Here is a 110472-nt window from a genome sequence, read left to right on the forward strand (position 1 = left end):
GCGGGCTTTCCTCCGGGCGCTTCCCTTCGGTCTTGCGTTTCCGACTCTATCAGACTCTTTCGTGTCCGATTCCCGGTGGAAGCGGGTCAAGCATTTTCGCTTTCCAGTTCTTCGCTTTCGCGTTTCCCTTTCGGCGTGTCCACTACTTTAGCGGATTCTCCCAGTTACTCATAATCGAGTCAGTGGGTCTGAATTCCGGGCATGCCGAAATCCGCACCCTCTGGGGTGAGTCGTAGGTAGTGGTTGGCCGCCTCGGGTCTGCGCGGCATGCGATCCGATGGACCGAACCAACAGCTATACCCGTGTCAAGCGACTCGGACAACATTAGGTGCCCCACTCGGGCGAGTCAAGTTGACCTCCGGCGCGGCGCGTGCGCCCGGTACGGCTCAGCGACGGGTCGCCGTCGGTCCCCAACCGCCGGGGTGCACTGCGGCCGTCTCCGCCCGTTCCGGTGCGGGGCTGTCGCGTACCTGGTCACGCGGTGGCGGAGCGCCCTTGATCACGAAGCGCTCGGCGCCCTCGTGGGCGATCGCATCGGTGCCGTCCCATGCCCGGCCACGTCCCGTGCGGTCGCGAGAAGGGCCGGGACCTTGGCCAGTTCTCTGTTGTTACGGGCCGAAACTCGACGTTTGCACGTCGGCTCGGCGCCCTCGAAGATCTCGCCGGCCCTCAGGAACGCACCCCTCGCTCCGCCCTCGGGTCAGGCTCCGGTGGTCGGTTTGGCTCGCGGGCTCAGTCGGTACGCCGAGACCGTCGGATCACCGGCGAGGTAGAACCGGTGCAGCCAGTCGTGGGCCTTGCTCACGCCCACCCGGGGACCGGCCTGGATGAGTGCGGCCCGCGCCGGCTCACCCTCGGACAGCATGACCGAGGTACCTGTCAGGAGGTCTGCGCCGTTGTGCTCCGCCGTGATGCCGAGTGCCTGGCAGAAGTTCCCCGGGCCTCGGGCGAGACGTGCGCTTTCGACCCTCTCGCCCCGGCGCCGGCTTGCCAGGTGCTCGCCCTTGATGACCCGGCCTGCCCGGATGAGGACGGCCGAGGCGATGCCGTCCGTCCCTGTGACGATGTTGGCGCACCAGTGGAGACCGTGGGACCGGTAGACGTACAGGTGTCCCGCGGGGCCGAACATGACCGTGTTACGAGGCGTCCGGCCCCGGTAGGCGTGGGAAGCCGGGTCGGCCGCGCCGGAATACGCCTCGGTCTCCGTGATGGCGATGCTCACGGTTCCCTCCGAGGTCGTGCAGGTGAGCACGCTCCCGAGCAGCTCGGGGGCGACTTCTTCGGCGGGCCGGGCGAGGAGGTCGACGTTCATGCTGACTCCTTGACGTGCGTACGTGAAAGCGCCCGGGGCGGCGCGGGGGGCCGGGGTCCGGCCGAAGAAGACCCGCGGCAGCGGCGTATGGTCCGGGCCGTCGATCATGAGATTCGAGGTTACTGGGAACCGACTACGGTCGTCGCGCGTATGTAGGGGTCAGGACCTAGGAGGAGAAAACATGGGCTTCAAGCGGCTGCTCGCGAGCATGGGTGCCGGTGGCGCCTCGGTGGAGACGGAGCTCACCGAGGTCAACGTCGTCCCCGGCGGGGTCGTCCAGGGCGAGGTGCGGATCCAGGGCGGCTCCGTCGACCAGCAGATCGAAGGGCTCTCCGTGGGCCTCCAGGCCCGGGTCGAGGTCGAGGGCCAGGACCAGGAGACCAAGCAGGACATCGAGTTCACCAAGCTGCGCGTCGGCGGCGCCTTCCAGGTGCAGGCGGGGGCGGTGCACGTGGTGCCGTTCGGTCTGGAGATCCCCTGGGAGACGCCGATCACCATGTTCGCGGGCCAGCACCTGCACGGCATGAACATCGGGGTGACGACCGAGCTGGAGATCGCGCGGGCGCTGGACTCCGGCGACCTCGACCCGATCAACGTGCACCCGCTGCCCGCCCAGGAGGCCATCCTCGACGCCTTCGGCCGGCTCGGCTTCAGCTTCCGCAGCGCCGACATGGAGCGCGGCCACATCCGCGGTACGCGCCAGCGGCTGCCGTTCTACCAGGAGATCGAGTTCCACCCGCCCCAGCAGTACCGGGGGCTCAACCAGGTGGAGCTGTCGTTCGTCGCGGACGACCGCGAGATGGACGTCGTCCTGGAGATGGACAAGAAGGCGGGTCTGTTCAGCGAGGGCAGCGACTCGTACCGCGCCTTCAAGGTCGGTCTGCACAACTTCCAGGAGACCGACTGGGCGGCATATCTGAACCAGTGGCTGGCGCAGGTCGGCGGTCAGCGCAACTGGCTCTAGGGTCGGAAGCGTAATCCGACAGAACCGACAGAGAGGTGCTGACGTGACCGAGCCGAAGAGGGCGCCGCTGCCGCACGACTTCCATCCGGAGGTTCCCTCGTTCACCGTGGTGAGCGAGGACATCGCCCCGGGTGCCGTGCTCGCCGACGCGCAGGTCTACGCGGCGGGGAACACCTCGCCGCAGCTGCGGTGGGAAGGCTTCCCGGCGGAGACGAAGAGCTTCGCCGTGACGTGCTTCGACCCCGACGCACCCACGGGCAGCGGGTTCTGGCACTGGGTGCTCTTCGACATCCCCGCGTCGGTCACGGAACTGCCGGCCGGCGCGGGCGGCGGGAAGTTCGAAGGACTGCCCGCCGGCGCCGTGCACGCGCGCAACGACTACGGGACCAAGGACTTCGGCGGGGCCGCTCCGCCGGCCGGGGAGAACCACCGCTACGTGTTCACCGTGTACGCGGTGGACAGCGAGAAGCTGGGCCCCGACAGTGACGCCTCGCCCGCGGCGGTCGGGTTCAACCTGCGGTTCCACACCCTGGGCCGGGCTCAGCTGGTCACCGAGTACGCGGAGCCCGCCGAGAACGCCTGAGTACCAAAACGTGCGCATCCGTTTGCCCTGCCCTGGTCTTGGAGAGATCAGGGCAGGGCATTTTTTAATGCGTTGTCCATCACGGCGTGCCGGGGCCAAGGTTGATCCGGGCCTGCCAGGGGGCGGCCGGCACACGGGAGGTGGGCGGGATGCGGGACACGCTGGTACTCAACGCGAGCTTCGAGCCGCTGTCGACGGTGACGTTGAACCGTGCGGTGGTGCTGATTCTCCAGGACAAGGCCGTCGTCGAGCAGTCCCACCCCGGCCTCCGGATGCGCGGCGCCGATGTGGACATCCCGGTGCCCCGGGTGATCAGGCTCTGCCGGTACGTACGGGTGCCGTTCCGAAGACAGGCGCCGTGGTCCAGAAGGGGCGTCCTGGTCAGGGACCAGCACCGGTGCGCGTACTGCGGGAAGCGGGCGAGCACCGTCGACCACGTGGTGCCGAGGGCCCAGGGCGGGCAGGACACCTGGCTGAACACGGTGGCCTCCTGCGCGGAGGACAACCACCGCAAGGCGGACCGTACGCCGGAGCAGGCGGGGATGCCGCTGCTGCGGAAGCCCTTCGTGCCCTCCCCCGCGGAGGCGATGCTGCTGGCGCTGGGGGCGGGTGAGCGGTCGGCGCTGCCGGAGTGGCTGGCGCGGAGCGCGGCGTAGCCGCCGTACGCCCGACGATGTGAGCGAGGCCCGTCCCCCGGGGGACGGGCCTCGCTCGTTCAGCGGAGCAGCAGCTGGACGATGGCGACCGTGCCGACCGTGACGATGAGGGCGCGCAGCAGGGCGGGGCTGAGGCGGCGGCCGACCTTGGCGCCGATCTGGCCGCCGATGGCGGAGCCGACCGCGATCAGGAGGACGGCGGTCCAGTCGAAGTCGGCGACGAAGAGGAAGAACAGCGCGGCGATGCTGTTGACGACGGCGGCGAGGACGTTCTTGACGGCGTTGAGACGCTGCATGGTGTCGTCCACCAGCATGCCCATCAGGGAGAGGTAGATGATCCCCTGGGCGGCCGTGAAGTACCCGCCGTAGACGCTGGCGAGGGTCAGGCCGATGTAGAGCAGCGGGCCGCCGTCGGGGTGGGCGGGTGCCCCGGTGCGGGCGCGCCGTTCCTGGACGGCCTTGCTGATGCGCGGTTGCAGGATGACGAGGACGAGGGCCAGGGCGACCAGGACCGGGACGATGGTCTCGAAGGCGGTGGAGGGCAGGGCCAGGAGCAGGGTGGCGCCGGTGAGGCCGCCGATGAGGGCACCCACGGTGAGTTTGAGGACGCGGGAGCGCTGGCCTTCGAGTTCCTTGCGGTAGCCGATCGCGCCGCTGATGGAGCCGGGGATCAGGCCGAGCGCGTTGGAGACGGTGGCGGTGACCGGGGGCAGGCCGGTGGCGAGCAGGACGGGGAAGGTGATGAGCGTGCCGGAGCCGACGATCGTGTTGATCGTGCCGGCGCTGATCCCCGCGGCGAAGACGGCGAGCATCTCCCAGATGGACATGGCGTATCCCCCGTGCGTGATCGGTGCTTGCTGCACCGCATCATGCACGGGGGGTGTACACGTCAGTCGACCGGGGGTTCCTCGCGTCGTTCCTTGCCGGTGTTGAAGCCGGGCGCGCCGCCGCCGAGGTTGCCGAAGGCGCCGCTGAGGCCCTTGAGGGCGTCGCCGATCTCGCTGGGCACGATCCAGAGCTTGTTGGCGTCGCCCTCGGCGATCTTCGGCAGCATCTGAAGGTACTGGTACGAGAGCAGCTTCTGGTCCGGGTCGCCGGCGTGGATCGCCTCGAAGACCGTACGGACGGCCTGGGCCTCGCCCTCCGCACGCAGGGCGGCGGCCTTGGCCTCACCCTCGGCGCGCAGGATCGCCGACTGCTTCTCGCCCTCCGCGGTGAGGATCGCGGACTGGCGGGTGCCCTCGGCCTGGAGGATCGCGGCGCGCTTGTCCCGGTCGGCGCGCATCTGCTTCTCCATCGAGTCCTGGATGGAGGTGGGCGGCTCGATCGCCTTGAGCTCGACGCGGTTGACGCGGATGCCCCACTTGCCGGTGGCCTCGTCCAGGACGCCGCGCAGGGCCGCGTTGATCTCCTCGCGGGAGGTCAGGGTCCGTTCCAGGTCCATGCCGCCGATGATGTTGCGGAGGGTGGTGACGGTGAGCTGCTCGATGGCCTGGATATAGCTGGCGACCTCGTACGTCGCGGCCCTGGCGTCGGTCACCTGGTAGTAGATGACGGTGTCGATGTTGACGACCAGGTTGTCCTGGGTGATGACGGGCTGCGGCGGGAAGGGCACGACCTGCTCGCGCAGGTCGATCCGGTTGCGGATCGAGTCGATGAACGGGACGACGATGTTCAGGCCGGCGTTGAGGGTGCGGGTGTAGCGGCCGAAGCGTTCCACGATGGCGGCGCTGGCCTGCGGGATGACCTGGATCGTCTTGATCAGGGCGATGAAGACGAGCACCACCAGAATGATCAGGACGATGATGATCGGTTGCATCGTTTCCTCGTGCCCTTCGGTTGATGATCGTCATCGAGTCTGACAGAACGCGCTGTGGTGCGCGGGCAGTTCGGTCACATGACGACGGCCGTCGCCCCGTCGATGTCCACGACGTCGACCTGTTGGCCGGGCTCGTAGCTGAATCCGGGGTCGAATGCGCGCGCCGACCAGACCTCACCGGCCAGCTTGATGCGACCGCCGCCGCCGGTCACCCGTTCCAGGACGACGGCCTGACGGCCCTTCAGGGCGTCGATGCCGGTGGCGTGCACGGGCGCCCGGTCCGCGCGCTGCCGCCCCGCGATCACGCGTACCACGGCCGTCAGCGCCACCGAGACGATGACGAAGACCAGGACCTGGGCGACGATTCCGCCGCCGAGGGCCGCGACGACCGCGGCGGCGACGGCCCCCACGGCGAACATGCCGAACTCGGGCATCGCGGTCAGGACGAGCGGAATACCCAGTCCCACCGCGCCGATCAGCCACCACACCCACGCGTCGATGTCCACGTGGTCATGGTAGGACCGCATGCACCCCTACGGACAGGGCGCAACCGGGCAACAACGCCTGGGGGGCCTTGCGTTTGGATGAGGCCGGACTCGCGGGGCCCGGTGCCGCGCCTTGGACCGGCCTGATCCGAACGAAAGGCCCCAGGTCGTGTCCGGCCTAGCCGAGCGGCAGTCCGCGGGCGGTGTAGCGGTCGCCCTGGTGCTCGACCACGAGGGGGAGGCCGAAGCAGAGGGAGAGGTTGCGGGAGGTGAGCTCGGTCTCCATGGGGCCGGCGGCGAGCACCTTGCCCTGGCGGATCATCAGGACGTGGGTGAAGCCGGGGGCGATCTCCTCGACGTGGTGGGTCACCATGATCATGGAGGGCGCGTACGGATCGCGGGCCAGCCGGCCGAGGCGCCGGACCAGGTCCTCGCGCCCGCCGAGGTCGAGACCGGCGGCGGGCTCGTCCAGGAGGAGGAGCTCGGGGTCGGTCATCATGGCGCGGGCGATCAGGGTGCGCTTGCGCTCTCCCTCGGAGAGGGTGCCGAACTTGCGGTCGAGGTACTCGGTCATACCGAGCCGGTCGAGGAAGGCGCGGGCGCGGTCCTCGTCCACCTTGTCGTAGTTCTCGTTCCAGGTGGCGGTCATGCCGTAGGCGGCGGTGAGCACCGTCTGGAGGACCGTCTGGCGGCGGGGCAGCTTCTCGGCCAGGGCGACGCCCGCGATGCCGATGCGGGGGCGCAGGTCGAAGACGTCGGTTCCGACTCCGCCGAGGCGCTCGCCGAGGACGCTGACGCTGCCCTTGGTGGGGAAGAGGTAGCTGGACGCGATGTTGAGCAGGGTGGTCTTGCCGGCGCCGTTGGGGCCGAGGATGACCCAGCGCTCCCCCTCCTTGACCGACCAGGAGACGTCGTCCACCAGAGCGCGTCCGTCGCGGACCACGGATACGTCCACCAGCTCCAGTACATCGCTCATGAGCGCGTTGTCTCCCCATGCAGTGTCGAGATCGTCGCGTGCCTGTGGGCACAGCTCCCAGGGAAAACCTACGCCACCGCGCGAGTACCGGCGGCGCTGGGCCCGCCGTCGCGGGCCGGGCCGGGCGCGACGGGACACCCCCTAGGCTGTCCGCATGCTTTCGGAACCACGTTCAGGGCTGCTGGCCGCCTGGGGGAACGCGTTGCTGGCAGGGCTCGTGTCGCCGGACGACGCGGCGCTCGCCATCGTCGGGGAGGACGCGGTGCACCGCGTCGAGGGGCTGCCGGGTGAGGCCGGTCCGGTCGGGCTGACGTTCGCCCTGGGGCGGCTGCGGGCGCTGGGGGTGAGCGGCTTCCGGGTCGCGCTGCCGGTGCCGGGGCATCCGCTGGGGCTGAGCGGTCCGGCCGAGTTCAACGCCCGGGCGCTCGAGGCGGAGGAGGCGGTCGTCGCCTTCGGGGCGCCGTACGGGCTGGTGCCCGAGGTGCGCGAGGCGGGGCCGGCCGGCGATGTGCACGTGGACGTGGTGTGGCACTGCCTGGCCGTACGGGAGGCTCCGCCGGCCGACGTGCCCTCGCTGGGCGAGGCGGAACGGGAGCTGGCCGAGGCGCTGCGGGACGCGACGGCGCTGCTGACCCGGCTGGACGTGGCCGGCTCGGGGCCGGTGGCCGAGGCGGCGGTGGACGCGTACCGGGCGCGGGCGGAGCGGGGCCGCGAGGTGCTGGCCCCGGGCTATCCGGCGAGGGCGGTTCGGGTCCTTGAGCTGGCGCAGCGGGTCGGGCTGCTGGTCTCGGTGGCGTACGGGAACGGGCACGGCGGCGCGGTGAGCGCGTCGGAGATGGCGGCGCGGGGTGAGGCGCTGCGTCCGGTGGAGCGGGTGGCACGGCGGGCGCAGGTGGCGGCGTACAACGCGTATGTGGAGGAGCGGGCGCGGTAGGCGCGCGAACACCCCGGGTCACGCGAGGCCGGACTGGGCACGGTAGGCACGCGAGCACCCCGGGTCACGCGGCAGCCGCGCCCAGGCCCGGGCGGCTCAGTCGGCCGCTCCGTGGCGGACCGCCCAGAGCGCGGCCTGGGTGCGGTCGGCCAGGTCGAGCTTCATGAGGATGTTCGAGACGTGGGTCTTGACCGTCTTCTCGGACAGGACCAGGGCCCGTGCGATCTCGCGGTTGGACCGGCCGTCGGCGATCAGGCCGAGCACTTCACGCTCGCGTTCGGTGAGGGTGCTCCCCCGCCCGGTGCCCGTGCCCGGCTCGTCCTGGGCCAGCAGCGCCCCGGCCACCTCGGGCTGGAGCAGGACGTGTCCGGCGTGCACGGAGCGGATGGCTCCGGCCAGGGCGTCCGGGTCGACGTCCTTGTACACGTAGCCGGAGGCGCCGGCGCGCAGGGCGGGGACGACCGTGCGCTGCTCGGTGAAGCTGGTGACGATCAGGACCTTGGCCGGGTTCTCCAGCTCGCGGAGGCGGCGCAGGGCCTCGATGCCGTCGGTGCCGGGCATCTTGATGTCCATCAGTACGACGTCGGGCCGGAGCTCCTCCGTCCTGGCCACGCCCTCGGCGCCGTCGGCGGCCTCGCCGACGACCTCGATGTCGTCCTGGATCTCCAGGAACGTGCGCAGGCCGCGGCGGACGACCTGGTGGTCGTCGACGAGCAGCACCCTGATGATCCTGTCAGCCACCGGGGATCTCCATCTCGATCGTGGTGCCCTTGCCGGGCTCGGACTCAACGGTGAGGCGGCCGCCGACGCCGCTCGCCCGGTCCCGCATGGAGACCAGGCCCAGGTGGCGCCCGGCCCGGCGGGTGGCGGCGGGTTCGAAGCCCCGGCCGTCGTCGGTGATCCGCAGCACCGTGGCGCCGTCGCGGCGGGAGAGGGTGACGTCGACGTGGCCCGCGTCGGCGTGGCGCAGGGCGTTGTGCAGGGCCTCCTGGGTGACCCGGAGCAGCGCTTCCTCCTGGGCGGCGGGCAGGGCCCGGACGCCGGCGCCGGCGAAGGTGACCCGGGCGGTGTGGGCCCGGTCGAGGACCTGGACCTGGGTGCGGAGGGTGGCGACGAGGCCGTCCTCGTCCAGGGCGGCCGGGCGCAGCTCCACGACGGCGGCGCGCAGTTCGTCCACGGCCTCGGCGGCGAGTGCGGCGACCTGCTGGAGCTCGCCCTTGGCGCGGGCCGGGTCGCGGTCGACCAGGGTGGCGGCGGCCTGGGCGGTGAGCCGGAGCGAGAAGAGCTTCTGGCTGACCGCGTCGTGCAGCTCGTGGGCGAGGCGGGAGCGCTCCTCGGCGATGGTGAGCTCGCGGCTGCGTTCGTAGAGGCGGGCGTTGGTGAGGGCGATGGCCGCGTGCTGGGCGAGGGTCGAGAGCAGTTCCTCGTCCTCGGCGTTGAAGCCGCAGACGCCCTCGGGCTTGGGGCACCTCTTGTTGGCGAGGAACAGGGCGCCGATGGTCTCGTCGCCGTCCCGGATGGGCAGGCCGAGGAAGTCGGACATGTCGGGGTGGGCGCTGGGCCAGCCCTCGAAGCGGGGGTCCTTGCGGACGTCGGCGAGGCGCTCGGTCTTCCCGCCGTGGAGCATCGCGGCGAGGATGCCGTGCTGCCTGGGCAGCGGGCCGATGGCCTTCCACTGTTCGTCGCTGACGCCGTCCACCACGAACTGCGCGAAGCCGCCGTGGTCGTCGGGGACCCCGAGGGCGGCGTACTCGGCGTCCAGGAGTTCGCGGGCCGAGGCGACGATCGTCTTCAGGACGTCCCGTACCTCCAGGTGGCGGCTCATCGCGAGCAGCGCGGCGCTGACGGCGGCGAGGCCGGAGGGGGGTCGGTGGTTCATGCGCCTCACCGTACCGGCGGGTTCCGCGCCCCGTATCGGACCGGAGGCGGCCGGGGACCGGGGCGGAAGGACTAGGACCTGCGGCGGGTGGCCTGCGCGCGGGGTCCGGTGGGGGTCACCGAACCCGGTCCGGAACGTCGCATTCCGAATTGCTCCAGCAACGCAAAGTGAAGCGACTACCCGCCCCATGTGAGGCCGCGCATAGGGCCCACGTCACTTACGAAGCCGCCTAGTGGGCCGAAAAGGGCGATTTGGTGCGCGATGACCTGGGGGCGAAACGGGCAAACCGCCCCCCATTCCACTACCCGGCTTCGTACGTCACACCTTTGCCACGGCATTTTGCCGCCGCTAAGAATTGAGCTCGTCCCCGACGGAGATGCGTCGTCGCTCCCGTCTTCGTCCTCCGTGAGGACCCCCCCGAATTCGAAGAGGTAAGCCTGTATGTCCGCGTCCCGCTTCACCGGCCGTCTCCGTAACCTGAACAAGACCCAGAAGCTCTCCGCCGCCGGCGTCTCCGCCGTCGCCGCCGCTGCACTCTCCTTGTCCCTGGTGCCCGGTCACGCCGAGGCCGAGACCGAACCGCAGGCTGTCTCCGCCGCCTCCCCGGTCATCTTCGACTCCGCGAGCTCCAAGCAGGCCCGGGCGATCCAGGACAGCGTCATCCAGCAGCACTCGACCGCCGAGAAGCTGGTCAAGGCCGCCGACGCCGCCAAGGCCGAGAAGGCCGCCGCGGTGAAGGAGAAGGCCCAGGCCAAGGCGGAGAAGGCCGAGAAGAAGGCCGAGCTGAAGAAGAAGGCGAAGGCCAAGGCGCACACCAAGGCCGAGTCCCACAAGTCCGAGTCGCGCTCCAGCCGCTCCTCCGCGCGTACGCACCTGTACGCCAACAACCTGGACGGCTGGATCCGGGAGTCCCTCGACATCATGCACAAGAAGGGCATCCCGGGCACGTACGAGGGTCTGCACCGCAACATCATCCGCGAGTCCAGCGGCAACCCGAACGCCATCAACGACTGGGACATCAACGCCCAGAACGGCGTGCCGTCGATCGGTCTGCTCCAGATCATCAAGCCGACCTTCGACTACTACCACGTGTCCGGCACCCCGCACACGCAGTACGACCCGGTCGCCAACATCACCGCGTCGGCCAACTACGCCGCCGACAAGTACGGCTCGATCGACAACGTCAACAGCGCGTACTGATCCGCCGCGATCCGTAGCGCCGACGGCAGACGCCGGAGGGCGGCACCCCGCGTGGGTGCCGCCCTCCGGCGCGTGTCCGGGCCGGTTACTTGCGCATGACCTCGGGCTCGTGGCGGCGCAGCAGCCGCGCGACCGCGAAGCCGCACACGACGCCGATGAACAGCAGGACCGAGATGTTGATCCCCCACTGGCTCACCGAGTGCTCCCACAGGGGGTCCAGGTCGGTGGGGTTGTTCTGGTCCCACGGCGGCATGAGGTGGGCCAGGTCCAGCGTCGAGCCGGCGCCGGCGATGGCCCAGCGGGACGGCATCAGCCAGGCGAACTGCTCCAGGCCGGGTGATCCGTACACCTGGAAGAGGATGCCGGTGAAGACGACCTGGACGATCGCGAACATGACCAGCAGCGGCATGGTCTTCTCGGCGGTCTTCACCAGCGAGGAGATGACCAGGCCGAACATCATCGAGGTGAAGCCGAGCGCGATGACCGTGAGGCACAGCTCGACGGCCGGCGGCATGATCAGGCCCTCTTCGGGCAGATCGCGGGTGGCGAATCCGATGCCGCAGATGATGACGCCCTGGAGGGCCGTGATCAGGCCGAGGACGATCACCTTGGACATCAGGTACGCGGAGCGGGACAGGCCGGTGGCCCGTTCCCGTTCGTAGATGACGCGTTCCTTGATCAGTTCGCGTACGGAGTTGGCCGCACCGGAGAAGCACATCCCGATCGTGAGGATCAGCATGATCGTTCCGGCGTCGCCGTTGAACTTGTGCGGCGGCTTCGGCGGGGCGAGGCCGTAGTCCGACGGGATGACCACGCTCACGATGCCGAGCACCGCGGGCAGGATCACCATCAGACCCATGAAGCCCTTGTCGGAGCCGATCACGGACAGGTAGCGGCGCATCAGCGTCCACAGCTGCGTGCCCCAGCCCTGCGGCTTCGGCGGGCGCATCTGCTGCGGCGGCGGCATGTGTACGGACTGCACGGCGGCGGCGTCGATGTCGGCGGCGTACATCTGGTAGTGCTGCGAGCCGCGCCAGCGGCCCGCCCAGTCGTAGTCCCGGTAGTTCTCGAACGCGGAGAAGACGTCGGCCCAGGTGGTGTAGCCGAAGAAGTTCAGCGCCTCGTCCGGCGGGCCGAAGTAGGCCACGGCGCCGCCCGGCGCCATCACCAGGAGTTTGTCGCAGATGGCCAGCTCGGCCACCGAGTGCGTGACGACCAGGACCGTACGGCCGTCGTCGGCCAGTCCTCGCAGCAGCTGCATCACATCGCGGTCCATGCCCGGGTCGAGGCCGGAGGTCGGCTCGTCCAGGAAGATCAGCGACGGCTTGGTGAGCAGTTCGAGCGCCACGGAGACACGCTTGCGCTGGCCGCCGGAGAGCGAGGTGACCTTCTTGTCCTTGTGGACGTCGAGCTTCAGCTCGGTCAGGACCTCGTGTATCCGGGCCTGGCGTTCGGCCTCGGTGGTGTCCGCGGGGAAGCGGAGCTTGGCCGCGTACTTCAGGGCGCGGGTGACGGTCAGTTCCTTGTGCAGGATGTCGTCCTGCGGGACCAGGCCGATGCGCTGGCGCAGTTCGGCGAACTGCTTGTAGAGGTTCCGGTTGTCGTAGAGGACATCGCCCTGGTTGGCGGGCCGGTAGCCGGTGAGCGCCTTGAGCAGGGTGGACTTTCCGGAGCCGGAGGGGCCGATGACGCCGATGAGCGACTTCTCGGGAACGCCGAACGAGACGTCCTTGAGGATCTGCTTGCCGCCGTCGACCGTGACCGTGAGGTGGCGGGCCGCGAAGGAGACCTCACCGGTGTCGACGAACTCTTCCAGCCGGTCGCCGACGAGCCGGAACGTCGAGTGGCCGACGCCGACGGTGTCGTTCGGGCCGATGAGCGCCGAGCCGGACTTGGAGAGCGGCTGGCCGTTGACGTACGTGCCGTTGTGCGAGCCGAGGTCGCGGATCTCGAAGCGGCCGTCGGGCGTCGCGTGGAACTCGGCGTGGTGCCGGGAGACCTGGAGGTCGGAGACGACGAGGTCGTTCTCCAGGGCACGGCCGATCCGCATCACCCGGCCGAGCGCCAGCTGGTGGAACGTGGTCGGGCTGCGGTCCCCGTAGACCGGCGCGGATCCCGCCGGGCCGTTGCCGGGGCCGGGCGGTGCCGGGGCCCCGCCCTGCTGCGGCACGTGCGGCTGCTGCGGCGCGGGCTGCTGCCAGCCCTGCTGCTGCGGCGTGACGGGCTGCTGGGGTGCCTGCTGCTGCCAGCCCTGTCCGCCCTGCTGGGGCTGCTGCGGCTGGTGCGGCGGGGTCTGCTGCGGCTGCGCGGGGCCGGCGGCCCGGCCGCTGTAGACGTCCGCGGCGCTCAGGCTCAGGCGGGGTCCGTCGGTGGCGTTGCCCAGGTTCACGGTGGAGCCGGCCGCGATCTCCATCTGGTGGATCCGCTGGCCGTGCACGTACGTGCCGTTGGTGCTGCCGTGGTCCTCGATGAACCAACTGCGCCCGTTCCAGCTGATCGTGGCGTGCCGCCACGACACTCTGGCGTCGTCGATCGCCATGTCCCCCTGGGGGTCACGCCCCAGGGTGTATGCCCTGGACGGATCGAGCGTCCAGGTCCTGCCATTCAAATCCAGTACGAGTTCCGGCACTCCGCGCCCCACTAGTTGTCCCCCGTGTTACCCCCGTCGCAGGGAGTCTAGGGATGCTGAACATCGTGGGGAACTATTCCAGGAGCAGTCCCGGATACGAAAGCCGGGCGGCCGAGGGTGACCTCACCGAGACCTGCGCGGCCAGGCGAAAGGGGACGGACCGGGTGCGGGTGCCCGGGTGTCCGGCACTCGGGACGGGCTGCCTGCGCGCGCTCGGGGACCGATACGGTGGAAGCACCATGAGCGTATCCCGGCCTCCTGAGCCCGCCCTGTCTCCCGAGCCCGCCGCGTCCCGGCAGGGCCCGGACGTACCGACCCTTCTCGTGAAGATCTTCGGGAAGGACCGCCCCGGGATCACCGCGGGTCTCTTCGACACCCTCGCCGCCTACTCGGTCGACGTGATCGACATCGAGCAGGTCGTGACCCGGGGCCGCATCGTGCTGTGCGCGCTGGTCACCGCCCCCACCGCGGACGGGACCACCGAGGGCGAGCTGCGGGCCACCGTGCACAGCTGGGCGGAGTCGCTGAAGCTCCAGGCCGAGATCATCTCCGGCACCGGCGACAACCGGCCGCGCGGCGTCGGCCGTTCCCATGTCACGGTGCTGGGGCACCCGCTGACCGCGGAGTCCACGGCGGCCATAGCGGCCCGGATCACCTCGACCGGCGGGAACATCGACCGCATCTTCCGGCTGGCGAAGTACCCCGTCACGGCCGTCGAGTTCGCGGTGTCCGGTACGGGGACCGAGGAGCTGCGCACCGCGCTGGCGCCGGAGGCCGCGGGCATCGGCGTGGACGTGGCGGTCGTCTCCGCGGGGCTGAGCCGCCGGGCGCAGCGGCTCGTCGTGATGGACGTCGACTCGACGCTGATCCAGGACGAGGTCATCGAGCTGTTCGCGGCGCACGCGGGCTGCGAGGCCGAGGTCGCCGAGGTGACCGAGCGGGCGATGCGCGGCGAGCTGGACTTCGAGCAGTCGCTGCACGCCCGGGTGGCGCTGCTCGCGGGGCTGGACGCGTCCGTGGTGGACAAGGTCCGCTCCGAGGTGCGGCTGACGCCGGGGGCCCGGACGCTGATCCGCACGCTGAAGCGGCTCGGCTGCCAAGTGGGCGTGGTCTCCGGCGGTTTCACGCAGGTGACCGATGATCTCAAGGAGCGCCTGGGGCTCGACTTCGCCTCCGCCAACACGCTGGAGGTCGTGGACGGGAAGCTCACGGGCCGGGTGACCGGGGACATCGTGGACCGGGCGGGCAAGGCCCGGCTGCTGCGGAGCTTCGCCGCCGAGGCGGGGGTGCCGCTGGCGCAGACGGTGGCGATCGGTGACGGGGCCAATGACCTGGACATGCTGAACACGGCGGGGCTCGGGGTCGCGTTCAACGCGAAGCCGGTGGTCCGCGAGGCCGCGCACACGGCGGTGAACGTGCCGTTCCTGGACACCGTGCTCTATCTGCTCGGCGTCACCCGCGAGGAGGTCGAGGCGGCCGACGGCCTCGTGGAGTAGGTCATGCCGCCCACGGGAAGGGCCCCGGCCCGCACCTCACGGTGTGTGCCGGGGCCCTTCCCGTACGGGCGGGTCAGTCGTTGGGGGTCCAGTACTCGGCGAGCCGGCCGACGCCGTGCTCGACGGTCTTCCAGGGGCCGGTGAACTCGACCACGGCGAAGGCGGCGGTCGGGAAGCCGCCGCGCCCCATCCTGGCGAGCGCGTCGCCCTCGCCGCTGCCGGAGAGGGCGTCGGCGAGCGCGTGCATGCCGGGGTTGTGGCCGATGACCAGCAGGTCGGCGACGTCGTCCGGGGTCTCGTTGACCAGGGCGATCAGCTCGCCGAGCGATGCCTCGTAGAGCCGCTCCTCGTACACGGTCTTCGGGCGCTCGGGCATCTCGTGCACGGCCAGTTTCCACGTCTCACGTGTTCTGACGGCGGTCGAGCAGAGGGCCAGGTCGAAGACGATCCCGGAATCGGTCAGCTTGCGGCCGGCCATGGGGGCCTCCATGCGGCCGCGCTCGGCCAGCGGCCGCTCCTGGTCGGACTCCTGCGACCATTCCGCCTTGGCATGCCTGAGAAGGACGATCCTGCGAGATGTATCGGCGCTCATACACTTCAGCTTCGCATGAAACGCGCCAGCTGGCGCAGGGTGTTGGAGGCTTCGTGCCCCCGGGCGCGGAGGTCAGCGGGTCAGCAGCTCCACGAGGTGCCGCAGCACCTGGCCGGCCGCCGATCCGCCGGTGGCGGCCTGCGCCTGGCCCGGTCCGGCGACCAGCAGCAGGAGCACGGCGAAGGCGGCTGCGGGCAGCGCGACGGCCCACCACGGCAGCCGCACGTCGACGCCGCTCGGCTCCGGACGGGTGGTGTGCGTGCGGGCCGGCATGTCCGCCTCCGTGGGTGGTCGGTTCTGATACTCAGAACCTACGGAGAAGGGGGCGCCGCTCCCATCCGGTGACCCACCCACTTCACCCTGACCCTGGCCCCCTAGGGGATGGGGGTGCTAGCACCACCCCGGCCGGGGCCGGGGCGTCACGGGGATGCGATGGCGGCGATGACGCCGACGACGACGGTGATCAGCAGCATGGCCCCGAAGACGAGGAGCAGCTTCTTCTGACCGTTCTGGGGGTTCGGATCGAGCACAGGTGACATGGCCCCAGTCTCGCATCTCAGGATTCGTCCTCGATCGTCCGGTCCCGGCCTGCCAGGACGCCCATGGCCATCTGCGGCACCATCAGGGCGGCCATCAGCGCGATCGGCACCCCCCAGCCGCCGCTGTGCTGGTAGAGCACGCCGACCAGGAGCGGCCCGGGGATCGAGATCAGGTAGCCGGTGGACTGGGCGAACGCGGACAGCCGGACCACTCCGGCGCCGCTGCGGGCCCGCATGCCGATCATCGTGAGGGCGAGCGGGAACGCGCAGTTCGAGATGCCGAGCAGCAGCGCCCAGGCCCAGGCACCGCCGGAGGGGGCCAGGTAGAGGCCCGCGTAGCCGGTGAGGCCGCAGGCGCCGAGGAAGACGACGATCGGGCCCTGGGTGCGCATCCGGGCGGCCACGCGCGGGATGACGAAGGCGAGCGGGACGCCCATGGCCATGGTGACCGCGAGCAGGACGCCGGCGGTGCCGGCGGAGACGCCCGCGTCGCGGAAGATCTGCGGCATCCAGCCCATGGTGATGTACGCGGCGGTGGCCTGGAGCCCGAAGAAGCAGGCGAGGGCCCAGGCGGTCCGGCTGCGGGTGATCCGCATCTCCTGGGCCTGCGGCCGCGCGGCGGCGGAGGCCGGTTCGTGGGCGGTGGCCCGGTCCCGTACGAGCGGGAGCCAGGGCAGGATCGCGGCGGCGGCCAGGACGGCCCAGATGCCGAGCCCGCCCTTCCAGCTGCCGCCCATGGCGTCGGTGAGGGGCACGGTCACGGCGGCGGCGAGCGAGGTGCCGAGGGCCAGGGCCATGGAGTAGAGCCCGGTCATGGAGCCGACGCGGTCGGGGAACCAGCGCTTGACGATCACCGGCATCAGGACGTTGCTGACGGCGATGCCCATGAGGGCCAGGGCGCTGGCGGCCAGGAAGCCTGCCGTGCCGCCGGCCAGGGGCCGGATCACCAGGCCCGCGGTGATGGCGACCATCCCGGCGCAGACCACCGCACCGGGGCCGAAGCGGCGGGCGAGGCGCGGTGCCATGACGCCGAAGACCGCGAAGCAGAGCGGGGGCACCGAGGTGAGCACGCCGGCGACGCTGCCGCTCATGTGCAGCCCGTCCCGGACCTCTTCGAGGAGGGCGCCGAGGCTGGTGATGGCGGGGCGGAGGTTGAGCGCGGTGAGGACGAGCCCGATGGCGACCAGGCGCAGCGTCCACGGCGCGGGGCCGGACCGCGGGGCGGCGGCGTCGGCGCGGGGGGCTGCCGGGGCGCCGGGGCTCAGGGTCCCGGTCGCGTTCTGGGGAGTCGTCTCTTCGTCACGCATGAGGCCATCATAGAATCATGGGATGATTGGTTGTCCATTCCGTCCGCCCGCCGGACCCTGAGAGGATCGGGCCCATGAGCCGTTGCGACCGAGGAGCACCATGGCGCTGACGTCCCCGAGGCGTTCGGCACTCGCCGACCAGGTGATTGCCCAGCTGAGGAACCAGATCACCACGGGCGAGTGGCCGGTGGGCTCCCGCATCCCGACCGAACCCGAGCTGGTCGAGCAGCTGGGGGTGGCCCGCAACACGGTCCGGGAGGCGGTCCGGGCGCTCGCGCACAACGGGCTGCTGGACATCCGGCAGGGCTCGGGCACCTATGTGGTCGCCACCAGCGAGCTGGCCGGGGTGATGCACCGCCGGTTCGCCGCGGCGGACCCGCGCCACGTTGCGGAGCTCCGGTCGACCCTGGAGTCCTCGGCGGCGCGCCTTGCCGCGGTCCGGCGTACCGACCGGGACCTGAAGCAGCTGGACGCGCTGATGCGGCGGCGCGAGGAGACCTGGGCGGCCGGGGACGCCGAGGCGTTCGTGGCCGCCGACGCGACGCTGCACCTGGCGGTGGTGGCCGCCTCCCACAACGACGTGCTGACGGGGCTGTACGCGGACCTGGGCGACCTGCTGCGGGACTACCTGCGCGGCGATGTCGGCCAGGAGCTGCGGCCGGAGAACCACATGGACCACAGCCGCCTGGTCGAGGCGATCCGCGCGGGCGACGCGGAGACGGCGGCGACGGAGGCCGCGAGCCATGCGCTGACCTGCCTGGCGGACCGGGTGTGAGAGCCCTACGCCCGGGGCGCCGCGCTGTGGGTGACCCAGGCCGAGGCGACTTCCTTCCAGCAGCGGTCGGCCAGGCGCACCGTGCGGCCCGGTGCGACGGTGACCGGTCTGGAGTCCGCGTCCACGTCCCACCAGTGGGCGCATTCGGTGTGCAGCTGGACGCGGTCGGCCGAGGGGTAGGGGTTGTGGCAGTAGGCGACGACCCGGGAGCCCTCGACGGACGTACGGCACTCGGAGCCGGCGGGTTCGGGGCTGGGCGCGGGCGGTGCGGCCGCGCCGGCGGCTCCGACGTGCCCGGCGGCGTACAGCCCGGCCGGGACGAGCAGCGCGGCGACGACCGCGGCGGAGGCCAGCAGGGACCGGGTTCGGCGAGGTGTGCGACGCACAGCGATCTCCTCCCCACGCCTGACCGGAAGTCCGGTTCCTCCACATTCTGCGGTGGATCGTCCGGCTTTTCGACCTGAGCGCCGCGAGGGCGTACGCCGGGGCGGCGGAAACGACCGCGCACCGCCTCCGGAGGACGCCGGGGACGGTGCGCGGTCGGAACGTACGGGACCGAGGGGTCAGGCGCCCATCATGTGCACGCCGCTGTCGACGTGGATGATCTCGCCGGTGGTCCTCGGGAAGAAGTCCGAGAGCAGCGCGACGATGCCGCGGCCGGCCGGCTCCGGGTCCTTCATGTCCCAGGCGAGCGGCGCGCGGGTGTTCCACACGTCGGCGAGCCCGTCGAAGCCCGGGATGGACTTGGCGGCCATGGAGCCGAGCGGCCCGGCCGAGATCAGGTTGCAGCGGATGCCGTCCGGGCCCAGGTCGCGGGCCAGGTAGCGGGAGGTGGCCTCCAGGGCGGCCTTGGCCGGGCCCATCCAGTCGTACTGCGGCCAGGCGAACTGCGCGTCGAAGGTGAGGCCGACGATCGAGCCGCCCTCGCTCATCAGCGGCTTGCACGCCATGGCGAGCGACTTCAGCGAGAACGCCGAGACGTGCATCGCCGTGGAGACCGACTCGAACGGGGTGTTGAGGAAGTTGCCGCCGAGCGCGTCCTGCGGCGCGAAGCCGATGGAGTGCACCACGCCGTCCAGCGAGCCCAGCTCGTCGCGGACCAGGCCGGCGAGGCGGTCCAGGTGCTCCTGGTTGGTCACGTCCAGCTCGATGACCTTGGCGGGCTTGGGAAGCTTCTTGGCGATGCGCTCGGTCAGGGTGGGCCGCGGGAACGCGGTCAGGATGACCTCCGCGCCCTGCTCCTGCGCCACCTTGGCGGCGTGGAACGCGATGGACGACTCCATCAGCACACCCGTGATGAGGATGCGCTTGCCGTCGAGAATTCCGCTCATGGTGATCAGTGACCCATGCCCAATCCGCCGTCAACGGGGATGACGGCTCCAGTGATGTACGACGCGTCGTCGGAGGCGAGGAAGCGCACCGCGGCGGCGATCTCCTCGGGCTGCGCGTAACGCGCGAGCGGCACCTGGGCCACGATGCCCTTGCGCTGCTCCTCGGTGAGCACCTGCGTCATGTCGGTGTCGACGAAACCGGGCGCGACGACGTTGAAAGTGATGTTCCGCGAACCCAGCTCGCGTGCCAGGGACCGGGCGAATCCGACCAGACCGGCCTTGGAGGCCGCGTAGTTGGCCTGGCCCGCCGAGCCGAGGAGGCCGACGACGGAGGAGATCAGGACGACACGGCCCTTCTTGGCGCGCAGCATGCCGCGGTTGGCGCGCTTGACGACCCGGAAGGTGCCGGTCAGGTTGGTGTCGAGGACGGACGTGAAGTCCTCCTCGGACATCCGCATCAGCAACTGGTCCTTGGTGATACCGGCGTTGGCGACCAGCACCTCCACGTTGCCGTGCTTCTCCTCGATCTCCTTGTAGCCCTGCTCCACCTGCTCGGGGTCCGTGATGTCGCAACGGACCGCGAGAACACCGGCTTCGGTGAGCTCGGCGGGCGGCTCGCCGGAACGATAGGTGATCGCGACCTTGTCGCCGTTGTCGGCGAAAGCGCGGGCGATGGCGAGGCCGATGCCCCGGTTTCCTCCGGTGACGAGAACCGAGCGGCTCAACGGATCACCCTTTCGTTAGCGGTCTGGTACCTCGGAAACCTATCGGTACCGTCCGCGCGGCGGGGAATCGGCCCCTGACAGCGCCTCCCCCCGGGCACTGTCGGGTTCCTACAGTCCGAGGCCCGGGGCGTCCCGGGACCATTCGTCCGCACCCGGGCGTGGACCGTGCTTCACTGCCTCGTAAACGATCCGAGGGTATGTGACCGCGAAGGAGAGGCCGCCCCGTGCCCCATGAGGTAGATCAGTCGTTCCTGGCGCTTCCGCTACGGGCCCTCGCCGACGCGGCGCTCGCCCGGGCGCGGGCGCTCGGGGCGGCGCACGCCGACTTCCGCTTCGAGCGGGTGCGCAGTGCCACCTGGCGGTTGCGGGACGCCCGGCCCGCCGGGGGGTCCGACACGACCGACCTCGGTTACGCGGTCCGGGTCGTGCACGGCGGGGCCTGGGGGTTCGCCTCGGGCGTCGACCTGACGATGGACGCGGCGGCGCGGGTGGCCTCGCAGGCCGTCGCGATGGCCAAGCTGTCGGCGAAGGTGATCGCGGCGGCTGGGTCCGACGAGAGGGTCGAGCTGGCGGACGAGCCCTCGCACGGGGAGCGGACCTGGGTCTCGGCGTACGAGGTCGACCCCTTCGACGTGCCGGCCGGGGAGAAGGCCGGGCTGCTCGCCGAATGGAGCGCGCGGCTGCTGGCGGCCGAGGGCGTGGCGCATGTGGACGCCTCGCTGATGGCCGTGCACGAGAACAAGTTCTACGCGGACACGGCGGGCACGGTCACCACGCAGCAGCGGGTCCGGGTGCACCCGGAGTTCACGGCCGTGGCGGTGGACTCCGCGACCGGCGAGTTCGACTCGATGCGCACCATCGCGCCGCCGGTGGGGCGCGGCTGGGAGTACCTGACCGGGACCGGCTGGGACTGGGCCGGTGAACTGGAACGGATTCCCGGGCTGCTGGCGGAGAAGATGCGGGCGCCGAGTGTGGAGGCGGGGACGTACGACCTGGTCGTGGACCCGTCCAACCTGTGGCTGACGATCCACGAGTCGATCGGCCACGCCACGGAGCTGGACCGCGCGCTGGGGTACGAGGCGGCTTATGCGGGAACGTCGTTCGCCACGTTCGACCGGCTGGGGAGGCTGGCGTACGGCTCGCCCGTGATGAACGTGACGGGCGACCGCACCGCCGAGCACGGGCTGGCGACGATCGGCTACGACGACGAGGGCGTCGAGGCGCAGTCCTGGGACCTGGTGAAGGACGGGACGCTGGTGGGCTACCAGACGGACCGCCGGATCGCGAAGCTCACGGGTCTGGGCCGCTCCAACGGCTGCGCCTACGCGGACTCCCCCGGCCATGTCCCCGTGCAGCGCATGGCGAACGTGTCGTTGCGGCCGGATCCCGGCGGGCTCTCCACGGAGGACCTGATCGGCGGGGTGGAGCGCGGGATCTACGTGGTCGGGGACCGGTCGTGGTCCATCGACATGCAGCGGTACAACTTCCAGTTCACCGGGCAGCGGTTCTTCCGCATCGAGAACGGCCGGCTGGCCGGGCAGCTGCGCGACGTCGCGTACCAGGCGACGACGACGGACTTCTGGGGCTCGATGGAGAAGGTCGGCGGCCCGCAGACGTACGTGCTGGGCGGCGCCTTCAACTGCGGCAAGGCGCAGCCGGGCCAGGTCGCGGCCGTCTCCCACGGCTGCCCGTCGGCCCTCTTCCGGGGCGTGAACATCCTCAACACGACGCAGGAGGCCGGGCGATGAGCCGCGTCAGCAAGCCGTACGAGATCGTCGAGCGGGCGCTCGGTCTGTCGACCGCCGACGGCTGTGTGGTCATCGCGGACGAGGAGTCGTCGGCGAATCTGCGCTGGGCGGGCAACGCGCTGACCACCAACGGGGTCACCCGGAGCCGGACCCTGACCGTCGTCGCCACGGTCGACGGCGCCGAGGGCACCGCCTCCGGTGTGGTGTCCCGGGCGGCCGTCACGACGGACGACCTGGAGCCGCTGGTCCGGGCGGCCGAGGCCGCCGCGCGCGCCGCGGGACCGGCCGAGGACGCCCAGCCGCTGGTCACCGGGGTGCCCGCGTCGCCCGACTTCACGGACGCGCCGGCCGAGACGGGCTCCGAGGTGTTCGCCGCGTTCGCACCGGCCCTCGGGGACGCCTTCGCCCGGGCCCGGGTCGGGGGGCGCGAACTGTACGGCTTCGCCCACCACCGGATGACCTCCACGTACCTCGGCACCTCCACGGGGCTGCGGCTGCGCCACGACCAGCCGACCGGCACGCTGGAGCTGAACGCCAAGTCGCCCGACCGCACCCGTTCCGCCTGGGCGGGCCGCTCCACGCGGGACTTCAGGGACGTCGACCCGGCCGGGATGGACGCGGAGCTGGCGCGGCGGCTCGGCTGGGCGGAGCGCCGGATCGAGCTGCCCGCCGGGCGGTACGAGACGCTGCTGCCGCCGACCGCGGTCGCCGACCTGCTGATCTACCAGCTCTGGTCCTCCACGGCACGGGACGCGGAGGAGGGCCGGACGGTGTTCTCCAAGCCGGGGGGCGGCACCCGCCTCGGCGAGACGCTGTCCCCGCTGCCGCTGACCCTGCGCAGCGACCCGCACGCACCCGGCCTGGAGTCGGCGCCCTTCGTCATCGCGCACTCCTCCGGGGACGGCGCCTCGGTCTTCGACAACGGGCTCCCGCTGGCCCGGACCGACTGGATCGCCGGCGGCCGGCTGGACCGGCTGACGACGACCCGGCACACCGCGGCCCTGACAAGGCAACCGCTCGCCCCGGCGATCGACAACCTGATCCTGGAGGGCGGGGGCGAACGGTCGCTGGAGGAGATGGCCGCCGCCACGACCGGCCGCGCGCTGCTGCTGACCTGCCTCTGGTACATCCGCGAGGTGGACCCGGCCACGCTGCTGCTGACCGGGCTGACCCGGGACGGGGTCTACCTGGTGGAGGACGGCGAGGTGGTGGGCGAGGTGAACAACTTCCGGTTCAACGAGTCCCCCGTCGGCCTGCTGTCCCGGGCCACCGAGGCGGGCCGCACCGAGAAGACGCTGCCACGCGAGTGGGGCGACTGGTTCACCCGGGCCGCGATGCCCGCGCTGCGCGTCCCGGACTTCAACATGAGCTCGGTCAGCCGGGGCGTCTGACGCGCCTAGTGCCGCGTCAGCCAAGGTTTGTCCGGTAAGGAGCGGCGTCAGGTGCGTGCTCTCGGCGTGCCGGCCGGAAGCCCTCGTACTGGACGTACGTGGGCTTTCGGCCGGTGCGGCGAGCGTGCGTGCATGACGCCGCGACGGGGCGAACCTTGGCTGACGCGGCACTAGACTGACTCGTACAACTCACTGCCGTAAGGAGCACAGGAACCGTGACGGACATCGTCGACGAGCTGAAGTGGCGCGGGCTGTTCGCCCAGTCCACCGACGAGGACGCATTGCGCAAGGCTCTCGCGGACGGTCCCGTCACCTTCTATTGCGGCTACGACCCCACCGCGGCCAGCCTGCACGTCGGCCACCTGGTGCAGGTGCTCACCATGCGCCGACTCCAGCAGGCCGGGCTGCGGCCGCTCGCCCTGGTGGGCGGGGCCACCGGTCAGATCGGTGACCCCCGGCCCACCGCGGAGCGCACGCTGAACGACCCGGAGACCGTCGCCCAGTGGGTGACCAGGCTGCGTTCGCAGATCGAGCCGTTCCTGTCCTTCGAGGGCGAGAACGCCGCGGTCATGGTGAACAACCTGGACTGGACCGCGGGGATGTCCGCGATCGAGTTCCTGCGGGACATCGGCAAGCACTTCCGGGTCAACAAGATGCTGACCAAGGAGTCCATCGCCCGCCGGCTGGAGTCCGACGAGGGCATCAGCTACACCGAATTCAGCTACCAGCTGCTCCAGAGCATGGACTTCCTGGAGCTGTACCGCCGCTACGGCTGCACCCTCCAGCAGGGCGGCAGCGACCAGTGGGGCAACCTCACGGCCGGCCTGGACCTGATCCACCGCCTGGAGCCGGGCGCCGAGGTGCACGCGCTGGCGACGCCGCTGATGACGAAGGCGGACGGCACCAAGTTCGGCAAGTCGGAGGGCGGGGCCGTCTGGCTGGACGCCGGCATGACGACGCCGTACGCGTTCTACCAGTTCTGGCTGAACGTGGACGACCGGGACATCTCGCGCTACATGCGCATCCTCAGCTTCCGGACCCCGGCCGAGCTGGAGGAGCTGGAGAAGGTCACGGAGGAGCGCCCGCAGGCGCGGACGGCGCAGCGCGCGCTGGCCGAGGAGCTGACGACGCTGGTGCACGGGGCGGACCAGTGCGCCGCGGTCGTCGCCGCGTCGAAGGCCCTGTTCGGCCAGGGCGAGCTGGGCGAGCTGGACGAGGCGACGCTGGCCGCCGCCCTGTCCGAGGTGCCGCACGCCCGGGTCACCGAGCTGGGCCCGCTGGTGGACCTGCTGGTGGAGGCCGGTCTGGCGCCGAGCAAGTCGGGGGCGCGGCGCACGGTCAAGGAGGGCGGCGCCTACGTGAACAACGTCAAGGCCGTCGACGGCGAGGCGGCCCCGGCCCGCGAGGAGCTGCTGCACGGGCGCTGGCTGGTGCTGCGCCGGGGCAAGAAGAACCTGGCGGCGATCGAGGTCACGGCCGGCTGAGCCGTACCCGTACTCGTCGAGACGGCGAAGCGGCCGGACACGTGTGACGTGTCCGGCCGCTTCGCCGTTCCTGGGGTGCCGGAGGGTTCAGGTGCGCTGTCTGTTGCCCCGGAGCGAGGCGTACAGCATGTCGCCGACACCGACCACCACCACCGCGCCGATGAGCTGGAGCACATGGCGCGTCCAGTCGATGCCCTTGGTGTCGTTGACCCCGATCCAGGTGGCGACAGCATTTCCGAGGACGCTGCCGATCATGCCGAAGATGACCGTCAGCCAGAGGGGGATCTGCTGCTTGCCCGGCAGGATCGCCTTGGCGATGAGTCCGAGCACCAGGCCCACGATGATTGCCCACAACCAGCCCATGCTGCCTCCTTGAGCGACGCCGTGTCGCGCATGTCCCGGCCAGTCTCGGCGCTGCGGCGGCCCGCCGCACGTCGGGCGGATCCGTGCGGGCGAGAGGCGGAATGTACGCATACGGTGTGCCCCGGTCTCGTGGGCGCCGGATGCCGGGCGTAGCGTAGGAGCGGCCGGTCCGGGTCCGGGGAAGGTTGGTGGGGACGTGGTGCGCAAACAGGGTGGTACGGAGGTCTTCCGGATCACGGGGGCCCGGCAGGGTCTCGCCGAGGACGTGCGCGGCAGACAGCGCCGCTATGTGATCTCGATGAGCGTGCGCACGGTGTCGGTGGTGGCCGCCGCGGTCCTGTGGAACGTCGAGCGGCACATCGCGTTCGTGGCGCTCGGTCTCGGGGTGCTGCTGCCGTACGTGGCCGTCGTCATCGCCAACGCGGGCCGCGAGACGAGCCCCGCGCTGCCGTCCACGTTCGTGCTGCCGCCCCCGTCGTATCCGGCTCTCGAAGCCGGTGCGGCGACGCCCTCACCGCAGTCCGGACGCGGTTTCCGGTCTTCGGATGCGACGGATCGGGACTGAGCCCAGGACGGGCCCAAGCTCAAGAAAAGCTCAGATCAATCATGGAGTTCCGGTGCACTGCGGCAGGGTGTGCGTGACATACTTTGAAAGCGCTCCGCATCCCCCGTCGGAGCGACGGACCGACGCCGGGCAGCTCCCCCCGTGGCTGCCCGGCGTCGCCATTCCCGCCTCCGGGCGCGCGTCCGGCACCCTCTAGGGTTGAGTCCGTGAACTCCCCGGAATCCGCCGAGAATCCCGCCCCCATGTGTTCGGCCAAGGGCTGCCGGGCCGACGCCGTCTGGGTGCTGGCCTGGAACAACCCGAAGCTGCACACGCCGGAGCGCCGCAAGACGTGGCTGGCCTGCGAGGAGCACCGGGAGCACCTGTCCTCGTTCCTCGGGGTGCGGGGCTTCCTCAAGGACGTGGTGACGCTGGCGGAGTGGGAGTCGCGCCCCGCGTCCCCGTGACGGGACGGGGTCAGCCGCCGATCGCGGACATGGGGCGGTCGGGCTGGAGGAAGCTCGGGTCGTCAAGGCCGGATCCGGCCTTCTTGCCCCACATCGCCTGCTTCCAGACGCGGGCGATCTCCTCGTCGGGCGCGTCCGAGCGCAGGGCCCCGCGCAGGTCGGTCTCCTCGCGAGCGAACAGGCAGGTGCGGACCTGTCCGTCGGCGGTGAGCCGGGTGCGGTCGCAGGCCCGGCAGAAGGGGCGGGTGACGGAGGCGATGACGCCGACCCGGTGCGGTCCGCCGTCGACGGTCCAGCGCTCGGCGGGGGCGGAGCCGCGCTCGCCGTCGTCCTCGGCGGTGAGGTCGAAGCGGGTGCGCAGGGAGGCGAGGATGTCGCCCGCGGTGATCATGCCGTCGCGCTTCCAGCCGTGCTGGGCGTCCAGCGGCATCTGCTCGATGAAGCGGAGCTCGTAACCGTGCTCGACGGCCCAGGCGAGCAGGTCGGGCGCCTCGTCGTCGTTGAGCCCCGGCATCAGGACGGTGTTGACCTTGACGGGGGTGAGTCCGGCGTCGCGGGCGGCTTCCAGGCCGGCCAGCACGTCGTGGTGGCGGTCGCGGCGGGTGAGGGTCTTGAACACCTCGGGCCGCAGGGTGTCGAGCGAGACGTTGACCCGGTCGAGGCCGGCGTCCTTCAGGGCGGCGGCGGTCCGCTTCAGCCCGATGCCGTTGGTGGTGAGGGACATCCTCGGGCGGGGCTCCAGCCCGGCGCAGCGCTGGACGATGGAGACGAGGCCGGGGCGCAGCAGCGGTTCGCCGCCGGTGAAGCGGACCTCGGTGACGCCGAGCAGGGTGACGGCGATGCGGACGAGCCGGACGATCTCGTCGTCGGTGAGGAGATCGGGCTTGGCCAGCCACTGCAGGCCCTCCTCGGGCATGCAGTACGTGCAGCGCAGGTTGCACCGGTCGGTGAGCGAGACGCGCAGGTCGGTGGCGACCCGGCCGTAGGTGTCGATGAGCACGGTGGCCCCCTCCCCCGGTGACTTCCCGGTCGCGGTATCTGACTCCTTCGAGCCTACGCGAGACCGGTGGGGCCGGAGGGGGCCCGTTTGCACGAGGCGCGGCGAGGCCGCGTCGTAGGACCCTACGACGCGGCCTCGTACGGGCGTGGTCAGTGGGCTCCGATGCCGGTGAGGGACTTGACCTCCAGTTCGGCGTACTTGCCCTTGTCCGGCTCCTCCTTGGACAGGAGCGAGCCGACCCAGCCGAGCAGGAAGCCGAGCGGGATGGAGATCAGGCCGGGGTTCTCCAGCGGGAACCAGGAGAAGTCGACGCCCTTGAACATGGAGCTCTTCTCGTTGCCGGAGACGACCGGCGAGAACAGCACCAGGATGACGGAGGAGGCCAGGCCGCCGTAGATCGACCACAGCGCGCCCCGGGTGGTGAAGCGCTTCCAGAAGAGGCTGTAGAGGATCGTCGGCAGGTTGGCGGAGGCGGCGACGGCGAAGGCGAGGGCGACGAGGCCGGCGACGTTCATGTCGCGGGCGAAGACGCCGAGGACGATCGCGGCGGCGCCGATGAAGACGGTGGACCAGCGGGCGGCCTTCATCTCCTCCTTCTCGGTGGCCTGCCCCTTGCGGATGACGTTGGCGTAGATGTCGTGCGCGAAGGAGGACGAGGAGGCGAGGGTCAGTCCGGCGACGACGGCGAGAATGGTGGCGAAGGCGACGGCGGAGATGACGGCGAGCATGACCGCGCCGCCGGTGGTGCCGACGCCTCCGAGGTATTCGGCGAGCTGCGGTGCGGCGGTGTTGCCGGGGGCCGCGATGTTCTTCGGGCCGATCAGCGCGGCGGCGCCGAAGCCCAGGGCGATGGTCATCAGGTAGAAGGCGCCGATGATGCCGATGGCCCAGTTGACGGACTTACGGGCGGCCTTGGCGGTGGGCACCGTGTAGAAGCGGATCAGGATGTGCGGCAGCCCCGCGGTGCCGAGGACCAGGGCCAGGCCGAGGGAGAGGAAGTCGAGCTTCGAGGTGCCGGTGGCGCCGTACTTCAGTCCGGGCTCCAGGAACGCGGAGCCGTGGCCGCTCTTCTCGGCGGCGGTGCCCAGCAGGTCGGAGACGTTGAAGTCGAACTTCCACAGCACCATGAGGGTCATCAGGAGGGCGCCGGCGATGAGCAGGACGGCCTTGACCATCTGGACCCAGGTGGTGCCCTTCATGCCGCCGATGGTGACGTAGACGATCATCAGTACGCCGACCAGCGCAACGATGAGGATCTTTCCGCCGTCGCTGCTGATGCCGAGGAGCAGGGTGACCAGTGCTCCGGCGCCCGCCATCTGTGCCAGCAGGTAGAAGATCGACACGACGATGGTGGAGACGCCCGCCGCGGTGCGCACCGGGCGCTGGCGCATCCGGTAGGCGAGGACGTCGCCCATGGTGTAACGGCCCGAGTTGCGCAGGGGTTCGGCGACGAGCAGGAGCGCCACCAGCCAGGCGACGAGGAAGCCGATGGAGTAGAGGAACCCGTCGTAGCCGAAGAGGGCGATGGCGCCCGCGATGCCGAGGAAGGACGCGGCGGACATGTAGTCACCGGAGACCGCGAGTCCGTTCTGGAAGGCGGTGAACTGGCGCCCGCCCGCGTAGAAGTCGGAGGCGCTGCGGGTCTGGCGGCCGGCCCAGACGGTGATGCCGAGGGTGGCGGCGACGAAGACCGCGAACAGCGTGATGATGAGCGGCCGGTGCTCGCTGGTGGACGAGGCGGCGAGGGTCACGGCGGTGTGGGAGTGGTACGCGGCGCTCATGCGTCGGCCTCCATGCGGCTCTTGATGGCCTCGGCCTTCGGGTCCAGCTTCGCGTTGGCGTGGCGCGAGTAGAACCAGGCGATGAGGAAGGTGGTGACGAACTGGGCGAGGCCGAAGACGAAGGCCACGTTGATGTTGCTGAAGACCTTGGTGCCCATGAAGCCGCCCGCGTAGTTGGAGAGCAGCACGTAGAGCAGGTACCAGAGGACGAAGGCGACGGTCAGCGGGAAGGCGAACGAGCGGTGGGAGCGGCGCAGTTCGCCGAACTCCGCGCTGCCCTGCTCCGCGAGGAACGCCTCGGTCGTGGGCTGGGCAGGGCTCTTCTCCGTATCGCCCTCGGGCGGCGGTGCATCGGTAGCCACGGATTCTCCTCGCGACGCGGGTGCGGTGGTGGGGACGGTCGGTTGCACGGGGGACCTCGTATTCGGGGGTGGTGGTGCGCTTCCCCTGACAACGGCACGCAGCGCGCGGCGAAGCGGTTCACTTGGGTTCACCCCCGCTCTCCGTCACCCCTTCGGGCGGTCCGATGCGCACGTGTTCGTGCGAATCGATTGATGTGCCGGGATGATCGGCGCTAGCTTCACTGGTCATGTACGCGACTGGGCACGCCCTGTGTCCGGTCGGCTGACACGGATGAAGTGGAGACCCCATGGCTCATCTGGGATCCGGACGGACGCGCGCACTGACGCTGCCCGTCGGATTGGCCCTCACCGCCTCGCTCGGCTTCCTGCCGGCGGGGGTGGCCTCCGCCGCCCCGGCGGGGCACGGTGCCCCCGCCGCGGCGGTCCCCGCGGACGGACCGGAACTGTCGTACGTGGTCAACACCCAGGGCGGTCCCGGGACCGTCAAGCAGGTGCGCAAGGCGATAGAACGGACCGGCGGCACGGTGGTGATCGCCTACGACCGGATCGGCGTCATCGTCGTCCACTCGAAGAACCCGGACTTCGCGAAGACGGTCCGCGAGGTCAGGGGCGTCCAGTCCGCGGGCGCCACGCGCACCAACCCGATCGTGCCCCAGGCCACCAAGGACATCGGGGTCGAGCAGCCCCTGACGGCCGCGCAGGAGAAGGCCGCGGCGGCGAAGGCGACGGCGGACCAGGACCCGATGGAGCCGTTGCAGTGGGACCTGCCGGCCATCAAGGCGGACAAGGCCCACCAGAAGTCGCTGGGCAGCTCCCGGGTGACGGTCGCGGTCATCGACACCGGGGTGGACGACACCCATCCGGACCTCGCGCCCAACTTCGACCGCGCGGCCTCCGCGAACTGCGTGTCGGGCGCCCCGGACACCACGGAGGGCGCCTGGCGTCCGAAGCCCGGCGAGAGCGACCACGGCACCCATGTCGCCGGCACCATCGCGGCGGCCAAGAACGGCATCGGCGTGACGGGTGTGGCGCCGGGCGTGAAGGTGTCCGGCATCAAGGTCGCCAACCCGGACGGCTTCTTCTACACGGAGGCCGTGGTCTGCGGCTTCGTCTGGGCGGCCGAGCACGGCGTGGACGTCACCAACAACAGCTATTACACCGACCCGTGGCTGTACAACTGCAAGAACGACCCGGACCAGGGCGCCCTGGTCGAGGCCGTGTACCGGGCCACCCGGTACGCCGAGCGGAAGGGCGCGGTCAACGTCGCGGCCGCCGGGAACTCCGCCGAGGACCTGGCGGCGGACTCCCTGGAGGACACCACCAGTCCGAACGACACCACCCCGGGCGGCCGGACCGTCGACCCGCGCCAGTGCCTGGACATCCCGACGATGCTCCCGGGTGTCGTCACGGTCTCGGCGACGGGCGCGAAGGGCCTGAAGGCGTCGTACTCGAACTACGGGAACGGGGTCATCGACGTGGCCGCGCCCGGCGGGGACTCGACCGTCTACCAGACGCCCGAGCCCCCGGCGACGAGCGGTCTGATCCTCTCGACGCTGCCGGGCGGCACGTACGGCTACAAGGCCGGTACGTCGATGGCGTCCCCGCACGTCGCCGGCGTCGTGGCCCTGATCAAGTCGAAGCACCCGTACGCGACGCCCGCCGCGGTCAAGGCGCTGCTGACGCTGGAGGCGGACGCGAAGGCGTGCGACGCGCCGTACGACATCGACGGTGACGGCACGGCCGACGCGGTCTGCGAGGGCGGCAAGGACCGCAATGGCTTCTACGGGGCCGGTGTGGTCGACGCGCTGGACGCCGTGCGCTGGTGAACCCGGGGTCCGGGGGCTGCGCGCGGCGGCCCCCGGACCGCCGGATCACGGGCGATTCACGGCGTGATGAGGACCTTGAGCGAGGTGCGCCCGTCCATCGCCTTGTAGCCGGCCGGCACGTCGTCGAGCCCGACGGACAGGTCGAAGACGGGCGAGGGGTCGATGGTGCCGTCCAGCACGTCGGGCAGCAGCTCCGGGATGTACGTGCGCACGGGGGCGACACCGCCGCGCAGGGCGATGTTCCGGTTGAACATGTCGCCGAGGTCGAGTCCGGTGCCGCTGCCGTGCGGGACGCCGACGTAGCCGATCGCCCCGCCGTCCCGGGTGATGCCGACGGCGGTGCGCATCGACTGCTCGGTGCCCACGGCCTCGATCACGCAGTGCGCGCCCTCGCCGCCGAGCAGTTCCCGTACCGCCGCGACCGCCGCGTCGCCGCGCTCGGCGACGACGTCGGTGGCGCCGAAGTCCCGGGCGATGTCCGTGCGCGCCGGGTGCCGGCCGAGCGCGATGATCCGCTCGGCGCCGAGCCGCTTGGCGGCCATCACGCCGCACAGCCCGACGGCCCCGTCCCCGACGACGGCGACGGTCGAGCCGGCCCGAACGCCCGCGCCGACCGCCGCGTGGTGGCCGGTGCCGAGCACGTCGGAGAGGGCCAGCAGGCCGGTGAGCAGCCGGTCGTCGGAGGCCGCGGCGGCGGGCAGGGCGACCAGGGTGCCGTCGGCGAAGGGAACGCGGACGGCCTCGCCCTGCCCGCCGTCGGAGCCCACCGAGCCCCAGAAGCCGCCCTGCGGGCAGGAGGTGGTGAGCCCTTCGGCGCAGTACGCGCACCTGCCGTCGGACCAGACGAACGGGGCGACGACGAGGTCCCCGGCGGAGAAGCCGCGCACCTCGGGCCCGGCCTCCTCGACGATCCCCAGGAACTCGTGGCCGATGCGCTGACCCGGCTGCCGCGCGGATTCACCCCGGTAGGCCCACAGGTCGCTGCCGCAGATGCAGGCCCGCAGGACCCTCAGCACCACATCGGTGGGCTGCTGGATCACCGGGTCGGGCACCTCCTCCACGCGGATGTCGTGGGGGGCGTGGATAACGGTGGCGCGCATGCGTGGGGGTCCTTGCTGATCTCAGATGCTGATACTCCTTTCACGGTACGCCCCCGGGCCGGCTTCCCGCCGGACAGGGCCCAGCGCACCCAGGGTGAGCAGGAGCTGCGCGGCGACGTACGTGAGCATCACCCAGAAGCCGGAGGCGGGGAGCTGCGGCCGGTCCGCGATGCCGGTGGCGATGAGCGCGTCGGAGAGCAGGAAGAGGGCCCCGCCGGTCGCCGCGTACCGGCCGAGGACGCCGGAGCGGTACGCCATGGCGGCCAGCAGCAGGCTGTAGCCCGTCATCGGGATCCGCAGCCCGGCCGGCAGCCCGTCCCAGAGCAGGGCGAGAAACACGGTGAGCACGACGGCGTACGCGAGCGCCGGAAGCAGCGGTCCGCGCGCCCGGCCGAACAGCACCAGGTAGCAGACGTGCCCGGCGGCGAACCCGGCCATCCCGACGAGGAAGGCGAGGTCGGAGTCGGCCAGCAGGAACACATCGCCCGCCCAGCCGCACAGCAGCGCCGCGATCAGGAGCCTCGGTCCGCCCCGGGCGAACGCGTACCCGGCGAGCAGCGGCATCAGGAGCGGCTTGGCGCCGAGGTGGAGCCATGCGGGGCCGGTGAGGACGCCGACGAGGTCGACGGCGCACGCGACGAGGAAGGCGGCGAGCAGGGGCCGGGCGTACCGCCCGCTCATGCGGTGCCCTCCGGGGCGGGCGCGGCGACGGGGGCGGGGGCGGTCGCCAGGGCGGTGCGGGCCTCGGCCGGCTGCCAGCCCGGGCCGCGGAAGATCCGCCCGGCCCGCTCGCCCCAGCCGCTCGCCGCGCGCACGTCGCGGGCGATGGCGGCGTACTCGTGGGTGGCGACGCGCAGCGGGTTGTACGTGTGGATGTTCTTGGTGAGCCCGTAGACCGGTCGCTCCGCCTCCGGGGCGAACGAGCCGAACCAGCGGTCCCACACGATGAGGATGCCGCCGAAGTTGCGGTCCAGGTAGCCGCCCTGCGAGGCGTGGTGCACCCGGTGGTGGGAGGGCGTGTTGAGCACGTACTCGAAGGGCCGGGGCAGCTTGCCGATCCGCTCGGTGTGCACCCAGAACTGGTAGACGAGGTTCGCCGACGAGCAGAACGCGAGCGCCGCCGGGTGCACCCCGCACGCGATGAGCGGCAGGTAGAACGGCCAGGAGGTCAGCGAGGTCCACGGCTGGCGCAGCGCGGTGGAGAGGTTGAACTTCTCGCTGGAGTGGTGCACCACGTGGCAGGCCCACAGGATGCGGATGACGTGGTGGCCCCGGTGGGACCAGTAGTAGAGGAAGTCCTGGGCGAGCAGCATCAGCAGGACCGTCCACCACAGGACCGGGACGCGCAGCGGCGTCAGCTCGTACACCGCGGTGTAGACGGCGACGATGGGCACTTTCCACAGCAGGTCGAAGACCAGGCTGCCCAGCCCCATGGTGATGCTGGTGGCGGCGTCCTTCGCCTCGTAGCCGGCGGCTTCCTCGTCGGGATGGAAGTAGTGCAGCGCCATTTCCAGGACGGTGAGCAGGACGAAGGCCGGTATGGACCAGAGCACTGCATCGGGCAGGTTCGTCGGCATGCCTGCACGGTAGGGCCGGGGCCGGCCGGGGGCCAGATGTTGTTACCAACAAGTATGTGAGACCGGCTGTCAGCATCCTTTGGCACCTTCCGACAGGGCGGGCGCCGTCAGGCGTCTGCGTGGAGGCCCTAAACCCCCGCCGCCCCCAGCAGATGCCCCGCCGCGTACGTCACCGCCATGGCCACCGCTCCCCCGCCCATATTGCGCAGCACCGCCGGGCCCGCCGCCGCCTCGCCCAGGCGGGCGCTCCACCAGCCCGTCACGGCCAGCACCGCGAGGACGGCGAGCACGGTCACCGGGACCCGGGCGGTGGCCGGGGGCAGCACGATCGCGAGCAACGGGAGCAGGGCGCCGACGGTGAACGCGAGGAAGCTGGCGCCCGCCGCGTGCCAGGGGTTGGTGAGGTCGTCCGGGTCGATGCCGAGCTCGACCTCCGCGTGGGCGCGCAGCGCATCGCGCTCGGTGAGCTGGACGGCAGCCTCCCGGGCGACGTCGCGGCTCAGCCCCTTGCCCTCCAAAAGGCCGGTCAGCTCGGCGAGTTCCGCCTCGGGGGTCTCCTGGAGCTCCCGCTTCTCGGTGGCCAGGGCGGCCTTCTCCGAATCGCGCTGGGTGGACACCGAGACGTACTCCCCGGCCGCCATCGACAGCGACCCGGCGAGCAGTCCGGCCAGTCCGGCCGTCAGGAGGGCGCCCCGGTCGTCGGTGGCGCCGGCGACACCGACGACGAGCCCGGCGGTGGAGACGACGCCGTCGTTCGCCCCGAGCACGGCGGCCCGCAGCCAGTTGAGCCGGGCACCGAGCCCGGCACCGTGAGGTTCGTCGTGCTCCGGCGCTTGCGTCATCCCGGGATGCTCTCACTTCGCGGCACCACCGGGCACGCACGCGCACCGAATAGGGGACTGTCCGACACGGCCCGTATTCTCTGTGACCATGCTCGACGACCCGCAGACCGCAGCACCATGGCCGGCCGCCTACCCACAGGGGTACGCGGTCGTCGACGTGGAGACCACCGGGCTCGCCCGGGACGACCGGATAGTGTCCGCTGCCGTCTACCGCCTGGACGCGCGGGGCGACGTCGAGGACCACTGGTACACGCTCGTCAATCCGGAGCGCGATCCGGGGCCGGTCTGGATCCACGGGCTGACGAGCGACGTGCTGGAGGGGGCGCCGCTCTTTCCGGAGATCGCCGCCGAGCTGTCCGAACGGCTCGCGGACCGGGTGCTCGTCGCGCACAACGCCGCCTTCGACTGGTCGATGCTGGCGCGGGAGTACGCGCGGGCCTCGGTCACCGCGCCGGTGCGGCAGCGGCTGTGCACCATCGCGCTGGCCAAGGAGCTCCGGCTGCCGCTGGCCAACCACAAGCTGGCGTCCCTCGCGGAGCACTTCGGCGTGGTCCAGCAGCACGCGCACCACGCGCTGGACGACGCCCGGGTGCTGGCCGAGGCCTTCCGCCCGAGCCTGCACGCGGCGGCGCGCGGCGGGGTGCGGCTGCCGCTCCTCGAGTGCCGGCCGCTGACCGAGTGGTCGCACTCGCCGGTGACCCCGCGGTCCGGCTCCTCCCGCTCGTACGGGGGACACACCAGCTGGCGCGCCTCGCGGAAGCGACCGGCCTGCCCGTATCCGAACCCGGGACGGTACGAGAAGGACAAACCGCTCATGCAGGGCATGCGGGTGGCGTTCTCCGGGGACACCTCCGTCGACCGCGAACTGCTGGAGGACCGCGCGGTGGAGGCCGGGCTGCACGTGGCGACCAGCGTCTCGCGACTGACCAGCCTGCTCGTCACCAACGACCCGGACTCGGCGACGTCGAAGACGGTGAAGGCGAAGGCGTACGGCACCCCGGTCCTCGACGAGAGCGCCTTCACGCACCTCCTGCGCGACGTCGCCCCGGCGGTCGCGAAGGTGCCGGCGCCCACGCCGTCATCGGAGTGAACCGGGGCGACTCGCCGCCCCGGCGACCGCGCGCCGCCGCTCGGGCGTCCCACCCTGTGGCGCATGGCACGTTGTGAGGTCTGCGGAAACGACTACGGGATGTCCTTCGAAGTCCACGCTCAAGGAGCGGTTCACGTCTTCGACTGCTTCGCCTGCGCCATCCACCGCATGGCGCCCATCTGCGAGCACTGCCGGGTCCAGGTCATCGGCCAGGGGGTCGAGGTCGACGGACACTGGTTCTGCGGCGGGCACTGCGCCCGCGCGGAGGGGAAGGTGGGCATCGTGGACCGCGTCTGAGGACATGGGGCGGCCACCCCTTCGGCCACCCCGTGCGCGAGACACCCCACGGCCGGTTGTACCGTCGTGGGGTGTACCGCTTCCTGATGACCCGGCAGTGGCTGATCCTCGCCCTCCTCTCCCTCGTCCTCATCCCCACGATGATCGAGCTGGGTTTCTGGCAGCTGCACCGGCACGAGCACAAGGTCGCGCAGAACGCCCTGATCTCGCGCAATCTCAAGGCGGACCCGGTCGCCGTGTCCGCGCTCACCTCCCCCGGCCACACCGTTCCGCGCTCGGACTACTGGCGCACCGTGAAGGCCACCGGGACCTTTGACGAGAAGCACGAGGTCGTCGTCCGCCGCAGGACCGCCACCGACGGCTCCATCGGCGTCCATGTGCTGGTCCCGTTCGACCTCAAGGGCGGCGGCACGGTGCTGGTCAACCGGGGCTGGGTGCCCTCCGCCGACGACCAGCACGCCTTCCCCGACGTACCGGCCGCCCCGAAGGGCGAGGTGACCGTCACCGGACGGCTCAAGGCCGACGAGACGACCGGCGCGAGCGGCATCAAGGACATCTCGGACCTTCCGGACCGTCAGGTGATGCTGATCAACAGCGCCCAGCAGGCGCGGCTGCTCGACCGCCCGGTGCTCGGCGGCTATATCGAGCTGACCGCCCCGGCGCCCAAGAACGGCTCGCCCGAGCCGATCGAGGCCCCCGACGACAGCTCCATCGGCCCGCACATGGCGTACGCCGTGCAGTGGTGGCTGTTCGCCGCCGGGGTCCCGGTGGGCTTCGTGGTCCTGGCCCGGCGCGAGAAGCGCGACCGGGCCGCCGCCGCGGAGGCGGCCGCCGCTGCCGGGGACGCGGCTCCGGAACCGGAGCCCGAGCCGGCCCAGGGGTGACTCCCGCCTCTCCTGGCACACAGTCCGCTTAACGGTGGCCGGGTTCGGGAAGACGCCTGAACGTGACCCCACGCATCGAGGACTACGCCCTCATCGGCGATCTCCAGACCGCGGCCCTGGTCGGCAAAAACGGTTCTGTCGACTGGTTGTGCCTCCCCCGCTTCGACTCGGGCGCCTGCTTCGCCGCCCTGCTCGGCGACGAGGACAACGGCCACTGGCGGATCGCGCCGAAGGGCGCGGACACCTGCACCCGGCGCGGCTACGCGGGCGACTCCCTGGTCCTGGAGACGTACTGGGAGACGCGCACCGGCACCGTCAAGGTGATCGACTTCATGCCGCAGCGCGACAAGGAGCCGGACGTGATGCGGATCGTCGAGGGGGTCGGCGGCACCGTCGAGATGTCGTCCGTGATCCGGCTGCGCTTCGACTTCGGGTCCATCGTGCCGTGGATGCGCCGCTCGGACGGCCACCGGGTCGCCGTCGCCGGGCCGGACTCCGCCTGGCTGCGCAGCGAACCGCCGGTCAAGACGTGGGGCCAGCAGTTCTCCACCTGTTCGTCCTTCACGGTCTCCGAGGGCGAGAGGGTGGCCTTCGTCCTGACCTGGCACCCCTCGCACTCGCCCCGGCCCCAGCGCGTCGACCCCTACGAGGCGCTGGAGAACACCCTGACCGACTGGGCCGAGTGGTCCGCCCGCTGCAAGTACCAAGGGCCGTACCGGGACGCCGTGATCCGCTCGCTGATCACCCTCAAGGCCCTGACCTTCGGCCCGACCGGGGGCATCGTGGCGGCCCCGACCACCTCGCTCCCGGAGGAGATCGGCGGTGTACGGAACTGGGACTACCGCTTCTGCTGGCTGCGGGACTCCACGCTCACCCTCGGCGCGCTGATCTCGGCCGGCTATCTGGAGGAGGCCGCCGCCTGGCGGGACTGGCTGCTGCGCGCGGTCGCCGGGGACCCGGCCGACCTCCAGATCATGTACGGGCTGGCCGGCGAGCGCAGGCTCCCCGAGTCCGAGCTGCCGTGGCTGCGCGGCTACGAGAACTCCGCCCCGGTCCGCATCGGCAACGCGGCGGTGCGCCAGCGCCAGCTGGACGTCTACGGGGAGGTCATCGACTCGCTCCGGCTGGCCCGGGACGCGGGTCTGGACGACAAGCCGCACGCCTGGAGCCTCCAGCTCAGCCTGCTCGGGTTCCTGGAGTCCACCTGGCGCGAACCGGACGAGGGCCTGTGGGAGATCCGCGGGCAGCGGCGGCACTTCGTGCACTCCAAGGTGATGGCCTGGGTCGCGGCCGACCGGGCGGTGCGCAGCCTGGAGGACGACCCCTCGCTGGCCGGGGACGCGGACCGCTGGCGGGCCATGCGGGACGCCGTGCACCGGGAGGTGTGCGAGAAGGGCTACGACCCGGTGCGCAACACCTTCACCCAGTCGTACGGCTCCCGGGAACTGGACGCCTCGACGCTCCTGATCGCCCGGACCGGCTTCCTGCCGCCGGACGACCCCCGGGTGATCGGCACGGTGGACGCGGTGCGCGAGGAGCTGGGCAGCGGCGGTCTGGTGCGCCGCTACAGCACGGACGGCGGCTCGATCGACGGGCTGCCGGGCGGCGAGGGCGCGTTCCTGGCCTGCTCGTTCTGGCTGGCGGACGCGTTGCGGCTGACCGGGCGCACCGAGGAGGCCACCGAGCTCTTCGAGCGGCTGCTCACCCTGCGCAACGACGTGGGCCTGCTGGCCGAGGAGTACGACACGGCGGCGGGACGCCAGCTCGGCAACTTCCCGCAGGCGTTCAGCCATATCGGCCTGGTCGGTACAGCGGTGGCGCTGGCCGAGGCGCAGCCCGCGGAGGAGCGGGCCGCCGAGGACACGGGCCCGGGCGGCACGGCAGGATAGGGCCATGGATCTTGGACTGAAGGACCGTGTGTACATCATCACCGGAGCGACGCGCGGGCTCGGCTACGCCACCGCGCGGGCCCTGGTGGCGGACGGCGCGAAGGTGATCATCACCGGCCGGGACGAGAAGCGCGCCCAGCAGGCCGCCGCCGACCTGGGCCCGGACGCCGTCGGTCTCGCCGCCGACAACGCCGACCCGGCGGCGGCCGAACGGCTGGTGGAGGCCGCCCGGGAGGGCCTGGGCCGGCTCGACGGCATTCTCATCAGCGTCGGCGGCCCGCCGCCGGGCGGAATCGCGGACAACACCGACGAGCAGTGGCAGGCGGCCTTCGACTCGGTGTTCCTGGGGGCGGTACGGCTGGCCAGGGCGGCCGCCGCGGCGCTCGGCGAGGGCGGGGTCATCGGCTTCGTGCTCTCCGGCTCCGTCCACGAGCCGATTCCCGGGCTGACCATCTCCAACGGGCTGCGCCCCGGCCTGGCCGGCGTCGCCAAGTCGATGGCCGACGAGCTGGGCCCGCGCGGCATCCGGGTCGTGGGCCTGCTGCCGGCCCGGATCGACACGGACCGGGTGCGGGAGCTGGACGCGCTGTCGGGCGACGCGGAGGCCGCGCGTACCGCCAACGAGTCGAACATCCCGCTGCGCCGCTACGGCACTCCGGAGGAGTTCGGCCGCACGGCCGCGTTCCTGCTGTCCCCCGCCGCCTCGTACCTGACGGGCATCATGGTGCCGGTCGACGGCGGCCACCGGCACGGCTTCTGAGCCGCGCGCGGTGACATGACGGGGCGGCGGCGCGAACCCCGCGCCGCCGCCCCGTCCGTCAGCTCACCCGTGCCGCCCGGTGCTTGACGGCCTTGAGCCGGACCTCGGCGGGCAGCCGGGACAGCCCCGCGGAGTCCCTTGCGTGGGCCAGCGCCTCGTCGCTCAGCCTCCCCAGCGCCTCGTCGGGCGCGGCGTGCGGCTCCATCAGCAGCCGGACCCGGGCGGCCGGGGTGGAGCGCTTGCCGGTCAGGGTGACCTGGGCGCGGGCGACGCCGTCCAGGGCGCTCGCCTCATCGGCGAGCACGCCCTCCAGAGCGCGGCCGCGCAGCAGGGCGCCCTCGCCGTCGCCGCTGTCCACCAGCACCTCGTTCAGGCGGGAGCGGCGGAACTGGGCCAGCAGCCACCACAGGGCGAGGACCACGAGGACGGCGAGGACCGCGATGACCGTCGGCCACCACCAGCCCTCGGAGCGCCAGCGGTCCCGGTCCGCCTCGCTGAGCAGGACGTCGTTCTTGCCGTACCACGGCCACCAGGACGGCACGGAGAGGCCCGCCGCCGCGGCGAGCACCCCGCCGCCCACGCAGACCAGCACGAGTCCGGCCAGGCCCAGCAGTACCCGGTTGACGGTCCTGAGCACGCCGCTCACCCCTTCTTCGCCGGCCGGCGGACATGGACCGACAGGCTCGGCGGCCTGGCGAGTCCGAGTTCCCGGATGCCTGTGGAGAGCACGGTGTCCAGGTCGGCCCGTACGTCGTCGAGTTCCCGGAAGTGCGAGACGGCGCGCACTCCCACCTTCCTCCGGCCCATGCGGACCCGGACCGACTGAACGCCGGCCACTTCGACGGCCCGGTCGCGCAGCACCATGGCCGCCGCCGTCCGGTCGAGCGCGGCGCGCACGTCGGTGTGTTCGCGGCGCATCGGCAGTAGGTCGCGCAGCCCGGGCGTGAGCGCGAGGAGCAGCAGCCAGAGCCCGAGGGCCGCCGCGACGGACGCGCCGGTCAGCACCCAGACGTCGTCGAGCTTCCGCGTCGCGAGCTCGTCCGCCAGGGTACGGCGCCACCGCATCGCGGAGTGGCCGGCGCGGACCGCCGCCACGTCGTAGAGGAGCAGGCCGCTCGCGCCGAGGACCACGGCGGCGACGATGCCGGCGGGGATGCGGCGGGCGGCCCAGAAGCGCCCCGCGCCGCCTTGGGGCCGTTCCTTGTCGGGCGCGGGTTCGTAGGCCGCGGAGGAGGCCGACTGGTCGAGGGCGAGGACACTGCCGTGTTCCACCGTCCCGGCCTCGGGCGGTCGCCGCGTGCCGTCGTCCGGGTCGTGGGGCTCGGTCATCGAATCCTCCCCTGTGCCGCCAGGCTCGCTCCGGTGGGATGCAGGCGTTCGACCTGGACGGCCACTTCGGGCACCTCCATCCCCGCCAACGCCTTTACCCGCTCGGCGACCCGCCGACGCACGGCACCGCACTGGTGGCCGATGTCAGCGGGATATCCCAGCTCCAGACTCACCCGTACGCGGGCGGTGTCACGGTGCACGGTGACCGTGGCACGCGGCGCCGCCGCTTCCTTCGGGGTCGCGTCGACCGCCTCCTTGGCCGCCTGCGCGGCGATCTTCGCGACCACCCGGTCGGCGATCCGCGTCTCTCCCCGCTCCCCGGCCGAGACCGGGCCGCTCGCCCCCGACACCGCCGTCACCGCCGTCGGTCGCCGCGCTCGCGACTGCGGAAGAAGTCGCCGGGTTCCAGGTCGCCGTCGAAGAAGCGGCCGGCGACGAAGCCGACCGCTCCGAGGGCGGCCACCAGCACAAAGGCTCCGAAGCCGCCGAAGTACCCGGCGAAACCGAGCGCCATGCCGGCCAGCAGACCGGCCACAGCCATGCTCATCGTGTGCTCCTCAACCGCATCGTGTGCTCCTCAACCGCTCGGGGACGCCGGGACTACTGGACGCGGGACTCGGACTCGTCGTCATCGTCGTCCTCGTCGGGCAGCTTCACGTCGCTGACGGCGATGTTGACCTCGACCACCTCGAGGCCCGTCATGCGCTCGACGGCCGCGACGACGTTCTCCCGTACATCGCGGGCGACGTCGGAGATCGACACGCCGTAGTCCACGACGATCTCCAGGTCCAGTGCGGTCTGGGTCTCGCCGACCTCTGCCTTGACGCCCCGGGTGACGGACTTGGAGCCACCGGGGACCCGGTCGCGGACCGCGCCGAATGTGCGGGACAGGCCGCTGCCCATGGCGTGCACCCCGACGACGTCGCGTGCTGCCATTCCGGCGATCTTCTCGACCACTCCGTCGGCGATCGTCGTACGGCCGCGGGTGCCGGGGTCGCCTCCGCCGCGCTTGGTCAGGCTGCTGCCGCCCGAGGTGTTGCCGTCGGAGTTCTCGGGCCGGTTCCGCTGTGGGGTCTCGGTCATCGCCACTCTTCCCTTCGGGACAGATTTGACTACTTTGCCCACATTAAGGGCGCTTGCCCTGACTCGCGCCGCGAATACGGCAGTCTGGTGGCCATGACGACGGCTGACGGCCCGCACAGGGCCCATGCGTGGACGGCTGCGGTACGGCAACGGCTCTCGCTGGGCCGGCTGCTCCCTTTGGGCGGCCCGGCGGACGGCGCCTGGATCGCGGAGCGGGCGGCGGTCGCGGTGCTGCGCCGGGCGGTGTCGGGTCCGGACCCCGGTCCGGTCCTCGGTGAGCTGCGGATCGCCGTGGCCGACCCGGAGTCGGCCCCCGCCCCGCAGGTACCCCCGCCCCCGAGCGCGCTACCGCCGGGTCCCCTACGAATCGAGGCGACGATGACCACGACGGCCGACCGGCCCCTGCCCGCAGCCGCCGACGCGTTGCGCGCGGCACTTCTGTCGGCCGCCGCGCGCCGGCTCGGCCTGGTGGTGTCCGAGGTGGACCTGCGGGTGACGGGGCTGCTCGACGGCTCGCCCGAACGGGTGGAGCCGGAGCCGGCGGAGGTGCGCCCGGTGGACGCGGAGAACGCCGCGGGGCGGGCCGCCGCCTCGGTGGCCGGGGTGGCGGCGCTGACCGGAGTGCTGGGCCCGGCGGTGCGGACGGCCGAGGACCATGTGCGCGTCGAGCTGGCGACGGAGAGCGGTCACCGCGCGCTGGACGTGGCCCGCGCCGTGCGGGAGGCGGTGACGGAGGCGGCCGAGGGGCGGCCTCCGGTCGCGGTGCTGGTCACGGCGGTCGCGGAGGACGGCACGACGGACTGAGCCCTGGTCCGGGGCGGGCCGGCGGGGGACGTCACGGCTCCCGCCGGGCCCGCCCGTACGTCAGCCGAGGGCACCCGCCAGGTCGCGGAGGCGGCGGCCCTGCGCGGCCCGTTCGGCGGCGCGCTGCTCCTCGTACGTACGCGAGACGGCGCCGCCCAGCAGGGCCTTGGTCTCGATGACGGCGTCGCGCGGGGCGGCCAGCAGGGCGCCCGCCAGGTCGCGCGCGGCGCCTTCGAGCTCGGCGGCGGGTACGACGAGGTTGGCCAGGCCGGTGCGCTCCGCCTCCTCGGCGTGGACATAGCGGCCGGTGGCGCAGATCTCCAGCGCGCGGGCGTACCCGACGAGGTGCACCAGAGGATGCGTGCCGGTGAGGTCGGGCACCAGGCCGAGACTGGTCTCGCGCATGGCGAACTGCACGTCGTCGGCGACGATGCGCAGGTCACAGGCGAGGGCGAGCTGGAAGCCCGCACCGATGGCGTGGCCCTGGACGGCCGCGATCGACACGATGTCGTTGCGGCGCCACCAGGTGAACGCCTCCTGGTACCCGGCGATCAGCGCGTCGAGATCGGCCTCCGGGCCGCGCCCCATGTCGAGGAACGACGGCTCACCGTCGAATCCCTCGGGGGTGAACGCCTGGCGGTCGAGCCCGGCGGAGAACGACACGCCTTCGGCGCGCAGCACGACGACCCGCACGCTGCCGGGCAGAGCCCGTCCGGCCTCCGTCAACGCCCGCCACAGAGCGGGAGACTGGGCGTTGCGCTTGGCCGGATTGGTGAGGGTCACCGTGGCAACCGCGTCGTCGACGGTGAGTCGTACGCCGTCCTGGTCGAGCACGGAGTCGAGCGAGGTCATACGGGGCCTCCGGTTCGGGTGCAGTCAGCACATCAAGCTAAGTGACTGAACAGTAACCACCGGATCGACCCTGCGGCCGACCGGGTGGGCACACCCGGAACCAGGGACCTCCGGAGCCGTCCTGTGACGTGCCCCGATCCGCTGTCGGCCGTCAGGCCGTCGCGGCCTTCTTGCCTCGTGTGGCGCCGCCGCGTCCGCGGAGCGTCACTCCGGATTCGCTGAGCATCCGGTGGACGAATCCGTAGGAGCGGCCCGTTTCCTCGGCCAGCGCCCGGATGCTCGCACCGGAGTCGTACTTCTTCTTCAGGTCTGCCGCGAGCTTGTCGCGCGCGGCGCCGGTCACCCGGCTGCCCTTCTTCAGAGTCTCGGCCACCCGTGCCTCCTCGTGGGAAGTGCGCTCTGGACTCTCATGATCACCCCTCGGACGCTTCCTGGCCACCCATTCGGCAAGGTCTCTGCGACCGGATTCGCGCCCCGGGAGTGCGCCCGTGCGACCGGAATGCTTCATTCCAGCGGGCTGCGCGCGGTGTCGTGCGGGTGCCGGGGAAGGAACGTCCAGGTCAGGGCCCGCACGGGCCGGGGGGCGTAAATGGGTGCGCCCGGCAGCTATCTGCCGGGCGCCGCGCCGAGGTACGAGACCTGCTCACACAGATGACGGATCACGAGTAGGCCGAATGATCCGGTCCCGGGGATCAGGCCAGCGCGACCAGGTCCCGGTAGTCCGCGCCCCACAGGTCCTCGATCCCGTCCGGGAGCAGGATGATCCGCTCGGGCTGCAGGGCCTCGACCGCGCCCTCGTCGTGCGTGACCAGGACGACCGCGCCCTTGTACGTGCGCAGCGCCCCGAGGATCTCCTCACGGCTGGCCGGGTCCAGGTTGTTGGTGGGCTCGTCGAGCAGGAGCACGTTGGCGGAGGAGACGACCAGCGTCGCCAGGGCCAGGCGGGTCTTCTCGCCGCCGGAGAGCACCCCGGCCGGCTTGTCCACGTCGTCACCGGAGAAGAGGAACGAGCCGAGCGTCTTGCGGACGGCGACGAGGTCCAGGTCGGGCGCGGCGGAGCGCATGTTCTCCAGGACCGTGCGGTCCGGGTCCAGGGTCTCGTGCTCCTGGGCGTAGTAGCCCAGCTTGAGCCCGTGGCCCTCCACGACGCGGCCGGTGTCGGGCTGCTCGGCGCCGCCGAGCAGCCGCAGCAGCGTGGTCTTGCCGGCGCCGTTGAGGCCGAGGATGACGACGCGGGAGCCCTTGTCGATGGCCAGGTCGACGTCGGTGAAGATCTCCAGCGAGCCGTAGGACTTGGAGAGCCCCTCCGCCATCAGGGGCGTCTTGCCGCACGGCGAGGGGTCGGGGAAGCGCAGCTTGGCGACCTTGTCGGCGACCCGGACCTCGTCCAGGCCGGACAGCAGCCGGTCGGCGCGCTTGGCCATGTTCTGCGCGGCGACCGTCTTGGTCGCCTTGGCGCGCATCTTGTCCGCCTGCGCGTTGAGGGCGGCGGCCTTCTTCTCGGCGTTCTGGCGCTCGCGCTTGCGGCGCTTCTCGTCGGCCTCGCGCTGCTGCTGGTAGAGCTTCCAGCCCATGTTGTAGACGTCGATCTGGGAGCGGTTGGCGTCCAGGTAGAAGACCTTGTTGACGACCGTCTCGACCAGCTCCACGTCGTGGGAGATCACGACGAAGCCGCCGCGGTAGGTCTTGAGGTAGTCGCGCAGCCAGACGATCGAGTCCGCGTCGAGGTGGTTGGTCGGCTCGTCCAGGAGCAGCGTGTCGGCGTCCGAGAAGAGGATGCGGGCCAGTTCGACGCGGCGGCGCTGACCGCCGGAGAGGGTGTGCAGCGGCTGGCCGAGCACGCGGTCGGGCAGGCTGAGCGCGGCGGCGATGGTGGCGGCCTCGGCCTCGGCGGCGTAACCGCCCTTGGTGAGGAACTCCGTCTCCAGGCGCTCGTACTTCTTCATCGCCTTCTCGCGGGTGGCGCCCTTGCCGTTCGCCATCCGGTCCTCGTTCTCCCGCATCTTGCGCAGGATCTCGTCCAGGCCGCGCGCGGAGAGCACCCGGTCCCTGGCCAGGACGTCGAGGTCGCCGGTGCGCGGGTCCTGCGGGAGGTAGCCCACCTCACCGGAGCGGGTGATGGTGCCGGCGGCGGGGGTCCCCTCGCCCGCGAGGCACTTGGTGAGGGTAGTCTTGCCCGCTCCGTTGCGGCCGACGAGGCCGATGCGGTCGCCCTTGGCGATGCGGAAGCTGGCGGATTCGATGAGCAGACGGGCGCCGGCGCGCAGCTCGATGCCGGAGGCGGTGATCACGGGAAGGTACTCCTGGGCGGAAGGAAGGGCGGAGGAACGACGGGTGGTGACGGATCGACGCCGCTACTCACGCACACGCACAAGGAGAACTGCCATGGAAACCAGTCTACTGGCGGTGTCCAACGACTTTCCCGCTGCCCGGGTCACGGCCCCGGGCAGCACGCCTCACGCGCCGGCGAGGCCGGCGGCGGCCCGGGTCACGCGCCCGTGTGGACCTGGAACGCCGCCTTGCGGACCGCCTTCGCCAGCGCCGGGTCCGGGTGGGCCGCGGCCAGGGCCACCAGGACCTGCACCGTGCGGGGGTGGCCGACGGCCCGGACCTCGTCCAGCAGGGCCGGGACCGTGCCCTGGACCGCCGAGTCGAGGTGGCGGACCAGGAGGCCCGTCTCACCGTGGTCCGCGACCGCCGCCGCCGTGTCGACCCAGAGCCACGTGGCCTCCTCGCGGCTGAGGACCTCCTGGGCGTCCTCGGGGTCCGCGCCGTCGTACTCGGCGAGCCAGAGCAGCGCGTACGGGCGCAGCGACGGGTCGGTCCGGACGGCCCGGACCTCGGGCTCCGCGGGGGCTCCGACGACGCGCAGGGCCTCGAAGGCGAGGCCCCGCAGGAGGGCGTCCTCGCCGCGGGCGACGTCGAGGAGTTCGGCGACGGCGCTGCCGACGGGGCGGGCGGCCAGCCAGGCGCGGTATTCGGCGCGGGCGGGTCCGGGGGTGAGGCGGGCGCAGCCGAGGAGCATGTCGGCGGCGGCCTGCTCGATGTTGCCGGCGGGGCTCTGGGCGGCGACGCAGATCTGCTCCAGCTTGACCCAGACCGCCCAGTTGCCGAGCGGCGTCAGCGTGGCCTGGCCCGCGCCGAGGGTGAGCGCCCCGACGTCGGCCAGGCCCTCCAGGGCCCAGTCGAGCAGGCGGGCGACGAGGGCCGGCGGGTGGGCGGTGGGCGCCGGTTCGGCGGGGGCGGGCAGCGGCTCGGGGCCGTACGGCACCTCGCAGCGTTCTTCGTGGAGTTCCGCGACGCGCTGGCCGAGGAGGTCGAGGAGGGCGGGCACGGTGACGGGCCCGGCCGAGAGCTGGAGCAGCGAGAGGACCTGGGGCACCGCCTCGACGGCCTCGGCGACGGCGGTGGACTCGACGCCCCGGGGCGCGGGGTGGACGAGCGACCAGGCGTCGAAGAGGGCCACCCAGCCGCGCAGCACCGCAGAGTCGTCCCGGTCCCAGGCGCGCAGCCGCCAGCCGGGCCGTGCGGTGTCGCCGTGGAGTTCGACCAGTCCGGCCAGCCGGGCCCGGTCCCAGCCGGAGCGCACTCGCTCCGGGGAGATGTCCAGCGCGGCGGCGGCGTGTTCGAGGGTGGCCGGGGGTGTGGTGCCGGGGGCCGCCCCGTCGGCCGCCCAGCGGGCGATCCGTACGGCGTCGGCGAGGACCGTCCTGGCCTGGCGGGCCAGCTCCGCCCGGGGCGGGGTGCCCTCGGGCGGGCGCGGCGCGGGCCTGGTGCGCCGAGTGGTCACGGCCCTTCGGGCGGTGGCGAGGGGTCGCGGGCGGACAAGACGCAGCCTGGAGTCGCGCGGGGTACGGGACGTCACGGGAGCAGTCTTGCCCCTGACGGCCCGAAAGCCCAAACGGAACCCGGGTCACCGGCGTTGACGGGGCGCGCACCGGCCGGGACCAATCGGCCGAACCGGCGCATCACCTCACATCAGGGGCGTGAGGAAGCGGCGCAGGGTCTCCTCGTAGTGGGCCGGGTCGGCGTTCCACATCGCCGCATGCGGAGCGCGGTCCACGGTGTGCAGGGAGACGAGGTCGGGGCGGGCGGCGGCGAGCCGGCGGGAGTGGATCCAGGGGGCCAGGGTGTCGTCGGGACCGTGGAAGACGAGCGTGGGGACGTGCAGGGTCACCGGGACCGAGGTGTCCAGGAGTCCGGTGCCGTGCAGTCCGGTCTGCCCCTGGGCGGCGCGCACGGCCAGGGGCAGCAGCGCGCCGGGGACCCCGCGTGCCGCGGCGAGGCCGCGCAGGGTGTCGGTCCAGTCCAGGACGGGCGAGTCGAGGACGAGGCCGGTGATCCTGTCGCGGAGCGCGGAGCCCGCGCAGGCGTGCAGCGCCATGGACGCGCCGGTGGACCAGCCGTACAGGATGACCTGCTCGGCGCCGTTGCGAACGGCGAAGCGGATCGCCGCGTCCAGGTCGCGCCACTCGGACTCGCCGAGGTGGCCGAGCCCGTCCGGGGAGCGGGGGGCGCCCGGGTCGCCGCGGTAGGCGAGGTCGAGCACGGGCAGCTGCCGGCCGTGCAGGAACTCCAGGAGGTTGAGGGGGTGCTCGCGGGTGGCGCCGATGCCGTGCACGGTGATGACCCAGGTGCGGCGGGGCGCCGGGACGTGCCAGGCGGGCAGTTCGCCCAGCTCGCCGGGGATCCGCACCTCCCGGAAGGCCAGGCCGAGCGCGCTGCCGGGGTCGCCGCTGTACACCTGGGGCGTGAGCCGGACCTTGTCGCCGGGGGCGAGGACGCCGTGGTCGACGCGTTCCAGCCGGCGCACGACGGTGTCGGCGGCCTGGTGGGCGCGGTCGAGCACGGGGCCGACGACGGCGTGGACGTCCTTGCCGGCCAGCCCGTACGTGCCGGGGCGCAGCGAGGTGAGGGACCGGGTCAGGGTGACCTGCCCGGCGGCCGTCGCGTGGACGGTGAGTTCGCGGTCGGCGGGGAGCGGTCGTCCGGGCGGCGTCCTGAGGGCGACGTCGCCCGCGAACCGGCCGGCCGCGACCGCTGCCGCGCCGGCGCCGATGAGTGTGGTGACGGCCGCTGCCGTCGCGGTAACCGGGCGCACCCCCACAGTGTCGTGGCCGGGGCGGCGCGATGCCAGTGGGCAGGGCCGTCCGGTACCGCCCGTGTCGCTTCAACGCCGTCCGGCGCCGCCTCGGCCTTGTTGCCCGTACCCCTTGAGCGCCTCCCGGACCTCGCCCAGCTGGTCCTCCGAGAGCAGGGCCGGGGTACGGCCGGGTACGGCGCTCGCGGTGAGCCAGACGTGGCAGAGCCATTCGAGCTGGGCGGTGCGGTCGTACGCCTCGTCGAGGGTGGCGCCGTACGTGACGGTGCCGTGGTTGGCGAGCAGGCAGCCGGTGCGGTCGCGCAGGGCGGTGAGCATGTTCGCGGCCAGTTCGGGGGTGCCGTACCGGGCGTAGGGGGCGACGCGGACCGTGCCGCCGAGCATCGCGGCGGCGTAGTGGACCGGGGGGACCTCCGTGACCAGGGTGGAGACGGCCGTGGCGTGGACCGCGTGGGTGTGCACGACGGCCTTCGCGTCAGTGTTCCGGTAGACGGCGAGGTGGAGGGGAAGTTCGCTGGTGGGAGCGAGTGTCCCGAAGGTCTGGTTGCCTTCCGGATCGACGCCGGTCAGGTCCTCGGGGCCCAGCTGGTCGTACGCCACTGCGCTGGGGGTGACCAGCACCGTGTCGCCGATCCGCAGCGAGACGTTTCCGGAGGTTCCGACGACCAGGCCCTCGGCCGCCGTGCGGCGCGCCGCGGCGACGACCGCCTCCCATCCCCGGGCGATCGCGTCGTGCTCTCGGTCACTCATACGAAGATCCTTTCCGGCCCCGCCCCGGGCGCCGCCCGGCCACCGCTCCGGGGGTCACCGCAGCGTCCTGCTCAGTTCATCTTCCGTTCACTCAAGTTGCCTACGTTCCACGTGCCAATGACGTCGAACGATTGCCTGGGTAAATGGAACACATCACGCTGCTGCTCGCGATAGTGATCGTGACAGCTCTAGTGTTCGATTTCACGAACGGTTTCCACGACACCGCCAACGCGATGGCCACGACCATCTCGACCGGCGCACTCAAACCCAAGACGGCGGTCGCGATGTCCGCCGTTCTGAATCTGGTCGGCGCGTTCCTGTCCGTGGAGGTCGCCAAGACGATCTCCGGCGGGATCGTCAACGAGGACGGCCTCAGAACCGAGGTCATCTTCGCGGCGCTCGTCGGCGCCATCCTGTGGAATCTTCTGACCTGGCTGGTCGGGCTCCCGTCCAGCTCCTCCCACGCACTGTTCGGCGGCCTCATCGGCGCCGCGGTGATGTCCGCCGGCTGGTCGTCGGTCAACGGGGGCACCGTCGTCACCAAGGTGCTGCTGCCCGCCGTCGCCGCCCCGATCGTGGCCGGCGTGGCCGCGCTCCTGGCCACCCGGCTCACGTACCGGATCGGCGGGAAGATCCGGAACGACGCCCAGGAGAAGGCCACCGCCAAGGGCTACCGGGCCGGCCAGATCGCCTCGGCCGGGCTCGTCTCGCTCGCCCACGGCACCAACGACGCGCAGAAGACCATGGGCATCATCACTCTCGCCCTGGTCACCGGCGGCGTCCTCTCCCCCGGCTCCAACCCGCCGGTCTGGGTCATCGTCAGCGCCGGCCTGGCCATCGCGCTCGGCACGTACCTCGGCGGCTGGCGCATCATCCGCACCATGGGCAGCGGCCTGACCGAACTGAAGCCCCCGCAGGGCTTCGCCGCCCAGACCAGCGCGGCCACCGTCATCCTGGCCTCCTCGCACCTCGGCTTCTCCCTCTCCACCACGCAGTCCTGCTCCGGGGCCGTGATGGGCGCGGGCCTCGGCCGGGCCGGGGGTGTGGTCCGCTGGTCCACCGCCACCCGGATGTTCGTCGCCTGGGGCCTGACCCTGCCGGCGGCCGGTCTGGTCGGCGCGGGTGCGGAGTTCCTGACGAAGCAGGGCACCTGGGGCGTCGTGGTCGTCGCGGCCCTCCTGGTCGCCGGTTCCGGGGCGATCTGGGTGCTCTCGCGCCGCACGCCCGTCGGCCACGGCGATGTCGCGCCCGGCACCGAGGACGCCGCCCCGGCCGAGCCCGCGGGTGTCGTCACCCAGGCCATCGCGGCCGTGAGCCCGCCGCCCACCGCGGCCCAGGCGCACGACCTCGCCGCCACCATTCCGGCGCCCGCCGGTCCCGTCGCCGCCGATCCGGCCCGACCCGCCACGGTCTGACAGACCCCGGTACTCCGGTAAGGACACCCCGTATGAACATCGACTGGGCAGCTCTGGGCACCGTCTTCGGCGTCTCCCTCGTCACCACCGTCGCCCTGGTGGGCCTCTTCACGCTCGGCATCGTCGGCCTCTCCAAGCAGCCGGAGCCGGCTGCCGGGGGCGGTCCGGCGGGCTCCTCGCTCCTGCTGGCGCGCGCCGGGGCGTACGTCTGCTTCGGGCTGTGCGCGGCGGCGGTCGCGTACGGGATCTATCTGATCGTCGCCTGACGCACCGCCTCCCCCGGGCCGGACGCACCTCGTGCGCGTCCGGCCCGATGTGCGTCCGCCCCCACCGTGCCGCCGCAGGTCAACGGCGAGTTGACGGGCGTTCGCGGGGCGTGGTGGACTGCCGGAGCCATTACGGCGACAGCAGAGGAAGCCGGTGCGAATCCGGCGCGGTCCCGCCACTGTCACCGGGGAGCGGTCCCCCACCGCACGTCACGGCCCGCGCGAGCGGGCTGGAAGACCGGGGTCCCGCCGATCCGGAAGCCAGGAGACTCTCGTCGCCGTCACGTCGAACCAGGGCGCGGACCCTGAGTGAGGACATACCGCCATGCCCGGCTGCCGTGCGACCTTCTCCCCACGCCCTCTGTCGGCAGCCTCGGGTGCGGTCGGCTGAACCGTGCGTGCCGATCGCATCTACGCGTACGGCGCCACCGCCGGCCTGATCGCCGACCTGCTGCTCGGTGACCCCCGCAGGGGGCACCCGGTCGCCGCCTTCGGGCGGGCCGCCGCGGCCGTCGAGGACCGGCTCTGGCGCGACCATCGCGGCCGGGGCGCCCTGCACACCCTGATCTGCGCGGGGGGCGCCGCCGGGAGCGCCGCGCTCGCCGCCCGCGCCCTGCGCCGCCGTCCCGTCGCCTCCGTGGCCCTGACCGCCGCCGCCACCTGGTTCGTCGTCGGCGGTACGTCGCTGGGGCGCGAGGCCCGGGCCATCGGCGGGGCGCTCGCCGCCGGCGACATCGAGTCGGCCCGGGAGCGGCTGCCCCACCTGTGCGGGCGCGACCCACAGGCGCTGGACGGCCCCGGGATCGCGCGTGCCGTGGTGGAGTCCGTCGCCGAGAACACCTCGGACGCCGTGGTCGGCGCCCTCGTCTGGGGCGCCCTCGCCGGGGTCCCCGGGCTCGTCGGCTTCCGCGCCGCCAACACGCTCGACGCGATGGTCGGCCACAAGTCGCCCCGTTACCTGCGGTACGGCTGGGCATCCGCCCGGCTGGACGACCTCGCCGGCTGGCCCGGAGCCCGGCTCACCGCCCTGCTCGCCGTGGCCTCCGGCGGCCGCCCCCGGGAGGCGGTACGGGCCTGGCGGGCCGATGCCGCGAAGCACCCGAGTCCCAATGCGGGGCCCGTGGAGGCGGCGTTCGCCGGGGCGCTCGGCGTACGGCTGGGCGGGACCCTCGCGTACGGGGGGCGCGTCGAGCACCGGCCCGTGCTCAACGGGGAGGCGGGCCGTGCCGTGGAGACCGGGGACATCGAGCGCGCCGTGCGGCTCTCGCGCCGGGTGGGCGTGCTCGCCCTCGGCGTCGGCGTGGCCGCCCGGCTGGGCGCGGGGGCGGTCGCGCGCCGGATCGCGGGACGGACCGGGAGACCTCAAGGACGGAGAACGATATGAGCGGCGGACTGCTGGTCGCCGGAACCACGTCGGACGCGGGCAAGAGCGTCGTCACGGCGGGCATCTGCCGCTGGCTGGTGCGCCGGGGGGTGAAGGTCGCCCCGTTCAAGGCGCAGAACATGTCACTGAACTCCTTCGTCACCCGCGAGGGCGCCGAGATCGGCCGGGCCCAGGCGATGCAGGCCCAGGCCGCCCGCGTCGAACCGACCGCCCTGATGAACCCGGTGCTGCTCAAGCCCGGCGGCGACCGCTCCAGCCAGGTCGTCCTGATGGGGCGGCCGGTCGGCGAGATGAGCGCCCGCGGCTACCACGGCGGACGGCAGGAACAGCTGCTGTCCACCGTCACGGACTGCCTGGAGCAGCTGCGGAGCACGTACGACGCGGTGATCTGCGAGGGCGCCGGCTCACCCGCCGAGATCAACCTGCGGCGTACGGACATCGTGAACATGGGCATCGCCCGGGCCGCGCGCTTTCCGGTCGTGGTGGTCGGGGACATCGACCGGGGCGGGGTCTTCGCCTCCTTCTTCGGCACGACCGCGCTGCTCGCGCCCGAGGACCAGGAGCTGATCGCGGGGTATCTGGTCAACAAGTTCCGGGGCGACGTCTCGCTGCTGGAACCGGGCCTGGACATGCTGCGCGACCTGACGGGCCGTCCCGCATACGGGGTGCTGCCCTTCGCTCACGGGCTCGGCATCGACGAGGAGGACGGCCTGCGGGTGTCGCTGCGCGGCACCGTACGCGAGTCGGCGGTCGCCCCGCCGCACGGCGAGGACGTCCTGCGCGTCGCCGTGTGCGCCATCCCGCTGATGTCGAACTTCACGGACGTGGACGCGCTGGCCGCCGAACCGGGCGTCGTCGTGCGGTTCGTGGACCGGGCCGAGGAGCTGGCCGACGCCGACCTCGTCATCGTGCCGGGCACCCGGGGCACCGTGAAGGCGCTCGCCTGGCTGCGCGAACGCGGGCTCGCCGACGCGCTGCGGCGGCGCGCCGCCGAGGGCCGGCCGGTGCTCGGCATCTGCGGCGGCTACCAGATCCTCGGGGAGCACATCGAGGACGAGGTCGAGTCGCGCGCCGGGCGGGTCGACGCGCTCGGCCTGCTGCCCGTGCGCGTCCGCTTCGACCGCGAGAAGACCCTCGCCCGGCCGTCCGGCCAGGCGCTCGGCGCGCCCGTCGAGGGGTACGAGATCCATCACGGCGTCGCCGAAGTGGGCGGCGGGGAGCCGTTCCTGACGGACGGCCGGGGCACCCCGCTGGACGGCTGCCGGTCCGGTGCCGTCTGGGGCACCCACTGGCACGGTTCGCTGGAGAGCGACGCCTTCCGCCGCCTCTTCCTGGCCGAGGTCGCCCGGCTCACCGGCCGCCGCTTCGTGCCCGCGCCCGACACCTGCTTCGCCGGCCTGCGCGAGGAACAGCTCGACCGCCTCGGCGACCTGATCGAGGAACACGCGGACACCGACGCGCTGTGGCGGCTCATCGAGTCGGGCGCGCCGTCCGGTCTGCCGTTCATCCCGCCGGGAGCGCCCGCCACCCCCGTCAAGGAGGCCCTGTGAGTACGCCTTACCCCTTCACCGCCATCGTCGGCCAGGACGACCTGCGGCTCGGGCTGCTGCTCAACGCGGTCAGCCCGGCCGTGGGCGGGGTCCTGGTCCGCGGCGAGAAGGGCACCGCCAAGTCGACCGCCGTACGCGCGCTGGCCGCGCTGATGCCGGAGGTCCCCGTCGTGCCGGGGTGCCGCTTCTCGTGCGACCCCGCCGCGCCCGATCCGGCGTGTCCGGACGGCCCGCACGAGGACGTCTCCGGCGTGTCGCGGGCGGCGCGGACCGTGGAGCTGCCGGTCGGCGCCTCCGAGGACCGGCTCGTCGGGGCGCTCGACATCGAACGGGCCCTCGCGGAGGGCGTCAAAGCCTTCGAACCGGGGCTGCTCGCGGACGCGCACCGCGGAATCCTGTACGTGGACGAGGTCAACCTCCTCCACGACCATCTGGTCGACCTCTTGCTGGACGCCGCGGCCATGGGGGCCTCGTACGTGGAGCGCGAGGGCGTCTCCGTACGGCACGCGGCGCGGTTCCTGCTCGTCGGGACGATGAACCCGGAAGAGGGCGAGCTGCGCCCCCAACTGCTCGACCGGTTCGGGCTGACCGTCGAGGTCGCGGCGTCCCGGGAGACGGACCAGCGGGTGGAGGTGGTGCGGCGGCGGCTCGCCTACGAGGACGACCCGGCGGCCTTCGCGGCGCGCTGGGCCGGCGAGGAAGCGGAGTTGCGGGACCGGATCACGGCCGCGCGGGCGCTGTTGCCCGACGTGGTGCTCGGCGACAAGGCGTTGCGGCAGATCGCGGCGACCTGCGCGGCCTTCGAGGTCGACGGGATGCGCGCGGACATCGTCATGGCCAGGACCGCGACCGCGCTGGCCGCGTGGGCGGGGCGCACCGACGTAGGTGCCGAGGACGTCCGGCAGGCGGCGCTGCTCGCGCTCCCCCACCGGCGCAGGCGGAATCCCTTCGACGCGCCGGGCCTCGACGAGGACAAACTGGACGACACGCTGGAGCAGAACGGCGGCGGGGACGACGAGCCGGAGCCGGACGGGCCTGGTGGCGGCGGGGGCGGCGGGGGCCTTCCGCCCCAGGGGGACGGGCCCGACACGCCGCCCGCGCCCGCCGACGGGGCGGACGACACGCCCGGGGTCCCCTTGCCCGGGCAGGGCGGCGAGCAGCAGCCCGTACGGGCCGGTGAGCCGTTCCGTACGAAGATGCTGAGCGTGCCCGGTCTCGGCGAGGGCGCGGCGGGGCGGCGGTCCCGGGCGCGCACCGAGCACGGGCGGACGACGGGCGCGCGGCGGCCCGAGGGCGCGCTGACGAAGCTGCATCTGGCGGCGACGGTCCTGGCCGCCGCCCCGCACCAGCGGGCACGGGGCCGGTCCGGCCGGGGGCTCGTGGTGCGGCGGGACGACCTGCGGCAGGCGACGCGGGAGGGGCGCGAGGGCAACCTCGTGCTGTTCGTCGTGGACGCCTCCGGGTCGATGGCCGCCCGGCAGCGCATGGGCGCCGTGAAGGGCGCGGTGCTGTCCCTGCTGATGGACGCCTACCAGCGGCGCGACAAGGTCGGTCTCGTCACCTTCCGGGGCCGGGGCGCGGAGGTGGCGCTGCCGCCGACCTCGTCGGTGGACGCGGCGGCGGCCCGGCTCGCATCGCTGCCGACGGGCGGGCGCACCCCGGTGGCCGCCGGGCTGCTGAAGGCGCACGACGTGCTGCGGGTGGAGCGGCTGCGCGACCCGTCCCGGCGGCCCCTGCTGGTCGTGGTGACGGACGGGCGGGCGACCGGCGGGCCGGACCCGGTGGCGCTGGCCGCGCGGGCCGCCCGGCTGCACGCGGCCGAGGGCACGGCGTCGGTCGTCGTGGACTGCGAGGCGGGTCCGGTACGGCTGGGGCTCGCGGCGGATCTCGCGGCCCGGCTGGGCGGCACCGCCGTCACGCTGGACGAGCTGCGCGCCGAGTCGATCGCCGGGCTGGTCAAGGACGTCCGGGGCGCGGGCCGCGGGCACACCGACAGGAGGGTCGCGTAATGCCGCAGGGACAGCCGGAGAGCGTGCCGGACGACGGACTCACCACCCGGCAGCGGCGCAACCGGCCGCTGCTGATGGTGCACACCGGCATCGGCAAGGGGAAGTCGACCGCGGCCTTCGGGCTCGCGCTGCGCGCCTGGAACCAGGGGTGGCCCATCGGGGTCTTCCAGTTCGTCAAGTCGGCGAAGTGGAAGGTCGGCGAGGAGAACGCCCTGAAGGTACTCGGCGCGAGCGGCGAGGGCGGTTCCGTCGCCTGGCACAAGATGGGCGAGGGCTGGTCCTGGGTCCAGCGCGACGACCAGACGGACAACGAGGCGAAGGCCCGCGAGGGCTGGGAGCAGGTCAAGCGCGACCTGGCCGCCGAGACGTACCGGCTGTACGTGCTGGACGAGTTCGCCTATCCCCTGCACTGGGGGTGGATCGACACCGACGAGGTCGTCTCGGTGCTGCGCGACCGCCCCGGCACGCAGCACGTGGTGATCACCGGCCGCAACGCGCCCGCCGCGCTGCTGGAGGCGGCGGACCTGGTCACGGAGATGTCGAAGGTCAAGCACCCGATGGACGCCGGGCAGAAGGGCCAGAGGGGCATCGAGTGGTGAACATCCCCCGCCTGGTCGTCGCCGCGCCCTCGTCCGGGAGCGGCAAGACCACCGTCGCCACCGGGCTGATGGCCGCGTTCGCCGCGCGCGGGCTCGCCGTGTCCGGGCACAAGGTGGGCCCCGACTACATCGACCCCGGCTTCCACACGCTCGCGACGGGGCGCCCCGGACGCAACCTCGACGCGTACATGTCCGGGCCCGAGCTGATCGCTCCGCTGTTCGCGCACGGCGCGCGGGGGTGCGGGCTGGCCGTCGTCGAGGGCGTGATGGGGCTGTACGACGGCGCCTCGGGGCTCGGCGAGCTGGCGTCCACCGCGCATGTGGCGAAGCTGCTGCGGGCGCCGGTGGTGCTCGTCGTGGACGCGTCCTCGCAGTCGCGGTCGGTGGCGGCGCTGGTGCACGGGTTCGCGTCCTGGGACGCGGAGGTGCGGATCGGCGGGGTGATCCTGAACAAGGTGGGGTCCGACCGGCACGAGGCGCTGTTGCGGGAGGCGTTGGAGGAGTCGGGGGTGCCGGTGCTGGGGGTGCTCCGGCGGGTGGAGGGGGTTGCTGTGCCGTCGCGGCATCTGGGGCTGGTGCCGGTGGCGGAGCGGCGGTCCGACGCGGTGGCCGCTGTCGCGGCGATGGCGGGGCAGGTGGCCGCTGGGTGCGACCTGGAGGGGTTGCTGGCGCTGGCCCGGTCCGCGCCCGCGTTGCCCGGTGGGGGGTGGTCCGCCGATGAGGCGGTGGCGCCGGAAGGCATGCCTGAGGGGCGGACGGACGGGCGCCCCCTCGTCGCCGTCGCCGGTGGGGCCGCTTTCACCTTCTCGTACGCGGAGAACACCGAGTTGCTCGCCGCCGCGGGGGCCGACGTCGTGGCCTTTGATCCGCTGCGGGACGAGGCGTTGCCGCCGGGGACCCGGGGCGTGGTCATCGGGGGCGGGTTCCCCGAGGTGTACGCGCCCGAGCTGTCGGCCAACGAAGCGTTGCGGAAGGACGTGGCCGAGGCGGCGCTGTCGGGGGCGCCGGTGGCCGCCGAGTGCGCCGGGTTGCTGTATCTGGCGCGGTCGTTGGACGGGCTGCCGATGTGCGGGGTGCTCGACGCCGGCGCGCGGATGACCAAGCGGCTGACGCTCGGCTACCGGGACGCCGTGGCGCTCACCGACAACGTGCTGGCGCCCGCCGGGGCCCGGATGCGGGGGCACGAGTTCCACCGGACCGTCATCGAGCCCGGTGCGGGCGACGAGCCCGCCTGGGGCATGCACCGGCCCGAGCGGCGCGTGGAGGGGTTCGTCCGGGGCAACGTACACGCGAGCTACCTGCACACCCACTGGGCCGCGTCGCCCGGCACCGCCGCACGCTTCGTCGAGCGGTGCCGGGGGTGAACACGGGGGCGGGATCACTGCGCGAGGCCCACCACCAGCCAGATGAAGCACACCCCGGCCACCGTGCACAGCAGCGTGGAGCGGGCCGGGTGGTCGTGGTGGGCCTCGGGCAGGATCTCGGCGGCGGCGAGGTAGAGGAGCGCGCCGCCGAAGAAGCCGAGATAGCAGCCGAGCAGTTCCTCCGGCAGGGTGAACAGCAGCGTCGTCGCCGCCCCGACGACGGGCGCCGCCGCGTCCGCGAAGAGCATCGTGAGGGCCCTGCGGCGGGCGTTCCCGTAGAGGCTGGTGATCGTGTACGTGTTGAAGCCGTCCGCGAAGTCGTGCGTGATCACGGCGAGCGCGACGGCCGCCCCCATCCCGCCGCCGACCTGGAAGGCCGCGCCGAGCGCCACTCCGTCCATCAGGCTGTGGCCGACCATCGCGGCCGCCGCCGTCAGCCCGACCTGCGGGACGCGCTCCTCGGCCGCCCCATGTGCCGCCTGGCGCACCGCGAGCAGCCGCTCGACCAGGTGGGCGACGAGGAAGCCGCCGACGAACAGCAGCAGCGCCGCCGGGACGCCGAAGACCAGGCCGCCCGCCGCCTCGACCGCCTCGGGCAGCAGGTCCAGGCCGACCACGCCGAGCATCAGCCCGCCGGCCAGGCCGAGGACCAGGTGGCGGCGGTCGCTGACGCGCTGGGCGACCCAGCCGCCCGCCAGGGTCATCAGGAACGCGCCGAGCGCGACGAACACCGCCATGGCCTCTTGCTAGCCGATGGACCCCGCTCCGCGCATCTCGGCGCGCTCGTCGTCGGGGTCGGCGCCTCCCGGGGCGTCAGTGCCGACGAGGTGGCCGGGCTCGTTCTGGAGGTGCTGCGGGAGGCGGGGCTCACGGAGATCGCCGAGTTGGTCACCGTAACGGCGAAGGCCCGTGAGCCGGGGCTGCTGGCCGCCGCCGTCCGGCTCGGCGTCCCGCTGCGCGCCTACCCGGCGGAGGTGCTCGCCCGGGTCCCCGTCCCGCACCCCTCCGGCGCGGCGCTCGCCGCTCTGGGCACCCCCTCGGTGGCCGAGGCCGCCGCTCTCGCCGAGGGCGGCCAACTCCTCGTTCCCAAAAGGACGTCACGGCCGCGCGACGGGCGCCCGCCGATGGCCACCTGTGCGGTCGCGCGCCGGCCCGCCGGGGGGATTCCGTGAAGCGTCGCGACCGTTGCGTGAAACAGGGTGCGGGGCGCATAGTCGTCCTGCCGGAGTCCACCCAGGTCACGGCGCACACCCCCACATCACACCCCCACCACGGCGGTCATGCACACTCCCACTGAGAGTCCCGACGCGACAGGCACGGGCACCCACGATCTGCGTCACCACGGCGACGCCGAAGTACGCGGACGGGGCCGGGATCTGACCGATCTCGCCGTCAACGTACGGGCCGGCACCCCGCCGGCCTGGCTGAAGGAGCGCATAGCCGGCTCCCTGGGCACGCTCGCCGCGTACCCGGACGGCCGCGAGGCCCGCGAGGCCGTTGCCGCGCGGCACGGACTTCCTCCCGACCGCGTGCTCTTGACGGCGGGTGCGGCGGAGGCGTTCGTCCTGATCGCCCGCGCGCTGCCCGCCCGGCGGCCGTACGTGGTGCACCCTCAGTTCACCGAGCCGGAGGCCGCGCTGCGCGCGGCCGGGCACGAGGTGGGGCGGGTGCTGCTGCGGGCCGAGGACGACTTCCGGCTCGACCCGGCGGACGTGCCCGACGACGCCGACCTGGTGGTCGTCGGCAACCCGACCAACCCGACGTCCGTCCTCCATCCCGCCGCCGTCCTCGAACGCCTGGCGCGTCCCGGGCGGACCCTGGTGGTGGACGAGGCGTTCATGGACGCGGTGCCGGGCGAACGCGAGGCCCTGTGCGGGCGTACGGACGTCCCCGGGCTCGTCGTCCTGCGCAGTCTCACCAAGACCTGGGGGCTCGCCGGGCTCCGCATCGGTTACGTGGCGGCCGCCCCGGAGACGATCCGCGCCCTGGAGGCGGCGCAGCCGCTGTGGCCGGTGTCGTCGCCCGCGCTGGCGGCGGCGGAGGCGTGCGTGGAGCCCCGGGCGCTGGCGGAGGCCGCCGGTGCGGCGGACCGGGTCGTGGTGGACCGGGCCCATCTGGTGGCCGGGCTGCGGGAGTTCTCGGAGGTCCGGGTGGTGGAGCCGGCCGAGGGGCCGTTCGTGCTCATCCGTCTCGACGGGGCCGCCGAGATAAGGGAGCGGCTGCGGATGCTGGGGTTCGCGGCGCGGCGAGGAGATACGTTTCCGGGGCTCGGGGACGGCTGGCTCCGGCTGGCGGTACGCGACCGGACGACGACCAACCGCTTCCTGCAGGCGCTGGACCTGGCACTCCAGGCGCTGACGGTGGCGGGGCGGTAGGACGGCGGGCGGGGGTGAGCGGTGCTCCCGGGGGTGGGCGGTGCTCTGGGTGGTGGGCGGTGCTCCAGGTGGTGAGCGGCGCGCTGCACCCTGAGCCCCGCGCCAATGGGCGAGCGGCGCTCCCAGTAGTGGGTAGTGCTCCAGTGTGAGAGCGGCGCGCTGTTTCCCGAGCACCGCTCCCATGGGTGAGCGGTGATCCCGGTCCGGATCGGCGCTCCAACAGGCGAGCGGCGCCCCCACGGAGCGCCGCTCACCATCCCCTCCCCCCGGGTCCCTCCCTGGCCGTCAGCCTCGGGCGCGGCGGCGGGTCAGGACCATGGCGCCCGCACCGGCCGCCAGCAGCAGTGCCGCGCCGCCCGCGATGTACGGGGTGTTGGAGCTGCTCCCCGTCTCGGCCAGGTCCGCGTCGGTGGCGGCCGGGGCCTGGCCCGTACCGGTCTGGGTCTTCACGTCGCCGCCGGTGGAGCCGGCCTTGTCGCCACCGCCCGTGGAACCGCCGTTCCCGGAACCGCCGTCCGTCGAACCGCCCCCGGTCGCGCCCCCGTTGCCGTTGCCCCCGTTGTCACCGCCGCCGTTTCCGCTCCCGCCGTTCTCGTTCCCGCCGTTGTGGCCGCCGCCGTTGTCACCGCCGCCCGTGTGGCCGCCGTGGCCCTTCGGGGTTTCGCAGGTGGCCTCCGCGAGCGTGACCTCGCCCTCGACGTCCGCGACGTTCAGCTTGCCCGGGTTGACCGACACCTTCAGCTGGAGGGCCACCGCCGCGGCCGTGCGCGAGGTGGTCTCCGTCCTGGACAGGTCCAGCGTCACCTCGCCGACCTGCGGCACCGCCACCCGCGTGGTGCCCCCGGCCGTGAGCGTGACGCGCTTGCCGAGCACCGACACGTGCCCGAGCACGTTGGACTCGGCGACGGGCCTGCTGCCCACCTCGCAGACCGCCTTCGAGGTGACCTTCTCGACCTCGATCAGCGGGAACACCGACAGGCCCGGCAGGCTGACCCGCGCCTTGGCGAGGTTGCTGTAGCCGGCCGCCCGGTGCTTGTCGGCAGTGGCCTTCGCGGTGGCCACGTCCGCCTTGAGGACGCTGAACGGCCTTCCGCGGTCCACCCCGTCGAGCCGCACGCTGAGCGCGGTCTCCTCGGCGGTGCGCGGTGCCCGCACCTCGTTGAGCGTGACCTTCAACGGCACGTCGACCGTCTTGTTGAGGAGGGAGACGTCGAGTGCGGTGCGGAGCACGACCGCGCTCGCCTTCCCGCCGCCGTCGGCCGTGGTGGTCGTCGCGGGGGCGGCATGGGCCGGGGCCGTGACCAGAAGGGCGACGGGAGCTGCGGCGACCGCCAGGGCGGCGAGGCGGAAGGTGTTGCTGTTCAAGATGGTGGAACCCCCACAGGAGACATGGAGCCACCGGCGCGCCGTCCAATGGGGGACATCGCGGGCGCCGGTGGCCTCGACTCCGTGAATCTTTACGCACAGAGGGTGAACTGGCGGACACCTGAGGCCAGTTCACTCCAAAGGGGGGTTTCCGCGTCTGTATTCGAATATTCCGGCACGTGCGTTCCTCGGGTTCACCCGTTTCACTGAGCACCGGGGCGTTACGGACCGCGCGAGGGCGACCCGTAACGTCACCTCCCCGCATGCGCGGAAGAGGTTCAACGAGCGAGCCGCCCTCCGGTCACTGCTGGTCAACGCGGTGCGTCAGCCGATCACGCGCCCGTTCAGGACGACCCGGCGCGGCCCGGCCAGCACCCGCACGTCCGCCCGCGGGTCCTCGTCGTACACCACGAGGTCGGCCGGTGCCCCCTCCTCCAGGCCGGGCCTGCCGAGCCAGGCCCGCGCCCCCCAGGTCGTCGCGGACAGCGCCTCCAGGGCCGGGATGCCCGCCTTGACCAGCTCCGCGACCTCGTCGGCCACCAGGCCGTGCGCCAGGACCCCGCCCGCGTCGGTGCCGACGAAGACCGGCACCCCGGCGTCGTAGGCGGCGCGCACGGTGTCGTAGCGGCGTTCGTGGAGCCGCCGCATATGGGCGGACCAGCGCGGGAACTTCGCCTCGCCGCTCTGCGCGAGCGAGGGGAAGGTGGCGATGTTGACCAGCGTGGGGACGATCGCCACACCGCGCTCGGCGAAGAGCGGGATCGTGTCCTCGGTGAGGCCCGTGGCGTGCTCGACGCAGTCGATCCCGGCCTCCACCAGGTCGCGCAGCGAGTCCTCCGCGAAGCAGTGCGCGGTGACGCGGGCGCCCAGCCGGTGCGCCTCCGCGATGGCCGCCTCGACCGCCTCGCGCGGCCAGAGCGCCGTCAGGTCGCCCACCTCCCGGTCGATCCAGTCGCCGACGAGCTTGACCCAGCCGTCGCCCCGGCGCGCCTCCTGGGCCACGTAGGCGACGAGCTCACCGGGCTCGACCTCCCAGGCGTAGTTACGGGTGTAGCGGCGGGGCCGGGCGATGTGCCGGCCGGCCCGGATGATCTTCGGCAGGTCCTCGCGGTCGTCGATCCACCGGGTGTCGGCGGGCGAACCCGCGTCGCGCAGGAGCAGCGCCCCGGCCTCCCGGTCGGCCAGGGCCTGCTTCTCGCTGGTCGCCGCGTCGACGGCGCCGTGGTGGTCGAGTCCGACGTGGCAGTGGGCGTCGACCAGGCCGGGCAGGGCCCAGCCGGTGACGGTGACGGCGTCGTCCGCGCCGGGCGGCCGCTCGTAGGTGATCCGGCCGCCGGCCGCCCAGAGCTCGTCCCTGACCTCCTCGGGTCCGACGAGCACCCGCCCCTTCACATGCAGCACCCGCGATGCCTCGTGATCACTCATGCACAGCACTGTACGAGGGGCCCACCACGTCCGGCATGCCCTGTCCCGGCCCGCCCGAGCGGTGCTGGGTACTCTCGGAGGCGCCCGGTCAGCAGGCCGGAGCCCGCCGACCGAAACCGAAGAGAGCACCGCCGTGACGCACCCCTTCCTCGACCTCGCTCCGCTGACCGCCGCGCACTTCGCGGCGATCGAGCGGCGGGTGGCCGGTCTGCTGGCCACCGAGCAGGACGTCGTCATCATGCAGGGCGAGGCGCTGCTGCCCCTGGAGGGCTGCATCCGGGGCGGCGCCCGGCCCGGCTCGACGGCGCTCAACGTCGTGACCGGCCCCTACGGGCAGACCTTCGGGAACTGGCTGCGCGACTGCGGGGCCGAGGTCGTGGACCTGGAGGTGCCGTTCCACACGGCCGTCACCGCGGACCAGGTCGCGAAGGCGCTGGCCGCGCGCCCGGAGATCGACTTCGTCTCCCTGGTGCACGCCGAGGCGGCGACCGGGAACACCAACCCGGTCGCGGAGATCGGCGAGGTGGTGCGGGCGCACGGCGCGCTGTTCATGCTGGACGCGGTCGCCTCGGTGGGCGCCGAGCCGCTGCTGCCGGACGCCTGGGGCGTGGACCTGTGCGTGATCGGGGCGCAGAAGGCGATGGGCGGCCCGGCCGGGGTCTCGGCGGTGTCGGTGAGCGCGCGGGCCTGGGAGCGGATCGCCGCCAACCCGCAGGCGCCGCGCCGGTCCTACCTGTCGCTCCTCGACTGGAAGGAGCGCTGGATCGACGGGGGCCGCAAGGCGCTGCTGCACGCCCCGGCCCAGCTGGAGATGCTGGCCCTGGAAGCGTGCGTGGAGCGGATCGAGGCGGAGGGCCTGGACGCGCTGACGGCCCGTCACGCGGCGGCCGCCGCGGCCACCCGCGCCGGTGCGCTGGCGCTGGGCGGCGGCCTGACCCCCTACGTGCACGAGGCACGGGACGCGGCGCCGGTGGCGACCACGCTGCGCACGCCCGAGGGCGTGGACGCCTCCGAGCTGGTCGCGCGGGCGCTCGCGGGTGAGCCCTCGCTGCCGCTGATCGCGGGCGGGGGCGCGCTGGCCAAGGAGATGATCCGGGTCAATCACTACGGGGTGGATGCGACGCGGGGCGCGGTGCTCGCCTCGCTCGCGGCTCTGGGGTCGGCGCTGGCCGGAACCGGCCGGCAGGTCGATCTGGAGGCTGCCCGGAAGGCCGTTTCGGAAACCTGGCCCAGCGCGTAAAAATCGCACCCGTCAAAGAATGCGGGGAGCTGCCTGAATCAGAGCAGCTCCCCGCATTCTTATGCCCGCTTCTTCCGGGGCTAAACACCCCAGTTCTCACCTTGCTTCCGGACCTCATTCCGGTTGTGTGTGGAGAGAGTTATGGGCTTGTGACCGACTCCACACAGTCGGAGATTTGCCCGAAAAATACCGGACAGAACGCCAGAAAACCAAGGCAGCTCGCGCCGGTGCGCGCACCCGCCTGATAACACAGGCGAATGCCTCACCCAACCCCTTGCGTCGATGCAATTTAGAAATTTGCTGGGTAAATTCAAATGCCATGACCGCCGCACCAGCAGATTTTGCACGTGCCCGAAGCGAATTCCTTACGATCGACACGCCACGAGTGGAGGACGGAGCCGCGATCTGGCGCATCGCCCGCGACTCCGAGGTCCTGGACCTCAACTCCTCGTACAGCTACCTGCTGTGGTGTCGTGACTTCGCGGCGACCTCCGTGGTCGCCCGTGACGAGACCGGCTCCCCGGTCGCCTTCGTGACGGGGTACATCAGGCCGGACCGTCCCGAGACGCTCGTCGTCTGGCAGGTGGCCGTCGACCATGGCCACCGCGGTACGGGCCTGGCGGCGAAGCTGCTGAACTCCCTGACCGCGCGGGTCGCCGCCGAACAGGGCCTGGCCTGGGTCGAGACGACCGTCACCCCCGACAACACCGCATCGGACCGCCTGTTCACCTCCTACGCGCGGCGCCACGACGTGGCCCTGGAGCGCGAGGTGCTCTTCGACGGCGGACTGTTCCCCGAAGGCACCCATCTGCCGGAAGTGCTGTACCGCATCGGCCCGTTCCACGCCTGAGCGCGCACTTCCCCCGCCGGGCCGCCGGCCCGCCGCAGCTTCCTTCAACGCCGCCCGTCACACCCCCTCACGCAGGAGACCCGCTGTGACCATCACCCCGCCTGCCCTCAGTGTCTTCGAGACCCTCGAGTCCGAGGTCCGGAGCTACTGCCGCGGCTGGCCCGCCGTGTTCGACCGCGCCCAGGGCGCCCGGCTGACCGACGAGGACGGCCACTCGTACCTGGACTTCTTCGCCGGTGCGGGCTCGCTCAACTACGGCCACAACAACCCGGTGCTCAAGCGCGCGCTGATCGACTACATCGAACGCGACGGCATCACGCACGGCCTCGACATGGCCACCACCGCCAAACGCGCCTTCCTGGAGACCTTCCAGAACGTCGTGCTGCGCCCCCGCGACCTGCCGTACAAGGTGATGTTCCCCGGCCCGACGGGCACCAACGCCGTCGAGTCGGCCCTGAAGCTGGCCCGCAAGGTCAAGGGGCGCGAGTCCGTCGTCTCCTTCACCAACGCCTTCCACGGCATGTCGCTCGGCTCGCTGGCCGTGACCGGCAACGCGTTCAAGCGGGCCGGTGCCGGTATCCCGCTGGTGCACGGCACGCCGATGCCGTTCGACAACTACTTCGACGGCCAGGTCCCCGACTTCCTCTGGTTCGAGCGGCTCCTGGAGGACCAGGGCTCCGGGCTCAACCACCCGGCCGCCGTGATCGTGGAGACCGTCCAGGGCGAGGGCGGCATCAACGTGGCCCGTGCCGAGTGGCTGCGCGCGCTCCAGGAGCTGTGCCACCGCCAGGACATGCTGCTGATCGTCGACGACATCCAGATGGGCTGCGGCCGTACCGGCGGCTTCTTCTCCTTCGAGGAGGCCGGCATCACGCCGGACATCGTGACGCTGTCGAAGTCCATCAGCGGCTACGGACTGCCCATGTCGCTCTGCCTGTTCAAGCCGGAGCTGGACGTCTGGGAGCCGGGCGAGCACAACGGCACGTTCCGCGGCAACAACCCCGCGTTCGTCACCGCCGCCGCCGCGCTGGACGCCTACTGGGCCGACGGCCAGATGGAGAAGCAGACGCTGGCCCGCGGCGAGCAGGTCGAGCAGACGATGCTGGCCATCTGCGGCGAGCACGAGAGCGCCCGGTTCCGGGGCCGCGGTCTGGTCTGGGGCCTGGAGTTCGAGGACCCGGCGCGCGCCTCCGCGGTCTGCGCCCGCGCGTTCCAGCTGGGACTGCTCCTGGAGACCTCCGGCCCGCAGAGCGAGGTCGTGAAGCTGCTGCCGCCGCTCACCATCACGCCCGAGGAGCTGGACGAGGGCCTGCGCACGCTGGCCCGTGCCGTCCGGGAGACCGCCTGACGGCCCGGACCGCACACCTCACCTTCGTAGAGAGAAAGGCATCGAACCACCGTGATCGTCCGATCGTTCGCCGACGTCGAGAACACCGACCGGCACATCAAGGCCGCCTCCGGGACCTGGGAGAGCAAGCGCATCGTGCTCGCCCAGGAGAAGGTCGGCTTCTCGCTCCACGAGACCATCATGTACGCGGGTACCGAGACGTCGATGTGGTATGCGAACCACATCGAGGCGGTCCTCTGCGTCGAGGGCGAGGCCGAGCTCACCAACGACGAGACCGGTGAGAAGCACTGGATCACGCCGGGCACCATGTACCTGCTCGACGGCCACGAGCGACACACGATGCGGCCCAAGTCCGACTTCCGCTGCGTCTGCGTCTTCAACCCGCCGGTCACCGGACGGGAGGAGCACGACGAGAACGGTGTCTACCCACTGCTGACCGAGGAGGGCTGAACCCATGACCACCGACGTACGCACCGACCTGTACCCCTCGCGCGGCGCCGCCGAGATGACCACTCCCCGCCAGGACCCGGTCATCTGGTCCGCGCCGGGCGCCCCGGGCCCCATCACCGCCAAGGAGCTCCAGGGCTACGAGCACGACGGCTTCCTCACCGTCGACCAGCTGATCGCCCCGGACGAGGTGGCCGGCTACTACGCCGAGCTGGAGCGGCTGATCGCCGACCCGGCCGTCCGCGCCGACGAGCGCTCCATCATCGAACCGAAGTCGCAGTCCGTGCGCTCGGTCTTCGAGGTCCACCGGATCAGCGAGGTCTTCGCCCGGCTGGTCAGCGACGAGCGCGTGGTGGGCCGGGCCCGTCAGATCCTCGGTTCGGACGTCTACGTCCACCAGTCGCGGATCAACGTCAAGCCCGGCTTCGGTGCCTCGGGGTTCTACTGGCACTCGGACTTCGAGACCTGGCACGCGGAGGACGGTCTGCCGAACATGCGGACGGTGTCCGTGTCGATCGCGCTGACCGAGAACCACGACACCAACGGCGGGCTGATGATCATGCCCGGCTCGCACAAGTCGTTCCTCGGCTGCGCGGGTGAGACGCCGAAGGACAACTACAAGAAGTCGCTCCAGATGCAGGACGCGGGCACCCCGTCCGACGAGGCGCTGACGAAGATGGCCGACCGGCACGGCATCAAGCTCTTCACGGGCAAGGCCGGTTCGGCGACCTGGTTCGACTGCAACGCGATGCACGGCTCGGGCGACAACATCACGCCGTACCCGCGCAGCAACGTGTTCATCGTGTTCAACAGCGTGGAGAACACCGCGCAGGAGCCGTTCGCGGCGCCGATCCGCCGCCCGGAATTCATCGGGGCGCGCGACTTCACGCCGGTGAAGTAGCTTCCGGCAGGCCCTTGGTGGGGGTGGGACGGCGGACCGTCCCACCCCACCGGCATATCCGCTGGACCGGGCCGGGAACAGCGGCAACAGTGACCGCATGACTTCCCACGTACAGCACATCACCATCGACTGCGCCGACGCCTACGCCCTGGGCACCTTCTGGGCGGCCGTGCTCGGCGCCCCGCTCTCCGGCGAGGACCGCCCCGGCGACCCCGAGGCCCTGGTCGAAGCGCCGGGCGCCGCCCTCCTGTTCGTCACGGTGCCGGACCGCAAGCGGACCAAGAACCGCGTCCACCTGGACATCCGGCCCGAGGACCGCACCCGGGACGAGGAGGTCGAGCGGCTGCTGGCCCTCGGCGCGACCCTGGCCGCCGACCACCGCAAGCCGAACGGACGGGGCTGGGCGACGCTGGCGGACCCGGAGGGCAACGAGTTCTGCGTGGAGTGCGGCGCGGCCGAGCGCGCGGCACTCAGCGGTGCCCGGCTCCCGGTCACCGCGGACGACGTGACCGAGGCGGTACGGCTGACGGTCGACGCCCTCGCCGCCGCCGCGGACGCCGACTGGCGGGTCCCGGCCGGGACGCTGACGTGGGACTGCTGGGAGACCGCGGAGCACCTGAGCGACGACCTGTTCGCGTACGCCGTCCAGCTCGGCCCGCGTACGCCGTCGGTGGAGACCTACCTGCCCTACCACTGCACCCCCCGGCGCGAGGGCGGCCCGTGGAACTCGGTCTTCGCGGACCCGGACGCGGGCGTGGCCGGGCTGCTCCAGACCGTGGAGGCGAGCGGCGCGCTGCTGGCCGCGATGGTCCGTACGGCCTCCCCGGCCACCCGCTCGTTCCACAGCTACGGGGTCTCCGACCCGGAGGGCTTCGCGGCGATGGGGATCGTGGAGACCCTGGTGCACGCCCATGACATCGCCTCGGCCCTGGGCGTCTCCTGGGAGCCGCCCGCCGGGCTGTGCGACCGGGCGCTGGCCCGGCTCTTCCCCGGGGCGCCGGACGACGAGGACCGGTGGGCCGTGCTGCTCTGGTCCACCGGTCGCGCCGAGCTGCCCGGCCGCGAGCGCGTGACGTCGTGGAAGTGGCGCAGCGCCCCGCTGGAGGCGGCCGGGCAGGCGTGATCCCCGCCGGCTACCTGTGGGAGAACCAGTTCGCCGCGGGCAGCAGCTTCTGGTCGTACCCGAACAGGGCCTGGTTCTCCCAGGCGTTGCCGGACGACGGGTCGGCGGGGTCCCAGCCGCTGCCGCTGACGGCGGTCCAGGCCGGCTCCCAGTACACCGCGCCCAGGCCCCGGCCACCGGGTACGGCCTCGACGACGTTCAGCACGTCGCGGAGGTTGGCCGCCTGGCCGGCCGGCGTGGCCGGGTAGCCGCTGACCAGCTGGTCCGCGGTGGCGATGTTGTTCTCCAGGCCGTCGGCGTCGGCGAGGGTGTGGGCGTAGGCGGTCTCGGCGACCAGCACCGGCTTGCCGTAGCGGGAGGCGGCGTCGTCCAGGTTGGTCTGGAGGCCGGAGAGCGGCCCGTGCCAGTAGCCGTAGTACGAGAGCGCGATGACGTCGAAGGGCACGCCGTACGCCACCGCGTTGTCGAACCACCAGCGGGTGCCCGCGTTGTCGCCGCCCTTGGCCAGGTGCAGGGCCACCTTCGTACCGGAGGAGACGGCCTTGGCCGCGTTCGCTCCGGAGGTCAGCAGTCCGGCGAGCTGGGACCAGTGGTCGGTGGACCCCTCGGGCCAGAGCATCCCGGCGTTGATCTCGTTGCCGATCTGCACCATGTCCGCGGTGGTGCCCTGCGCCTTCAGCGCCTTCAGCACGTCGTACGTGTGGTTGTAGACGTCCGTCCGCAGCTGCGCGTAGCCGTGTCCGGACCAGGCGGCGGGCTTGTTCTGCTTGCCGGGGTCCGCCCAGCTGTCGGAGTAGTGGAAGTCGACGAGCACCTTCATGCCGAGGGTCTTGGCGCGCTTGGCCATGGCCAGGACGTGCGCCTTGTCGTTGAAGCCGTCGGCCGGATTCACCCACACCTTGAGGCGGACGTAGTTCATCCCCGCGGACCTGAGGAGGCTCATCGCGTTCCCGGCGGTGCCGTTCGCGCTCCGGTAGACGGCACCGTGCGCCTCGTTCTTCGGGAGGGTGGAGAGATCGCCGCCCTTCACGGTCAGGCCGGTCGCGCCGGGGGCGAAGGAGATGTCGTCGAAGTTGGCCCACTCCCCCGCGTGGGCGTCGGAGTTCAGGCTGATGGTGCAGGCGCCGCCGACCACCTTCACGGAGGTGACGAGGCGGATCCAGGCGCCGTTCGCGGTGGGGGGCAGATCGGTGCGCTGTTCGGTGCTGCCGCAGTTGCGCAGGGCGATGTAGGCCGAGTTCTGGCCGCCGCCGGACCGCACCCAGGCACTCAGGGTGTAGGTGCCGTCGGTGAGCCCGGTGAGGTACTGGTACGTCTCCACCTTGTAGGCGGAGGCGGACCAGTGGCTGAGCCGGGTGCTGCCGCCGTGGCCGCCGGCCTCGGTGAACGAGGCGGCGTTCTGCCCGCCCGCCGAGTAGGTCGACCAGCCGGTGGAGCCCGATTCGAACCCGGGGTCGGCGAGGGTGGTGGCGGCGTGGGCCGGCTGGGCGGGGAGCGCGGCCAGCAGGAGGCCGGAGAGCGAGGCGGCCAGTACCGCTGCCCTCTTCCTGCCGTGCTTCGTTGCGTACATCGTCGATGTCCCTTCGACCGTGCGCGGGAGTTGCCTTGAGGTGGAGCGGTCGTGCGTCCTCAGCCGCCGAGCCGGACGACGCGGACGGCACCCGCCGGAACGGCGAGTTCGCCCGAGACGGGCTCCGCGGTGAGGAGTTCGGTGCCGGGGGCGTCGAGCGGCACCTTCGCCTCGTCCCCGGTGTGGTTGATGAGGAAGAGGTACGTGCCGCTCTCGCCGGTCCGGGTGACGGCCTCGACGTCGTACGGGAGATAGGTGCGGGGCGCGATGCCGGCGTCCTCGCAGGCCCGGTCGAGGACGGCGTCCAGGTCCGCGCCGCTCAGCCGGGTGGAGACGTACCAGGCGGTGCCCTCGCCGAGGCGGTGGCGGGTGACGGCGGGGCGGCCCGCCGGGATGCCGTTCGCGTAGGACCACACGGTCTCGGCGCCGCGCGGGATCACCACGTCCGACCAGAGGTCACCGGTGAGCTCCGGGCCCTCCGGGGCGCCCTCGGGGGTGATCAGGCGGACCGTCTCCCCCTCGGCGAGCGGCGAGAACTCCTCGACGGTCAGCCCCAGCACGTCGCGGAGCGGGCCCGGGTACGGGCCGGGGTGCACGGCGTCGTTCGTGTCGACGATGCCGGAGAAGTACGAGACGACGAGGGTGCCGCCGCCCTCCACGTACCGGCGCAGGTTGCGGCCCGTCTCCTCGGTGGCGAGGTAGAGGGCCGGGACGACGACCAGGGGGTGGCCGGACAGGTCGGCGTCGGGGTGGGCGAAGTCGACGGTGAGGTGGCGGTCGTAGAGCGAGGCGTAGAACGTGTCGGCGCGCTCGCGGGCGTCGTGGTCCTGGCTGGGGCGCCACTCCAGGGACTGCGCCCACCAGGACTGCCAGTCCCAGACCATGGCCGCGTCGGCGACGGTCCGGGTGGCGCGGATCTCGTCGAGGAGGCCGAGGTCCGCGCCCAGCCGGGAGACCTCGCGCCAGATCCGGGAGTCGGTGCCGGCGTGCGGGAGCATCGCCGAGTGGAACTTCTCCGCGCCGCGCCGGGACTGCCGCCACTGGAAGAACATCGCGCCCTCGGAACCGCGGGCGACGTGGGAGAGGCTGTTGCGGGCCATCTCGCCGGGCCGCTTGGCGGGGTTGCGGGGCTGCCAGTTGACGCCGCCGGCGGAGTGTTCGAGGAGCAGCCAGGGGGCGCCGCCCGCCACCGAGCGGGTGAGGTCGGCGGCCATGGCGAGGTTGACGTGGGTGCGGCGGCCGTCGGTGATCAGGTAGTGGTCGTTGGTGACGAGGTCGACCTCGCGCCCCCAGGCCCAGTAGTCCACCGACTCGCACTGGCTGAGCGCGGTCATGAAGTTGGTGGTGACGGGGATGCCGGGGGCGTGGCGGTGCAGCAGGTCGCGCTCGGCGCGGAAGTTCTCCCGCATGGTGGCGTCGGCGAAGCGCGCGTAGTCGAGCTGCTGGGCGGGGTTGCCGACGGTCGGGGTGGCGCGGGGCGGGTCGATCTCCTCGAAGTCGCGGTAGCGCTGGCCCCAGAAGGCCGTCCCCCAGGCTTCGTTGACGGCCTCGACGGAGCCGTGACGGGCGGTGAGCCAACGGCGGAAGTGGGCGGCGCAGCCGTCGCAGTAGCAGGCGCTGACCGGGACGCCGTACTCGTTGTGGACGTGCCACAGGGCGAGAGCCGGGTGGTTGCCGTACCGGCGGGCGAGCTGTTCGGTGATGCCGGCGGCGGCGGCCCGGTAGTCCGGGTTGCTGTGGCAGATCGCGCCGCGTGAGCCGAAGGCGTAGCGGACCCCGTCCCGGCTGACGGGCAGCGCGTCCGGGTGCGCGCGATAGAACCAGGCGGGCGGGGCGACGGTGGGGGTGCCGAGGTCCGCGCGGATGCCGTTCTCGTGCAGCAGGTCCAGCAGCCGGTCGAGCCAGCCGAAGTCGTAGCGGCCGGGCCCGGGTTCCAGCAGGGCCCAGGAGAAGATCCCGACGCTGACCATGGTGACACCGGCCTCCCGCATGAGGCGCACGTCCTCGTGCCAGACCTCCTCCGGCCACTGCTCGGGGTTGTAGTCGCCGCCGAAGGCCAGCTGGTGCAGACCCTTCGGGAAAGTCGCGCGAGGGGTGTGCGGCATGGGCGTCTCCTGGGCTCTTCGCAACAAATACTGGGAACGTGCACACGCCCTCTCGGCGGCGCTTGCCCAACATAACCGCACAGCAACAACCATTGACAAGTGTCGGTTTCGTTTCTCTACTGTGAACGATCACAGCGCACATCAGACGCTGCACCCTCGGTTCTCGTCAGGGGAGACCTCCATGAAGTACCGCATCGTCGCGGCCTGTGCGGCCGCCTCGCTCGCCGCCACCGCACTGCTCACGGGCTGCGGCTCGTCGGACGACGACGGCGGCGAAGGCCCGGCCGCATCCGGCCCCGTCTCGCTCACCTACTGGGCCTGGGCCCCCGGCCTGGACAAGGTCGCGGACATCTGGAACAAGGGCGAGGGCAAGAAGGCCGGCATCAAGGTCACGGTGAAGAAGCAGGCGTCCGGTGACGACCTGGTCACCAAGATCATCACCGCGGCGAAGGCGCACAAGGCCCCCGACCTGGTGCAGGCGGAGTACCAGGCGCTGCCCACGCTGGTCTCCAACGACGTGCTCGCCGACATATCCAAGGAGGCGGGCGACGTCGAGGACCAGTTCGCCGAGGGTGTCTGGCAGCAGGCGACCGTGGGCTCGGCCGCCCTGTACGCGCTGCCGCAGGACTCCGGGCCGCTGATGTTCTACTACCGCAAGGACCTGTTCGAGAAGTACGGGCTGTCGGTGCCCACCACCTGGGACCAGTTCGCCGAGACCGCCCGCGCGCTGAAGAAGAAGGCGCCGGACAAGGACCTCACCACCTTCTCCTCCAACGACTCCGGCCTCTTCGCGGGCCTCGCCCAGCAGGCGGGCGCGAAGTGGTGGACCACCACCGACGACGAGTGGAAGGTCGCCATCGACGACCCGGCCACCCAAAAGGTCGCGAGCTTCTGGGGCGGGCTGGTCGAGGAGGGCGCCATCGACAACCAGCCGATGTACACCCCCGCCTGGAACAAGGCGCTCAACACCGGCAAGCAGATCGCCTGGGTCAGCGCGGTCTGGGCGCCCGGCACCCTGACCACCGCGGCCCCCGACACCGCGGGCAAGTGGGCGATGGCACCGCTCCCCCAGTGGACGGCCGGCGAGAACGTCACCGGCAGCTGGGGCGGCTCCTCCACCGCGGTCACCAACGACTCCGGGCACAAGGAGGCCGCGGCCGCCTTCGCGAAGTGGCTGAACACCGACCCCACCGCGCTCGCCGCCCTGGTGAAGGAGAGCGGCATCTACCCCGCCGCCACCGCCGCCCAGACCGGGGGCGCGCTCGCCAAGCCGCCGGCCTACTTCCCCAACCAGCCGGACTTCTACACCGAGGCCGCCAAGATCGCCAAGGGCACGGCCCCGGCCGCCTGGGGCCCGAACGTGAACGTCGCGTACTCCGCCTTCAAGGACAACTTCGCCCGGGCCGCCAAGAACAGGTCCGGCTTCGCCCCGGCCCTGACCGCGATGCAGGACGCCACCGTCGCCGACCTGAAGAAGCAGGGCTTCGGAGTCTCCGAGTGACACGCGCACGCCGCCGGAAGCCGTACGGGGTCAAGAGCGCCCCGTACGCCTTCCTGATCCCCGCCACCGTGCTGTTCCTGCTCTTCTTCGCCCTGCCCATCGGTTACGCCGTCCACCTCTCCCTGCGCCGCACCGAGGTCAGCGGACTGGGCCTCGGCAGGGGCGCGCGCAAGGAGGTCTGGGCCGGCCTCGCCAACTACCGCGCAGCGCTCTCCGACTCCGAGCTGCTGCACGGCGCGCTGCGCATCCTCGGCTACGGCGCGATCGTCGTGCCCGTGATGCTCGGGCTGGCCCTGCTCTTCGCCCTGCTCCTGGACACCGAACGGCTCCGGCTGCGCGGCTTCACCCGGCTGGCGATCTTCCTCCCGTACGCCATCCCGGGCGTGGTCGCCGCCCTGATGTGGGGCTTCCTCTACCTGCCGGACGTCAGCCCCTTCTACTTCCTCCTGGACAGGGCGGGGCTGCCCGCACCGGACCTCCTGGACGGCGGGCCGCTCTACGCCGCGCTCGCCAACATCGCGGTCTGGGGCGGCACCGGGTTCAACATGATCGTGATCTACACCTCGCTGCGGGCCATCCCCGGCGAGATCTTCGAGGCGGCCCGCCTCGACGGCTGCTCGCAGTGGCAGATCGCGCTCCGGATCAAGATCCCGATGGTGGCGCCCTCGCTGGTGCTGACCTTCTTCTTCTCGATCATCGCGACGCTCCAGGTGTTCAACGAGCCGACCACGCTGAAGCCGCTCACCAACTCCCTCTCCACCACCTGGAGTCCGCTGATGAAGGTCTACCAGGATGCGTTCGTCAACAACGACATCTACGCGGCGGCCGCCCAGGCGGTCATCATCGCCGCCGTCACCCTGGCCCTGTCCTTCGGATTCCTCCGGGCGGCCAACTCCCGTACGAGGCAGGAGGGGTCCCAGTGACCACGACGTACCCGGGGCGGCTGCCCGCGACCCGCCGCCGGTTCGCCCTCGTGCCCACCGCGGCCCTGCTGCTGGGCGCCGTCTACTGCCTGCTGCCCGTCGCCTGGATCCTCGTCGCCTCGACGAAGTCCGGCAGCGAACTGTTCTCCACCTTCACCTTCCTGCCCGGGTCCGGCTTCGCGGACAACGTGGCGGACCTGTCGGCGTACCGGGACGGGGTGTACTGGAGGTGGATGGCCAACTCGGCCCTGTACGCCGGCGTGGGCGCGCTCCTGTCCACGGCGGTCTCCGCTGTCTCCGGGTACGCCCTGGCGGTGTACCGCTTCCGGGGCCGCGAGAGCATCTTCAACATCCTGCTCGCCGGGGTGCTGATGCCGCCGGTGATCCTCGCCGTGCCGCAGTACCTGCTGATGGCGAAGGCCGACCTCACCGACTCCTACCTCTCGGTGATGCTGCCCGTGATCCTCTCCCCGTACGGGGTGTACCTCGCCCGGATCTACGCGGCGGCGGCCGTGCCGGGTGATGTGATCGAGGCCGGGCGGATGGATGGGGGCGGCGAGTGGCGGATCTTCCGCACCATCGCCCTGCCGATGATGCTGCCGGGCCTGGTGACCGTCTTCCTCTTCCAGTTCGTCGCGATCTGGAACAACTTCCTGCTGCCGTACATCATGCTCGGTGACGACGAGAAGTTCCCGGTCACCCTGGGTCTCTTCACCCTGCTCCAGCAGGGGTCCACCACTCCCGCCCTCTATACGCTGGTGATCACGGGGGCACTGCTGGCGATCGTCCCGCTGATCGCCCTGTTCCTGGTCATCCAGCGTTTCTGGAGCCTCGACCTGCTCTCCGGGGCCGTAAAGTCCTGACGGGCCCCGCCAGGACGCCACTTGATGAAAGATCACGCACCATGAGCCGCACAGAACAGACCGGTACGGGACGCCGCCGGCCGCCGACCATCCATGACGTGGCGCGGGAGGCGGGGGTCTCCCGGGGCACGGTCTCCCGGGTGCTCAACGGCGGCCACAACGTCAGTCCGGCCGCGCTCGACGCGGTCAACTCGGCGATTCGCAAGACCGGTTACACGGTGAACCGGCACGCCAGGTCGCTGATCACGGGCCGCTCGGACTCGGTGGCCTTCCTGCTCACCGAACCCCAGGAGCGGTTCTTCGAGGACCCGAACTTCAACGTGCTGCTGCGGGGCTGCACCAGCGCGCTCGCCGCGCACGACGTTCCGCTGCTGCTGATGATCGCGAGCACGGAGGCCGAGCGCCGCCGGAACATGCGGTACATCGCCGGCCACGTGGACGGGGTCCTGCTGGTCTCCAGCCACTCCGGCGACCCGGTCGCCGCCCAGCTGCACCGGGCCGGGGTGCCCCTCGTCGCGTGCGGCAAGCCGCTGGGGCAGGGCTCGAAGGTCAGCTATGTGGCAGCCGACGACCGGGACGGCGCCCGGGACATGGTGCGTTTCCTGTACGAGTCGGGGCGCCGCCGGATCGGTACGGTCAGCGGGCCCCTGGACACCCCGGGCGGTGTCGAGCGGCTCGCCGGCTACCGCGAGACGCTGGCCGAGTGCGGGCTGCCCGCCGACGACGCGCTGATCGTGCCGGGCGACTACAGCCGGGCGGGCGGCGAGGCGGCGGCGGCGCTGCTGCTGGAGCGGGCGCCGGACCTGGACGCGGTGTTCGTCGCCTCGGACCTGATGGCGCAGGGCGTGCTCGCGGCCCTGGAGAGAGCCGGACGCAGCGTGCCGCACGACGTCGCGGTGGGCGGTTTCGACGACTCCCCCGCCGCGCTCGCGTCCCGGCCGGCGCTGACGACGATCCGCCAGCCATGGGACCGGATCAGCGCCGAGATGGTACGGGTGCTGCTGGCGCAGATCGGCGGGGAGGACCCGGCCGCGGTGATACTGCCGACCGAGCTGGTCCGCCGCGAATCGGCGTGATCCGGGACGCGGGGCGGGCTCCGCCGTCAGCGGGCGAGCACGTCGAGCGCGCGGTCCACGTCGGCCTCGGTGTTGTAGAGGTGGAAGGACGCGCGCAGATTGCCGGCCCGGCCGGCGACCAGCACCCCGGCCCGCTGGAGCTCCGGTGCCCGGTCGCCGAGCCCGGGCACCGCGACGACGACGGTGTCCGCCGCCACGGCGGTGTGCCCGAGGGCCGCGAGGCCGGAGCGGAAGCGGCCGGCCAGCGCGACGGCGTGGTCGTGCAGCGCGTCGACGCCGATCTCGTGGAGCAGGGCCAGGGAGTGCTCGGCGCCGTGGTACGCGAGGTAGACGGGCGGCTCGTCGTAGCGGCGGGCGTCGGAGGCCAGCTTGGTGACCGGTCCGTACACGCTCCCCCAGGGGTCCTCGGCCGCGGCCATGCCCGCGTCGACCGGCCTCAGGTCCTCCTGCGCCTCCTCGGTGACGGTGAGGAAGGACGTACCCCGCGGGCAGAGCAGGTACTTGAAGCCGCCGGTGACCGTGTAGTCGTAGGCACCGGCGTCCAGCGGCAGCCAGCCGGCGGACTGGGTGGCGTCCAGGAGCGTGCGGGCGCCGTGGGCGGCCGCGGCGGCCCGGACCGCGTCCAGGTCGGCGCGCCGGCCGTCCGCCGACTGCACCGAGGAGAAGGCCACGAGCGCGGTGGAGGGGCGTACGGCTCCGGCCAGCCCGTCCAGCGGCACGTACCGCATGTCGAGGTCGCCGCGGACCGCGAAGGGACTGACGACCGAGCTGAACTCGCCCTCCGGGGCCAGTACTTCGGACCCGGGCGGCAGAGAGGCCGCGATCAGCCCGACGTGGGCGACGACCGAGCTGCCGACGGCGACCCGGCCGGGCGCGAGGCCGACGAGCCGCGCGAAGCCCTCCCGGGCCCGGTCCACCGCCTCGAAGTCGCCCGAGCCGGCGCGGCGGCCGGTGGCGCCCTCCTCGGCCAGGGCCTTCACCGCGTCGACGGTGCGGCGGGGCAGCAGCCCGCAGGTGGAGGTGTTGAGGTAGGTGGTCTCGGGCGCGAACTCGGCGGCTGCGGCACGACTGAGCGGAGAGATCGTCATGCCTTCAGCGTGAGCCCTCGCCCACCTGGGGTCAATCGACAAAAATTCACGGAGAACCCCAAGCGATGCTTATGCGTCAGGTGCCGGGGGCTCGGGCCGGGAACGCGGGCCGCCGAGAACGGCCCGCGCGGCGGGTCAGGCGTGCCGGGCTGCCGCTCCGGGGACCTCGCAGGCCCCGTCGGCGTCGCAGGCCGCCGCGTCGTCGGCGGCGGTCACCGGGCGGTCCTTCCACGCCTGCTCCAGCGCCTGGGCGAAGACCTCGGCGGGCTGGCCGCCAGAGATGCCGTAGCGCCGGTCGAAGACGAAGAACGGCACCGCGTCGGCGCCCAGCTCGGCCGCCTCCTTCTCGTCGGCGCGCACCTCGTCGGCGTACGCGTTCGGGTCGGCGAGCACCGCGCGCGCCTCGTCGGCGTCGAGTCCCGCCTCGACGGCCAGGTCCAGCAGGACGGCGTCGTCGAAGACGGACCGCTCCTCGGCGAAGTTGGCCCGGTAGGCGAGGGCCAGCAGCTCGTCCTGGCGGCCTCGGGCCTTGGCCAGGTGCAGCAGGCGGTGGATGTCGAAGGTGCTGCCGTGGTCGCGGCCCTCGGCGAGGTAGCCGAGCCCTTCGGCCCGCGCGTTGGCCGCGACGTTGGCCTCCATCGACCGGGCCTCGTCGGGGGTGCGCCCGTACTTCCGCGCCAGCATGTCGGTGACCAGCTCGGTGTCGCCCTTGGCGCGGCCGGGGTCGAGCTCGAAGGAGCGGTGCACCACCTCGACGTCGTCGCGGTGGGCGAAGCCCGCCAGGCCCTTCTCGAAGCGCGCCTTGCCGATGTAGCACCACGGGCAGGCGATGTCGCTCCAGATCTCGACGCGCATGACTCTTCTTCTCTCCGGACTCGTCGACGACCGCTGTGCGGCGCGGAGGCACCCTCCGCTCCCCGCCCCAACGCGTGGCGGGCCCGTGCCATTCCCGGGCCCGGACCCCATGTGCTCAGCCTCTCCCGGGCGCTTCCGTGACCGCGAGGCGCAGCACCAGGTGGTCGCCGTGCCGGGGGGTTTCCGGGTCGGGGACCCAGCCGCACGCGGAGTAGAACGCCTGGGCGCGCCTGTTGGGCTCGAAGACCTCCAAACGGGCCCGCGTCACACCGCGCCGCTGCCAGTCGGCGACGCACGCGAGGTGCAGGGCGCTGCCGACCCCCTCGCGCCAGTGGGCCGGGGACACGTGGAGCTGGGTGAGGTACGTCCACCCGTCGCGCACGGCGTGGGCGGCGACGCCGACGAGGGCGCCGTCCTCCTCGGCGACGAGCACCGTGGCGTCCTCCCGGTCCACGGCACGGGCCCAGCCGTCCCGGCTCCGGCCCACCTCGGCCGGGCCCGCGTACTCCTCCTCGGCGAGGTGGCCGCTGTAGTAGGTGGCCCTGGCCTCGGTGTGCAGGGTGACGATCGCGTCGAGATCGTCCCGCTTCGCTGTACGGATCACGGTGGGGAGGACGTACGGGCCGGGGCGCCGGTTCCGGCGCCCCGGCCTTCCGTCAGCTGCCGTCGCGGAGGTCGGCCAGGCCCTTGGGCCGGAAGGCGATCCGGTCGAAGGCCACCTCGCAGCCGTCGCCCGTGGGCGACTGGGCGAGGAAACCGATGGAGACGGTGGCCGCCTGCTCCGGGGTGCCGAGGGCGAAGACGCGGACGAAGGTCCACTTCTCGCCGTCGGCCGAGGCGTGGAACGCGAAGGCGCTGCCCGTGCGGCTCAGGCGCAGCCAGTGGATGTCGCCGTCCACGACGGAGGAGTTGACGTCGTCGGAGTGGCCCCGGGTGACCACGGTGCAGACCGTCGGGCGCTCCGGGGACAGCTCCAGGCAGAGCTTGGCCCATTCCCGGTCGCCGGCGTGGAGGTAGAGCACGCCCGCATCGAAGGCGGCGGCGAAGCCCACCTTCACCCGGGCGGACAGCTGGAAGTCGCCCGCCGGGGCGGCGCCCAGCAGCCGGGGCGCGTCGCTCGCCGGTTCCAGGCTCTCGCCGCCCGGCGGGACGAAGCGGTCCTGGCGGGCGCCGGCGCGGCCGGTGAGCACGCCGTCCCGGTACGCCCAGCCGCCGTCGGGGCCGTACGGCCGGAGCGCGAAGGGGAGTTCGGGGAGGTTCACGCGGGGGCCCCGTTCACGCGGCGGGGCAGGCCCAGCGGGTTGGCGTCGCGCAGCTCGGGCGGGAGGAGCGCGTCGGGGGTGGTCTGGTAGCTGACCGGGCGCAGCCAGCGCTCGATGGCGGTGGCGCCGACCGAGGTGGAGGTGGAGGTGGTGGCCGGGTAGGGGCCGCCGTGGTGCTGGGCGGGGGCGACGGCGACGCCGGTCGGCCAGCCGTTGACGAGGACGCGCCCGGCGAGCGGGGTGAGGGCGGCGAGGAGGTCCGCCGCGCCGCCTCCGGCCTCCTCGGTGGCGATGTGGAGGGTGGCGGTGAGGTTGCCGGGGAGGCGGGTCAGGACGGCGGTGATCTCGTCCTCGGAGGCGTACCGGGCGACGACGGTGACCGGGCCGAAGCACTCCTCCAGGAGCGCGTCGTGCGGGCCCTCCGCGGTGAGCGTGCGGGCCGGCACGGTCAGGAAGCCGGCCGCGACGGTGTGCTCGCCGCCGGCGCCGGGGGTGACGGGCGCTTCGACCCCGGGGAGCGCGGTGCGCTCGGTGACCCCGGCGAGGAAGGCGTCGCGCATGCGGTGGTCGAGCAGGACGCCGGCCTCGGTGTCGCTGACGGCCTCGGTGAGCGCCTTGAGGAGGCGGTCGCCGCCCTCGCCCTCGGGGGCCAGGACGAATCCGGGCTTGGTGCAGAACTGGCCCGCGCCCATGGTCATCGAGCCGGCCAGGCCCGCGCCGATCTCCTCGCCGCGCTCGGCGGCGGCGGCCTCGGTGACGACGACGGGGTTCAGGGAGCCCAGCTCGCCGTGGAAGGGGATGGGGGCGGGGCGGGCGGCGGCCGCGTCGAACAGGGCGCGCCCGCCGCGCACCGAGCCGGTGAATCCGGCGGCGGCGACGAGCGGGTGGCGGACGAGGGCGACGCCGGCCTCGAAGCCGTGGACGAGGGTGACGACGTCCTCGGGCAGACCGGTGCGCGCGGCGGCCCGGCGCAGGACCGAGGCGCACAGCTCGGAGGTCGCGGGGTGGTCCGGGTGGGCCTTGACGACGACGGGGCAGCCGGCCGCGAGGGCGCTGGCGGTGTCGCCGCCGGGGACGGAGAAGGCGAGCGGGAAGTTGCTGGCGGCGTAGACGGCCACGACGCCGAGCGGGATCTTGTAGCGGCGCAGGTCGGGCCAGGGCGGGGTACGGGTGGCGTCCGCGTGGTCGATGTGGATGTCGAGGTAGGCGCCCTCGTCGACGACCTCCGCGAAGGCCCGCAACTGGGCCGCCGTGCGCGCGAGTTCGCCGGTCAGCCGGGCCGGGCCGAGGGCCGTCTCCGCGTCGGCGGCCTCGATGACGTGCTCCCCGGCCTCGGTGAGCAGTTCGGCGGCCGTACGCAGGAACGCGGCGCGCGTGGCGCGGTCGGCGAGCGAGTCGCGTACCGCGTGGGCGGCCCGGACCGCGCGGTCCACCTCCTCCGCTGTGGCCTCCACCGCAACCTGCTCGCGCGGGTTCCCGGTGCGGGGGTCGACGCTCCAGACTGGTGTTGCTGCCACCGTGTTTCCTTCCGCTCCACTGCCGCACATCAGAAGTCGTCCGGTATAAGCTGTTCGGTATTCTGAACAGCGTTCCTGAACGTGAATGTGAAGCGACTCTATTTCCGGGCGTTCGGTGTTGGCAAGAAGTCGCAGGGTTTCGTCGGCGGGGTGAAAGGGGCACAGGGCGATGTCGGTTCCCGATTCGGGTGGGGCACAGGTCAAGTCCGCGGTACGGACGGTCGAGCTGCTGGAGTACTTCGCGGGGCGGCCCGGCATGCACTCGCTCGCCGCGGTCCAGGAAGCGGTCGGCTATCCGAAGTCCAGCCTCTACATGCTGCTGCGCACCCTGGTCGAGCTGGGCTGGGTGGAGACCGACGCCACGGGCACGCGTTACGGGATCGGCGTACGGGCCCTGCTGGTCGGCACCTCGTACATCGACGGCGACGAGGTCGTCGCCGCGGCCCGCCCCACGCTCGACCGGCTCTCCGACGACACCACGGAGACCATCCACCTGGCCCGGCTCGACGGCACCAACGTGGTCTACCTCGCCACCCGCCAGTCCCAGCACTATCTGCGCCCCTTCACCCGCGTCGGCCGCCGGCTGCCCGCCCACTCCACCTCGCTCGGCAAGGCGCTCCTCGCCACCTACAGCGACGAGCAGGTCCGCAAGATGCTGCCCGAGACGCTGCCCGCGCTCACCGAGCACACCCTGACCGACCGCGAGAAGCTCATCGAGGAGCTGCACCAGATCCGCGAGCAGGGCTACGCGGTGGACCGCGAGGAGAACACGCTGGGGCTGCGCTGCTTCGGCGTCGCCGTCCCGTACCGCACCCCGGCCCGGGACGCCATCAGCTGCTCGGTACCGGTCGCCCGGCTCACGCCCGCGCACGAACAGATGGTCAAGGACGCGCTGTTCGACGCGCGCGACCGGCTGACGCTCGCCACCCGCAGGCTCTGAACCGCGGCGGGGCCGACGAACGCGGAGATCGCGGACCGGCCGGCGGTGGGCGCGGCGACGGCCAGGACGCATGGGGCGGCGGTCCTCGCGAAGACCGGGGCCCGGACCGCACCCAGGCGGTGATCACGGCGTACGAGTCGGGGTTCGTCACGCCGGGCTGAGCCCGGGACGCCGTGGTCACCGTATGAGGAATCGGTGAGAAACGGCACAACCGGGAACGACGCGCCGGGCCGCGCTCGTCCACCGAACGGGATGAACAAGACGATCAGGCGCGCCTCGGTCTTCTGCCTGCTGCTGGTCCTCGCCCTTCTCGGGCGGGCGACCTGGGTGCAGGCGTACCAGGCCCGGGCGCTCGCAGACGACGACCACAACCGGCGGAAGACCATCGCGCAGTACGCGCAGCCGCTGGGCGACATCATCGTGGCCGGTTCGCCGGTCACGGGCTCGAAACGGACGGAGGGCAGCGATCTCGCGTACCAGCGCACCTACAAGCAGGGCGACCTCTACTCGTCCGTGACCGGTTACAGCTCGCAGGCGTACGGCTCGACCCAGCTCGAAGGGATCTACAGCCATGTGCTCGACGGCACCGACGACCGGCTGAAGAGCCCGCTGGGCGCGCTGACCGGGAAGCGGTCCGCGCCCGGTGACGTGGTGACGACGATCGACCCGGACGTCCAGAAGGCGGCGAGTGACGCGCTCGGCGACGACAAGGGCGCTGCCGTGGCGATCGACCCGAGGAGCGGGCAGATCCTGGGCATGGTCTCCTCCCCGTCGTACGACCCGTCGGACATCAGCGGCACCGACGACGGCGACACCTGGAAGAAGCTGCTGGACGACCCGGACAAGCCGCTCGTCAACCGCGCCATGCGGCAGCCGCTCGCGCCCGGCTCGACGTTCAAGCTGGTCGTGGCGTCGGCGGCGCTGGAGAACGGGCTGTACGACTCCGTGGACGAGCCGACGAAGAGCCCCGTCCCGTACACCCTGCCGGGCACCAGCACCCCGCTGCGGAACGAGAGCGCCTCCGCCCCCTGCGAGAACGCCTCGCTGCGCGTCGCCCTCCAGTACTCGTGCAACAACGTCTTCGGCAAGGCCGCCGCCGACCTGGGCCAGGACAAGGTGCGGGCGATGGCGGAGAAGTTCGGCTTCAACGACGAGAAGCTGGACGTGCCGGTGCGGGCGTCCAGGAGCGTGTACCCGACGGGCATGGACAAGGCGCAGACGGCGCTGTCGGGCATCGGCCAGTTCGAGGTGACGGCGACCCCGCTCCAGATGGCGATGGTCTCCGCCGCGCTCGCCAACGGCGGGGAGCTGGCCGCCCCGCACATGGTGTCGAAGGTGACCGACGGGGACGGCGGCACGCTGGAGGACTTCGCGGACGGCGACACGGAGCGGATCGTCTCCGAGGACACCGCGAAGCAGCTGCGCAGCGCCATGGCGACCGTGGTCGAGAAGGGCACCGGCACCAACGCCCGGATCGCCGGGGCCGAGGTCGGCGGCAAGACGGGCACCGCCGAGAACGGCGTGGACAACAGCAACACCCCGTACGCCTGGTTCACCTCGTACGCGAAGTCCGGCGGCCAGGAGGTCGCGGTCGCGGTGATCGTGGAGGACTCCGGTTCGACCGCGTCCGAGGTCAGCGGCAACGGGCTCGCGGCGCCGGTCGCCAGGAAGATGATGGAGGCGGCGCTGAGGCGGTAGCCCCCTCCTTCCGTCGAAGCGCTTGCGATACGCTCTCGCCCCGGCGGGGGCGTATCCGGACGGGCCGGGCGTGCGAGCGCAGGGGACGAGGTAGCCGTGGGCACAGCAGTCGACGACGCCGCCGAGTTCCACGCGTTCTTCGAGGCGCATTACGCGGAGCTGGCCCGCCTCGCCCATCTGCTGACCGGCGAGGCCGACGCCGCCGACGACCTCGCGGCCGACGCCCTGCTCGCGCTCTGGCACCGCTGGGACCGGGTCCGCGAGGCCGGGCACCCGGTGGCGTACGCGCGCGGCGTGGTCGCCAACCTCGCCAGGACACGCATCCGCAGCGCGGTCCGCGAGCGCCGCCGGATCGCCCTGTTCTGGGCGCCGCGCGGCGGCGGGGACGACGGGGTGGCCGAGGGACCCGACGTGCCGGCGGTGGTGGACGTGCGGGACGCGCTGCGGCGGCTGCCGTTCCGCAAGCGGGCCTGTGTGGTGCTGCGGCACGCCTTCGACCTCTCGGAGCGGGACACCGCGCTGGTGCTGGGGATCTCGGTGGGTACGGTGAAGAGCCAGACCTCGCGCGGCGTCGCGGAACTGCAGCGGCTGCTGGGGGGCGTGACGCCCGCCGCCCGGGTCCGGGTGGCCGTCGCGGCGCAGGGCGGCGGAGTCGCGGCGCAGGGCGGCAAAATCGCGGCGCAGGGCGGCGGAGGAGACCGGTGAAGGACGAGGAGCTGTCCGGGCGGCTGCGGGAGGCCGCCGAGGCCCACCGCCCCGACCGGGCCCGGATGCTGGCCCGGATCGAGCGCGGGATGGCCGGCGGCGACCCGGTGCCCCGGTCCGTGCGCCCGCCGCGCGCGGTGCGTCCGTGGCTGCGGGTCGCCGGGACGACGGCGGCGGTCTGCGGGGTGCTGGCGGCCGGCGCGTTCGCGGTCACCTCGGCGGGCGACGGCGACCGGGCGCGCGGCGGGCAGGTGGCATCGGCGCCCTCGCCCGCCGCGAAGTCCCCGGCTGCCCGGGACGGGCTGCGGCCCGAGGACGGACCGCTGTGGACCGGCGGCGTGGTCGACCCGCACTCCAACGCGTACTGGGCGCAGAGCAACGTCACGCTGCGGACGACCGAGCCGCTGTCCGCGCTCACCGTGGAGTTGCGGGTCGCCCTGACGGGCGGGGTGAACAGCACCGGCTCCTGGCGCTCCCTGCCCGAGCCCGACTTCACCGTGTCGGTGAACGAGAGCGGCGGCTTTCTGGTCTACCGGTGGACGCTGCGCGCCGGGCGGACCGTCCCGGCCGGCACGCACACGTTCGCCGGGCAGTACAACCACGCGGAGGGCGACCGGGACGCCACCGGCGACTACGTGATCGCCCACGCGGTCCGCGCCGCGGGCGGGAAGGCGTCGGTGGGCGACCACTTCGGGCAGGGCGGCTGACCCGGCCCCGTCACGGCCGCCAGTCGCCGAACCACGCGGCCGGGGTGTGCTCCCGCGCCTCGGAGGCCGTGAGCTGCGGGCGGTTGGCCGGGACGGTGACGCGTGCGCCGGGGCCCGTGTTGCGGTACTCCGCGAACCGCTGGTCCTGCCACGGGAAGCCGGCCGACATGGTGCCGTACGGCTCGTCCGTGTCGATGCCCGCGCCGAGGTGGCTGTCGCGCACGGTGAGCATGGGGTGCGCGGTGAGGTCGGAGGACGGCACCCAGGGGCGGGCCAGCTTGAAGTACCCGTCGGGGGCTGTGCTGGTGACGCGGGAGCGCAGGACCAGGAAGCCGTGCGGGTCGGCCCCGGCGGTGCTGGGCGCGAAGACGAAGCCGTAGGGGGGCCCGGCCAGGTCGGTGCGGGCCAGGGTGCGGAAGTGGCAGCGGTCCAGGACCGCCGACGCGCGGCCGAAGACGAAGTCGACGTCCCCCTCCACATAGCAGTCGCGGTAGTACTGCCGGGCGAAGACGGCGAGCGAAGCGGTGTCCGCGTACAGCGTGTCCTGGTGGCCCAGGAAGCGGCAGCCGGTGAACGACGAGCGGTCGCCGGTCACCTTGATGGCGACGGCCTGGGTACCGGTGTAGTCCGGGTGGTCGGCGCGCAGCCAGTCGTTGGCGAAGGTCAGGTCGCGGGCGGTGAGTCCGTCGGGCCGGGCGGTGACGGTGGCGGACCCGCTGGTGCCGTAGGTGCCCGAGCCGTCGGGGCGCGGGGTGCCGTTGGCGTTGTCGTACACGATCACGGTGTCGCGCGGGTCGCCGCTCGCGCCGATCAGGGTGAGGCCGGTCCGGTCGGCCGGGATGTCGACGGTCTCCCGGTAGGTGCCGGGGGCGATGACCAGGGTGCGCCCGGTGCCGGTGGCCGCGTCCACGGCGGCCTGGACGGTGGTGTGGTCGCCCCGGCCCCGCGCGTCGACGTACAGGGTCGCGCGGTCGAGGCGGCGGGCGGGCGAGCCGTAGCGGCCGAAGGGGCGCGGGTGCGCGAGGGCGGGCGTGGCGGTGCCGAGGGCGAGAGCGGTGGTGGAGCCGGCGAGGAGGGCCAGGGCGGTGCGGCGGGTGGGCATGGGTACTCCTTTGCGGGGGCGGCCTCCGCCGGCGCCGCGCGGGCGCCGGCGGAGGAAGGGGGCGGCTGTCAGGCGCCGGGCAGGCGGCCCGCGCCCGCGCCGAGGCCCACGACGAGCGGCACCAGCAGCGGGTGGTCGACCCGGTCGCGCAGGGTCGGGGTCCAGCCGGCGCCCGTGGCCAGCTGCTCCTCGGCGACGCCCGCGTTGTGGACGGCGATCAGGTCGGTCCGGCGGCCGTTGACCCAGTTGTCGGCGGCCGTGAGCGAGGACTCGGACCACTTCTTGAGGATCTTGGCCTTGTCGAACTCGCCGCTGAGCGTGAACGCGTTGTGCTCGGCGACGAGGTGGGACTCGGCGCCGATGCCGTAGGTGTAGCCGTAGACGCTGCCCTTCGTGGCGACGAAGTGGTTGTTGTACGAGTCGACCTGGCCGAAGCGGACGCGCGGCGCGCGCTCGTTGACGTCCTTGAAGAGGTTGTGGTGCAGGGTGACGCGGAGCTTGCCCCGGTCGGTTTCCCCGGCCTTGTCGCTGTTGCCGATGAGCATCGTCTTGTCGTGGTCCTTGAGGACGTTCCACGAGGCGGTGACCAGGTCGGCGCCCTTGACGATGTCGAAGAGCCCGTCGTGCTGCTGGTACAGCTCGTTGAAGTACCGGGGCTGGTCGGCGTCGGGGCGGTCCCCGTCGCTGAAGGTGTTGTGGTCGACCCAGACGTGGTCGGAGCCGTAGACGACGAGGTTGTCGTACTCGGAGTTCCAGTGGCCCGTGTCGCCGTCGGTCGGGTCCCACTGGGGGAAGCAGTCGTAGGTGTCCTCGAAGCTGATGTTGCGGACGATGACGTTGGAGACGTTCTGGATCTGGATCGAGGCGCCGATGACCGTGGCGTCCTCGCCGACGCCGATCAGCGTGGTGTTGGAGGGCACGTAGACGTTGACGGCGGCCTTCTGGAGCTTGGCGGAGGCGAGCCGGGCGTCCTCCATCGGCCCGGAGGGGACCTCCTCGCGGCCCCAGGTCTCGGGGTCGTAGGCGGCGAGGTACTTGTCCAGGGTGTAGCCGTCCGTCTCGTACGCCTCGCAGTCGATCGGGTTGCCCTCGGCGTCGGCGTTGCCGTGGACGGTCCCGGCGATCCGGACGATCTTCGGCGCGTCGCCCGCGTCCTCGAAGGCGGCGATGAGTTCGGCGCGGTTGTGCACGGTGTAGACGTGGTCGGGCGTCGCGGCGGCACCGCCGGTGGTGGACCCCTCGGCGGAGGCCCAGCCGTCACCCTTGGCGAGGACGGCGCGCTCGGCGCCCTTCTTGCCGTGCGGGTGCGGGGCCGCCTGCGCGGGGACGCTCAGGGCGAGGGCCAGCGAGGCGCAGCCCATCGCGACGGCGATGGCGCGGGCGCGGTTCCTGCGGGCAGAAATGTGTGCGGACATGACAAATCCTCGGTTCTCGTGCGGGACCTGTGGAGGAGAAGGAGGGGGGTGGCGCGGGCGTCAGGAGGCCGGGGGCCAGCTGATCCACGTCTCGGGTACGTGTGCGCCGAGCCGGCGCAGTTCGCGCGGGGCGAGCAGGCGCGCGTCGAGCAGGGCGTGGGCCGTCATCCGGGCGACCTCGACGGCGCCGGCGGGCCGGAAGTGGGTGTTGTCCTGCCGCCCGTCCGGGTAGTTGGGGGACTCGCCGGGCTCCAGCCAGTTGAAGTACGCCTCGGTGCCGTCGGGTCCGAGTTCCTGCCAGCGGGCGAGGGTGCGGGCCTGCAGGTCGAGCAGGGGGACCCGCTCCTCGGCGGCCAGGGCGCGCATGGCGGCCGGGTAGTCGCCGTGGGTGGGCTTGGCGGTGCCGTCGGCGGCGAACCTGCGGCGCTCGACCGGGGTGATCAGCACGGGCCGGGCGCGCCGGGCGCGGGCCTCGGCGATGTAGACGCGGAGGCAGTCCTGATAGGTGGTGTAGGGGTCGGTGCCGCGCGCCGGGTCCTCGGTCTTCTCGTCGTTGTGCCCGAACTGGATCAGCAGGAGGTCGTCCGGGCGGAGCTGCGGCAGCAGGGCGGCGAGCAGTCCTTCGTCGATGAAGCTCTTGGAACTGCGGCCGTTCATGGCGTGGTTGGCCACGGCGAGCCCGTGCCCGAGGAAGAACGGCAGGGCCATGCCCCAGCCGGTCTCGGGGGCGGCGTCGGCGTACTTCTGCGCGGCGGTCGAGTCGCCCGCGATGTGCACGGTGCGGGTGCGGCGGGCGGCGCCGTGCGCCGTCGCCGGGGTGGCGGCGAGCGCCAGGGGCAGCGCGGCGAGGGCGGCCGCGGTCTGCCTGCGGGTCAGTGACACGGTGGAACTGCCTCTCTCGTGGGTGGGTACGCAGAAGGGCAGGGGCTGCGGGGCGGGGGCGGGCCGCCTGACGGCGGTCCCGCCACCGGCCCCGCCGGCGGGAGCGGGCTCAGCCTTCGCTCCGCTCCTTCCACTCCTTCTGGGCCGCGTTCAGCTCGTCGGCCATCTTGTCCAGGAACGCCTTGGCCGTGACCTTGCCGAGCAGCAGCTTCTGGAACTCCGGCTCGTTGTCGGCCTTGCTGATGTTGTTCCAGTCGGGCAGGTAGTACGGCAGCTGAACGATCTTGGTGGAGCCGTCGGTGAGGGCCTTCGCGGCCAGCTCGGTCGGCGCGGCCTCGCTGATCCACGGGTCCTTGGCGGCCTCGGTGTTCGCCGGGATGGCGCCCGCGGACTCGTTCCACTTGCTGTTCGACTCGTGGGACGCGGCGAACTCGATGAACTTCCAGGCGGCCGTCTTGTTCTTGCTCGCCTTGAACAGGCCGAGGCCGTCGACCGGGTTGGAGACCTGGACGCGGGTGCCGCCGTCACCGATCGGGTTGGGAATGCCGGCGAACTTGTCCTTGCCGAGGGCCTTCAGGTGGTCCTGGTAGGAGCCGAGGTTGTGGCTCAGCATGCCGATGGTGCCGGTGTCGAACTGGGCGACCATCTTGGTGAAGTCGTTGTTGACGTCGGCGGACGGCGTCGTCTTCTTGTAGAGGGCGGCGTACTTCTCCAGCGCCGCCACGTTCTTGGGGTCGTTGAGGGTGGTCTTGTCGCCGTTCCAGAACTCCGTGATGCCGGACTGCCCGTACGCCGCGTCGATGGCCTGGGCGATCGAGCCGGCGCCGCCGCGGATCGTGTAGCCGAACTTGTTGTTCTTGGCGTCGGTCAGCTTCTCGGCCGCCGTGTAGAACTTCGCCCAGGTGGTGGGCGCGTCGAGCCCCGCCGCCTTGAAGAGGTCGGTGCGGTACCACAGCGCGCCGTTGTTCGCGGAGGTCGGCACGGTGTACATCTCGTCGCCCCGGCCGGCCGCGTCCTTGACGCTCTCGACCATGCCCTCGACGAGCTTGCCGTTGAGCGAGGAGTCCTTGATGCGGTCGCCCAGCGGCTCCAGCGCCTCCTGCGAGACCATGTTGGCCAGGTAGGCGGTGCCGACGCCGCCGACGTCCGGCACTCCGCCGCCCGCGATGGCCGTGTCGTACTTGGACTGCACGTCGGCGATCGGGATCGGCACGTACTTGACCTTGATGTCCGGGTACTTGTTCTCGAAGTCCTGGATGATCTCCTTCCAGACGGCGGTGCGCGGACCGCCGTTGTTGTCCCAGAAGGTGATCTCGCCCTTGCCGCTGCCCTCGTTGCCGCTGTCGCTGCCGTCGTCGCCGCACGCGGTCGCCGTCAGGGCGAGCACCGCCGCGAGGGAGACGGCGGCCGTGGCGCGCCCCCGCTGCGTCTTCGAGATGTTCATGATCGGCTCTTCTCTCTCGGTTCTCTCGGGTCTCTGGGGTCTCTCGGGTCGTACGCGTGCATGGGGGGTTCGGCGCCGGACGGTGGTCCGGTTACGCGGTTACGTGGAAGCCGGTGAAGCGGGCGGTCCCGGTCGGACCCGCCCCGGGCGGCGCGGTGGCGAACAGGCCGAGCAGCGCGCCGACCCAGCGCCACGGGGTGGCGGCGAAGACCTGCCCGGAGGGCTGGAACCCGGCCCCGTCCCCGGTGTCGGCGAGGAACCGGCACCGGGCGCCGGGCGCCACCTCGATCCGCAGCCGCGCCGTGCCCGAGGGCGCCGGCCTGGCGTGCCCCGCGTCGCGCTCGGCGGTGGCGGTCGATTCCGCGAACCGGTGCACCAGCCGCACCCCGCCCTCCGCCTGCCGTTCGAGGCCGATCCAGGAGTAGGCGTCCCCGAGCACGGCGAACCCCGCCCTCGCCCCCGGCGCCTCGCTGTCCAGGGCCAGCCCGACCTCGGCGGTGAACGTCTCGGCGGGCAGCCGCTGGACCAGTACGTGGGGCAGGAGCCGCAGGTCGTGCGCGTCCTGGGTCGGTACGCAGCTCAGCCGCAGCCCGTCCCCGGCGTGCTCGACGGTCCAGCCGGGGCGCGGGTTCGCCGTCCACTGCCACTGCCTGCCGTACCGGCCGCCCGGGAAGCCGTCGTCGCAGGCCGGGGCCTCGACGGGCTGGGCGGGCAGCGCGGGCTTGCGGTGCGTGGCGACGGGTTCGCCGTCGTCACCGATGACCGGCCAGCCGTCACCGTCCCAGCGCATCGGCTGGAGGTGCACCACCCTCCCGTACGCGCCGCGCTCCTGGAAGTGCAGGAACCAGTCCTCGCCGGACGGGGTGGTCACCCAGCCGCCCTGGTGCGGGCCGTTGACGTCGGTGCCGCCCTGGGCGAGGACGACGCGCTCCTCGTAAGGGCCGAAGAAGTCGCGGGAGCGGAAGGCGCCCTGCCAGCCCGTCGCGACCCCGCCCGCCGGGGCGAGTATCCAGAACTCGCCGCCGCGCCGGTAGAGCTTGGGGCCCTCCAGGGTGAACCAGCCGGGCAGCGTGTCGGCGTCGATCAGGGTCTTGCCCCCGTCGAGGAGTTCCCGCCCGTCGGGGCTCATCCGGTGTCCGGTGAGCCGGTTCTTGATCCCGGAGCGGGACTTGGCCCAGGCGTGCACGAGATACGCCTCGCCGGTCTCCTCGTCCCACAGCGGGCACGGGTCGATCAGTCCCCGGCCGGCCTTCACCAGGTGCGGCGCGGTCCACGGGCCCCGGATGTCCTCGGCGCTGATCTGCTGGATGCCGTGGTCGGGGTCGCCCCAGAAGATCCAGAACCGTCCGGCGTGGTGCCGCAGCGACGGGGCCCACACCCCGCAGTCGTGGCGGGGCACCGCGAATTCGGCGGCGGGCTCCAGGCGGTCCAGGGCGTGCCCGGTCAGCGTCCAGTTGACGAGGTCGCGGGAGTGCAGCAGCGGCAGCCCGGGGGCGCGGCCGAAGCTGGAGGCGGTGAGGTAGAAGTCGTCGCCGACGCGGATCACGTCCGGGTCGGACCAGTCGGCGTTCAGGACCGGGTTGCGGTAGGTCCCGTCGCCGAGGTCGGCGGTCCAGGGGCGGGTGGCGGTCACGCGGTCACCGCCCGGCGGACGAGGGCGGCGGCGCCCGCCCGGTCGAGGCGGCCGTCCGCGACGACGGTGACGATCCGGCGTACGACGGTGGCCCCCGCGGGGACGGGCAGCCGTTCGGCGGCGGCGAGGGAGGAGCCGACGCCCGGGTATTCGGCGGTGCGCACGAACCACGGGTCGCGGCGGGTCTCCTCGGTGGCCCCGGCGAAGACCAGGGACCAGCCCTCGCCGCAGAGCGCGACCCAGTCGGCGGCCCGCCCGTGCACCGCCTCCTCGCCGTCCGCCGTCGGGCCGAACACGGCGGGCGCGGCCGTCTCCTTGGGGGCGCGCCAGAAGAAGCCGCCGTATCCGGCGCCGGGGCGGCCGTTGGTGGCCGGGCTGCCGATCGACAGGTCGCCGGGGCCGGGGTTGGTGAGCGAGAAGGAGAGGTCCAGCGCCCAGGCGGCGTCCGAGAGGGCGGTGGCGGCCACCGTGCGGTGCTCGCGCAGCAGTTCGCCGCCGTCGGCCTCCCAGCCGAGCTCCTCCACGAAGCCGTCCGGGTCGCGCAGCTTCCAGCCGAGATGGCGCTGGATGCCGTGGTTGTCGAGCACGGTGGGCCCCTGGCCCCGGACGAAGGTGCGCCCGCCCCAGAAGTTGTGCCCGGAGACGTCCGGGACGGCGACGGAGGCACCGAGGTGGTGGATGTGGTCGGCCGGGCGCTCCTCGGTGACGGGGGTGCCGGCGAGGGTGGTGACCGGGTGGAGGTAGGGGCGTCCCGCGTCGGCGGGGAGGTAGGTGTAGCGGCCGACGGGGCGGCCGGCGCAGCTGAGCAGGGCGGTGGTCGTCATGAGGAGGTCACCTCGCTGAGCGCCCAGGGGGCGCCGAGTTCGGAGAAGAGTGCGAGGGTCTCGGCGCCGGACGCGACCAGGGCGTCGATGCCGCGCACCACCCGGCGGGTGGCGCCGGTGCCGGGCACGGGGGCGGTGTGCCAGGCGTCGGACGGCAGGGGGCGCGGTTCGGGCGCGGTCCGTACCGCCTCCACGACCTCCATGAACGCGCCGGTGCGCTCCGGCGGTACCAGGAGCGGGGTGCCCTCCGTGAGGTGGGCGACCAGGTTCTCCAGGAGGTCGGTGCGCCCGTGCACGGTTTCCAGCGGGCCGTGTCCGGCGCGCTGGACGAGGACGCGGTCCTGCTTGTACCAGAAGGTGATGCGGCCGCGGTCGCCGTGGACGATGACGTACGGCTCCCCCGCCTGTTCCGCGCACAGGGTGACGGCGGCGGTGACGGGCGGCCCGGACGCGGTGCTGACGCGTACGCAGGAGGTGTCGTCGGCCTCGATGTCGTGGGTGCGGAAGAGTTCGGTGTCGATGGAGGTGATGTCCTCGGCGGTGGTGCCGGCGAGTTCGAGGGCGGTGGCGACGGCGTGGGCGAGCGGGTTGGTGAGGACGCCGTCGACCACGTCGGTGTCGCCGATGCGGCGCCGCCCGGCCCAGGGCGCACGCCGGTAGTAGGCGTCGTCGCGGACCCAGGCGCCTGCCGCCGCGTAGCCCCGGACGGTGCCGATGGCTCCGGTGGCGACGAGTTCCCGGATGGCGGGGACGGCGTGCGAGCCGAAGGACTGGAAGCCCACCTGGCAGGCGGTGCCCGCGTCCCGCACCCCGGCGAGGATGCGGTCGAAGTCGGCGCGGGTGGCGGCGGGCGGCTTCTCCAGGAGGAGGTGCACGCCGCGCCCGGCGGCGGTCAGGGCGAGGGCGGTGTGGGTCTGGATGGGGGTGCAGACGACGGCGACGCGGGCCCCGGTGGAGTCCAGGAGGGCGCCGAAGTCGGCGGACTGCTCGGGAGGTTCGTCCGCGAACGCGTCGAGCTCGGCGGCGTCGAGCGGGGTGAGCTCGCAGATGCCGGCGAGGCGGACGAGGCCCTGGTGCTGGAGGCGGCGGATGTTGGCGAGGTGCCAGCGGCCGTGGCCCCGGGCGCCCGCGAGGACGATGGGCACGGGGGTGGCGGTGGGGGGCAGCGAGGTCATGTCCGTCACCCCTTCACGGCGCCGGCGCTGAAGCCGGTGATCAGCCACTTCTGGATGAAGGCGAAGACGATCACCACGGGCACCGCGGCGATCACCCCGCCCGCGGCGAGGGCGCCCAGGTCGACGCTGTCCGCGCCGATGAGGGTGTTCAGGCCGACCGGGATCGTCTGCTTGTCCTGCTCGCTGAGGAACATCAGGGCGAACAGGAAGTGGTTCCAGCTGTGCACGAAGGCGAACGAGCCGACGGCGATGAGCCCGGGCCGCAGGAGCGGCAGCACGACCGCGCAGAAGGCCCGGAAGCGCGAGCAGCCGTCCACCCAGGCGGCCTCCTCCAGGGAGGGCGGCACGTTCTTGATGAATCCGCTGATCAGGATGATGGAGAGCGGCAGTTGGAAGACCGTCTCGGCGATGACCACGCTCCCCAGGGAGTTGATCATCTGGAGGTTCTTGAAGATCTCGAAGAGCGGGACGAGCATCAGTGCGCCGGGGATGAACTGCGAGCAGAGCAGCGCCAGCATGAAGCCGTTCTTGATCTTGAAGTCGAACCGGGCGAGGGCGTAGCCGCCGGCCAGTGCGACGAGGGTCGTGGCGACCAGGGTGCAGACGCCGACGATCATGCTGTTCTGGAAGAAGACGGCGAAGCTGCGCTCGTTCCAGACCTTGGAGAAGTGCTCCCCGGTCATCGGCCACGGCACCAGCGAGGTGGAGCCGGCGGGCCGTACGGCGAAGAGGAACATCCAGTAGAAGGGGACCAGCGTGAAGATCAGGTAGATGCCCAGGGGCACGTAGATCTGCCAGCGCGGTACGTCGTCGAAGGCGCGTTCGCGGCCGGGCCTGCGGCGGGGCGTGGCGGGCGGCGGACCCTCGGGGGTGGCCGGCCGGGCGGCGTGGGTGCCGTTCTTCTCGGCGAGGGCGGCAGTCACTTGTGGTCGCCTCCGAACTTGCTCAGGCGCAGATAGACGATCGAGCAGAAGAGGAGGATCACGAAGGCGACGGTGGTGAGCGCGGAGGCGTAGCCGAAGTCGTGGCCCTCGATGCCGGTGTTGGCGACGTAGAGCGGCAGGGTGGTGGTCTCGCCGGCCGGTCCGCCGCCGGTGAGCGTGTAGAGCAGGTCGACGTTGTTGAACTCCCAGACCCCGCGCAGCAGCGTGGACAGGATGATCGCGTCCCGCAGGTGGGGCAGGGTGATGTGGAAGAACTGCCGCATCCGTCCGGCGCCGTCCACGGCGGCCGCCTCGTACAGCTCCTTGGAGACGGACTGGAGGTCGGCGAGGATGAGGATGGCGAAGAAGGGGACGCCGCGCCAGAGTTCGGAGACGGTGGCGGCCCAGAAGACGGTGCCGGTGTCGGAGAGCACCGAGGTGCCGTACTCGCCGATCCCGGCGTCCGCGAGGTAGCGGCTGAAGCCGGTCGAGGAGTTGTAGAGCAGGATCCAGATGGTGCTGGTCAGCACCCCGGAGACGGCCCACGGCGAGAAGACCATGGCGCGGGAGATGCCCCGGCCGATGAAGGACTGGTTGACGATCAGGGCCAGCGCGAGCCCCAGCGTGAGCTGGAGCGCGACCTGCACGAAGACCCACTGGGCGCTGAAGCCGAGCGTCGTCCAGAACTGGTCGTCCTCGGTGAAGATCCGGGTGAAGTTGTCGAAGCCGGCGAAGCCGTTCCGCCACGGCTTGGTGACGTTGTAGTTCTGCAGGCTGTAGTAGAAGACGCTGACCACCGGATAGGCGATGAAGCCGAGCATCAGCAGGCCCGCGGGGGCGATCAGCAGATACGGCAGCCTGCGGGGGCTGGCGGAGCGGCGCCTGGGCACCTTGGGCGGTGTGGCCGCGGCGGAGGCTTGGGCCATGACACGTCTCCGTTCTCTCTGTACGGGGGTGCGGGTGGTGCGGTGTTACGCGGCGGAGCCGGTGGTGCGTGTAGTGCGCAAGCGCTTCCCGCATGGTGTTCGGTATCCCGAACAAGGGGGCGCCGGAATTCCTGAGGGGCCGTTCAGCCGGCGTACGGGTCGGGCACTTCTCCCGGCCGGGCCAGGAAGGCGAAGTCGCAGCCGGTGTCGGCCTGGGTGATCTGGTCCTGGTAGAGCGCCTGGTAACCGCGCTCGTACCGGACGGGCGGCGGGGTCCACTCGGCGCGGCGGCGCGCCAGTTCCTCGTCGGACACGTCGAGGTTCAGCAGCCGCGCCTCGACGTCCAGGGTGACGAGGTCACCGGTGCGGACGAGGGCGAGGGGCCCGCCGACGTAGGACTCGGGCGCGATGTGCAGCACGCACGCCCCGTAGCTGGTGCCGCTCATCCGGGCGTCGGAGAGCCTGACCATGTCCCGGACGCCCTGCTTGAGCAGGTAGTCGGGGATCGGCAGCATGCCGTACTCGGGCATCCCGGGACCGCCCTTGGGGCCCGCGTTGCGCAGGACCAGGACGTGGTCGGGGGTGAGCGCGAGCGCCGGGTCGTTGATGGTGCGCTGCATCTCCTTGTAGTCGTCGAAGACGACCGCGGGTCCGGTGTGGCGCAGCAGGTGCGGTTCGGCGGCGATGTGCTTGATGACGGCGCCGTCCGGGCAGAGGTTGCCGCGCAGCACCGCCACGCCGCCCTCGTCGGCGAGCGGGTTGGAGCGCTCCCGTATGACGTCGTCGTTGTGCACGAGCGCGCCGTCGAGCTGTTCGCGCAGGGTGTCGTGGGCGACGGTGGGCCGGTCCAGGTGGAGGACGTCGGCGATCCGGGCCAGGAAGCCGGGGAGCCCGCCGGCGAAGTGGAAGTCCTCCATCAGGTACTTCCCGCCGGGGCGCAGGTTGGCCAGGACCGGGACCGTGCGGGCGATGCGGTCGAAGTCGTCCAGGGTGAGCTTGATGCCGGAGCGGCCGGCCATCGCGATGAGGTGGATGACCGCGTTGGTGGACCCGCCGAGCGCGAGGACGGTCGCGACGGCGTCCTCGTACGCCTCCGCCGTGAGGATCCCGGACAGCTTGCGCTGCTGCCAGATGAGCTCGACGATCCGGAGCCCGGAGGCGGCGGCCATCCGGTCGTGGCCGGAGTCGACGGCGGGGATCGAGGAGGCGCCGGGGACGGTGACGCCGAGCGCTTCGGCGGCCGCGGTCAGGGTGGACGCGGTGCCCATCGTCATGCAGTGGCCGGGCGAGCGGGCAAGGCCGTTCTCCAGCTCGCCCATCTCGCAGTCGCCGATGAGCCCGGCGCGCTTGTCGTCCCAGTACTTCCACATGTCGGTGCCGGAGCCCAGGACCTCGTTGCGCCAGTGCCCCGGCAGCATCGGCCCGGCCGGCACGAAGACGGCCGGCAGGTCCACGGACGCGGCGCCCATCAGCAGCGCCGGGGTGGACTTGTCGCAGCCGCCGAGCAGCACCGCCCCGTCGACGGGGTAGGAGCGCAGCAGCTCCTCGGTCTCCATCGCCAGCATGTTGCGGTAGAGCATCGGGGTCGGCTTCTGGAAGGTCTCCGAGAGGGTGGAGACCGGGAACTCCAGCGGGAAGCCGCCCGCCTGCCAGACCCCGCGCTTCACGGCCTGCGCGCGGTCGCGCAGGTGCACGTGGCAGGGGTTGATGTCCGACCAGGTGTTGAGGATCGCGACGACCGGCTTGCCCAGGTGCTCCTCGGGGAGGTAGCCGAGCTGGCGGGTGCGGGCGCGGTGGCTGAACGAGCGGAGCCCGTCGGTGCCGTACCACTGGTGGCTGCGCAGTTCCTCGGGGGTGATGCGGGCGGTCATATGGACCACCCGGCGATCTGGTCGGCGACCTCGGCGCGCTGGGCCTCGGGCAGCACCCGGCTGGGCGGGCGCACCGAGCGGTCGCACAGCCCGAGGGCGGCCAGGGCCTCCTTGACGACGGTGACGTTGTTGGCGGACTGCCGGTCGGCGCGCAGCTCCTCGAAGCGGCGGATCTGCTCCCAGACCTTCATGGCCGCCGGGTGGTCGCCGGCCCGCAGCGCCTCCAGCATGGCCAGCGAGACGCCGGGCGCCACGTTGACCAGCCCGGAGGTGAAGCCGGTGGCGCCGGCCGAGAAGTAGGCCGGGGCGTACAGCTCGGCGAGGCCGGCGACCCAGACGAAGCGGTCCAGGCCGGCGTCGCGGGCGAAGGCGGCGAAGCGGGCGGCGTCCGGCACCGCGTACTTGACGCCGATGACGTTGGGGCAGCTGTCGGCGAGCACGGCCAGGCAGGCGCCGTCGAGGTGCGGGTTGCGGATGTACGGGACGACCCCGAGCCCGGGCACCGCCTCGGCGATGGCGCGGTGGTAGTCGATCCAGCCGTCCTGCGAGACGTACGGGTGGACGGGCTGGTGGACCATCACCATCTCGGCCCCGGCGTCCCTGGCGTGCTCGGCGGCGGCGACGGCGGTCGGCACGTCGTGTCCGACGCCGACCAGGACCGTGGCACGGCCGCCGGCCTCGTCGATGGTCAGTTCGGTGACGGTGCGCCGCTCCTCGGGGGTGAGGGCGTAGAACTCCCCGGTGTTGCCGTTCGGGGTGACGATGCGCACGCCGCCGTCGAGCAGTCTCCGCAGCAGGGCGCGGTGCGCCGTCGTGTCGATCGTCCCGTCCCCCGCGAACGGGGTGACCGGGATCGCCACGACATCTGCGAGGGCCGCCTTCAGCGGTGTGAGGTCCATGCGGACTGGCCTTTCGTCGGTGTGCCGGTTCACGCCGCGCCGCCCCCGTCCTCGTCGTCGGGGAAGGCGCGGCGGACGAACGACGCGATGTGGTCGTGCAGGGCCCCGGCCGCCGCGTCCGCGTCGTCGGCGAGCGCGAGCCGCAGGATCTCCCGGTGCTCGGCCGCCTCCCGCTCCCAGGAGGGAATGGTGGACCAGGCGACCGTGGAGACGAGCGCCGCCTGGTCGCGGACCTCGTCCAGCATCCGGGCCAGCAGCGGGTTGCCGCAGGGCAGGTAGAGCGCCCGGTGGAAGTCCCGGTTGGCGAGCGACCTGTCGGCCTTGTCGCCCGCCGAGTCCGCCCGTTCCAGGGCCTCCTGCGCCTCGTCGAGCGACGCCTTGCGGGTGATCGAGCGGCGCAGCGCCTCGGGTTCGAGCAGCAGCCGTACGTCGTACACCTCGCGGGCCATGGCCGCGTCGACCAGCCGGACGGTGGCGCCCTTGTACTGGCTCATGACGACGAGTCCGGTGCCGGCGAGGGTCTTCAGCGCCTCGCGGACCGGGGTCTTGGAGACCCCGAACTGCGCGGCGAGCTCGGTCTCCACGAGCGCCTGCCCCGGCCTCAGCTGTGCCGTGAGGATCGCGTGCTTGACCGCCTCCAGCACGTACTGGGTGCGGGACGGAATCGGGGTGGGCGCAAAGGTCATGGGTGCAGGGCTCTCACATCTCGCGTATCGCGTCTCATATATGACGTACGGAGTACGACGCGATGAAGCTAGGGCCGCCGCGAATGTTTCGTCAACGCTTCTGACGAAAGAACTTTGTGGGACCGGGACATGTGCCCTACACGGATTCCGGTGTGAAGGGCGGCGGTCCCCCGGCGTAGGGCAGCTGCCCGATGCCGCGCCGGGGCCTCAGCCGCAAGCCTGACCACATGACGAACACGCAGGTCAGGAAGGTGCGGTGGGGGTGATGGCGGTGGGGCGGGTGCTACGGGACCGCACGGCGGGGCTGTTCCTCGCGGCGGTCGTGGTCTCCGGTTTCGGCAGCTCGGCGATGACTCTGGCGGCCGGGATCTGGGTCAAGTCCCTGACGGGCTCGGACGCGTTGGCGGCGCTCGCGCTGTTCGCGGTCTGGCTGCCGGTCCTGTCCGGGCCGCTGCTCGGTGCGGTGGCGGACCGCCTGCCGCGCAAGCCGCTGCTGGTGGGCGCGAACGTCACCCTGGCGGCCCTGATGGCCGTGCTCGCGGCGGTGGGCGCGCAGGGGCGGGTCTGGCTGCTGTTCGCGGTGCTGGTGCTGTACGGGTGCGCCTCGGTGCTGATGGACTCGGCGGAGTCGGCCGTGGTGGCGGGGACGGTGCCACCCGCGTTGCTGGGTGACTTCAACGGCCTGCGGATGACGGCGAACGAGGGCATGAAACTGGTCGCCCCGCTGACCGGCGCCGGGCTCTACGCGCGCTTCGGCGGCGGCGCGGTGGCCCTCCTGGACGCGGTCTCCTTCGCCCTGGCGGCCGGTCTCTACGCACTGCTGCGGGTACGCCGGACGGCCCGCCCCTCGCCCGTGGGACCGGGCGGCCGGGCGGCCGGGCTGCGGCAGCTGTGGGGGTCGCCGGTGCTGCGTCCGCTGGTCCTCGCCGCGTCGGCCACGATGCTGTGCGCGGGGCTCAACGGGGCGGCGCTGTACGCCGTCGTGGACGGCACCCTCGGCCACTCCCCCGCGTACGCCGGTGTGCTGTCGGTCGCCCAGGGACTGGGGTCCGTGACGGTCGGGCTGTTCGCGGGCGCGCTGATGCGCCGGCTGCCGGGCCGGGTGTTCGCGGCGGCCGGGACCGCGGTGTTCGGGGTCGCGGTGGCGCTGCGGACCGTGCCGTCCGACGCGGTGGCGCTCACCGCGTGCGCCCTGATCGGGGCGGGCCTGCCGTGCGTGCTGATCGCCGCGCTGACGGCGGTGCAGCGGGAGACCCCCGACGCGGTGCTGGGCCGGACGGCGGCGACCGCCGGCACGCTGATGATGTCGCCGAACGCGGTGGCGCTGGGAATCGGCGCGGGTCTTGTGGCGCGGGTGGACGTCACGGTGCTGCTGCCGCTGGTGGGGGCGGGGGCGGTCCTGACGGCGGCGCTGCTGGTGACGGGCCGGCGGGGCCCCCTGGCACCCGCCGGCCCGCCCGTCTCAGCCGAGGCGTGAGAGCGCCCCCCTGACGGTCGCCAGGTCCGGGTCCGAGGCCAGGCCCGCGTGGTACAGCCGGAGCTGGTTCGCGCCGAGCGAGGCGGCGTGCGCGGCGTCCCGCTCCAGCGTGTCGGGGCTGCCGCCCATGCCGCGCACCACGGTGAGATTGGCGGCGACGACCGCGTCGGCGGCGCCGGCGAACGGCCCGAGCACCGCCTCCCGCGCCGCGTCCGCCCCGGTGCACGGCAGCACCACCCCGTCGGCCACGGACAGGATGTGCCCGGGGTCGACGCCCACGTTGGCCCCGCAGCGGTACGGGGCGGGGTCGGCGTGCAGCAGCACCTGGAACCCGGGCGCGGCCGCCGCCCGCACCGCGCCGGTCACCGCTTCCTGGAGGCTCCGGGCCACCTCGGTGCGCCACCGCAGCGTGGCCTCCGCGAGGTCGGCGCCGAGCATCTTCCGGACGGCGTCCCAGCCCGCGTCCGGTGCTCCGGACCCGGACCAGACCGGCTCCAGGGCCCGGCGCACGGCCGCGCCCAGCTCCTCGGGGCCGAGGCCCTGTCCGGCGTAACCGGCCCGGCAGACGGCGCAGAAGCAGAGCGACATCAGGTACTGCGCCGCGTCCCCGAGTCCGACGCCCGCCACCTTGTCGTGGGCGTGGAGGTGGGCGAAGCCGTACCAGCCGCACGACTCCAGTTCGGTGCCCCGCGCCCCGTCGCGCACCGCCGCCTCCGCCGCGAGGTCCACCAGATAGGCGCGGACCTCCGGGCGCGCGATGCAGGGCGCCCACGGGTAGCGGTCCCCGTAGGCGTTGGCCACGGAGGTGTCCGGATGGTCGGCGCCCAGGCGTGAGCTGTGCGCGAGGACCACCCAGCTGTGCACGTCGAGACCGGCCCCGGACAGCGCCTCGGCGGCCTCGGCGAACGGGTCGTCGGAGGCCGTCCACGCCTGCCGGTACGGGCGGAGCGCCCGGTCCGCCCAGCGGCCTTCGTCCGGCGGGTACAGGACCGCCGCGTACTCGGCCGTGACGATGCGGTGGCCGGGGTGGCGGGGGGTCAGCGCCCGGGTGGAGTGGTAGGCGGACGCGAGCGTCACCTGCTGGACACCGAGGTCCGCGATGCGGGCGGGGGCGTCGGGGTCGCCGACGACGTCCCAGGGGTAGAGGAAGGCGGACGTCCTCATCCGCGTCCCTCCGCCCCGTGCCTCTCCAGCAGGGCGCGGCCGCTCGCGATGATCTCCGTCAGCTCCTTGATGTGGGCGGCCGGCGGCTCGGTGAGCGGGCTGCGCACCGGCCCGACGTCCAGGCCGCCCAGCCGGACGCCCGCCTTGACCAGGGATACGGCGTAGCCGCGCCCCTGCGCCCGGAGCTCGACGAGCGGCCGGTAGAAGGAGTCGAGCAGCGCGTTGACCAGGGCGTCGTCGCCGGAGTCCAGGGCGCGGTAGAAGGCGAGCGCGATGTCCGGGGCGAAGGCGAAGACCGCCGAGGAGTAGAGCGTGACGCCGATGCCCCGGTAGGCGAGGCCGGTGAGTTCGGCGGTGGGCAGCCCGTTGAAGTAGAGGAAGTCCCGCCCGGGCAGCCCGGTGCGCACGGCGCTCACGATGCGCTGCATGAGGTCCAGGTCGCCGTAGCCGTCCTTCAGACCGATGATCCCCGGGGTCTGTGCCAGGGCGAGCACGGTCTCGGGGGTGAAGACGGCGTTGTCGCGCTGGTAGACGATGGTCTCCAGGCCGGTCGCCCCGGCCAGCGTCCGGTAGTGGGCCAGCAGTCCCTCCTGGTCCGCGTGGACCAGGTACGGGGGCATGGCGAGGAGTCCGTCCGCACCGGCCTCCTCGGCGAGCTCCGCGAAGTGGACGGCCAGCGCGGTGCCGTACCCGGCGCCCGCGACGACCGGCACCTGCCCGGCGGTCTCCGCCACGGCGGCGGCGACGACGCGCCGGAACTCCTCCGGCGCCAGGGCGTGGAACTCCCCGGTGCCGCAGCAGGCGAAGACGGCCGCCGCGCCCGCGTCGACGCCCTGGCGGACGTGCGCCCGGAAGGCGTCCAGGTCGACGGCGCCGGCCGCGTCGTACGCGGTGACGGGGAAGAAGAGCGGCCCGGCAACGGCGGTGAGCCGGGCGGCAAGCGGGTCTGAGCTCACGGGCGCCTCCTGAGGCGTGCGCATCTCTGATTAGTGTCCATACTTATGAACGACGTCTAAGCTAGGCCCGGCGAGGCGCCGGGGTCAAGGCGCCGACGCCCCGGTCCGGACCAACCCGCGACAGGGTTCCCTTGACGCCTCCCGGGCCCCCGCATACCTTGTCCACGCATGTGAACCTGATCCAAGAGGAGACCCCGCATGCCCGCCGAAAAGCCCCGCACCGTCCTGCTCACCGGCGCCGCCGGCGGCCTCGGCACGCTGATGCGCGAGCTGCTGCCCGCCCACGGCTACACGCTGCGCCTCTTCGACATGGTGCCGGTCGAGGGCGAGCCGGACGCGATCACGGCCGACCTCGGGGACCGGGAGGCGCTGCGCGCGGCCGTGACGGGGGTCGACGCGATCATCCACCTCGCGGGCATCTCCCTGGAAGCCTCGTTCGACAAGATCCTCAAGGCGAACATCGAGGGCACGTACAACCTCTACGAGGCCGCGCGCGAGGCAGGCGTCCGCCGCGTCGTGTTCGCCTCGTCCAACCACGCGGTGGGCTTCACCCCGCGCCCGCTGCCGGGCGATCCGCTGATCCCGGTCCAGACCCCGCGCCGCCCCGACACCTTCTACGGCCTCTCCAAGTCGTTCGGCGAGGACCTCGCCCAGCTGTACTGGGACCTGCACGGGGTGGAGACGGTCTCCGTCCGCATCGGCTCCTGCTTCCCGGAGCCGACGTCCGTACGGATGCTCTCGGTGTGGATGAGCCCCGCCGACGGCGCCCGGCTCTTCGACGCCGCGCTCACCGCCGAGGACGTCGGCCACACCGTGGTGTACGGCTCGTCGGACAACACCCGGCTGTGGTGGGACCTCACCTCGGCCCGCGCGCTGGGCTACGAACCGCGCGACGACTCGGAGCCGTACGCGGCGAAGCTCGTCGCGGAACAGGGCGAGCTGGACCCGGCCAACCCGGACCACGCCCACCTCGGTGGCCACTTCTGCACCAACCCGCCGGTCTGGCCGCACTGACCAGGGCCCGGAAGGGACCATTCCGCCGTACGGGCGAAGTCGCCGAAAGGTAAGGGAACGGCAAAGCCGGGTCGTTCGTTCATCCTGCATGACCGCTATGACACCTGGCTCGAACCTTCCGCTCACCGCCGTCCGCGTGGCGGTGGACGTCGCCGCGCCCGTGCGGCTCGACGTCTCGGGCCTGCTGCTCACCGCCGACGGCAAGGTGCGCTCCGACGACGACTTCATCTTCTACAACCAGCCCGCGGGCCCCGGCGTGAGCTACCGCTCCGGCGGCGGCAGCGCGCCGGACGCCGTCGTCGTGGACACCGCGTCGGTGCCCGCCGGCATCGAGAAGATCGTCGTCACGGCCAGCCCGGACGCCGCCGGCCGGACCTTCCAGGGCGTCGAGCCGACCGCCACCGTGCGCAACGCGGACGACGGCGCCGTGATCGCCTCCTTCACCCCGCCCGGGCTGGGCGCCGAGACCGCGCTCGTGATCATGGAGGTCTACCGGCGCGGCGACGCCTGGAAGGTCCGCGCGGTCGGCCAGGGCTATGCGAACGGCCTGGCCGGCATCGCCACGGACTTCGGCGTCACGGTCGAGGAGCCCCCCGCCGCCACCCCGGCCGCCCCGGCACCGGTCACCGCCCCCGCCCACGCCGCCCCGGCACCGGTCACCGCCCCCGCGCCCCCGGCGGCCCCCGCGACACCGCCCGCGCCCGGCCGGATCAACCTGGACAAGGGCCGGGTCAGCCTCCGGAAGAACGAGACGGTCTCGCTGGTCAAGGCGGGGCGCCCGCTGCTCTCCCAGGTCAAGATGGGCCTCGGCTGGGAGCCCGCCTTCCGGGGCAAGGACATCGACCTGGACGCCTCCGTCATCGTCTACGGCCCCCGGCGCAACCACCTCGACAGCTGCTACTTCGGCAAGCTGTCCGTCCTGAACGGCGCGATCAAGCACTCCGGGGACAATCTCACCGGTGAGGGCGCGGGGGACGACGAGGTGATCGTCGTGGACCTGGGCCGGATCCCGGCGGAGGCGACGGGCCTGGTGTTCACGGTCAACTCGTTCACGGGCCAGAAGTTCACCGAGGTGGCCAAGGCGTACTGCCGGCTGGTCGACGCCGCCACCGACGAGGAGCTCGTCCGCTTCGACCTGACCGGGGCCGAGCCGCAGACCGGCGTGATGATGGCCAAGCTGATCAAACAGTTCTCCGGCGAGTGGGAGATGACCGCGCTCGGTGACTTCGTGAAGTCGCGGACCGTCCGGGGCATGGTCAAACCGGCCGCCCAGGCCCTGTAGGGCTCCGGGCACGACTCAGGGGCCGTCCGCGCGGCTGGCGGACGGCCCCTGTGTGACGGCCTCAGAGCTTCGTGAGCTTGGAGTACGGGCTCATGATGCGGCCCTGTCGGCCCGCGAAGTCGATGAGCACCGCGTCGTTGTCGCCCTCGACGGCGAGGACGCGTCCGAGACCGAACTGGTCGTGCGAGACCCGGTCACCCACGTCGAACAATTCGACCGGTGGGGCCGCCTGGGCCGGGCGGTTGAAGGGACTGGACGGCAGGTGGCGCCGGGAGCCGGCTGACTGTTTCATTAAGTCGAGTATGCGCCCCCGAAGAGCCCGACGCCATGCCCCGCAGTTAACGGTTGGGCTGCCGCTTCCACGGACCGGTGATCGCGACCATGATTCCCGGGGTCTGGATGTTCGCGAACAGCGTCCGCCCGTCCGGGGAGAAGGTGACCCCGGTGAACTCGCTGTACTCCGGCTCCTGCGCGCTGCCGATGTTCAGCTCGTTGCGCGCGATCGGGTACGTACGGCCGCTCTCGGTCGCCCCGAAGAGGTGCTGGACGCCCTCGCCGTCCTCGGCGATGACCAGGCCGCCGTACGGCGAGACGGTGATGTTGTCCGGGCCGTCGAACGCGCCGTCCTTCGACGGGTCCGGGTTGACGCCCAGGAGCACCTTCAGGGTCAGCGTGCGGCGCTTCGGGTCGTAGAACCAGACCTGCCCGTCGTGCTGGACCGGGCTCTCGGCGCGGGCGAAGGAGGACACGATGTACGCGCCTCCGTCGGCCCACCACATGCCCTCCAGCTTGCGGGCACGGGTGACCGCGCCGTCCGCGAACTGCTTGCGCACCGAGACGGACCTGGCGTCGCGGTCCGGCACGTCCACCCAGTCCACGCCGTACACGGTGCCGGTCTTCGTGGCCCGGGAGAGGTCGTCGACGAACGTGCCGTTCTTGTCGAAGCACTTGAACGCCTGGAGGACCCCGGCGTCGTCGGCGAGGGTGCGCAGCTTGCCCCGGCCGTGCCGGAAGCCGTGCGGCGGCACCCAGCGGTAGAGCAGACCGTTGGGGCCCGAGGCGTCCTCGGTGAGGTAGGCGTGTCCCTGCTTGGGGTCGATGACGACCGCCTCGTGCGCGTACCGGCCGAACGCCTTGATGGGGCGCGGCGAGCGGTTGGCGCGCTTGTCGTACGGGTCGACCTCGAAGACGTAGCCGTGGTCCTTCAGAAGGCCGTTCTTGCCGGCCTTGTCCTCGGTCTCCTCGCAGGTGAGCCAGGTGTCCCACGGGGTGGCGCCGCCCGCGCAGTTGGTGGAGGTGCCGGCGATGCCGACCCACTCGGCGGTGCGGCCGTCGCGGCGGGTCTCCACGACGGTGCAGCCGCCCGCCGCGACCGGGTCGTAGACCAGGCCGTCGGTGAGGGGCACGGGGTGCTCCCAGCCGGCCCGGGTGCCGCTCAGCTCGTGGTTGTTGACCAGCAGGGTCACCCCGCGCGGGCCCTCGAAGGCGGCCGTGCCGTCGTGGTTGGACGGCGTGTACTCGCCGCTGTCCAGCTTGGTGACCCCGCAGTGCGTGATGATCCGGTACGAGAATCCGGCGGGCAGCGCGAGTATGCCCTTCGGGTCGGGGCGCAGCGGGCCGTACCCGGGGCCGTGCTCATGGCCGTGGCCGTGGTCGTCGTGGCCGTGGTCGTCGTGGCCGTGCGCCGGGCCCCCGGCGGCGAGGGCGCCGGGGGCGGTGGCCAGCGCGGCGACGGTTCCGGTGAGGGCGATGCCGGCGCCGGTGAGGGCGGACTGTCTGGTGAATTCCCTGCGCGTGAAGGCCATCACGTACTCCTGGTGCTGCGGGGGCGTGCTGTTGACGGGCTCACCGTTCCGTCTGTTCCCCAACACCAGTTGAACCCGCGACGACTTCGGGGCGACCCGTTCGGTGAACTTCGGCCGCCCCTCGCACCGTCGCGGTACGCCCGATCAGTCGGCCGAACCGCCGCGCGAGCGCGCCTTGAACGCGGCCTTGCGGGCGTCCTTGGCCTGCTTCTTGTCGCTGTGCAGCCGCCCCATCGCCTCCAGGACGTCCGCCGTGGCCGGGTGGTCGACACGCCACGCCTCCTCGAAGAAGCCGCTGTGCTGGCCCGACAGGCCCTCGACCAGGCCCTGGAGCTCTTCGAGGTCGCCGGCGGCCTCCAACTGGGCCGCGATCGTGTCGATGGCGAGCCAGAAGATCATCGCCTCCGAGGGGGCCGGGACGCCCTCCGCGCCGCGTTCGGCGAGCCAGACGCGGGCCAGGCCGCCGAGTTCCGGGTCGTCGAGCACCGCGCGCACGGCGGGCTCCGCCTCGGCGCCGACCAGGGCGAGCGCCTGCTGGCAGTGCAGCCTGCGCAAGGGCCCCAGCTCGTCCGCGCCCCGGGCGGCGTCCAGGAGTTCGGCGGCGGCGCCGTCCGGCCCTCGGCGGGTGAGCCACAGCTGGATCTCGGCGCGCGCGGCGGCCTCCGGGTAGTGGGCGACGCCGCCGAGGAGCGCGTCGGCGCCCTTGTCCGCGAGGTCCCCGATCGCCGGGGCGTCCACTCCGGCGTCCAGCATGCGGGCGCGGATGCCGTAGAGGCCGAGGGGCGTCAGCCGGACCATGCCGTACCGGGTGACGTCCTCCTCGTCGCCCGGGGACAGGGCGTCCTCGCCCTCCTCGACCAGCAGCGCCTCGTCCACCGGCTGGTACTCGACGATGCCGATGGGTTCGAGGACCTGGAACTGGTCGTCCAGCCGCATCATCGCGTCCGAGACCAGCTCCAGGATGTCGTCGGTGGGCTCGCCCATGTCGTCGGGGACGATCACCGAGGCGGCGAGCGCGGGCAGCGGGACGGGCGCCCCGTCCGCGCCTTCGCCGACGGTGAGCCGGTAGAGGTTGCCGAGGACGCTGTCCAGGAGCTCCGTCTCGGTCTCCGGGTCCCAGTCGAGCGCGTCGAAGTCGACCGAGCCGTCCTCGCCGATGAGGTCCGCGAAATCGTCGAAGGCGGGCGCGGTGGCGTCGGCGTACGCGGCCTCCAGGCCGTCGAGCCAGATCGCGAGGACGTCCGCCGGTGAACCCCCGGTCAGCAGCGCCAGGTTCTCGCCGGGCGTGACGGTCCCGGCCGGCTCCTCTCCGCCGGGCTCGTCGTCCTCGCCGTAGCCCTCGTCCCCGCCGAAGCCGGCGTCCGGGTCTCCCGTCCCACCGGCGGGGTCGTCGATCTCGACAAGACCGGTGTCCACGGCGAGCCGCCACGCCTCGCTGGCCTCGGCCGCGCCGTCCTCGTCCGGGCTGAGGCCGAGGAGTTCGGCGGCGGCGGGCAGCTGCGCGTCGGACAGTTCGCCGCCGGCGCCGACCCTGGTGTCCGGGCCGGCCCAGCGGGCGAGCCGTGCGGCACGGGCGAGCAGCGGCGCGGCCAGCGCGTCCCGTGCCAGCTCGGCCTCGGTGTGCAGCCGGACCGGCGGCAGGGTCGGGCGCTCTGCGGACATCAGGGGGTCTCCTCGGAACGTACGGGGGTTTCGGTCGCCGGACCGGCCGGCTCAGGACGTGTGCCGCGGGGCCCAGGGCCTGTGGCGGGGCGGGTGAAACGTGCGGAACACGCCCCCAGCGTAGACGCATTTCGCCGCGTGCCGACCGGAATGCGGGCACGCGCTCCGGCACCTCGGACCGCCCCGCCCGGCGCCGGGGCGCCCGTGCCAGAATCCGGGGCGTGAATCTGCGTACCGCCACCCGCTCCGACCTGCCCGCCGTGCTCGCCCTGCTCGCCGACGAGAACGCGGTGACCGACCCCGCTTCGGTCGTGGTGGGCGAGGCGTACGAGAAGGCGTTCGCCGACATCACGGCCGACGCGCGCAACGAGATCCTGGTGCTGGAGGCGGACGGGGCGGTGGTGGGCTGCCTTCAGGCCACCTACATCCCGGGGCTCGGCAAGGGCGGCGCCGAGCGGGCGCTGATCGAGGCCGTGCGGATCAGGGCGGACCGCCGGGGCGGCGGCCTTGGACGGCGGCTGATGGAGCTCGCGGTGGAGCGGGCCCGGCTGCGCGGCTGCGCGCTGGTGCAGCTCACCAGCAACCGGAGCCGGACGGACGCGCACCGCTTCTACACCTCGCTGGGGTTCGCCGCGAGCCACGAGGGCTTCAAGCTCTTCCTCTGAGCGCCCGGATTGCCCAGCAGCCCCCACTTCCGGCGATGATTGAGTGTTGCTTCACCTTCACCCGCAGCAGATCTAAGTGGACCTTCACGGTCCGGCGGGCCGAGACTGCCGGTATGACGCCTTCCGCCGCCGCCCGCCCGCGCCCCTTCGGCCGCGCCCTCTGTGCCATGATCACGCCGTTCACCGCCGACGGCACCCTCGACCGGAAGGCCGCCGCAGCGCACGCCGCGGCTCTGGTCGCGGGCGGCTGCGACGGGCTGGTGCTCAGCGGTACGACCGGCGAGTCCCCGACCACCTCCGACGCGGAGAAGGCGGAGCTGCTGCGCGCGGTGCGCGAAGCGGTCGGCCCGGACGTGCCGCTGGTGGCGGGCGTCGGCACCGCGGACACCCGGCACACGATCGAGCTGGCGCACCAGGCCGAACGGGCGGGCGCGGACGGGCTCCTGGTGGTGACCCCGTACTACAGCAGGCCCCCGCAGGCGGCCGTGGAGGCGCACTTCCGGCGGATCGCGGACGCGGCGGGCCTGCCGGTGATGCTGTACGACATCCCCGCCCGCACCGGCACCCGCATCGAGCCGGAGACGCTGCTCAGGCTCGCGGAGCACCCGCGCATCGTGGCCGTGAAGGACTGCTCGCAGGACCTGCTGACGGCGACCCGGGTGATCGCCAC

General features: G+C 72.5%; 108 protein-coding genes, 1 pseudogene and 1 riboswitch (1 of these 110 only partly in view). Of the genes and pseudogenes, 48 read left to right on the top strand and 61 right to left on the bottom strand.

Translation table 11 applies throughout. The features are described 5' to 3' along the window. Positions 1 to 700: 700 nt before the first annotated feature. Entirely contained in the window at positions 701 to 1312 is a 612-nt protein-coding gene (locus tag ACLQ2N_RS18235; RefSeq protein WP_425814233.1) for a DNA-3-methyladenine glycosylase, read from the bottom strand. A gap of 181 nt (positions 1313 to 1493) precedes the next feature. On the opposite strand from ACLQ2N_RS18235, the gene ACLQ2N_RS18240 reads away from it, so the two are divergent. The 3 genes from ACLQ2N_RS18240 (at position 1494) to ACLQ2N_RS18250 (ending at position 3515) form a co-directional block, all read left to right on the top strand. Further along, positions 1494 to 2276: a sporulation protein gene (locus ACLQ2N_RS18240; protein ID WP_425814235.1), complete on the top strand. Its 783-nt coding sequence runs from the start codon at positions 1494 to 1496 to the stop codon at positions 2274 to 2276. Positions 2277 to 2319: 43 nt separating this feature from the next. Then, a complete protein-coding gene (locus tag ACLQ2N_RS18245) occupies positions 2320 to 2859 on the top strand; it encodes a YbhB/YbcL family Raf kinase inhibitor-like protein (protein WP_425814237.1) in 540 nt (179 codons plus the stop codon). A 149-nt stretch (positions 2860 to 3008) separates the two neighbouring features. Beyond that, positions 3009 to 3515, top strand: coding sequence for an HNH endonuclease (locus ACLQ2N_RS18250; protein WP_425814239.1), 507 nt, complete (start codon positions 3009 to 3011; stop codon positions 3513 to 3515). Positions 3516 to 3574: 59 nt separating this feature from the next. On the opposite strand, the gene ACLQ2N_RS18255 is transcribed toward ACLQ2N_RS18250, so the two are convergent. The 4 genes from ACLQ2N_RS18255 to ACLQ2N_RS18270 all read right to left on the bottom strand — a co-directional run bounded on the left by ACLQ2N_RS18255 (position 3575) and on the right by ACLQ2N_RS18270 (position 6795). Then, positions 3575 to 4342, bottom strand: coding sequence for a sulfite exporter TauE/SafE family protein (locus ACLQ2N_RS18255; protein WP_425814241.1), 768 nt, complete (start codon positions 4340 to 4342; stop codon positions 3575 to 3577). 62 nt (positions 4343 to 4404) lie between these two features. Continuing rightward, on the bottom strand, positions 4405 to 5334 hold the full coding sequence (locus tag ACLQ2N_RS18260; protein ID WP_425814243.1) for an SPFH domain-containing protein: 930 nt from the start codon (positions 5332 to 5334) through the stop codon (positions 4405 to 4407). A gap of 74 nt (positions 5335 to 5408) precedes the next feature. Next, a complete protein-coding gene (locus ACLQ2N_RS18265) occupies positions 5409 to 5840 on the bottom strand; it encodes an NfeD family protein (protein ID WP_425814245.1) in 432 nt (143 codons plus the stop codon). A 157-nt stretch (positions 5841 to 5997) separates the two neighbouring features. Continuing rightward, positions 5998 to 6795, bottom strand: coding sequence for an ABC transporter ATP-binding protein (locus tag ACLQ2N_RS18270; RefSeq protein WP_383298101.1), 798 nt, complete (start codon positions 6793 to 6795; stop codon positions 5998 to 6000). A 154-nt stretch (positions 6796 to 6949) separates the two neighbouring features. Between ACLQ2N_RS18270 and ACLQ2N_RS18275 the strand changes: the two genes are divergently transcribed. Beyond that, complete coding sequence (locus ACLQ2N_RS18275; protein ID WP_425814247.1) at positions 6950 to 7729, top strand: hypothetical protein; 780 nt, start codon at positions 6950 to 6952, stop codon at positions 7727 to 7729. A 96-nt stretch (positions 7730 to 7825) separates the two neighbouring features. On the opposite strand, the gene ACLQ2N_RS18280 is transcribed toward ACLQ2N_RS18275, so the two are convergent. Together ACLQ2N_RS18280 and ACLQ2N_RS18285 are read right to left on the bottom strand one after the other, a co-directional pair. Continuing rightward, positions 7826 to 8470: a response regulator gene (locus ACLQ2N_RS18280; RefSeq protein WP_425814249.1), complete on the bottom strand. Its 645-nt coding sequence runs from the start codon at positions 8468 to 8470 to the stop codon at positions 7826 to 7828. Beyond that, positions 8463 to 9608 carry a GAF domain-containing sensor histidine kinase gene (locus ACLQ2N_RS18285; RefSeq protein WP_425814251.1) on the bottom strand — a complete coding sequence of 382 codons (1146 nt, stop codon included), beginning with the start codon at positions 9606 to 9608 and terminating at the stop codon, positions 8463 to 8465. The genes ACLQ2N_RS18280 and ACLQ2N_RS18285 overlap by 8 nt, the downstream gene beginning before the upstream one ends. Positions 9609 to 10049: 441 nt before the next feature. Here ACLQ2N_RS18285 and ACLQ2N_RS18290 point away from each other — a divergent pair, with 441 nt between their 5' ends. After that, positions 10050 to 10808, top strand: coding sequence for a transglycosylase SLT domain-containing protein (locus tag ACLQ2N_RS18290; RefSeq protein WP_425814253.1), 759 nt, complete (start codon positions 10050 to 10052; stop codon positions 10806 to 10808). An 85-nt stretch (positions 10809 to 10893) separates the two neighbouring features. Here the strand turns inward: ACLQ2N_RS18290 and ACLQ2N_RS18295 are convergent, their stop codons facing one another. Next, positions 10894 to 13449 carry an FHA domain-containing protein gene (locus ACLQ2N_RS18295; protein WP_425814255.1) on the bottom strand — a complete coding sequence of 852 codons (2556 nt, stop codon included), beginning with the start codon at positions 13447 to 13449 and terminating at the stop codon, positions 10894 to 10896. A gap of 227 nt (positions 13450 to 13676) precedes the next feature. Between ACLQ2N_RS18295 and serB the strand changes: the two genes are divergently transcribed. Continuing rightward, positions 13677 to 14933 carry a phosphoserine phosphatase SerB gene (serB, locus tag ACLQ2N_RS18300; protein ID WP_425814257.1) on the top strand — a complete coding sequence of 419 codons (1257 nt, stop codon included), beginning with the start codon at positions 13677 to 13679 and terminating at the stop codon, positions 14931 to 14933. 73 nt (positions 14934 to 15006) lie between these two features. Here serB and ACLQ2N_RS18305 read toward each other — a convergent pair whose 3' ends face one another. The 4 genes from ACLQ2N_RS18305 to ACLQ2N_RS18320 form a co-directional block, all read right to left on the bottom strand. After that, positions 15007 to 15525 (bottom strand): SixA phosphatase family protein, encoded by a 519-nt coding sequence (locus ACLQ2N_RS18305; protein WP_425814259.1) that lies wholly within the window; start codon positions 15523 to 15525, stop codon positions 15007 to 15009. Positions 15526 to 15597: 72 nt separating this feature from the next. Next, a complete protein-coding gene (locus ACLQ2N_RS18310; RefSeq protein ID WP_425814261.1) occupies positions 15598 to 15798 on the bottom strand; it encodes a hypothetical protein in 201 nt (66 codons plus the stop codon). Between the two features lie 146 nt (positions 15799 to 15944). Continuing rightward, positions 15945 to 16055, bottom strand: a complete 111-nt coding sequence (locus ACLQ2N_RS18315) for an SGM_5486 family transporter-associated protein (RefSeq protein WP_260697003.1) — start codon at positions 16053 to 16055, stop codon at positions 15945 to 15947. A 26-nt stretch (positions 16056 to 16081) separates the two neighbouring features. Then, the gene (locus ACLQ2N_RS18320; protein ID WP_425814263.1) at positions 16082 to 17371 is read right to left on the bottom strand and encodes a CynX/NimT family MFS transporter; all 1290 of its coding nucleotides are present in this window, start codon (positions 17369 to 17371) and stop codon (positions 16082 to 16084) included. A gap of 100 nt (positions 17372 to 17471) precedes the next feature. Here ACLQ2N_RS18320 and ACLQ2N_RS18325 point away from each other — a divergent pair, with 100 nt between their 5' ends. Then, positions 17472 to 18146: a FadR/GntR family transcriptional regulator gene (locus ACLQ2N_RS18325; RefSeq protein WP_425814265.1), complete on the top strand. Its 675-nt coding sequence runs from the start codon at positions 17472 to 17474 to the stop codon at positions 18144 to 18146. Positions 18147 to 18151: 5 nt separating this feature from the next. On the opposite strand, the gene ACLQ2N_RS18330 is transcribed toward ACLQ2N_RS18325, so the two are convergent. The 3 genes from ACLQ2N_RS18330 to fabG all read right to left on the bottom strand — a co-directional run bounded on the left by ACLQ2N_RS18330 (position 18152) and on the right by fabG (position 20202). Further along, the gene (locus ACLQ2N_RS18330; RefSeq protein WP_425814267.1) at positions 18152 to 18532 is read right to left on the bottom strand and encodes a hypothetical protein; all 381 of its coding nucleotides are present in this window, start codon (positions 18530 to 18532) and stop codon (positions 18152 to 18154) included. Positions 18533 to 18709: 177 nt separating this feature from the next. Beyond that, positions 18710 to 19477 (bottom strand): enoyl-ACP reductase FabI, encoded by a 768-nt coding sequence (gene fabI / locus ACLQ2N_RS18335; RefSeq protein WP_073864775.1) that lies wholly within the window; start codon positions 19475 to 19477, stop codon positions 18710 to 18712. 5 nt (positions 19478 to 19482) lie between these two features. Further along, entirely contained in the window at positions 19483 to 20202 is a 720-nt protein-coding gene (gene fabG / locus ACLQ2N_RS18340) for a 3-oxoacyl-[acyl-carrier-protein] reductase (RefSeq protein ID WP_018104724.1), read from the bottom strand. 224 nt (positions 20203 to 20426) lie between these two features. Here fabG and ACLQ2N_RS18345 point away from each other — a divergent pair, with 224 nt between their 5' ends. From ACLQ2N_RS18345 to tyrS, 3 genes are all read left to right on the top strand, one after another. Beyond that, complete coding sequence (locus ACLQ2N_RS18345) at positions 20427 to 21950, top strand: TldD/PmbA family protein (RefSeq protein WP_425814270.1); 1524 nt, start codon at positions 20427 to 20429, stop codon at positions 21948 to 21950. After that, entirely contained in the window at positions 21947 to 23341 is a 1395-nt protein-coding gene (locus tag ACLQ2N_RS18350; RefSeq protein WP_425814272.1) for a metallopeptidase TldD-related protein, read from the top strand. Before ACLQ2N_RS18345 ends, ACLQ2N_RS18350 begins: the two co-directional genes overlap by 4 nt. Before the next feature lie 215 nt (positions 23342 to 23556). Beyond that, complete coding sequence (tyrS, locus tag ACLQ2N_RS18355; protein WP_425814274.1) at positions 23557 to 24825, top strand: tyrosine--tRNA ligase; 1269 nt, start codon at positions 23557 to 23559, stop codon at positions 24823 to 24825. Between the two features lie 87 nt (positions 24826 to 24912). On the opposite strand, the gene ACLQ2N_RS18360 is transcribed toward tyrS, so the two are convergent. Continuing rightward, positions 24913 to 25188, bottom strand: coding sequence for a GlsB/YeaQ/YmgE family stress response membrane protein (locus ACLQ2N_RS18360; RefSeq protein WP_093709444.1), 276 nt, complete (start codon positions 25186 to 25188; stop codon positions 24913 to 24915). A gap of 196 nt (positions 25189 to 25384) precedes the next feature. Between ACLQ2N_RS18360 and ACLQ2N_RS18365 the strand changes: the two genes are divergently transcribed. Together ACLQ2N_RS18365 and ACLQ2N_RS18370 are read left to right on the top strand one after the other, a co-directional pair. Then, entirely contained in the window at positions 25385 to 25753 is a 369-nt protein-coding gene (locus ACLQ2N_RS18365; protein WP_425814276.1) for a DUF3099 domain-containing protein, read from the top strand. A 206-nt stretch (positions 25754 to 25959) separates the two neighbouring features. Beyond that, positions 25960 to 26199: a hypothetical protein gene (locus tag ACLQ2N_RS18370; RefSeq protein ID WP_425814278.1), complete on the top strand. Its 240-nt coding sequence runs from the start codon at positions 25960 to 25962 to the stop codon at positions 26197 to 26199. A 10-nt stretch (positions 26200 to 26209) separates the two neighbouring features. On the opposite strand, the gene moaA is transcribed toward ACLQ2N_RS18370, so the two are convergent. The 3 genes from moaA to ACLQ2N_RS18385 form a co-directional block, all read right to left on the bottom strand. Beyond that, positions 26210 to 27199 (bottom strand): GTP 3',8-cyclase MoaA, encoded by a 990-nt coding sequence (gene moaA, locus ACLQ2N_RS18375; protein WP_425814280.1) that lies wholly within the window; start codon positions 27197 to 27199, stop codon positions 26210 to 26212. A gap of 149 nt (positions 27200 to 27348) precedes the next feature. Beyond that, positions 27349 to 28980 (bottom strand): solute symporter family protein, encoded by a 1632-nt coding sequence (locus ACLQ2N_RS18380; RefSeq protein WP_425814282.1) that lies wholly within the window; start codon positions 28978 to 28980, stop codon positions 27349 to 27351. After that, positions 28977 to 29342, bottom strand: coding sequence for a DUF485 domain-containing protein (locus ACLQ2N_RS18385; RefSeq protein WP_425814284.1), 366 nt, complete (start codon positions 29340 to 29342; stop codon positions 28977 to 28979). The genes ACLQ2N_RS18380 and ACLQ2N_RS18385 overlap by 4 nt, the downstream gene beginning before the upstream one ends. A 287-nt stretch (positions 29343 to 29629) precedes the next feature. Between ACLQ2N_RS18385 and ACLQ2N_RS18390 the strand changes: the two genes are divergently transcribed. Next, positions 29630 to 31168, top strand: coding sequence for a S8 family peptidase (locus ACLQ2N_RS18390; RefSeq protein ID WP_425814286.1), 1539 nt, complete (start codon positions 29630 to 29632; stop codon positions 31166 to 31168). A 56-nt stretch (positions 31169 to 31224) separates the two neighbouring features. Here ACLQ2N_RS18390 and ACLQ2N_RS18395 read toward each other — a convergent pair whose 3' ends face one another. From ACLQ2N_RS18395 to ACLQ2N_RS18410, 4 genes are all read right to left on the bottom strand, one after another. Next, a complete protein-coding gene (locus ACLQ2N_RS18395; RefSeq protein ID WP_425814288.1) occupies positions 31225 to 32268 on the bottom strand; it encodes a zinc-dependent alcohol dehydrogenase family protein in 1044 nt (347 codons plus the stop codon). Between the two features lie 21 nt (positions 32269 to 32289). Next, complete coding sequence (locus ACLQ2N_RS18400) at positions 32290 to 32949, bottom strand: lysoplasmalogenase (RefSeq protein WP_425814290.1); 660 nt, start codon at positions 32947 to 32949, stop codon at positions 32290 to 32292. Next, positions 32946 to 33845, bottom strand: coding sequence for a sterol desaturase family protein (locus ACLQ2N_RS18405; protein WP_425814292.1), 900 nt, complete (start codon positions 33843 to 33845; stop codon positions 32946 to 32948). Before ACLQ2N_RS18405 ends, ACLQ2N_RS18400 begins: the two co-directional genes overlap by 4 nt. A 128-nt stretch (positions 33846 to 33973) precedes the next feature. Continuing rightward, a complete protein-coding gene (locus tag ACLQ2N_RS18410; protein ID WP_425814294.1) occupies positions 33974 to 34687 on the bottom strand; it encodes a VIT1/CCC1 transporter family protein in 714 nt (237 codons plus the stop codon). A gap of 82 nt (positions 34688 to 34769) precedes the next feature. Here ACLQ2N_RS18410 and ACLQ2N_RS18415 point away from each other — a divergent pair, with 82 nt between their 5' ends. The 5 genes from ACLQ2N_RS18415 (at position 34770) to ACLQ2N_RS18435 (ending at position 39607) form a co-directional block, all read left to right on the top strand. Then, positions 34770 to 35777: a DEDDh family exonuclease gene (locus tag ACLQ2N_RS18415; RefSeq protein ID WP_425814295.1), complete on the top strand. Its 1008-nt coding sequence runs from the start codon at positions 34770 to 34772 to the stop codon at positions 35775 to 35777. Positions 35778 to 35840: 63 nt separating this feature from the next. Next, positions 35841 to 36074 carry a hypothetical protein gene (locus tag ACLQ2N_RS18420; RefSeq protein ID WP_026171732.1) on the top strand — a complete coding sequence of 78 codons (234 nt, stop codon included), beginning with the start codon at positions 35841 to 35843 and terminating at the stop codon, positions 36072 to 36074. A 71-nt stretch (positions 36075 to 36145) separates the two neighbouring features. Further along, positions 36146 to 36958 carry an SURF1 family protein gene (locus ACLQ2N_RS18425; protein ID WP_425814298.1) on the top strand — a complete coding sequence of 271 codons (813 nt, stop codon included), beginning with the start codon at positions 36146 to 36148 and terminating at the stop codon, positions 36956 to 36958. Between the two features lie 62 nt (positions 36959 to 37020). After that, on the top strand, positions 37021 to 38847 hold the full coding sequence (locus ACLQ2N_RS18430) for a glycoside hydrolase family 15 protein (RefSeq protein ID WP_425814300.1): 1827 nt from the start codon (positions 37021 to 37023) through the stop codon (positions 38845 to 38847). A 4-nt stretch (positions 38848 to 38851) separates the two neighbouring features. Continuing rightward, positions 38852 to 39607, top strand: coding sequence for an SDR family oxidoreductase (locus ACLQ2N_RS18435; RefSeq protein WP_425814302.1), 756 nt, complete (start codon positions 38852 to 38854; stop codon positions 39605 to 39607). A gap of 58 nt (positions 39608 to 39665) precedes the next feature. Here ACLQ2N_RS18435 and amaP read toward each other — a convergent pair whose 3' ends face one another. The 5 genes from amaP to ACLQ2N_RS18460 are packed head-to-tail and all read right to left on the bottom strand — an operon-like array spanning position 39666 to position 42019. Continuing rightward, complete coding sequence (gene amaP / locus ACLQ2N_RS18440; protein ID WP_425814304.1) at positions 39666 to 40253, bottom strand: alkaline shock response membrane anchor protein AmaP; 588 nt, start codon at positions 40251 to 40253, stop codon at positions 39666 to 39668. Further along, positions 40250 to 40936, bottom strand: a complete 687-nt coding sequence (locus ACLQ2N_RS18445) for a DUF6286 domain-containing protein (protein ID WP_425814306.1) — start codon at positions 40934 to 40936, stop codon at positions 40250 to 40252. The genes amaP and ACLQ2N_RS18445 overlap by 4 nt, the downstream gene beginning before the upstream one ends. After that, complete coding sequence (locus ACLQ2N_RS18450; protein WP_425814308.1) at positions 40933 to 41295, bottom strand: Asp23/Gls24 family envelope stress response protein; 363 nt, start codon at positions 41293 to 41295, stop codon at positions 40933 to 40935. The genes ACLQ2N_RS18445 and ACLQ2N_RS18450 overlap by 4 nt, the downstream gene beginning before the upstream one ends. Continuing rightward, a complete protein-coding gene (locus ACLQ2N_RS18455; protein ID WP_143624117.1) occupies positions 41292 to 41483 on the bottom strand; it encodes a hypothetical protein in 192 nt (63 codons plus the stop codon). Before ACLQ2N_RS18455 ends, ACLQ2N_RS18450 begins: the two co-directional genes overlap by 4 nt. A 53-nt stretch (positions 41484 to 41536) precedes the next feature. Beyond that, positions 41537 to 42019, bottom strand: a complete 483-nt coding sequence (locus ACLQ2N_RS18460) for an Asp23/Gls24 family envelope stress response protein (protein WP_425814310.1) — start codon at positions 42017 to 42019, stop codon at positions 41537 to 41539. A gap of 93 nt (positions 42020 to 42112) precedes the next feature. Between ACLQ2N_RS18460 and ACLQ2N_RS18465 the strand changes: the two genes are divergently transcribed. Next, positions 42113 to 42823 carry a hypothetical protein gene (locus ACLQ2N_RS18465; RefSeq protein ID WP_425814312.1) on the top strand — a complete coding sequence of 237 codons (711 nt, stop codon included), beginning with the start codon at positions 42113 to 42115 and terminating at the stop codon, positions 42821 to 42823. A gap of 60 nt (positions 42824 to 42883) precedes the next feature. On the opposite strand, the gene ACLQ2N_RS18470 is transcribed toward ACLQ2N_RS18465, so the two are convergent. From ACLQ2N_RS18470 to ACLQ2N_RS18495, 6 genes are all read right to left on the bottom strand, one after another. After that, on the bottom strand, positions 42884 to 43675 hold the full coding sequence (locus tag ACLQ2N_RS18470) for an enoyl-CoA hydratase/isomerase family protein (RefSeq protein ID WP_425814314.1): 792 nt from the start codon (positions 43673 to 43675) through the stop codon (positions 42884 to 42886). A 151-nt stretch (positions 43676 to 43826) separates the two neighbouring features. Continuing rightward, entirely contained in the window at positions 43827 to 44048 is a 222-nt protein-coding gene (locus tag ACLQ2N_RS18475; protein ID WP_018518904.1) for a helix-turn-helix domain-containing protein, read from the bottom strand. A 319-nt stretch (positions 44049 to 44367) separates the two neighbouring features. Further along, complete coding sequence (locus tag ACLQ2N_RS18480) at positions 44368 to 45966, bottom strand: ABC-F family ATP-binding cassette domain-containing protein (RefSeq protein ID WP_425814318.1); 1599 nt, start codon at positions 45964 to 45966, stop codon at positions 44368 to 44370. A gap of 197 nt (positions 45967 to 46163) precedes the next feature. Beyond that, positions 46164 to 47465, bottom strand: coding sequence for a hypothetical protein (locus tag ACLQ2N_RS18485; RefSeq protein ID WP_425815003.1), 1302 nt, complete (start codon positions 47463 to 47465; stop codon positions 46164 to 46166). Between the two features lie 183 nt (positions 47466 to 47648). Next, positions 47649 to 48776 (bottom strand): alpha/beta hydrolase, encoded by a 1128-nt coding sequence (locus tag ACLQ2N_RS18490; RefSeq protein WP_425814320.1) that lies wholly within the window; start codon positions 48774 to 48776, stop codon positions 47649 to 47651. 69 nt (positions 48777 to 48845) lie between these two features. Continuing rightward, the gene (locus ACLQ2N_RS18495) at positions 48846 to 49526 is read right to left on the bottom strand and encodes a class II aldolase/adducin family protein (RefSeq protein WP_425814322.1); all 681 of its coding nucleotides are present in this window, start codon (positions 49524 to 49526) and stop codon (positions 48846 to 48848) included. A 143-nt stretch (positions 49527 to 49669) separates the two neighbouring features. On the opposite strand from ACLQ2N_RS18495, the gene ACLQ2N_RS18500 reads away from it, so the two are divergent. The 7 genes from ACLQ2N_RS18500 (at position 49670) to ACLQ2N_RS18530 (ending at position 58113) form a co-directional block, all read left to right on the top strand. Further along, complete coding sequence (locus ACLQ2N_RS18500) at positions 49670 to 50941, top strand: inorganic phosphate transporter (protein ID WP_425814324.1); 1272 nt, start codon at positions 49670 to 49672, stop codon at positions 50939 to 50941. Positions 50942 to 50973: 32 nt separating this feature from the next. Then, positions 50974 to 51207, top strand: a complete 234-nt coding sequence (locus tag ACLQ2N_RS18505; RefSeq protein ID WP_425814326.1) for a hypothetical protein — start codon at positions 50974 to 50976, stop codon at positions 51205 to 51207. Between the two features lie 145 nt (positions 51208 to 51352). Next, positions 51353 to 51478, top strand: a riboswitch (cobalamin riboswitch). A gap of 123 nt (positions 51479 to 51601) precedes the next feature. Continuing rightward, positions 51602 to 52591 carry a cobalamin biosynthesis protein gene (locus tag ACLQ2N_RS18510; protein WP_425814328.1) on the top strand — a complete coding sequence of 330 codons (990 nt, stop codon included), beginning with the start codon at positions 51602 to 51604 and terminating at the stop codon, positions 52589 to 52591. Continuing rightward, on the top strand, positions 52588 to 54141 hold the full coding sequence (locus ACLQ2N_RS18515) for a cobyric acid synthase (protein ID WP_425814330.1): 1554 nt from the start codon (positions 52588 to 52590) through the stop codon (positions 54139 to 54141). Before ACLQ2N_RS18510 ends, ACLQ2N_RS18515 begins: the two co-directional genes overlap by 4 nt. Then, positions 54138 to 56150 carry a putative cobaltochelatase gene (locus ACLQ2N_RS18520; protein ID WP_425814332.1) on the top strand — a complete coding sequence of 671 codons (2013 nt, stop codon included), beginning with the start codon at positions 54138 to 54140 and terminating at the stop codon, positions 56148 to 56150. Before ACLQ2N_RS18515 ends, ACLQ2N_RS18520 begins: the two co-directional genes overlap by 4 nt. Then, positions 56150 to 56749 (top strand): cob(I)yrinic acid a,c-diamide adenosyltransferase, encoded by a 600-nt coding sequence (gene cobO / locus ACLQ2N_RS18525; protein WP_425814334.1) that lies wholly within the window; start codon positions 56150 to 56152, stop codon positions 56747 to 56749. The genes ACLQ2N_RS18520 and cobO overlap by 1 nt, the downstream gene beginning before the upstream one ends. Beyond that, on the top strand, positions 56743 to 58113 hold the full coding sequence (locus ACLQ2N_RS18530) for a cobyrinate a,c-diamide synthase (RefSeq protein ID WP_425814336.1): 1371 nt from the start codon (positions 56743 to 56745) through the stop codon (positions 58111 to 58113). The genes cobO and ACLQ2N_RS18530 overlap by 7 nt, the downstream gene beginning before the upstream one ends. Positions 58114 to 58127: 14 nt before the next feature. Here the strand turns inward: ACLQ2N_RS18530 and ACLQ2N_RS18535 are convergent, their stop codons facing one another. Next, on the bottom strand, positions 58128 to 58850 hold the full coding sequence (locus tag ACLQ2N_RS18535) for a ZIP family metal transporter (RefSeq protein ID WP_073968386.1): 723 nt from the start codon (positions 58848 to 58850) through the stop codon (positions 58128 to 58130). Positions 58851 to 58856: 6 nt separating this feature from the next. Between ACLQ2N_RS18535 and ACLQ2N_RS18540 the strand changes: the two genes are divergently transcribed. Both ACLQ2N_RS18540 and cobC read left to right on the top strand, forming a co-directional pair. Next, positions 58857 to 59285 (top strand): cobalamin biosynthesis protein, encoded by a 429-nt coding sequence (locus tag ACLQ2N_RS18540; RefSeq protein WP_425814338.1) that lies wholly within the window; start codon positions 58857 to 58859, stop codon positions 59283 to 59285. A 108-nt stretch (positions 59286 to 59393) separates the two neighbouring features. Beyond that, positions 59394 to 60488 carry an Rv2231c family pyridoxal phosphate-dependent protein CobC gene (gene cobC / locus ACLQ2N_RS18545; protein WP_425814340.1) on the top strand — a complete coding sequence of 365 codons (1095 nt, stop codon included), beginning with the start codon at positions 59394 to 59396 and terminating at the stop codon, positions 60486 to 60488. A gap of 285 nt (positions 60489 to 60773) precedes the next feature. Here cobC and ACLQ2N_RS18550 read toward each other — a convergent pair whose 3' ends face one another. Together ACLQ2N_RS18550 and ACLQ2N_RS18555 are read right to left on the bottom strand one after the other, a co-directional pair. Further along, positions 60774 to 61853, bottom strand: a complete 1080-nt coding sequence (locus tag ACLQ2N_RS18550; RefSeq protein WP_425814342.1) for an SCO1860 family LAETG-anchored protein — start codon at positions 61851 to 61853, stop codon at positions 60774 to 60776. Positions 61854 to 62177: 324 nt separating this feature from the next. After that, positions 62178 to 63278 (bottom strand): amidohydrolase family protein, encoded by a 1101-nt coding sequence (locus tag ACLQ2N_RS18555; RefSeq protein ID WP_425814344.1) that lies wholly within the window; start codon positions 63276 to 63278, stop codon positions 62178 to 62180. Between the two features lie 133 nt (positions 63279 to 63411). On the opposite strand from ACLQ2N_RS18555, the gene ACLQ2N_RS18560 reads away from it, so the two are divergent. The 6 genes from ACLQ2N_RS18560 to ACLQ2N_RS18585 all read left to right on the top strand — a co-directional run bounded on the left by ACLQ2N_RS18560 (position 63412) and on the right by ACLQ2N_RS18585 (position 69187). Beyond that, positions 63412 to 64518 carry a pyridoxal-phosphate-dependent aminotransferase family protein gene (locus ACLQ2N_RS18560; RefSeq protein ID WP_425814346.1) on the top strand — a complete coding sequence of 369 codons (1107 nt, stop codon included), beginning with the start codon at positions 63412 to 63414 and terminating at the stop codon, positions 64516 to 64518. A 319-nt stretch (positions 64519 to 64837) separates the two neighbouring features. After that, positions 64838 to 65368, top strand: a complete 531-nt coding sequence (gene ectA, locus ACLQ2N_RS18565; protein WP_425814348.1) for a diaminobutyrate acetyltransferase — start codon at positions 64838 to 64840, stop codon at positions 65366 to 65368. Between the two features lie 85 nt (positions 65369 to 65453). After that, positions 65454 to 66716 carry a diaminobutyrate--2-oxoglutarate transaminase gene (gene ectB / locus ACLQ2N_RS18570; RefSeq protein WP_425814350.1) on the top strand — a complete coding sequence of 421 codons (1263 nt, stop codon included), beginning with the start codon at positions 65454 to 65456 and terminating at the stop codon, positions 66714 to 66716. 51 nt (positions 66717 to 66767) lie between these two features. Then, positions 66768 to 67166 carry an ectoine synthase gene (locus ACLQ2N_RS18575; protein WP_425814352.1) on the top strand — a complete coding sequence of 133 codons (399 nt, stop codon included), beginning with the start codon at positions 66768 to 66770 and terminating at the stop codon, positions 67164 to 67166. A 4-nt stretch (positions 67167 to 67170) separates the two neighbouring features. Beyond that, on the top strand, positions 67171 to 68064 hold the full coding sequence (thpD, locus tag ACLQ2N_RS18580) for an ectoine hydroxylase (RefSeq protein ID WP_425814354.1): 894 nt from the start codon (positions 67171 to 67173) through the stop codon (positions 68062 to 68064). Positions 68065 to 68161: 97 nt separating this feature from the next. Then, a complete protein-coding gene (locus ACLQ2N_RS18585) occupies positions 68162 to 69187 on the top strand; it encodes a VOC family protein (protein ID WP_425814356.1) in 1026 nt (341 codons plus the stop codon). Positions 69188 to 69197: 10 nt separating this feature from the next. Here ACLQ2N_RS18585 and ACLQ2N_RS18590 read toward each other — a convergent pair whose 3' ends face one another. Together ACLQ2N_RS18590 and ACLQ2N_RS18595 are read right to left on the bottom strand one after the other, a co-directional pair. Further along, positions 69198 to 70757, bottom strand: a complete 1560-nt coding sequence (locus ACLQ2N_RS18590; RefSeq protein ID WP_425814358.1) for a glycoside hydrolase family 53 protein — start codon at positions 70755 to 70757, stop codon at positions 69198 to 69200. 59 nt (positions 70758 to 70816) lie between these two features. Next, positions 70817 to 72862: a beta-galactosidase gene (locus ACLQ2N_RS18595; protein WP_425814360.1), complete on the bottom strand. Its 2046-nt coding sequence runs from the start codon at positions 72860 to 72862 to the stop codon at positions 70817 to 70819. Positions 72863 to 73043: 181 nt separating this feature from the next. On the opposite strand from ACLQ2N_RS18595, the gene ACLQ2N_RS18600 reads away from it, so the two are divergent. From ACLQ2N_RS18600 to ACLQ2N_RS18615, 4 genes are read left to right on the top strand one after another with little or no spacing between them, the layout of a single operon-like run. Continuing rightward, entirely contained in the window at positions 73044 to 74363 is a 1320-nt protein-coding gene (locus ACLQ2N_RS18600; RefSeq protein ID WP_425814362.1) for an ABC transporter substrate-binding protein, read from the top strand. Further along, the gene (locus ACLQ2N_RS18605) at positions 74360 to 75286 is read left to right on the top strand and encodes a carbohydrate ABC transporter permease (protein WP_425814364.1); all 927 of its coding nucleotides are present in this window, start codon (positions 74360 to 74362) and stop codon (positions 75284 to 75286) included. The genes ACLQ2N_RS18600 and ACLQ2N_RS18605 overlap by 4 nt, the downstream gene beginning before the upstream one ends. Further along, positions 75283 to 76149 carry a carbohydrate ABC transporter permease gene (locus ACLQ2N_RS18610; protein ID WP_425814366.1) on the top strand — a complete coding sequence of 289 codons (867 nt, stop codon included), beginning with the start codon at positions 75283 to 75285 and terminating at the stop codon, positions 76147 to 76149. Before ACLQ2N_RS18605 ends, ACLQ2N_RS18610 begins: the two co-directional genes overlap by 4 nt. A gap of 41 nt (positions 76150 to 76190) precedes the next feature. After that, positions 76191 to 77225, top strand: a complete 1035-nt coding sequence (locus ACLQ2N_RS18615; RefSeq protein ID WP_425814368.1) for a LacI family DNA-binding transcriptional regulator — start codon at positions 76191 to 76193, stop codon at positions 77223 to 77225. Positions 77226 to 77251: 26 nt separating this feature from the next. On the opposite strand, the gene ACLQ2N_RS18620 is transcribed toward ACLQ2N_RS18615, so the two are convergent. The 5 genes from ACLQ2N_RS18620 to ACLQ2N_RS18640 all read right to left on the bottom strand — a co-directional run bounded on the left by ACLQ2N_RS18620 (position 77252) and on the right by ACLQ2N_RS18640 (position 81947). Beyond that, on the bottom strand, positions 77252 to 78313 hold the full coding sequence (locus tag ACLQ2N_RS18620; RefSeq protein WP_425814370.1) for an aminotransferase class V-fold PLP-dependent enzyme: 1062 nt from the start codon (positions 78311 to 78313) through the stop codon (positions 77252 to 77254). 135 nt (positions 78314 to 78448) lie between these two features. Beyond that, positions 78449 to 79168, bottom strand: a complete 720-nt coding sequence (locus ACLQ2N_RS18625; RefSeq protein ID WP_425814372.1) for a DsbA family oxidoreductase — start codon at positions 79166 to 79168, stop codon at positions 78449 to 78451. Between the two features lie 115 nt (positions 79169 to 79283). After that, positions 79284 to 79772, bottom strand: coding sequence for a GNAT family N-acetyltransferase (locus ACLQ2N_RS18630; protein ID WP_425814374.1), 489 nt, complete (start codon positions 79770 to 79772; stop codon positions 79284 to 79286). A 52-nt stretch (positions 79773 to 79824) separates the two neighbouring features. Then, positions 79825 to 80430, bottom strand: a complete 606-nt coding sequence (locus tag ACLQ2N_RS18635) for a DUF1349 domain-containing protein (protein WP_425814376.1) — start codon at positions 80428 to 80430, stop codon at positions 79825 to 79827. Continuing rightward, positions 80427 to 81947 (bottom strand): aldehyde dehydrogenase (NADP(+)), encoded by a 1521-nt coding sequence (locus ACLQ2N_RS18640; protein WP_425814378.1) that lies wholly within the window; start codon positions 81945 to 81947, stop codon positions 80427 to 80429. Before ACLQ2N_RS18640 ends, ACLQ2N_RS18635 begins: the two co-directional genes overlap by 4 nt. 169 nt (positions 81948 to 82116) lie before the next feature. Here ACLQ2N_RS18640 and ACLQ2N_RS18645 point away from each other — a divergent pair, with 169 nt between their 5' ends. The 5 genes and pseudogenes from ACLQ2N_RS18645 (at position 82117) to ACLQ2N_RS18665 (ending at position 85997) form a co-directional block, all read left to right on the top strand. After that, complete coding sequence (locus ACLQ2N_RS18645) at positions 82117 to 82887, top strand: IclR family transcriptional regulator (protein ID WP_425814380.1); 771 nt, start codon at positions 82117 to 82119, stop codon at positions 82885 to 82887. A 3-nt stretch (positions 82888 to 82890) separates the two neighbouring features. Beyond that, a pseudogene (locus tag ACLQ2N_RS18650) lies at positions 82891 to 83048 on the top strand (DNA-binding response regulator); the annotation flags it as partial. A 91-nt stretch (positions 83049 to 83139) separates the two neighbouring features. Beyond that, positions 83140 to 84585, top strand: a complete 1446-nt coding sequence (locus tag ACLQ2N_RS18655; RefSeq protein ID WP_425814382.1) for a peptidoglycan D,D-transpeptidase FtsI family protein — start codon at positions 83140 to 83142, stop codon at positions 84583 to 84585. A 96-nt stretch (positions 84586 to 84681) separates the two neighbouring features. Then, complete coding sequence (locus ACLQ2N_RS18660) at positions 84682 to 85290, top strand: SigE family RNA polymerase sigma factor (protein ID WP_425814384.1); 609 nt, start codon at positions 84682 to 84684, stop codon at positions 85288 to 85290. Beyond that, positions 85287 to 85997: a hypothetical protein gene (locus ACLQ2N_RS18665; protein ID WP_425814386.1), complete on the top strand. Its 711-nt coding sequence runs from the start codon at positions 85287 to 85289 to the stop codon at positions 85995 to 85997. Before ACLQ2N_RS18660 ends, ACLQ2N_RS18665 begins: the two co-directional genes overlap by 4 nt. Positions 85998 to 86007: 10 nt before the next feature. Here ACLQ2N_RS18665 and ACLQ2N_RS18670 read toward each other — a convergent pair whose 3' ends face one another. The 12 genes from ACLQ2N_RS18670 to ACLQ2N_RS18725 all read right to left on the bottom strand — a co-directional run bounded on the left by ACLQ2N_RS18670 (position 86008) and on the right by ACLQ2N_RS18725 (position 99777). After that, complete coding sequence (locus ACLQ2N_RS18670; protein WP_425814388.1) at positions 86008 to 87099, bottom strand: pectinesterase family protein; 1092 nt, start codon at positions 87097 to 87099, stop codon at positions 86008 to 86010. A 68-nt stretch (positions 87100 to 87167) separates the two neighbouring features. Then, complete coding sequence (locus ACLQ2N_RS18675; RefSeq protein ID WP_425814390.1) at positions 87168 to 88514, bottom strand: pectate lyase family protein; 1347 nt, start codon at positions 88512 to 88514, stop codon at positions 87168 to 87170. Between the two features lie 60 nt (positions 88515 to 88574). After that, complete coding sequence (locus ACLQ2N_RS18680) at positions 88575 to 89396, bottom strand: rhamnogalacturonan acetylesterase (protein WP_425814392.1); 822 nt, start codon at positions 89394 to 89396, stop codon at positions 88575 to 88577. A gap of 109 nt (positions 89397 to 89505) precedes the next feature. Then, positions 89506 to 90840 (bottom strand): ABC transporter substrate-binding protein, encoded by a 1335-nt coding sequence (locus tag ACLQ2N_RS18685; protein ID WP_425814394.1) that lies wholly within the window; start codon positions 90838 to 90840, stop codon positions 89506 to 89508. Positions 90841 to 90931: 91 nt separating this feature from the next. After that, positions 90932 to 92473 (bottom strand): family 43 glycosylhydrolase, encoded by a 1542-nt coding sequence (locus tag ACLQ2N_RS18690; protein ID WP_425814396.1) that lies wholly within the window; start codon positions 92471 to 92473, stop codon positions 90932 to 90934. Beyond that, entirely contained in the window at positions 92470 to 93297 is an 828-nt protein-coding gene (locus ACLQ2N_RS18695; RefSeq protein ID WP_425814398.1) for a PmoA family protein, read from the bottom strand. Before ACLQ2N_RS18695 ends, ACLQ2N_RS18690 begins: the two co-directional genes overlap by 4 nt. Further along, complete coding sequence (locus ACLQ2N_RS18700; protein WP_425814400.1) at positions 93294 to 94472, bottom strand: Gfo/Idh/MocA family protein; 1179 nt, start codon at positions 94470 to 94472, stop codon at positions 93294 to 93296. The genes ACLQ2N_RS18695 and ACLQ2N_RS18700 overlap by 4 nt, the downstream gene beginning before the upstream one ends. A 5-nt stretch (positions 94473 to 94477) precedes the next feature. Continuing rightward, positions 94478 to 95395, bottom strand: coding sequence for a carbohydrate ABC transporter permease (locus ACLQ2N_RS18705; RefSeq protein WP_425814402.1), 918 nt, complete (start codon positions 95393 to 95395; stop codon positions 94478 to 94480). Next, positions 95392 to 96321 carry a carbohydrate ABC transporter permease gene (locus ACLQ2N_RS18710; RefSeq protein WP_143618859.1) on the bottom strand — a complete coding sequence of 310 codons (930 nt, stop codon included), beginning with the start codon at positions 96319 to 96321 and terminating at the stop codon, positions 95392 to 95394. Before ACLQ2N_RS18710 ends, ACLQ2N_RS18705 begins: the two co-directional genes overlap by 4 nt. 143 nt (positions 96322 to 96464) lie before the next feature. Then, a complete protein-coding gene (gene araD / locus ACLQ2N_RS18715; RefSeq protein ID WP_425814404.1) occupies positions 96465 to 98192 on the bottom strand; it encodes an L-arabinonate dehydratase in 1728 nt (575 codons plus the stop codon). After that, complete coding sequence (locus tag ACLQ2N_RS18720; protein WP_425814406.1) at positions 98189 to 99091, bottom strand: dihydrodipicolinate synthase family protein; 903 nt, start codon at positions 99089 to 99091, stop codon at positions 98189 to 98191. The genes araD and ACLQ2N_RS18720 overlap by 4 nt, the downstream gene beginning before the upstream one ends. A 29-nt stretch (positions 99092 to 99120) precedes the next feature. Continuing rightward, positions 99121 to 99777, bottom strand: a complete 657-nt coding sequence (locus tag ACLQ2N_RS18725; protein WP_143618865.1) for a GntR family transcriptional regulator — start codon at positions 99775 to 99777, stop codon at positions 99121 to 99123. A 265-nt stretch (positions 99778 to 100042) separates the two neighbouring features. Between ACLQ2N_RS18725 and ACLQ2N_RS18730 the strand changes: the two genes are divergently transcribed. Beyond that, positions 100043 to 101254, top strand: coding sequence for an MFS transporter (locus tag ACLQ2N_RS18730; RefSeq protein ID WP_425815005.1), 1212 nt, complete (start codon positions 100043 to 100045; stop codon positions 101252 to 101254). On the opposite strand, the gene ACLQ2N_RS18735 is transcribed toward ACLQ2N_RS18730, so the two are convergent. Both ACLQ2N_RS18735 and ACLQ2N_RS18740 read right to left on the bottom strand, forming a co-directional pair. Then, positions 101240 to 102418 (bottom strand): hypothetical protein, encoded by a 1179-nt coding sequence (locus ACLQ2N_RS18735; protein WP_425814408.1) that lies wholly within the window; start codon positions 102416 to 102418, stop codon positions 101240 to 101242. The two genes, ACLQ2N_RS18730 and ACLQ2N_RS18735, sit on opposite strands and share 15 nt — an antisense overlap. Further along, positions 102415 to 103374, bottom strand: a complete 960-nt coding sequence (locus ACLQ2N_RS18740) for a 5-dehydro-4-deoxyglucarate dehydratase (RefSeq protein WP_425814410.1) — start codon at positions 103372 to 103374, stop codon at positions 102415 to 102417. The genes ACLQ2N_RS18735 and ACLQ2N_RS18740 overlap by 4 nt, the downstream gene beginning before the upstream one ends. Before the next feature lie 198 nt (positions 103375 to 103572). Between ACLQ2N_RS18740 and ACLQ2N_RS18745 the strand changes: the two genes are divergently transcribed. Together ACLQ2N_RS18745 and ACLQ2N_RS18750 are read left to right on the top strand one after the other, a co-directional pair. Then, the gene (locus tag ACLQ2N_RS18745) at positions 103573 to 104388 is read left to right on the top strand and encodes an NAD-dependent epimerase/dehydratase family protein (RefSeq protein ID WP_425814412.1); all 816 of its coding nucleotides are present in this window, start codon (positions 103573 to 103575) and stop codon (positions 104386 to 104388) included. Between the two features lie 88 nt (positions 104389 to 104476). Further along, positions 104477 to 105670 (top strand): TerD family protein, encoded by a 1194-nt coding sequence (locus ACLQ2N_RS18750; RefSeq protein ID WP_425814414.1) that lies wholly within the window; start codon positions 104477 to 104479, stop codon positions 105668 to 105670. Positions 105671 to 105731: 61 nt separating this feature from the next. Here ACLQ2N_RS18750 and ACLQ2N_RS18755 read toward each other — a convergent pair whose 3' ends face one another. The 3 genes from ACLQ2N_RS18755 to ACLQ2N_RS18765 form a co-directional block, all read right to left on the bottom strand. Next, complete coding sequence (locus ACLQ2N_RS18755) at positions 105732 to 105962, bottom strand: CarD family transcriptional regulator (RefSeq protein WP_018104640.1); 231 nt, start codon at positions 105960 to 105962, stop codon at positions 105732 to 105734. A gap of 46 nt (positions 105963 to 106008) precedes the next feature. After that, a complete protein-coding gene (locus ACLQ2N_RS18760; RefSeq protein WP_425814416.1) occupies positions 106009 to 107475 on the bottom strand; it encodes an alkaline phosphatase PhoX in 1467 nt (488 codons plus the stop codon). 144 nt (positions 107476 to 107619) lie between these two features. Next, positions 107620 to 109137, bottom strand: a complete 1518-nt coding sequence (locus tag ACLQ2N_RS18765) for a hypothetical protein (protein ID WP_425814418.1) — start codon at positions 109135 to 109137, stop codon at positions 107620 to 107622. A gap of 221 nt (positions 109138 to 109358) precedes the next feature. Between ACLQ2N_RS18765 and ACLQ2N_RS18770 the strand changes: the two genes are divergently transcribed. Both ACLQ2N_RS18770 and dapA read left to right on the top strand, forming a co-directional pair. Continuing rightward, the gene (locus ACLQ2N_RS18770) at positions 109359 to 109802 is read left to right on the top strand and encodes a GNAT family N-acetyltransferase (protein ID WP_425814420.1); all 444 of its coding nucleotides are present in this window, start codon (positions 109359 to 109361) and stop codon (positions 109800 to 109802) included. 113 nt (positions 109803 to 109915) lie between these two features. Continuing rightward, a protein-coding gene (gene dapA, locus ACLQ2N_RS18775; RefSeq protein ID WP_425814422.1) for a 4-hydroxy-tetrahydrodipicolinate synthase crosses the window boundary here: on the top strand, positions 109916 to 110472 show its 5' portion. The gene runs 337 nt beyond the window's last position; 557 of the gene's 894 nt are visible here — the first part of the coding sequence; its start codon is at positions 109916 to 109918; its stop codon lies off the right edge, out of view.

The sequence above is a fragment of the Streptomyces sp. DT224 genome, from assembly GCF_049844595.1.
GTDB lineage: Bacteria > Actinomycetota > Actinomycetes > Streptomycetales > Streptomycetaceae > Streptomyces.

Coding starts and splice junctions, on each gene's coding strand:
- ACLQ2N_RS18455 (WP_143624117.1), bottom strand. CDS start 41,483: ATGAGCATGGCTGTGGCCGGTCTGCTGGCCGGCATGGCGCTCGGTTTC.
- ACLQ2N_RS18285 (WP_425814251.1), bottom strand. CDS start 9,608: ATGAACCACCGACCCCCCTCCGGCCTCGCCGCCGTCAGCGCCGCGCTG.
- ACLQ2N_RS18645 (WP_425814380.1), top strand. CDS start 82,117: ATGTCGGTTCCCGATTCGGGTGGGGCACAGGTCAAGTCCGCGGTACGG.
- ACLQ2N_RS18730 (WP_425815005.1), top strand. CDS start 100,043: ATGGCGGTGGGGCGGGTGCTACGGGACCGCACGGCGGGGCTGTTCCTC.
- ACLQ2N_RS18515 (WP_425814330.1), top strand. CDS start 52,588: ATGAGCGGCGGACTGCTGGTCGCCGGAACCACGTCGGACGCGGGCAAG.
- cobO (WP_425814334.1), top strand. CDS start 56,150: ATGCCGCAGGGACAGCCGGAGAGCGTGCCGGACGACGGACTCACCACC.
- ACLQ2N_RS18395 (WP_425814288.1), bottom strand. CDS start 32,268: ATGCGCGCCACCGTTATCCACGCCCCCCACGACATCCGCGTGGAGGAG.
- ACLQ2N_RS18470 (WP_425814314.1), bottom strand. CDS start 43,675: ATGACCTCGCTCGACTCCGTGCTCGACCAGGACGGCGTACGACTCACC.
- ACLQ2N_RS18760 (WP_425814416.1), bottom strand. CDS start 107,475: ATGGCCTTCACGCGCAGGGAATTCACCAGACAGTCCGCCCTCACCGGC.
- ACLQ2N_RS18700 (WP_425814400.1), bottom strand. CDS start 94,472: ATGACCTCGCTGCCCCCCACCGCCACCCCCGTGCCCATCGTCCTCGCG.
- ACLQ2N_RS18445 (WP_425814306.1), bottom strand. CDS start 40,936: ATGACCGAGCCCCACGACCCGGACGACGGCACGCGGCGACCGCCCGAG.
- ACLQ2N_RS18270 (WP_383298101.1), bottom strand. CDS start 6,795: ATGAGCGATGTACTGGAGCTGGTGGACGTATCCGTGGTCCGCGACGGA.
- ACLQ2N_RS18350 (WP_425814272.1), top strand. CDS start 21,947: ATGAGCCGCGTCAGCAAGCCGTACGAGATCGTCGAGCGGGCGCTCGGT.
- ACLQ2N_RS18695 (WP_425814398.1), bottom strand. CDS start 93,297: ATGACGACCACCGCCCTGCTCAGCTGCGCCGGCCGCCCCGTCGGCCGC.
- ACLQ2N_RS18670 (WP_425814388.1), bottom strand. CDS start 87,099: ATGCCCACCCGCCGCACCGCCCTGGCCCTCCTCGCCGGCTCCACCACC.
- cobC (WP_425814340.1), top strand. CDS start 59,394: ATGCACACTCCCACTGAGAGTCCCGACGCGACAGGCACGGGCACCCAC.
- ectA (WP_425814348.1), top strand. CDS start 64,838: ATGACCGCCGCACCAGCAGATTTTGCACGTGCCCGAAGCGAATTCCTT.
- ACLQ2N_RS18655 (WP_425814382.1), top strand. CDS start 83,140: ATGAACAAGACGATCAGGCGCGCCTCGGTCTTCTGCCTGCTGCTGGTC.
- ACLQ2N_RS18260 (WP_425814243.1), bottom strand. CDS start 5,334: ATGCAACCGATCATCATCGTCCTGATCATTCTGGTGGTGCTCGTCTTC.
- ACLQ2N_RS18250 (WP_425814239.1), top strand. CDS start 3,009: ATGCGGGACACGCTGGTACTCAACGCGAGCTTCGAGCCGCTGTCGACG.
- ACLQ2N_RS18500 (WP_425814324.1), top strand. CDS start 49,670: ATGGAACACATCACGCTGCTGCTCGCGATAGTGATCGTGACAGCTCTA.
- ACLQ2N_RS18600 (WP_425814362.1), top strand. CDS start 73,044: ATGAAGTACCGCATCGTCGCGGCCTGTGCGGCCGCCTCGCTCGCCGCC.
- ACLQ2N_RS18325 (WP_425814265.1), top strand. CDS start 17,472: ATGGCGCTGACGTCCCCGAGGCGTTCGGCACTCGCCGACCAGGTGATT.
- ACLQ2N_RS18620 (WP_425814370.1), bottom strand. CDS start 78,313: ATGACGATCTCTCCGCTCAGTCGTGCCGCAGCCGCCGAGTTCGCGCCC.
- ACLQ2N_RS18310 (WP_425814261.1), bottom strand. CDS start 15,798: ATGCCGGCCCGCACGCACACCACCCGTCCGGAGCCGAGCGGCGTCGAC.
- ACLQ2N_RS18465 (WP_425814312.1), top strand. CDS start 42,113: ATGACGACGGCTGACGGCCCGCACAGGGCCCATGCGTGGACGGCTGCG.
- ACLQ2N_RS18460 (WP_425814310.1), bottom strand. CDS start 42,019: ATGACCGAGACCCCACAGCGGAACCGGCCCGAGAACTCCGACGGCAAC.
- ACLQ2N_RS18615 (WP_425814368.1), top strand. CDS start 76,191: ATGAGCCGCACAGAACAGACCGGTACGGGACGCCGCCGGCCGCCGACC.
- ACLQ2N_RS18750 (WP_425814414.1), top strand. CDS start 104,477: ATGACCGCTATGACACCTGGCTCGAACCTTCCGCTCACCGCCGTCCGC.
- ACLQ2N_RS18625 (WP_425814372.1), bottom strand. CDS start 79,168: ATGCGCGTCGAGATCTGGAGCGACATCGCCTGCCCGTGGTGCTACATC.
- serB (WP_425814257.1), top strand. CDS start 13,677: ATGAGCGTATCCCGGCCTCCTGAGCCCGCCCTGTCTCCCGAGCCCGCC.
- ACLQ2N_RS18380 (WP_425814282.1), bottom strand. CDS start 28,980: ATGAGCGCCGCGTACCACTCCCACACCGCCGTGACCCTCGCCGCCTCG.
- ACLQ2N_RS18745 (WP_425814412.1), top strand. CDS start 103,573: ATGCCCGCCGAAAAGCCCCGCACCGTCCTGCTCACCGGCGCCGCCGGC.
- ACLQ2N_RS18405 (WP_425814292.1), bottom strand. CDS start 33,845: ATGCCGACGAACCTGCCCGATGCAGTGCTCTGGTCCATACCGGCCTTC.
- ACLQ2N_RS18495 (WP_425814322.1), bottom strand. CDS start 49,526: ATGAGTGACCGAGAGCACGACGCGATCGCCCGGGGATGGGAGGCGGTC.
- fabI (WP_073864775.1), bottom strand. CDS start 19,477: ATGAGCGGAATTCTCGACGGCAAGCGCATCCTCATCACGGGTGTGCTG.
- araD (WP_425814404.1), bottom strand. CDS start 98,192: ATGACCGCCCGCATCACCCCCGAGGAACTGCGCAGCCACCAGTGGTAC.
- ACLQ2N_RS18675 (WP_425814390.1), bottom strand. CDS start 88,514: ATGTCCGCACACATTTCTGCCCGCAGGAACCGCGCCCGCGCCATCGCC.
- ACLQ2N_RS18360 (WP_093709444.1), bottom strand. CDS start 25,188: ATGGGCTGGTTGTGGGCAATCATCGTGGGCCTGGTGCTCGGACTCATC.
- ACLQ2N_RS18720 (WP_425814406.1), bottom strand. CDS start 99,091: ATGGACCTCACACCGCTGAAGGCGGCCCTCGCAGATGTCGTGGCGATC.
- ACLQ2N_RS18390 (WP_425814286.1), top strand. CDS start 29,630: ATGGCTCATCTGGGATCCGGACGGACGCGCGCACTGACGCTGCCCGTC.
- ACLQ2N_RS18320 (WP_425814263.1), bottom strand. CDS start 17,371: ATGCGTGACGAAGAGACGACTCCCCAGAACGCGACCGGGACCCTGAGC.
- ACLQ2N_RS18410 (WP_425814294.1), bottom strand. CDS start 34,687: ATGACGCAAGCGCCGGAGCACGACGAACCTCACGGTGCCGGGCTCGGT.
- ACLQ2N_RS18400 (WP_425814290.1), bottom strand. CDS start 32,949: ATGAGCGGGCGGTACGCCCGGCCCCTGCTCGCCGCCTTCCTCGTCGCG.
- ACLQ2N_RS18305 (WP_425814259.1), bottom strand. CDS start 15,525: ATGAGCGCCGATACATCTCGCAGGATCGTCCTTCTCAGGCATGCCAAG.
- ACLQ2N_RS18235 (WP_425814233.1), bottom strand. CDS start 1,312: ATGAACGTCGACCTCCTCGCCCGGCCCGCCGAAGAAGTCGCCCCCGAG.
- ACLQ2N_RS18240 (WP_425814235.1), top strand. CDS start 1,494: ATGGGCTTCAAGCGGCTGCTCGCGAGCATGGGTGCCGGTGGCGCCTCG.
- ACLQ2N_RS18505 (WP_425814326.1), top strand. CDS start 50,974: ATGAACATCGACTGGGCAGCTCTGGGCACCGTCTTCGGCGTCTCCCTC.
- ACLQ2N_RS18585 (WP_425814356.1), top strand. CDS start 68,162: ATGACTTCCCACGTACAGCACATCACCATCGACTGCGCCGACGCCTAC.
- ACLQ2N_RS18755 (WP_018104640.1), bottom strand. CDS start 105,962: ATGAAACAGTCAGCCGGCTCCCGGCGCCACCTGCCGTCCAGTCCCTTC.
- ACLQ2N_RS18685 (WP_425814394.1), bottom strand. CDS start 90,840: ATGAACATCTCGAAGACGCAGCGGGGGCGCGCCACGGCCGCCGTCTCC.
- ACLQ2N_RS18535 (WP_073968386.1), bottom strand. CDS start 58,850: ATGGCGGTGTTCGTCGCGCTCGGCGCGTTCCTGATGACCCTGGCGGGC.
- ACLQ2N_RS18555 (WP_425814344.1), bottom strand. CDS start 63,278: ATGAGTGATCACGAGGCATCGCGGGTGCTGCATGTGAAGGGGCGGGTG.
- ACLQ2N_RS18435 (WP_425814302.1), top strand. CDS start 38,852: ATGGATCTTGGACTGAAGGACCGTGTGTACATCATCACCGGAGCGACG.
- ACLQ2N_RS18710 (WP_143618859.1), bottom strand. CDS start 96,321: ATGGCCCAAGCCTCCGCCGCGGCCACACCGCCCAAGGTGCCCAGGCGC.
- ACLQ2N_RS18255 (WP_425814241.1), bottom strand. CDS start 4,342: ATGTCCATCTGGGAGATGCTCGCCGTCTTCGCCGCGGGGATCAGCGCC.
- ACLQ2N_RS18420 (WP_026171732.1), top strand. CDS start 35,841: ATGGCACGTTGTGAGGTCTGCGGAAACGACTACGGGATGTCCTTCGAA.
- ACLQ2N_RS18275 (WP_425814247.1), top strand. CDS start 6,950: ATGCTTTCGGAACCACGTTCAGGGCTGCTGGCCGCCTGGGGGAACGCG.
- ACLQ2N_RS18595 (WP_425814360.1), bottom strand. CDS start 72,862: ATGCCGCACACCCCTCGCGCGACTTTCCCGAAGGGTCTGCACCAGCTG.
- ACLQ2N_RS18735 (WP_425814408.1), bottom strand. CDS start 102,418: ATGAGGACGTCCGCCTTCCTCTACCCCTGGGACGTCGTCGGCGACCCC.
- ACLQ2N_RS18765 (WP_425814418.1), bottom strand. CDS start 109,137: ATGTCCGCAGAGCGCCCGACCCTGCCGCCGGTCCGGCTGCACACCGAG.
- ACLQ2N_RS18290 (WP_425814253.1), top strand. CDS start 10,050: ATGTCCGCGTCCCGCTTCACCGGCCGTCTCCGTAACCTGAACAAGACC.
- ACLQ2N_RS18590 (WP_425814358.1), bottom strand. CDS start 70,757: ATGTACGCAACGAAGCACGGCAGGAAGAGGGCAGCGGTACTGGCCGCC.
- thpD (WP_425814354.1), top strand. CDS start 67,171: ATGACCACCGACGTACGCACCGACCTGTACCCCTCGCGCGGCGCCGCC.
- ACLQ2N_RS18725 (WP_143618865.1), bottom strand. CDS start 99,777: ATGACCTTTGCGCCCACCCCGATTCCGTCCCGCACCCAGTACGTGCTG.